The organism is Bradyrhizobium cosmicum (assembly GCF_007290395.2).
Taxonomy (GTDB): Bacteria; Pseudomonadota; Alphaproteobacteria; order Rhizobiales; family Xanthobacteraceae; genus Bradyrhizobium; species Bradyrhizobium cosmicum.
This window is the reverse complement of the sequence record NZ_CP041656.2, coordinates 7,176,029-7,271,215: the sequence shown is the minus strand read 5'-3', so window position 1 is coordinate 7,271,215 and position 95,187 is coordinate 7,176,029. Positions and strand designations below refer to the sequence as shown.

General features: G+C 64.5%; 83 protein-coding genes, 1 tRNA gene and 1 pseudogene (1 of these 85 running past the window's edge). 45 read left to right on the top strand and 40 right to left on the bottom strand.

Annotated features, from left to right (window positions below; all coding sequences use genetic code 11):
• Positions 1-1,245 precede the first annotated feature (1,245 nt).
• The gene (gene rpsT / locus FNV92_RS34570) at positions 1,246-1,512 is read right to left on the bottom strand and encodes a 30S ribosomal protein S20 (RefSeq protein ID WP_015689380.1); all 267 of its coding nucleotides are present in this window, start codon (positions 1,510-1,512) and stop codon (positions 1,246-1,248) included.
• 402 nt (positions 1,513-1,914) lie between these two features.
• Here rpsT and FNV92_RS34565 point away from each other — a divergent pair, with 402 nt between their 5' ends.
• The 3 genes from FNV92_RS34565 to FNV92_RS34555 all read left to right on the top strand — a co-directional run bounded on the left by FNV92_RS34565 (position 1,915) and on the right by FNV92_RS34555 (position 4,024).
• Entirely contained in the window at positions 1,915-2,232 is a 318-nt protein-coding gene (locus tag FNV92_RS34565) for a hypothetical protein (RefSeq protein WP_015689379.1), read from the top strand.
• Positions 2,233-2,414: 182 nt separating this feature from the next.
• A complete protein-coding gene (gene msrA, locus FNV92_RS34560; RefSeq protein ID WP_015689378.1) occupies positions 2,415-3,071 on the top strand; it encodes a peptide-methionine (S)-S-oxide reductase MsrA in 657 nt (218 codons plus the stop codon).
• Between the two features lie 206 nt (positions 3,072-3,277).
• Entirely contained in the window at positions 3,278-4,024 is a 747-nt protein-coding gene (locus tag FNV92_RS34555) for a polysaccharide biosynthesis/export family protein (protein WP_143842721.1), read from the top strand.
• A 149-nt stretch (positions 4,025-4,173) separates the two neighbouring features.
• On the opposite strand, the gene FNV92_RS34550 is transcribed toward FNV92_RS34555, so the two are convergent.
• The 3 genes from FNV92_RS34550 to FNV92_RS34540 all read right to left on the bottom strand — a co-directional run bounded on the left by FNV92_RS34550 (position 4,174) and on the right by FNV92_RS34540 (position 6,176).
• Positions 4,174-4,845 carry a dienelactone hydrolase family protein gene (locus FNV92_RS34550; RefSeq protein WP_143842722.1) on the bottom strand — a complete coding sequence of 224 codons (672 nt, stop codon included), beginning with the start codon at positions 4,843-4,845 and terminating at the stop codon, positions 4,174-4,176.
• Between the two features lie 201 nt (positions 4,846-5,046).
• The gene (locus FNV92_RS34545) at positions 5,047-5,388 is read right to left on the bottom strand and encodes a hypothetical protein (protein WP_143842723.1); all 342 of its coding nucleotides are present in this window, start codon (positions 5,386-5,388) and stop codon (positions 5,047-5,049) included.
• 23 nt (positions 5,389-5,411) lie between these two features.
• Positions 5,412-6,176, bottom strand: coding sequence for an alpha/beta fold hydrolase (locus tag FNV92_RS34540; protein WP_143842724.1), 765 nt, complete (start codon positions 6,174-6,176; stop codon positions 5,412-5,414).
• Between the two features lie 308 nt (positions 6,177-6,484).
• On the opposite strand from FNV92_RS34540, the gene FNV92_RS34535 reads away from it, so the two are divergent.
• The 3 genes from FNV92_RS34535 to FNV92_RS34525 all read left to right on the top strand — a co-directional run bounded on the left by FNV92_RS34535 (position 6,485) and on the right by FNV92_RS34525 (position 10,756).
• Positions 6,485-6,976 (top strand): (2Fe-2S)-binding protein, encoded by a 492-nt coding sequence (locus FNV92_RS34535; RefSeq protein ID WP_143842725.1) that lies wholly within the window; start codon positions 6,485-6,487, stop codon positions 6,974-6,976.
• Complete coding sequence (locus FNV92_RS34530) at positions 6,973-9,258, top strand: xanthine dehydrogenase family protein molybdopterin-binding subunit (RefSeq protein WP_143842726.1); 2,286 nt, start codon at positions 6,973-6,975, stop codon at positions 9,256-9,258. The genes FNV92_RS34535 and FNV92_RS34530 overlap by 4 nt, the downstream gene beginning before the upstream one ends.
• Before the next feature lie 403 nt (positions 9,259-9,661).
• On the top strand, positions 9,662-10,756 hold the full coding sequence (locus tag FNV92_RS34525; RefSeq protein ID WP_143842727.1) for an HD-GYP domain-containing protein: 1,095 nt from the start codon (positions 9,662-9,664) through the stop codon (positions 10,754-10,756).
• Here the strand turns inward: FNV92_RS34525 and FNV92_RS34520 are convergent, their stop codons facing one another.
• Both FNV92_RS34520 and FNV92_RS34515 read right to left on the bottom strand, forming a co-directional pair.
• Complete coding sequence (locus tag FNV92_RS34520; protein ID WP_143842728.1) at positions 10,757-12,337, bottom strand: ATP-dependent acyl-CoA ligase; 1,581 nt, start codon at positions 12,335-12,337, stop codon at positions 10,757-10,759.
• Positions 12,338-12,523: 186 nt separating this feature from the next.
• Positions 12,524-12,935, bottom strand: a pseudogene (locus tag FNV92_RS34515) (VOC family protein).
• A 126-nt stretch (positions 12,936-13,061) separates the two neighbouring features.
• On the opposite strand from FNV92_RS34515, the gene FNV92_RS34510 reads away from it, so the two are divergent.
• Together FNV92_RS34510 and FNV92_RS34505 are read left to right on the top strand one after the other, a co-directional pair.
• Positions 13,062-14,036, top strand: coding sequence for a Bug family tripartite tricarboxylate transporter substrate binding protein (locus tag FNV92_RS34510; protein ID WP_143842729.1), 975 nt, complete (start codon positions 13,062-13,064; stop codon positions 14,034-14,036).
• A 150-nt stretch (positions 14,037-14,186) separates the two neighbouring features.
• On the top strand, positions 14,187-14,465 hold the full coding sequence (locus tag FNV92_RS34505) for a DUF3551 domain-containing protein (protein ID WP_015689367.1): 279 nt from the start codon (positions 14,187-14,189) through the stop codon (positions 14,463-14,465).
• A gap of 151 nt (positions 14,466-14,616) precedes the next feature.
• Here FNV92_RS34505 and FNV92_RS34500 read toward each other — a convergent pair whose 3' ends face one another.
• The gene (locus tag FNV92_RS34500) at positions 14,617-15,861 is read right to left on the bottom strand and encodes a S1C family serine protease (RefSeq protein WP_143842730.1); all 1,245 of its coding nucleotides are present in this window, start codon (positions 15,859-15,861) and stop codon (positions 14,617-14,619) included.
• A 191-nt stretch (positions 15,862-16,052) separates the two neighbouring features.
• Between FNV92_RS34500 and FNV92_RS34495 the strand changes: the two genes are divergently transcribed.
• The 5 genes from FNV92_RS34495 (at position 16,053) to FNV92_RS34475 (ending at position 19,005) form a co-directional block, all read left to right on the top strand.
• Positions 16,053-16,670, top strand: a complete 618-nt coding sequence (locus FNV92_RS34495) for a hypothetical protein (protein WP_143842731.1) — start codon at positions 16,053-16,055, stop codon at positions 16,668-16,670.
• The gene (locus FNV92_RS34490; protein ID WP_162006374.1) at positions 16,657-17,031 is read left to right on the top strand and encodes a transcriptional regulator; all 375 of its coding nucleotides are present in this window, start codon (positions 16,657-16,659) and stop codon (positions 17,029-17,031) included. Before FNV92_RS34495 ends, FNV92_RS34490 begins: the two co-directional genes overlap by 14 nt.
• Positions 17,032-17,058: 27 nt before the next feature.
• Positions 17,059-17,799 (top strand): di-trans,poly-cis-decaprenylcistransferase, encoded by a 741-nt coding sequence (locus FNV92_RS34485; RefSeq protein ID WP_143842733.1) that lies wholly within the window; start codon positions 17,059-17,061, stop codon positions 17,797-17,799.
• Positions 17,800-17,920: 121 nt separating this feature from the next.
• On the top strand, positions 17,921-18,463 hold the full coding sequence (locus FNV92_RS34480; protein WP_168213412.1) for a GNAT family N-acetyltransferase: 543 nt from the start codon (positions 17,921-17,923) through the stop codon (positions 18,461-18,463).
• A gap of 56 nt (positions 18,464-18,519) precedes the next feature.
• Entirely contained in the window at positions 18,520-19,005 is a 486-nt protein-coding gene (locus FNV92_RS34475; RefSeq protein WP_041749129.1) for a Crp/Fnr family transcriptional regulator, read from the top strand.
• Here the strand turns inward: FNV92_RS34475 and FNV92_RS34470 are convergent.
• Positions 18,944-19,771, bottom strand: coding sequence for a metallophosphoesterase family protein (locus FNV92_RS34470; RefSeq protein WP_143842735.1), 828 nt, complete (start codon positions 19,769-19,771; stop codon positions 18,944-18,946). The two genes, FNV92_RS34475 and FNV92_RS34470, sit on opposite strands and share 62 nt — an antisense overlap.
• A gap of 209 nt (positions 19,772-19,980) precedes the next feature.
• Here FNV92_RS34470 and FNV92_RS34465 point away from each other — a divergent pair, with 209 nt between their 5' ends.
• From FNV92_RS34465 to FNV92_RS34455, 3 genes are all read left to right on the top strand, one after another.
• Entirely contained in the window at positions 19,981-20,667 is a 687-nt protein-coding gene (locus FNV92_RS34465) for a DNA-3-methyladenine glycosylase I (RefSeq protein ID WP_168213778.1), read from the top strand.
• 28 nt (positions 20,668-20,695) lie between these two features.
• Positions 20,696-20,989, top strand: a complete 294-nt coding sequence (locus FNV92_RS34460; protein WP_015689358.1) for a DUF1330 domain-containing protein — start codon at positions 20,696-20,698, stop codon at positions 20,987-20,989.
• 205 nt (positions 20,990-21,194) lie between these two features.
• Positions 21,195-21,488, top strand: a complete 294-nt coding sequence (locus tag FNV92_RS34455) for a hypothetical protein (protein WP_143842736.1) — start codon at positions 21,195-21,197, stop codon at positions 21,486-21,488.
• A 72-nt stretch (positions 21,489-21,560) separates the two neighbouring features.
• Here FNV92_RS34455 and dinB read toward each other — a convergent pair whose 3' ends face one another.
• Positions 21,561-22,661, bottom strand: a complete 1,101-nt coding sequence (gene dinB, locus FNV92_RS34450; RefSeq protein ID WP_143842737.1) for a DNA polymerase IV — start codon at positions 22,659-22,661, stop codon at positions 21,561-21,563.
• A 139-nt stretch (positions 22,662-22,800) separates the two neighbouring features.
• Here dinB and FNV92_RS34445 point away from each other — a divergent pair, with 139 nt between their 5' ends.
• On the top strand, positions 22,801-23,010 hold the full coding sequence (locus tag FNV92_RS34445) for a hypothetical protein (RefSeq protein WP_143842738.1): 210 nt from the start codon (positions 22,801-22,803) through the stop codon (positions 23,008-23,010).
• 108 nt (positions 23,011-23,118) lie between these two features.
• Here the strand turns inward: FNV92_RS34445 and FNV92_RS34440 are convergent.
• The 11 genes from FNV92_RS34440 to FNV92_RS34390 all read right to left on the bottom strand — a co-directional run bounded on the left by FNV92_RS34440 (position 23,119) and on the right by FNV92_RS34390 (position 37,499).
• Positions 23,119-23,195, bottom strand: a tRNA-Arg gene (locus FNV92_RS34440).
• Between the two features lie 59 nt (positions 23,196-23,254).
• Positions 23,255-24,322 carry a sensor domain-containing diguanylate cyclase gene (locus FNV92_RS34435; RefSeq protein ID WP_143842739.1) on the bottom strand — a complete coding sequence of 356 codons (1,068 nt, stop codon included), beginning with the start codon at positions 24,320-24,322 and terminating at the stop codon, positions 23,255-23,257.
• A gap of 1 nt (position 24,323) precedes the next feature.
• Positions 24,324-27,401, bottom strand: coding sequence for a bifunctional diguanylate cyclase/phosphodiesterase (locus FNV92_RS34430; RefSeq protein ID WP_416377742.1), 3,078 nt, complete (start codon positions 27,399-27,401; stop codon positions 24,324-24,326).
• Positions 27,402-27,609: 208 nt separating this feature from the next.
• A complete protein-coding gene (locus tag FNV92_RS34425; RefSeq protein ID WP_186355510.1) occupies positions 27,610-28,689 on the bottom strand; it encodes a branched-chain amino acid ABC transporter permease in 1,080 nt (359 codons plus the stop codon).
• Entirely contained in the window at positions 28,686-29,696 is a 1,011-nt protein-coding gene (locus FNV92_RS34420; protein ID WP_015689350.1) for a branched-chain amino acid ABC transporter permease, read from the bottom strand. The genes FNV92_RS34425 and FNV92_RS34420 overlap by 4 nt, the downstream gene beginning before the upstream one ends.
• Positions 29,693-30,415 (bottom strand): ABC transporter ATP-binding protein, encoded by a 723-nt coding sequence (locus FNV92_RS34415; RefSeq protein WP_143842742.1) that lies wholly within the window; start codon positions 30,413-30,415, stop codon positions 29,693-29,695. The genes FNV92_RS34420 and FNV92_RS34415 overlap by 4 nt, the downstream gene beginning before the upstream one ends.
• Positions 30,412-31,188, bottom strand: a complete 777-nt coding sequence (locus FNV92_RS34410; protein WP_143842743.1) for an ABC transporter ATP-binding protein — start codon at positions 31,186-31,188, stop codon at positions 30,412-30,414. The genes FNV92_RS34415 and FNV92_RS34410 overlap by 4 nt, the downstream gene beginning before the upstream one ends.
• 162 nt (positions 31,189-31,350) lie before the next feature.
• Positions 31,351-32,535: a substrate-binding domain-containing protein gene (locus FNV92_RS34405; protein WP_143842744.1), complete on the bottom strand. Its 1,185-nt coding sequence runs from the start codon at positions 32,533-32,535 to the stop codon at positions 31,351-31,353.
• 330 nt (positions 32,536-32,865) lie between these two features.
• Positions 32,866-34,305 carry a sigma-54 interaction domain-containing protein gene (locus tag FNV92_RS34400; protein ID WP_143842745.1) on the bottom strand — a complete coding sequence of 480 codons (1,440 nt, stop codon included), beginning with the start codon at positions 34,303-34,305 and terminating at the stop codon, positions 32,866-32,868.
• A gap of 272 nt (positions 34,306-34,577) precedes the next feature.
• Positions 34,578-36,314 (bottom strand): putative bifunctional diguanylate cyclase/phosphodiesterase, encoded by a 1,737-nt coding sequence (locus FNV92_RS34395; RefSeq protein WP_168213413.1) that lies wholly within the window; start codon positions 36,312-36,314, stop codon positions 34,578-34,580.
• A 219-nt stretch (positions 36,315-36,533) separates the two neighbouring features.
• Entirely contained in the window at positions 36,534-37,499 is a 966-nt protein-coding gene (locus tag FNV92_RS34390) for a sensor histidine kinase (RefSeq protein WP_143842747.1), read from the bottom strand.
• A gap of 194 nt (positions 37,500-37,693) precedes the next feature.
• On the opposite strand from FNV92_RS34390, the gene FNV92_RS34385 reads away from it, so the two are divergent.
• The gene (locus tag FNV92_RS34385) at positions 37,694-38,533 is read left to right on the top strand and encodes an SDR family NAD(P)-dependent oxidoreductase (protein ID WP_143842748.1); all 840 of its coding nucleotides are present in this window, start codon (positions 37,694-37,696) and stop codon (positions 38,531-38,533) included.
• 157 nt (positions 38,534-38,690) lie between these two features.
• Here FNV92_RS34385 and FNV92_RS34380 read toward each other — a convergent pair whose 3' ends face one another.
• Complete coding sequence (locus FNV92_RS34380) at positions 38,691-40,067, bottom strand: cytochrome P450 (RefSeq protein ID WP_143842749.1); 1,377 nt, start codon at positions 40,065-40,067, stop codon at positions 38,691-38,693.
• Positions 40,068-40,207: 140 nt separating this feature from the next.
• Positions 40,208-41,443 (bottom strand): LLM class flavin-dependent oxidoreductase, encoded by a 1,236-nt coding sequence (locus FNV92_RS34375; protein ID WP_015689341.1) that lies wholly within the window; start codon positions 41,441-41,443, stop codon positions 40,208-40,210.
• On the opposite strand from FNV92_RS34375, the gene FNV92_RS34370 reads away from it, so the two are divergent.
• Together FNV92_RS34370 and FNV92_RS34365 are read left to right on the top strand one after the other, a co-directional pair.
• On the top strand, positions 41,387-41,818 hold the full coding sequence (locus FNV92_RS34370; RefSeq protein WP_168213224.1) for a hypothetical protein: 432 nt from the start codon (positions 41,387-41,389) through the stop codon (positions 41,816-41,818). The genes FNV92_RS34375 and FNV92_RS34370 overlap by 57 nt on opposite strands.
• A 38-nt stretch (positions 41,819-41,856) precedes the next feature.
• Positions 41,857-43,044, top strand: coding sequence for an extracellular catalytic domain type 1 short-chain-length polyhydroxyalkanoate depolymerase (locus FNV92_RS34365; protein WP_143842750.1), 1,188 nt, complete (start codon positions 41,857-41,859; stop codon positions 43,042-43,044).
• A gap of 12 nt (positions 43,045-43,056) precedes the next feature.
• Here FNV92_RS34365 and FNV92_RS34360 read toward each other — a convergent pair whose 3' ends face one another.
• A complete protein-coding gene (locus FNV92_RS34360) occupies positions 43,057-43,725 on the bottom strand; it encodes an MBL fold metallo-hydrolase (RefSeq protein WP_143842751.1) in 669 nt (222 codons plus the stop codon).
• A gap of 173 nt (positions 43,726-43,898) precedes the next feature.
• Between FNV92_RS34360 and FNV92_RS34355 the strand changes: the two genes are divergently transcribed.
• The gene (locus tag FNV92_RS34355) at positions 43,899-45,500 is read left to right on the top strand and encodes an alpha-amylase family glycosyl hydrolase (protein ID WP_143842752.1); all 1,602 of its coding nucleotides are present in this window, start codon (positions 43,899-43,901) and stop codon (positions 45,498-45,500) included.
• A gap of 135 nt (positions 45,501-45,635) precedes the next feature.
• Here the strand turns inward: FNV92_RS34355 and FNV92_RS34350 are convergent, their stop codons facing one another.
• Positions 45,636-47,333 carry an alpha-amylase family protein gene (locus FNV92_RS34350; protein ID WP_143842753.1) on the bottom strand — a complete coding sequence of 566 codons (1,698 nt, stop codon included), beginning with the start codon at positions 47,331-47,333 and terminating at the stop codon, positions 45,636-45,638.
• 185 nt (positions 47,334-47,518) lie between these two features.
• On the opposite strand from FNV92_RS34350, the gene FNV92_RS34345 reads away from it, so the two are divergent.
• Complete coding sequence (locus tag FNV92_RS34345; RefSeq protein ID WP_143842754.1) at positions 47,519-48,010, top strand: MmcB family DNA repair protein; 492 nt, start codon at positions 47,519-47,521, stop codon at positions 48,008-48,010.
• A gap of 153 nt (positions 48,011-48,163) precedes the next feature.
• Here the strand turns inward: FNV92_RS34345 and FNV92_RS34340 are convergent, their stop codons facing one another.
• On the bottom strand, positions 48,164-48,718 hold the full coding sequence (locus tag FNV92_RS34340) for an ActR/PrrA/RegA family redox response regulator transcription factor (RefSeq protein WP_143842755.1): 555 nt from the start codon (positions 48,716-48,718) through the stop codon (positions 48,164-48,166).
• Positions 48,719-48,821: 103 nt separating this feature from the next.
• The gene (locus FNV92_RS34335) at positions 48,822-50,144 is read right to left on the bottom strand and encodes an ActS/PrrB/RegB family redox-sensitive histidine kinase (protein ID WP_041748634.1); all 1,323 of its coding nucleotides are present in this window, start codon (positions 50,142-50,144) and stop codon (positions 48,822-48,824) included.
• 106 nt (positions 50,145-50,250) lie between these two features.
• Between FNV92_RS34335 and FNV92_RS34330 the strand changes: the two genes are divergently transcribed.
• The 4 genes from FNV92_RS34330 (at position 50,251) to FNV92_RS34315 (ending at position 54,376) form a co-directional block, all read left to right on the top strand.
• A complete protein-coding gene (locus FNV92_RS34330) occupies positions 50,251-51,054 on the top strand; it encodes an ABC transporter ATP-binding protein (RefSeq protein ID WP_143842756.1) in 804 nt (267 codons plus the stop codon).
• Complete coding sequence (locus FNV92_RS34325) at positions 51,051-51,869, top strand: ABC transporter permease (protein WP_143842757.1); 819 nt, start codon at positions 51,051-51,053, stop codon at positions 51,867-51,869. Before FNV92_RS34330 ends, FNV92_RS34325 begins: the two co-directional genes overlap by 4 nt.
• A gap of 121 nt (positions 51,870-51,990) precedes the next feature.
• Positions 51,991-53,319, top strand: coding sequence for a polyhydroxyalkanoate depolymerase (locus FNV92_RS34320; protein WP_015689331.1), 1,329 nt, complete (start codon positions 51,991-51,993; stop codon positions 53,317-53,319).
• A gap of 217 nt (positions 53,320-53,536) precedes the next feature.
• Entirely contained in the window at positions 53,537-54,376 is an 840-nt protein-coding gene (locus tag FNV92_RS34315) for a M48 family metallopeptidase (protein ID WP_041748633.1), read from the top strand.
• A 343-nt stretch (positions 54,377-54,719) separates the two neighbouring features.
• Here the strand turns inward: FNV92_RS34315 and FNV92_RS34310 are convergent, their stop codons facing one another.
• Positions 54,720-56,942 carry a transglycosylase domain-containing protein gene (locus FNV92_RS34310; protein WP_143842758.1) on the bottom strand — a complete coding sequence of 741 codons (2,223 nt, stop codon included), beginning with the start codon at positions 56,940-56,942 and terminating at the stop codon, positions 54,720-54,722.
• A 166-nt stretch (positions 56,943-57,108) separates the two neighbouring features.
• Between FNV92_RS34310 and FNV92_RS34305 the strand changes: the two genes are divergently transcribed.
• Positions 57,109-57,534, top strand: coding sequence for a DUF1330 domain-containing protein (locus FNV92_RS34305; RefSeq protein ID WP_143842759.1), 426 nt, complete (start codon positions 57,109-57,111; stop codon positions 57,532-57,534).
• A gap of 134 nt (positions 57,535-57,668) precedes the next feature.
• On the opposite strand, the gene FNV92_RS34300 is transcribed toward FNV92_RS34305, so the two are convergent.
• From FNV92_RS34300 to FNV92_RS34290, 3 genes are all read right to left on the bottom strand, one after another.
• Positions 57,669-58,895: an ABC transporter substrate-binding protein gene (locus FNV92_RS34300; protein ID WP_168213414.1), complete on the bottom strand. Its 1,227-nt coding sequence runs from the start codon at positions 58,893-58,895 to the stop codon at positions 57,669-57,671.
• Positions 58,896-59,117: 222 nt separating this feature from the next.
• The gene (locus FNV92_RS34295; protein ID WP_143842761.1) at positions 59,118-60,359 is read right to left on the bottom strand and encodes an ABC transporter substrate-binding protein; all 1,242 of its coding nucleotides are present in this window, start codon (positions 60,357-60,359) and stop codon (positions 59,118-59,120) included.
• Positions 60,360-60,509: 150 nt separating this feature from the next.
• Entirely contained in the window at positions 60,510-60,866 is a 357-nt protein-coding gene (locus FNV92_RS34290; RefSeq protein ID WP_186355522.1) for a DUF1304 domain-containing protein, read from the bottom strand.
• Between the two features lie 100 nt (positions 60,867-60,966).
• Here FNV92_RS34290 and FNV92_RS34285 point away from each other — a divergent pair, with 100 nt between their 5' ends.
• Entirely contained in the window at positions 60,967-61,497 is a 531-nt protein-coding gene (locus FNV92_RS34285; protein ID WP_143842762.1) for a methylated-DNA--[protein]-cysteine S-methyltransferase, read from the top strand.
• Positions 61,498-61,516: 19 nt separating this feature from the next.
• On the opposite strand, the gene FNV92_RS34280 is transcribed toward FNV92_RS34285, so the two are convergent.
• Positions 61,517-64,309 (bottom strand): [protein-PII] uridylyltransferase, encoded by a 2,793-nt coding sequence (locus FNV92_RS34280; protein WP_143842763.1) that lies wholly within the window; start codon positions 64,307-64,309, stop codon positions 61,517-61,519.
• A gap of 266 nt (positions 64,310-64,575) precedes the next feature.
• Here FNV92_RS34280 and FNV92_RS34275 point away from each other — a divergent pair, with 266 nt between their 5' ends.
• From FNV92_RS34275 to FNV92_RS34260, 4 genes are all read left to right on the top strand, one after another.
• Entirely contained in the window at positions 64,576-65,085 is a 510-nt protein-coding gene (locus FNV92_RS34275; protein WP_015689322.1) for an OsmC family protein, read from the top strand.
• 177 nt (positions 65,086-65,262) lie between these two features.
• Positions 65,263-66,060 carry a hypothetical protein gene (locus FNV92_RS34270; protein WP_015689321.1) on the top strand — a complete coding sequence of 266 codons (798 nt, stop codon included), beginning with the start codon at positions 65,263-65,265 and terminating at the stop codon, positions 66,058-66,060.
• A gap of 404 nt (positions 66,061-66,464) precedes the next feature.
• The gene (locus FNV92_RS34265; protein WP_143842764.1) at positions 66,465-68,141 is read left to right on the top strand and encodes a methyl-accepting chemotaxis protein; all 1,677 of its coding nucleotides are present in this window, start codon (positions 66,465-66,467) and stop codon (positions 68,139-68,141) included.
• A gap of 317 nt (positions 68,142-68,458) precedes the next feature.
• Positions 68,459-70,135 (top strand): methyl-accepting chemotaxis protein, encoded by a 1,677-nt coding sequence (locus FNV92_RS34260; RefSeq protein WP_143842765.1) that lies wholly within the window; start codon positions 68,459-68,461, stop codon positions 70,133-70,135.
• Positions 70,136-70,182: 47 nt separating this feature from the next.
• On the opposite strand, the gene mutS is transcribed toward FNV92_RS34260, so the two are convergent.
• Positions 70,183-72,921, bottom strand: a complete 2,739-nt coding sequence (gene mutS / locus FNV92_RS34255) for a DNA mismatch repair protein MutS (protein WP_143842766.1) — start codon at positions 72,919-72,921, stop codon at positions 70,183-70,185.
• Positions 72,922-73,137: 216 nt separating this feature from the next.
• Here mutS and pcaF point away from each other — a divergent pair, with 216 nt between their 5' ends.
• The 5 genes from pcaF to FNV92_RS34230 all read left to right on the top strand — a co-directional run bounded on the left by pcaF (position 73,138) and on the right by FNV92_RS34230 (position 79,015).
• Entirely contained in the window at positions 73,138-74,346 is a 1,209-nt protein-coding gene (gene pcaF / locus FNV92_RS34250) for a 3-oxoadipyl-CoA thiolase (RefSeq protein WP_143842767.1), read from the top strand.
• 247 nt (positions 74,347-74,593) lie between these two features.
• Positions 74,594-75,295 (top strand): protocatechuate 3,4-dioxygenase subunit beta, encoded by a 702-nt coding sequence (pcaH, locus tag FNV92_RS34245; protein ID WP_015689316.1) that lies wholly within the window; start codon positions 74,594-74,596, stop codon positions 75,293-75,295.
• 31 nt (positions 75,296-75,326) lie between these two features.
• Positions 75,327-75,917, top strand: a complete 591-nt coding sequence (pcaG, locus tag FNV92_RS34240; RefSeq protein WP_143846131.1) for a protocatechuate 3,4-dioxygenase subunit alpha — start codon at positions 75,327-75,329, stop codon at positions 75,915-75,917.
• A gap of 265 nt (positions 75,918-76,182) precedes the next feature.
• Positions 76,183-77,874 carry a methyl-accepting chemotaxis protein gene (locus FNV92_RS34235; protein WP_143842768.1) on the top strand — a complete coding sequence of 564 codons (1,692 nt, stop codon included), beginning with the start codon at positions 76,183-76,185 and terminating at the stop codon, positions 77,872-77,874.
• Positions 77,875-77,923: 49 nt separating this feature from the next.
• A complete protein-coding gene (locus tag FNV92_RS34230) occupies positions 77,924-79,015 on the top strand; it encodes a phosphotransferase family protein (protein ID WP_143842769.1) in 1,092 nt (363 codons plus the stop codon).
• A 224-nt stretch (positions 79,016-79,239) separates the two neighbouring features.
• Here the strand turns inward: FNV92_RS34230 and FNV92_RS34225 are convergent, their stop codons facing one another.
• Genes FNV92_RS34225 through FNV92_RS34215 form a run of 3 tightly spaced genes read right to left on the bottom strand, consistent with a single transcriptional unit; the run spans position 79,240 to position 82,451 of the window.
• A complete protein-coding gene (locus FNV92_RS34225; protein WP_143842770.1) occupies positions 79,240-80,796 on the bottom strand; it encodes an MDR family MFS transporter in 1,557 nt (518 codons plus the stop codon).
• Between the two features lie 4 nt (positions 80,797-80,800).
• The gene (locus tag FNV92_RS34220) at positions 80,801-81,976 is read right to left on the bottom strand and encodes an HlyD family secretion protein (RefSeq protein WP_143842771.1); all 1,176 of its coding nucleotides are present in this window, start codon (positions 81,974-81,976) and stop codon (positions 80,801-80,803) included.
• Complete coding sequence (locus FNV92_RS34215) at positions 81,969-82,451, bottom strand: MarR family winged helix-turn-helix transcriptional regulator (protein ID WP_143842772.1); 483 nt, start codon at positions 82,449-82,451, stop codon at positions 81,969-81,971. Before FNV92_RS34215 ends, FNV92_RS34220 begins: the two co-directional genes overlap by 8 nt.
• Before the next feature lie 155 nt (positions 82,452-82,606).
• Between FNV92_RS34215 and FNV92_RS34210 the strand changes: the two genes are divergently transcribed.
• From FNV92_RS34210 to FNV92_RS34190, 5 genes are all read left to right on the top strand, one after another.
• Entirely contained in the window at positions 82,607-83,101 is a 495-nt protein-coding gene (locus FNV92_RS34210) for a Fur family transcriptional regulator (protein ID WP_015689309.1), read from the top strand.
• Positions 83,102-83,136: 35 nt separating this feature from the next.
• The gene (locus FNV92_RS34205; RefSeq protein ID WP_143842773.1) at positions 83,137-84,090 is read left to right on the top strand and encodes a DMT family transporter; all 954 of its coding nucleotides are present in this window, start codon (positions 83,137-83,139) and stop codon (positions 84,088-84,090) included.
• A gap of 12 nt (positions 84,091-84,102) precedes the next feature.
• Complete coding sequence (gene ispG, locus FNV92_RS34200) at positions 84,103-85,386, top strand: flavodoxin-dependent (E)-4-hydroxy-3-methylbut-2-enyl-diphosphate synthase (RefSeq protein WP_143842774.1); 1,284 nt, start codon at positions 84,103-84,105, stop codon at positions 85,384-85,386.
• Positions 85,387-85,532: 146 nt separating this feature from the next.
• Positions 85,533-86,429 (top strand): TauD/TfdA dioxygenase family protein, encoded by an 897-nt coding sequence (locus FNV92_RS34195; RefSeq protein ID WP_143842775.1) that lies wholly within the window; start codon positions 85,533-85,535, stop codon positions 86,427-86,429.
• An 86-nt stretch (positions 86,430-86,515) separates the two neighbouring features.
• Positions 86,516-87,241, top strand: a complete 726-nt coding sequence (locus tag FNV92_RS34190; RefSeq protein ID WP_143846132.1) for an N-acetylmuramoyl-L-alanine amidase — start codon at positions 86,516-86,518, stop codon at positions 87,239-87,241.
• Positions 87,242-87,255: 14 nt separating this feature from the next.
• Here the strand turns inward: FNV92_RS34190 and FNV92_RS34185 are convergent, their stop codons facing one another.
• From FNV92_RS34185 to FNV92_RS34175, 3 genes are all read right to left on the bottom strand, one after another.
• Positions 87,256-88,863 (bottom strand): Na+/H+ antiporter, encoded by a 1,608-nt coding sequence (locus FNV92_RS34185; protein ID WP_168213417.1) that lies wholly within the window; start codon positions 88,861-88,863, stop codon positions 87,256-87,258.
• A 48-nt stretch (positions 88,864-88,911) separates the two neighbouring features.
• Positions 88,912-89,775, bottom strand: a complete 864-nt coding sequence (gene bla / locus FNV92_RS34180) for a class A beta-lactamase (RefSeq protein WP_143842777.1) — start codon at positions 89,773-89,775, stop codon at positions 88,912-88,914.
• Positions 89,776-89,924: 149 nt separating this feature from the next.
• Complete coding sequence (locus tag FNV92_RS34175; protein WP_143842779.1) at positions 89,925-90,299, bottom strand: nuclear transport factor 2 family protein; 375 nt, start codon at positions 90,297-90,299, stop codon at positions 89,925-89,927.
• 94 nt (positions 90,300-90,393) lie between these two features.
• Between FNV92_RS34175 and FNV92_RS34170 the strand changes: the two genes are divergently transcribed.
• Positions 90,394-90,822, top strand: a complete 429-nt coding sequence (locus FNV92_RS34170) for a GFA family protein (protein ID WP_041749125.1) — start codon at positions 90,394-90,396, stop codon at positions 90,820-90,822.
• Positions 90,823-91,007: 185 nt separating this feature from the next.
• Entirely contained in the window at positions 91,008-92,837 is a 1,830-nt protein-coding gene (locus FNV92_RS34165; protein WP_143842780.1) for a caspase family protein, read from the top strand.
• 45 nt (positions 92,838-92,882) lie between these two features.
• On the opposite strand, the gene FNV92_RS34160 is transcribed toward FNV92_RS34165, so the two are convergent.
• Positions 92,883-93,569, bottom strand: coding sequence for a DUF1345 domain-containing protein (locus FNV92_RS34160; protein WP_143842781.1), 687 nt, complete (start codon positions 93,567-93,569; stop codon positions 92,883-92,885).
• Positions 93,570-93,782: 213 nt separating this feature from the next.
• A complete protein-coding gene (locus tag FNV92_RS34155) occupies positions 93,783-94,706 on the bottom strand; it encodes a polyprenyl synthetase family protein (RefSeq protein WP_143842782.1) in 924 nt (307 codons plus the stop codon).
• 160 nt (positions 94,707-94,866) lie between these two features.
• Between FNV92_RS34155 and mtgA the strand changes: the two genes are divergently transcribed.
• Positions 94,867-95,187, top strand: the 5' end (the start) of a protein-coding gene (gene mtgA / locus FNV92_RS34150) for a monofunctional biosynthetic peptidoglycan transglycosylase (protein WP_143842783.1). The gene runs 354 nt beyond the window's last position; the window shows 321 of its 675 coding nt (coding positions 1-321); it begins with the start codon at positions 94,867-94,869; its stop codon lies off the right edge, out of view.

Below are 95,187 nucleotides of genomic sequence, written 5' to 3'. Positions count from 1 at the left end.
CGTTTGAAACTTCTATTGAGAGATAAAGTTGCGTTGTGAGCGCCATGCAGGATCCCTGCCGGGATCCCTGAAATGGCGCGACCTCTAAGCGAGTCCATTGTCAGGCATGGCTCGACCGTTCGGCGAAAACGCCGCGTCCGATCAGCGATGTCAGAGATGGAGGGGTCGCGAGGTCAGCGCGTACTCGGCGCTCCGTCACACGCGGGAGGCTGGGTGTCCGACGGAATTAGAACGGCATCGTTGGAATATGAGACTTGTTTCAATACCGCGTTGAGTCCGTAAGACATGATACCTCCCCGTCCTGCCGTGATTGCTCACGGCAAGGTCCTGCGTGTCCTGAAGGCAACCACGACCAAAGTCGCTTATGCCCTGCCCGTCTGTACTGTTCGTCCGCCCGGCTACGCATCAGTCGTGTCGGGGTAGCTTCGTGACATCTCTCATTTGCGCCTGGCGCGAGCGAGATCGAGAAATCCCGCTTGGAGACATTCAGACAAAGAGCTACCATTCCCACATTGCTGTGGGTTTTGAACCGACAATCGCTTGTTGAAGCGTCGCCTACGTGCACACCGCCGCCGATTTGCACGCTCGCCCCGTTTCTAAAACCGCGCTGGTCTCAAGATCGTGGGCGCTGCGGACGACCTAAGGAATACACTATGCGGAAAGACTCGCAACGGAATTGATTCACGTTTGATCGATCTAAAAACTTGACCAGCGTTAACGCCGCGCGGGAGTTGTGCACAGGCTGGCGAGCAAGAGTTTGAATCCGTGCACAGATTCGAAAGCGCGGCGCGGCATGTGACAATTCTCCGTCGCCGCCAAAAATTTTTCACAAAAGCGTCGCGCGCGCGACGCGCGGGCGAATTTTCCAAATGCTTGTCGGTGCTATGTCGATAAGTTGTTAGCGAGCCATCGTTTTTTGAGTCTCGTTTCACAGGGTAACCCGACGCGAAACATGTTCCGGGAAAATTACGGTGTGCAGAACTCGGTGCGCGCGCAAATGCGAGTTAGCCCCGCCTCGCAAGGGTTTTTCGCAGCGCAGTGAGAGTTTCCGCTGTTGCAAAACATCTGCAGGTAAAATTACGGAACGCATCATAGTGCGGACGATGCAGATCTTCCGACCGAAGAATGGACGTCGCGCGACTGTTTGCGCGAATATGGCAGACAACAAAAAGCCCGGCGTGAAGCCGGGCTGATTGACGCTCGATGGGCTCAACCGATCGGATGACCCGACCGGACGGCGCGACGTTACTTCGCGAGCTTGGCGATCTGCGCGGTGAGGCGCGAGACTTTGCGGCTGGCGTTGTTCTTGTGAATGATGTTGCGCTGCGCGGCGCGCATCAGGGCGGGCTCGGCATTCGCCAGCGCCTGCGCCGCGGCGGCGCGATCGCCGGTCTTGATGGCTTCTTCGACAGTGCGCACGACGCCGCGCATCTGGGTGCGGCGGGACTTGTTGACGGCAGTGCGGCGGGCGATCTTGCGCGTCGCTTTCTTGGCGGAGGTGGTATTGGCCATGGTCTCTATATCCTTTGCGGTACCGGTCGCGTCTTGTTCGGGTAGCGCCGGCTGCTTGACCGCTTGATCGACGCTCGGATTTAGGGTGTTCGATTGCTGGGCTGTTCCCGGAACATGAGCGACAGCCTTGCGGGCCGTCTCTGAGGCTCCAAAGAGCTATTAAAGCTCAAGGCGCCTGCAACTGCTCAAAGAACAGCGGCGGCAGGATTGCGCCCACCGCCAGTTGGCGCCCTTATAGAGAGGGTCTGCGGCACCGTCAACGCTTTCCCGGCCTGGAAACGGGCCTTGAGCGCCGAGAGGCGTGCCGTAACGCCCTGAACAGGTTGAATTTCTGCCGTCTCCCGGTTATTGGCTGGCGGGGTTTGACGGGTCGTCCGATCGGACGACCATATGGGGTGAGGCATGATCCGCGGCTTTTTCCGACTGATTGGGCTGCTGCTGCTCGCCGGCGGTTTCATCTTCATGGTCTATGACGGCGCCCGCTGGGTGGCCGACCAGACCCTGCGGTTCACCCGGTTCGGCCAGTTCTGGAACGACATCAATCAGGCCAGCCAGACGGCGTTCCGCACCTGGATCGAGGCCAAGGCGCCCTGGCTCTGGACCTCGGTGATCCGCCTGGTGCTGGATCAGCCGGTCTTCGCCGTCCTCGGCATTCTGGGCATCCTCCTGATGATCCTGTTCCGCCCGCGCAAGCCGCTGATCGGCTATTCCCGGGATTGATCTTCAATTCCCGCCGGGACGGATCTTTCAATTTCCGCGACTGAGCTTTCGCGCTGGCGGCGACGTAACAGGGCTGCCCCTTCGCGCGTAAAGACCTATATTCCCACTTGATCGCGAGCACGCCGCCTGAGCCCTCATTGAATTGGCTCAAGCGACGGACAGCTCGTTGCGGAGGCCCAATCATGCTGTTCATGCGCAAGACCACCGCATTGCCGAGCGCAACTGAGGCGCTGCCCGGCCGTGCACAAGCCATTCCGACCGCGACCACCCATTTCGTCAACGGCAGCAAGTTGCAGCCGCCTTATCCCGCCGGCCTCGAGCAGGCCGTGTTCGGGCTCGGCTGCTTCTGGGGCGCCGAGCGCAAGTTCTGGGAACTCGGCGATGGCATCTACACGACCGCCGTTGGCTATGCCGGCGGCCACACGCCGAACCCGACCTATGAAGAGACCTGCTCGGGGCGCACCGGCCACACCGAAGTGGTGCTGGTCGTGTTCGATCCGAAGAAGATCTCCTACGAGAGATTGCTCAAGACGTTCTGGGAGAGCCACAACCCGACGCAGGGCATGCGCCAGGGCAACGACGTCGGCACGCAATACCGAAGCGCGATCTACACGCATTCCGATGCGCAGAAGAAGGCGGCCGACGAATCCAGGGCGCTCTACCAGAAGGCGCTTGCCGCCAAGGGCCTCGGCGCCATTACCACCGAGATCGCGCCCGCCGGTGAGTTCTATTTCGCCGAGGATTACCACCAGCAATATCTGGCGAAGAATCCCGCCGGCTATTGCGGGCTCGGCGGCACTGGCGTGTCCTGTCCGATCGGCGCGGGCGTGAGCGCGTAAGCTAGTCTCTCGTCATGGCCGGGCTTGTCCCGGCCATCAACGTTCTTGGTGTCGCGAGAGAAGACCGTGGATGCCCGGGACAAGCCCGGGCATGACGGAGCGTGCGGCTGATCTCGCGTCGGCCTCTTCGCCCTACGCCCCCTCAACGCTTTATTAACCATAACCGGTGCATCACTGAGGCTGTCTCGTTCCGAGGGATAGGTCCGGTGCCGGTTGCACGCGCGTTTCGATGGTCGATCTCGGCAGCGTTCCTGGCAGCGTCCGCCGCGCTGACCCTTGGCGGCTGCATGCAGACCGCTGGCCCCGTCGCGATGGTGCAGCCGCGCGCCGATCTCGACACCATGGTCTACGGTCAGCCCTACGGCGCGCCGCAGCCGGTCGTCGTTGCCAACAACGGCGGCGGTGCGATCAGTGCGCTGACCAATTCCTTTGCCTCGCCCGCGCCCATGCCGGTCGGCTATGCCGCGCCGATGGGGGCTCCGGTGCGCCATGATGCCTCCTACCATCTTGACGCCGGCGACAAGCTGCGCGTCGTGGTCTACGGCCAGGAAGGCCTCACCAACAGCTACGCCATCGACGCCGGTGGTTCGATCACGATGCCGCTGATCGGCGGAGTGCCGGCACGTGGCCGCACTCCGGCGGGACTCGCCGGTGAAATCGCCGCGCGGCTGCGCAACGGCTACATCCGTGAACCCTCGGTCGCCGTCGAGGTCGAGTCCTATCGGCCGTTCTTCATTCTCGGTGAAGTCACCGCGCCCGGCCAATATCCCTATGTGCCGAACATGACGGTCGAAAGCGCCGTCGCCATCGCCGGTGGCTTCTCGCCCCGCGCCAAGCGCGACGTGGTCACCGTCACCCACACCGGAGCCGGCGGCTCCATGCGCGCCGTGGTGCCGCTCGGCACGCCCCTGAGCCCGGGCGACACCGTGTTCGTCGGCGAGCGCTGGTTCTAGGCTGGCTTCAGCCCAACTCTCTCCTCCAGTCATTCCGGGGCGCGCGAAGCGCGAACCCGGAATCCATTTCTCCTCCATCTCTGACGCCCGATGGATTCCGGGCCTGCGCCTATCGGCGCATCCCGGAATGACGGAGAGAGTCGCGCGCCCTACTTCAAATGCTTCGCGAAGAATTCCATGCTGCGGGGCCAGGCGATGTCGGCGCTCGCCTTGTCGTAGCTCGGTCGCTCGTCGCAATGGAAGCCGTGCTGGGCGCCGGGATAGATGAAGACCTCGACGTCCGGCCGCTTCGCCTTGACGGTCTCGACATCGGTCAGGGGAATGCCGGAATCCTTCTCGCCGAAATGCAACTGCGTCGGCACCTTCGGCGTCTCGTCGGCGAAGCGCACGACGGCGCCGCCGTAATAGCCGATCGCGGCCTTCAGGCCGGTCAATCGCGTCGCCGCGACAAAGGCGACGCTGCCGCCGAGGCAAAAGCCGATGATGCCGACCGGGCCGACGCTCTTCACCGCATCGATCGCAGCCTGCGTGTCGCGCAGCATCGCCTCCCAGTCGGGACTGGCGACGAACTTGCGCGCTTCGGCGATCTCGTCGGGGGTATAGCCCGACTGGAAGTTCGGCGAGGTGCGGTCGAAGATCGATGGCGCGATCGCGACATAGCCTTCCCCGGCCAGACGGTCGCAGACCGAGCGGATGTGGTGGTTGACGCCAAAAATTTCCTGGATCACCACCACGGCGCCCCTGGGACTGCCTGAGGGGTCAGCGCGATAGGCGCCGAGCTGGAAATTGTCGGAGGCCGTCAGCTTGATGTCTTGTCCCACGCGGGTGTCCTTCTTGGTTGATCGTCGATCGAGAATTCTGCGCGCTCAGCAACATCGTCATGCCCGGGCTTGTCCCGGGCATCCACGTTCTTGGTGCCGCTTGAAAGCTCGTGGATGGCCGGGACAAGCCCGGCCATGACGATGTGGCAACTTCAACCAAAACAGCGTGGAGATGCTTGCTCTGCGACATGAAGAGCCGCCTCACTCCCACATCCAGTTCTCGCCGTAGTCCTCCTTCCATCCCGCCAGGCGTCCATGACGGAATTGCAGGAACAGACGGTGGCGATAGGGAATCAGGCCGCTGCCACCGATGTTGCGCAAAGCGAGGTAGATCTCGTTGCCGGGACGGCCCTTCACATATTGCAGCTTCTGCCCGAGCACGCGTGCGGCCTGCTCGGCATCCATGCCGAAGGCGAGCGGCGTGTTGTTCGACAAGGTCTCGACGAAGGGCCGGCGCGGCGGCATCGTGCCGAAGGACTCGGCCTGCGCGGACGCAGACATCGCCAGCCACACCGTGCCCGCAGCCAACATCACCCGCTTCATTGCCTGTGTTCCCGTCCGACCTTCTATCCCGGCAAGTTCTTCAGGAAAGGCAGCACCGCGTCAACAAAAGCCTTGGGCTGATCGATGTTGACGGCGTGTCCGGCCGCGGGGATTACGACCTTTTGCGCGCCGGGGATTTTCGCGGCCATGTAATCGGACGCGGCGAGGAACGGCGTGTCGTCGGCGCCGACCACGATCAGACTGGGCACCTTGATGTCGGGCAACAGCTCGATCACGCGGGCGTCGCGCTGGGTCAGCATGCCGCGCGCGGCGAGCGCCAATCCGCTGGCGTTGCGATGACTCGCGGAGGCGCGTTCGCGCGTCGCTGATTTCAGCATGTCGAGACCTTCGCGATCCAGCCTGTCGGCGGTTCCCAGCGCCCGCGCGTTCCAGGCCTCGCGCGCGTCGTCCTTCTTGAAGCCGGGGCCGGTGTCGATGATCAGCAGCGCGCGGGCCGCTTGCGGATACGCGCGATAGAAGGCGAGCGACATGTAGCCGCCGAGCGAGAGGCCGCCGATGATGGCGCGCTCCGCGCCGACCGTATCGAGGATTGCCGCCATGTCGTCCACCGTCAGCGCTTCGCTGTAGGCCTTGGGGTCGTCGGGATAGTCGGACTGGCCGTGGCCGCGCATGTCCCACAAGATCAGCGTGTGGTCTCTGGCCAGCGCATCGACCTGCCCATGCCACATCGCCGAGGTCGAGGAATAGCCGTGAGTGAGCAGCAATGGCGGCCCGTTGCCATGGACTTCGTAATGGATCCCGACGCCGTCCCGATCGATCCTTGGCATCCGTCCGCCCTTATTGTTCTGGTTCCTGGCTCATCCTAGCCCGCGTGGTTACTCGGAGGAAACTGTCACGGTCACGAGGGCGCGCAGGACGGGCGTGAAGTCCGTTGCGTTGAGTCGCTGCGTTGGTGCACTTGTCGCAGCGCACAACACCGAGCTGCCGAGATAGTTTCGATCGATTCCAGATTGCATTTGCCTCAACGGCTGAACCCGATCATTCTTGCGATTAAGGCGGGCGCCGGCCCGGTGGGTGTCCGCCAACACAAGTTGCCGCCGTAAGCGGCTTCATGCACCGGCAGGGGAAGACGCCTATGCCAACGCTCACCATCAACGGGCGGAGTCTGTCCGTGGATGCGGCAAACGACACGCCGCTCCTTTGGGCTATCCGCGAACAATTGCAGATGACCGGCACCAAGTTCGGCTGCGGTGCCGGGCTGTGCGGTGCCTGCACCGTGCACGTCAACGGCGAAGCCGTGCGCTCGTGCCAGACCCTGGTCGGCGATGTCGCCGGCAAGAAGATCACAACCATCGAAGGCCTCGCCCCGAAGGGCGATCATCCCCTGCAGAAGGCATGGATCGCCGAGCAGGTGCCGCAATGCGGCTACTGCCAGTCCGGGCAGATCATGCAGGCGGCATCGCTGCTCGCCAAGAATCCCAATCCGACCAAGGACGAGGTCGTGGCGCATATGGACGGCAATCTCTGCCGTTGCATGACCTATTCGCGGATCCAGAAGGCAATCATGCGCGCCGCCACCGAGATGCGCACCGCATCCGCTTCCGGCAACGAGCGGAGGCCCACATGAACAAGCACGTGAAAAACGTCACCCTAGAGGCGACCGACCTCAACCGCCGCTCCTTCCTGGTCGGCACCGCCGCAACCGGCCTCGTGCTCGGCTATGCCGGCGTGCCCGGCATCGGTGAAGCGCTCGCCGCTGCGCCCGCCAGTTTCGAGCCGAGCGTCTGGTATGCGATCGCGCCCGACGGCCTCGTCACCGTCACGTGCGGCAAGGCCGACATGGGCCAGCACATCGCCTCCACCATGGCACAGATCGTGGCCGAGGAGCTCGGTGCGAAGTGGAGCGACATGCGGGTCAATCTCGCCTCCAACGATCCGAAGTTCAACGATCCCGTGCTGGGCGCCCAGATCACCGGCGGCAGCTGGTCGACCATGATGAACTTCGACGCGATGAGCCGGGCGGGTGCGGCCGGACGCATGGCGCTGACCGAGGGCGCTGCCGCCGCGATGGGCGTGCCGGCCTCGGAACTCGCAGTGCGCGATTCCATGATCGTGCACGCGAAGTCGAAGAAGCAGATGTCGTTCGCCGACGTCGTCAAGAGCGGCAAGGCGACGAAGACCTTCACGCCGGACGAGCTGAAGGCGATCAAGCTGAAGACGCCCGATCAATACACCATGATCGGCGTATCGGTGCCGCAGCTCGACATTCCCTCCAAGACCAACGGCACGGCCAAATACGGCATCGACGTGATGCTGCCGGGCATGGCCTATGGCGCAGTGGTGACGCCGCCGGTGCGCTTCGGCGCCACAGTGAAATCGGTCGACGATTCGGCTGCGAAAAAGGTGCCGGGCTTCATCAAGGCCGTCACCCTCGACGACAAGACCCAGACGACGTCGGGCTGGGTGGTCGCGGTGGCCAGCACCTACGCCAACGCCAAGAAGGCAGCGCAGGCGCTGAAGATCGCCTATGACGCCGGTCCGAATGCGAAGGTGTCGAGCCAGTCGCTGCTCGATGAGGCCAAGCGGCTTCAGAAGCTGGAGGATTCCGGCCAGTTCTTCGTCAAGGACGGCGATCCTGCAGCTGCATTTGGCTCGGCGGCGAAGGTGGTGGAGGCGGAGTACACCACCAGTATCAACATCCACGCGCCGATGGAGCCGATGAACGCCACCGCGGAGTTCAAGGGCGACATCCTGCACATCTATTCCGGCAACCAGTTCGCGACGCGTTCAGGTGCGATCGCGGCGGGCGCTGCCGGGATCGATCCGAAGTTCGTGGTCATGCACCAGATGTGGCTTGGCGGCGGCTTCGGCCGCAGGCTCGACGCCGACATGATGATCCCCGCCGTGCAGGCGGCGAAGGCGGTCGGCAAGCCGGTGAAGGTGATCTATACGCGCGAGAACGACATGACGATGGATTTCTCGCGTCCGCTCACCTACCAAAAGGTCAAGGCCGGCGTGGATGGTGACGGCAAGCTCGTCGCGCTCAGCCACGACGTCGTGTCGGCCTGGCCCACGGCGCGCTGGGGGATCCCCGATTTCCTCACGCCCTCGGTCGACAAGAAGGGTCCACTCGATTCCTTCACGGTGAACGGCGCCGACTTCTTCTACACCGTGCCCAACCACTATGTGCGCGCGATCAAGAACGAGCTCGCGCACAACGCCACTCCGTCAGGTCAGCTCCGCTCGGTGGCGCCGGGTTGGACCTTCTGGGCGGTCGAAAGCATGATCGACGAGATCGCGGCTGCGACCAACCAGGATCCGGCGCAGTTCCGCATCGCGCTGCTCGACGGCAAGGGCAAGAACGACGGCGGCGCGCAGCGGCTGCGCAACACGCTGCTCGCCGCGATGGGGCTGTCCGGCTACGGCACCAGGCAATTGCCGAAAGGCGAGGGCATGGGCGTCGCCTGCGTGTCGTCGCAGGAGCGCGCGACCGCGAGCTGGACGGCGTGCGTCGCCCACGTCGCGGTGGCGCCGTCGGGCGAGGTGACGGTGAAGAAGCTCACCGTCGCAACCGACGTCGGCACCCAGGTGCATCCCGACAACATCCGCGCCCAGGTCGAGGGTGCGGCGCTGTGGGGCCTGTCGCTGGCGATGTACGAGAAGGCAACGCTCAAGGACGGTGGCATCGAGCAGACCAATTTCGACAGCTACACGCCCTTGCGCATGAGCCAGATGCCGGAGGTCGCGGTCGCCGTGATCGCCAACGGCGAAAAGGCCACCGGCGTCGGCGAGCCCGCCGTCACGGTGGTCGCCCCCGCCATCGGCAACGCGATCTTCAACGCCAGCGGCGCCCGCATCCGGGCGCTGCCGATTACGGCCGAAGCCGTGAAGGGCGCGATGAAGGCGTAGAGCAAGCGTGACTGCCGAATAAGACAATCCGCCGGAGGCCAACTCCGGCGGATTTGTTTGGGGCGGCTTCCACAATCTCGGTGTCATGCCCCGCGCAGGCGGGGCATCAAGTACGCCGCAGCTTCTCCGTATCCCTCCGCCGTCCCGGAGTACTGGATCACCCGGTCAGGCCGGGCGACGACGCGGGGGGGCGAGGCGGGAGCGCCGAAAATTCTCCTTTGTCATCAATGGCCGGTCTACTGTGCATGGGGTTGTTTTTGCCGTTCTGACCGGACGGGCGGGAGCTGATCGGTAAAATTGCGTCCAATTCCGCAAGGCTCCTTTGAGCACGCCTCTTAAGGCCCGGAGAACCTGATCAGGCATAGGCTGATGCCAAATACACTCCCGTGCTTTTGGGGAAACCATGAACGCGCCAGCCAAATCCGCCGCCAAACGCCGGCTTCTGCTCGCCTCCGACCGGAGCGATGCGAGCAGCGAGCTTGCCAGCATCCTGAAGGCGGTCGGTGAGGTCTCGACGGTGACCACGGAGCAGATTCCCGAGCGGCCCTCGCGCGATCTGTCCGGTCTCGTCGTCGATATCAACCTGCGCTCGCCCGACAGCGTGCAACGGGTGCGCAACAAGCTGCGCGGCGATGCCTATCATTCGATGCCGCGCCTGTTCGTGCTTGCCGATGCCCTGCATCACGGCACCATGCAGGCCTGGGCGTTAGGGGCCACCGACACGATCTCGCGGCCGCTGCAGCCCGATGCGATCCTGCAGCGCATCCGCGCCGCGTTCCCCGACACCGCCACCTACGACGCCACCGATCGCGGCAAGACACTCAACCGCGGCGTCGAAGCGGCACACGCGGTGCTGGCGAAGATGTTCGAGAAGCTGCCGCTCGGCGTGCCGCTGAGCTTCGACGACGTCATCGCCGCCGAGAACAAGATCCTGAAGGCGATCAAGCACTCCTCGCTGCGCGAATGGCTCACCACCGTCGGCTGCCATCATGTCGGCAGCTATCGGCATTGCCTGTTCGTCACCGGCTTCGCGGTCGCCTTCGCGCAGCATCTCGGCATGCGCGAGGACGACCAGCGCCGGCTGACCCGCGCCGCCCTGCTGCACGACGTCGGCAAGGCGTTCATTCCCGCGGCGCTGCTCGACAAGCCCGGCAAGCTCACCGACGCGGAGATGGACGAGGTCCGCCAGCATCCGCGCCGCGGCTACGACGCGCTCGCCGAGCAAGGCGGCTTCCCGCCGGAGATGCTGGATGTCATCCTGCATCATCACGAATTCCTCGACGGCTCGGGCTATCCGAACAATCTGTCGTCGAACCAGATCAGCGACATCGTGCGGGTGACGACGATCGTCGACATCTACGCCGCTTTGGTGGAGAAGCGCGCCTACCGCATGCCCTTCACCCACTCCCGCGCCTTCACGATGATGGAAGGCATGGGCGGCAAGCTGGACCAGCAGCTGTTGCAGGCATTCAGGCCCGTGGCGCTGGGGTCGTTCTGATCACCCCACCATCTTCCGTAGCTCCGCCTTCGCCACCTTCTCCAGCGTCGAACGCGGCATGTCGTCGACGAATCTCACCTCGCGCGGCACCTTGAAGTCGGCAAGGCCCTTGCGGCAGGCGGCCATCACGCTGTCATGAAGGTCGGGCGCAGCGCCCGCGACCCCGCCGTGCGGGATGATGAAGACGACCGGCACTTCGTCCAGCATCGGATGCTTCTTCGCCACCACCGCGGCCTCGCGCACGCCGGGCACAACAGCGATCACCTGCTCGATCTCGGAGGCCGCGACGTTCTCGCCGCCGACCTTCAGCATGTCCTTGGCGCGGTCGCCGAACCTGATGAAGCCATTCGTCAGACGCTCGACGCGGTCGCCGGTGAGGAAGAATCCGTGCTCGTCGAAACTCTCGCGCGTCGCCTTCTCGTTGTGCAGATATTCGGCGAACAGCGACAGGCCGGGGATGCCCTTGATCGAGAGATTGCCGGTGCCGCCGACCTCGGTCGGCCGCCCGTCGTCGTCGGTGATGCGGATCTGATATTCCGGTGCGGCGCGGCCGATCGACATCGGGATGTTGGGCTGGTCGACCTCGCCGACGATGCCGTGGGTGATGGTCTCGGTCATGCCCCACCAGCCGATCATCTTGACGCCGAAGGCAGCAAAGGCCGGTGGCTCGTTGATGGCGGTGCCCCACAGGCGGAATTTGTGATCCCTCGGAATCTCCTGCTCGAGCAGCGCCTTCATGCAGAACGGAATGGTCGACGTCCAGGTCGAGCCGTGCTCGCGCGCGACACCCCAAAACCGGCTCGCCGAGAAGCGCGGCTGGATCACGCAGGTGGCGCCGACCCACAGCGTCGCCAGCATGGAATAGGCCAGCGCATTGGTGTGGAACAGCGGCAGATAGGTCTGGTGCACGTCGCTCGCGTGCAAATCCTCATGCGCGGCGTTGATCTTGGCGCCCCACAGCGCGTTGGCATGGGTCCAGAGCACCGCCTTCGGCCGCGACGTCGTGCCTGACGTGTATTGCACGCTGCATGGCGCGAGCGGATCGGTCGCCCGCTGCGGCCGGTCCGCGCTGTCGGCGAACAGCGATTCAAAGCTGTCGCCGCGTGGGACGGATTGTGCAGGCGCAGCGCCGGCATCGTGCGACGTCACCGCCATCCAGCGAATGCTGCGGCAGTTCTGCGCGACGATCTCCGCATGGGCCGGCTGCGTGATCGCCGCGACAGCGCCGCAATGATCGGCGAAATATTCGATCTCGACCGGCGCCGAGCGGGTGTTGGTGGTGACCGCGATGGCCCCGCACTCGACGCAGGCAAACCAGGCCAGCAGCGCCTCGATGCAATTGTCGAGATGGATCAGCACATACTCGCCGGGCTTCACGCCGCGCTTGGCGAGCCCTGCCGCGAGCGCGCCGACCCGCTCGTGAAACTCGCCATAGCTCCAGCGCCGCGCCGGCGCGTCGAACGGCGCCCAGATCAGGAACGGATGCGAGCTGCGCACCTCGGCACGCATCTTCAGCAGCCAGGGCACGTCGAGCCCATCGAACGGGCCCACGATTCCGGCTGAACTCTGTTGACGTGGCATGTTTCCTCCCGTGCAGCCTGCATCTTGTCGGCGGCTGCCTTTTGATTATTGCGTCTTCCTGCCACCGGATGACGCGGGGCGCAAATCGGGGGGGAGGAGGTATGCCGCTTAGCACGTACTCTCTCTGCTCCGTCATGGCCGGGACGAGCCCGGGCATGACGACAGAGCGTGCCGTGATAGCCGGCCTCAATCCTCGTACGACGAAATCTCGATCAAGCTCCCATCCGGATCCCGGCAATAAACCGAGCGCAGCGTGCCGCGCGCGCCCTGCTTGGGAACCGGGCCTTCCTCGATCGCGACGCCATGTGCCTGCAAATGCGCCACCACCTCGTCGGGTGTGGCGGAGGTGAGGAAGCACAGATCCTCGCTGCCGGCGGTCTGGTGATCAGCGGTGAACCACTCCACCTTGTCGGCATCGCGCGGCCGGACGTTGATCTTCTGGTTACCGAATTGGAGAGAAGTCCGCGGCGCTTTGCCGCCGCCGGGGTCGAACACCTTGACTTCCATGCCGAGAATCTCGCCGATACCACTCGGCGGTCACCGCGACGTCAGCGACGTTGATCACGAGATGATCGAGGGCTTCGACCTTGACCGGCATGCCTTATCCTTTCGTCGTGATGCGCCTCGCGCACTTTCCGCCTGCGGCAAGCTTTGTTACAACCGCGCCGACGACACTTTCAAGTTATCCGGCCTTCAAGAACAACACGTTGGGAGAACCCTCCATATGATCACTCGCCGTTCCGCACTGGGCCTGCTTGCCGCCACGCCTCTTGCAGCCAGTCCGCTGTCGAAAGCCTTTGCCGCCGACTATCCGTCCCGGCCGGTGAAGTTCGTGGTCGGCTACCCGCCGGGCGGTGCCACCGACATTCTCGCGCGCCTGATCGGCCAGCGGCTGTCGGAGCGACTCGGTCAGCAATTCATTGTCGAGAACAAGCCGGGCGCCGGCAACAATATCGGCACCGAATCCGTCGTGAACGCCGAGCCTGATGGCTACACCGTCCTGCTGGTCAATCCCGCCAACTACATCAACGCCACGCTCTACGCGAACCTCAAGTTCAACTTCGTCCGCGACATTGCGCCGATCGCCGGCTTCCAGCGCGTGCCGAACGTGATGACCGTCAACAAGGACGTTCCGGCCAAGACCGTCGCCGAGTTCATCGAGTACGTGAAGGCCAATCCGGGCAAGGTGAACATGGCCTCGTCCGGCAACGGCACCTCGGTGCATCTGTCCGGGGAGATGTTCATGGCGATGACCGGCTGCAAGATGCAGCACGTGCCCTATCGCGGCGCGGCGCTCGCGATCACCGACATGCTGGGTGGTCAGGTGCAGGTGATCTTCGACAACATGCCCTCGATCATCCAGCACATCCGCTCGGGCGCGCTTCGCGCGCTCGGCGTCACCACGGCACAGCGCTCGCCGCAGCTGCCCGACGTGCCCGCGATCGGCGAGACCGTGAAGGATTACGAGGCGAGCGCACTGTTCGGTATCGGTGGGCCGAAGAACATGCCCAAGGACATGATCGCCAAGCTCAACAGCGAGATCAACACGCTGATGAAGGAGCCCGACATGACCAAGCGCCTGGTCGAGCTCGGCGGCGATCCGCTGGTGCTGACGCCGGAGGCGTTCGGCAAGGAGGTCGAGGCCGAAACCGCGAAATGGAAGAAGGTCGTCGAGTTCGCCGGCCTGAAGGTCGAGTAGCGGTCTTGTGATCGTGAGGAATGGAGCCCTGCCGTCCGGCAGGGCTTTTTTCTTGAGTGGTCGGCGGCGTCGATCCGGAATAAAATGGCACCGCGAAACCTGATGATAGATGGCGCCGTATCTGACGCCGTGAACAGAGGAGTTGGGATCATGCGCAAGACGCATTTGGCGCTGCTGACCCTTGGCGCAACGGTCCTTGCCGGTTTCGTCACCGCCACGCCCGCCGCGGCGCGCGACTATCCCTGGTGCGCCCAGGGCGGTGAATATGATTATCCCGGCGAATGCGCCTACAGCACCTATGAACAATGCCAGGCCAGCGTGTCCGGGCGGCTGCTGTTCTGCGGACCCAATCCGCTATTTGCCTACGGGCAGGCGCCGAGGCCGCAACCGCGCACGCAGCGCCGCACGCGGCCGGTCGCTCCGTACTAGTTGCGGCATACAGCTGTCATCGCCCGGCTCGACCGGGCGATCCAGTACGCCGACAGCAGTGATTGACCGAGGTGCCGCGGCGTAAGGATTCCCCGCCTTCGCGGCGAATGACGACGGTGTTAGTGCGGCTGCTTGCTTTGCTTCCGATGCCTCACCGCTTCGCGTCGGCTTGCTCCGTGCCGTTGCACGAGATCAGCATCGTATACGGCCGCGCGTTGCCGGCGATGTCGGTGGTCTTGAGCTCGCCCTTCGGTTCCGCGGTCTGGTAGGGCACCACGGAATTGTCGAGGAAGTCGCGCAGCATGCCGGTCTTGATGGCGAAGTTGATGTTCTCCGGAATGGTGCCGGTCGCTGCGGCGATGCGCAGTGCGGGGATCTTAGCGGTGACCACGCCCACGATCTGCCCGGTGGTGTCGAACAGCGGGCCGCCGCTATTGCCGGGCTGCACCGGCGCGCTGATTTGCAGGAAACGCGTGTCGTTGCGCATGCCGCTGAGCGAGCTCGCGATACCGGTCGTCACGGTGAAGTCCGACGTGAGCCAGCCATGGAAGGGAAAGCCGATCGCGATGACGGAATCGCCGGAGCGGAGCGAGCGGTCGCGAATCCGCGCAAAGTCCTTGAATGTCGCCGTCGATGGCGCCTGCAACAGAGCGAGGTCGTTGTTCGCGTCGCTCGACACGACGCGCAACACCATGGCCGCTTCGCCGGTGAGGTTACCCTTGATGTCGCCGACACAGCCGTCGATCACATGATTGTTGGTGACGACGTGCCCGTTGGCGCTGACCACGAAGCCGGTGCCGGTTCTGGCCCGGGCGGGCTTGCCGGCCGTTGGTGACGGCGGCTTGTCCGGCGTCTCCTGCGGCTTGGCGGCAACCTTTGTGAAATCGCCGGCCTTGTCCAGGCCGTCGGCTTTGACTCTGGTCACACAATTGGTAATCGCGGCTACCAAAGGGGCAGTTGATGTCAGGCTGAATTGAAAGGGCGTGCCTCTCGCCACCGCAACCATCAGGCTCGCCTTCTGGAGTGCGCGAGCGACGTTGGTGGGCAGAACCGCCGAAACCATGACATCGGAAAATGCAGTCGCGAAGAGTCTTACCTCGGCCTGGCCGTCGAAGGTCACGTCGATCGTTAGGTTCTCGCCCTTCTTGAAACGAAATGCGGGATTTGCAAAGCCGAGCAGCCACGAATTGTTTGCATCCTGGCCAACAAGCAAGGTGACGCCGTTGGCGTAAGGCGTGCTGGCGGCGCAGTGAGAAAATCCGCCGGTCGAATCATTGGAATAGGCGCCCCCGTTCCAGTTGCCGACGCGGATGGTACCGAAAGGCCCCGCCGCATTTGCAAACCCGGCGAGCATCACATGCAAGACAGACGCCACGACAAAAGATCTAAGCCACATACTTCCCCCGAAACGCTTTTGCGCTATCTTATCCGCGCGGGGACGGGAGACGCAACCGTCAGTTGTTCATCCGATCGGGGCACCTCGCGATGACTGCTTGCCTTTACTTTGCATTGCTATATACTTTGCAATACAAAGTAACGGGGCTTGACCCCGCACTTCAAGGGCGGAGCGAGGCTTTGGCGTTGCCGATGCGCGATCTCGACAAGGCACTGGCTGATATCGTGGAGATCCGCAGCCAGATCGCGGCGGGTACGGCGTTCCGCGGCTATGGCCCGGCCACGATGGCCGCGACCGGCGCCGTCGCGCTTTTCACCGCGATCTTGCAATTCTGGCTGCTCGGTGACCCTACCGGCGAGCCGCTCGCCTTCTTCCTGGGCTGGTTCATGGCGGCCGCGCTCTCCGGCCTGATGATCGGCATCGAGATGCGTGCGCGGTCGCGCCGCCATCATTCCGGTCTCGCCGACGCCATGATCCACCAGGCGGTCGAGCAATTCCTTCCCGCCGGCGTCGCCGGCGTGCTGCTCGCGGTGGTGATGTGGAAGTTCGCCAGCGAGACGCTGTGGCTCTTGCCCGGCCTGTGGCAGATCCTGGTGTCGCTCGGCATCTTCGCCTCCGTCCGCTCGCTGCCGCGCAGCGTCGCGCTCGCGGGAGCTTGGTATTTCCTGTCCGGCTTCGCGGTCGTTCTGCTCGCGAGCCGGACCCACACGCTCTCGCCCTGGACCATGGGACTGCCCTTCGTGATCGGGCAGTCGGTCATGGCGGGCATTCTGTATTTCGCGTCCGGAGACCATGATGCCGAAGACTGACAGCGCGCCGTTCTCCTATGAAGGGCTCGACCGCGTGATCCACGAGAAGGCGAGGCTCGGGCTTCTGACCTCGCTGATGGCGCATCCCAAGGGTCTGGCGTTCGCCGATCTCAAGCAGCTCTGCGGCCTCACCGACGGCAATCTCAGCCGGCATCTGGCCGTGCTCCAGGAAGCCGGGCTCGTCGAGGTGACCAAGGGCTATGAGGGCAATCGCCCGCATACCACCTGCCGCCTGACCAAGGCCGGCCGCCGCCGTTTCCTCGACTATCTCACCGTGCTCGAGCGCCTGGTGCGCGACGCCGCCAAGGCGGCCGGCCGTGAGGCGCCGCCGCTCGGCCGTCTCGGCATCGTCTCGACCTGATCCCCCTTTTTGACCGGAGACTTTGCAATGCAAAGCGACCTTGCGCCTCGCGACGACAAGCTTCACGTCGGCATCATCATGGACGGCAACGGACGCTGGGCGACGCGGCGCGGCCTGTCCCGCCTGCGCGGCCACGAGGCCGGCGTCGAGGCGATCAGGCGCATCGTCGAGGCCGCGCCCAGGCAGGGCATCGGCACGCTGACGCTTTATGCCTTCTCCACCGACAATTGGCGCCGGCCGAAAGCCGAGGTCGCCGCGCTGATGACGCTTCTGCGCTTCTATCTCGCCAACGAGGTGCAGAGTCTGGTCAAGAACGGCGTGCGCCTCACCGTGATCGGCCGCCGCGACCGCCTGCCCGACGGCATCGCCAATGCGATCGCGCGCGCCGAAGATGCCACAGCCGGCGGCAGCACGCTTCATCTGCGTATTGCCGTCGACTATTCCGCGCGTGACGCCATCCTCAACGCGGCTGCAAAGGCGGCAGCACTGACGAGCCTCACGCGAGAAGCTTTCTCGCAACTTGTCACCGGCGAGGCCGGCCTTCGCGACGTCGATCTCATCATCCGCACCTCGGGCGAGAAGCGGCTGTCGGACTTCCTGCTCTGGGAAGGCGCTTATGCCGAGTTGCATTTCACCGAGCGGATGTGGCCCGAATTCGACGCGGCCGATCTTGCCGCCGCCTTGGCCTCCTTCCACGGCCGCGAGCGCCGCTTCGGCGGCCTTCAGGCGATCATGCCGGACGAGGTGCCCTCACTCTCCCGTGTGTGACGCACGGCACGGAGCGATCGGCTGTTCGTTTTCAGCCGCGTGATTGGCGGCAATGTCCAAGCGGCCCCCGCGCGGCCTCGGCTAGGTGTGCGTTCAACGCAACCTGCCGAGGGCGTCGCGCATGTCACAGCTATTTTTGGATGCCGTTGCCGAGCTGGACCTGGCCAAGGGCGCGGTCTGCATCAGGGCCGCCGATGCCTCCGACGTCGAGAGCCTCTCGATCTATTTCACGGGCCTTTCCACGACGACGCGCAACAAGCGCTTCATGGGCGCGCGGACGGACGTCGCAATGGTTGCGGCAGAATGCGTCGCCAGGGCCGGCCATCCCGATCATTTCACCTTGCTGGCCGAGCTCAGGCAGGGCGGGCATGGCACGATCATAGGTGAGACGCTCTACGTCTACGACGCGGCCGCACGGCAAGGCGAATTCGCCATCTCCGTCGCCGATGTCTTTCAGCGCAGGGGCCTCGGCTTGCAGATGATGATGGCGATGGAGATGCGCGCAAGCGATCTCGGTCACGGGATGATTGCCGCCGAGACGGCCCGGGTGAATGCGGAGATGCGCGGTCTTGCGAAGAAAGCGGGGTTTGCGGATACCGGGCTCGGCGACTGGCAGTCGGTCCATTTCGCGAAGAGCCTGTCGCGCCAGTCGTCATCTCGCTGATTTGCCGGGTGGCACGGATCGTGCTCTATTATCTCCCGTCACGGGAGCCTTCGGCGATGCGCGCAGTGTTGAACTATTGCACCGGCGGGACGGAGCGGCAGGTTACGGCCGGCACCGTCGTCGTCACCGAGGGCAGCACCACCGGTCATCTCTACGTGTTGATGCAGGGCAAGCTCGAAGTGCTCAAGGGCGAGATGATCGTCGCCACCGTCACCGAGCCCGGCGCGGTGCTCGGCGAGATGTCGGTGCTGCTCGGCCAGCCGCACACTGCAACCGTGCGGGCGTGTTCGGATGCGGTCGTCTACGAGTTCGAGGACGCCGCCTCGTTCCTCAAGCAGGAGCCGGGGGTGGCGCTGCTGATTGCGCAAATGCTGGCGCAGCGGCTGAACGTCGCCAACACTTATCTTGCCGACCTCAAGCGGCAATATGCCGGCCATGGCACGCATCTGGCCATGGTCGGCGAAGTGCTGCAGAGCATGATCAACCTGCCGCCGCTTGAGGTCTCGCCAGGCTCGGATCGGCAATCCGACCCAAGGATGTAAGCCAGTCCGGCGGCTCCTCGATGTACTTGCCGGGTCGCTTCAGCGGCGCGTCGAGGTCGATCCATTGCGCTTCGCCTGCTGCCAGCCAGAACGCCTTGTTCGCATCGAGATCCAGCACGATATGCGTCGGCGGCCGGCCCGGCTGCAGGCCGGCATTGAACACCCAGGTCTGGCCCAGCCGGTCGAACCACGATCCGTCCGTGATGAAGGGTGATTGATGGACGTGGCCCGAGATCACCATCGACGGCTGATACTGCATGATCCATTGCACCAGCTCGACATCGCCGAAGAAGCGCTTGCCGCCCCAGCTCGTCGGTGAATTCGCCGGCGGCGCATGGTGCGCCCAGATCCAGCGCTGCGGCCGATCGACTGCGGCATCGCGCAGCTGCTCGACGATGCGCTGCTTGACCAGTGGCCCGTCCCACCACGGGCACACCGTGAACAGGGTGTCGCCGATGGTGATGCTGTCGCCGTCACACGCAATCCCCAGCTCGCGCACCTCCGAAATCCAGCGCGAGATCTTCTCGCCCTCGGTATTGCGTTCGTCGAGGTCGTGATTGCCGGAGCAGAGGATAACGCGCGTTCTTTCGGCAAGCAGCGCGAGGTACTTCTTCACCACCACGATCTGCGCGCGAAAATCCACCATCGAGCCGATGTCGAGCGCATCGCCGGCGAAGATCAGGAGGTCGAATTGCGGCGCCGCGCTCACGAGCCAGTCGAGCTGCGGCAGCGAGTAGTGCAGGTCGGCCACGACCAGGCAACGCATTGAAAATCCGTCCGCAAGAGATCGAAAATGTCTGGGAATTCCAAAACGGCATGAAGCAAGAAGCAGACCAGCATGGCCGTCTGCTCGGAGCGTCCAATGTGGCAAGCATGCTGCGGCGGCGGCGCGGGCGCAAGTGCTGGTGCGTCGCAGGGCTGGACCGGGCCGTCGATTTCTGGTGTCTTGCCGGCATTCCCAACGCGGGCGTCCGCATGACCTCGTTCAAGACCATTCGCGCCCGCGCCGAGAAACGCAAGGGTGGGCCCAAGGCGCTCGAGAAGCTGATGCCCGAGAAGCCCGACCTCAAGCGTCTGGCGAAGCTCGGCGACGACCGTATCCTTGCCGAGATGACCAGGCGGGTGTTCTGCGCCGGTTTTGCCTGGAGCGTGATCGATTCGAAATGGGACGGCTTTGAAGAGGCTTTCCTGCACTTCCAGCCGGCCAAGCTCAGCTTCCAGCCTGAGGACTATTGGGAGGGCCTGCTGCGCGATACGCGCATCGTGCGCAACGGCGCCAAGATCATGTCGGTGCGCGACAACGCCGCCTTCGTGCAGGAGATCGCGAGGGAGCACGGCAGCTTCGGCAAGTTTCTGGCGAAATGGCCGCCGGCCAACGAGATCGGCCTGCTCGATCTCCTCGCCAAGCGCGGCAGCCGGTTGGGGGGCAATACCGGGCAGATGCTGCTGCGTTTCGTCGGCTGGGACGGCTTTGTCACCTCGAAGGACGTCGTCGCGTCCTTGCGCGAGGCCGGCCTCGATATCGCCGAAGAGGTCAAGTCCAAGGGCGATCTCGCAAAAGTGCAGGCGCAATTCAATGCCTGGGCCGAGGAGACCGGCCTGCCTTACACATATCTGTCACGCATCTGCGCGCTCTCGGTTGGCGAGAACCGCGGCGAGTAGCCGGTCACGAGAAACAAGGAGAGACGAAATGGCAAAGGCCTATTGGGTTGCTACCTACCGCGCGATCAAGAACCCCGACGCCATGGCGGCCTACGCCAAGCTGTCGCGCCCTGCGATCGAGGCCGCCGGCGGCCGCGTGCTCGCACGCGGGATGCCGGCCGCAGCCTTCGAGCACGGCCAGATGGAACGCGTCGTTCTCATCGAGTTCGACAGCGTCGCGAGCGCCAGGGCGGCGTATGAAAGCCCGGCCTACAAGGCCGCGCACGATCTGCTCGGCGACGGTGCGGATCGCGACATCCGGATCGTCGAAGCTGTCGATTAGCGCCGCCCACCACGGGATCGTGGACATCGTGTGGCGAGGTCGTGCCGCGAGCGCGGCGGACGAAACTCGCGATCACGAAAAGCATTTCTCGGGAACGTTTGTGTGCAGCACCCGTTCGGGAAGTTGAGGCGGGCGAAAAGGGGCGCAGGGAACGCCCGCATCTCGTCCAGCTCAAATGAAACCCGACAACAGAACGGACCAGTGCATGAAGCTCACGACCGAACAGGTGAAGCAGACCGTCAACCAGCTCGGCGCCCAGGTGCTGCCCGACGAGCATCCCGCCATGCCGCAGCTCAACAGCATGTTCGGCGAGCACACCTTCTTCGTCGACGAGACGGGTCTCAAGGTGCTTGAACCGACGCCGTCATTGGGTGCGGAGCGCCAGACCGGCGAGGTCGTCAGCCTCGCCGACTGGAGCGATGCGGAGCTGACGCGCCTGATGGCGCATGAGCCCGAGCCGACGGGCGTGATCGTGGTGTTCGAGCATGTGCGGCATTGACGGGTTCGAGCGGGTCGACCGCGTGATCGGTGGCGGGTTTGAAAATCCCGCCGCTGTCATTGCCGGTCCGGTTCAAATGCCGAAAGTCAGCTGTGGCTCCGCCTCATCCCCGATCTGAAGAGCAGACAGCGATACGCCCAAGAGCCTGACGCGCTTGGGCAGCGGCATCTCGACCTCGAGCAGGCCGCAGGCCAGCCGCTCCAGTTCGTCGCGGCCTGATACCGGCGCCGGAAGTGATCTGCTGCGCGTGATGATCTCGAAGTCGGCGAATTTGATCTTCAGGGTGACGGTTCGGCCGCGGTTGCCGGTCGCCTCGCAATGGCGCCAGACCTTGTCGACGAGCGGCCTGAGTTCGATGACCAGCGCGTCGAATGCGTCGAGGTCGGCCTGGAACGTGGTCTCCGCGCCGATGGACTTGCGGACCCGGTTGGCCCGGACCGGGCGTTCGTCGACTCCGCGCGAGATCCAGTAGTAATAAGCACCTGACTTGCCGAAATTCGCATTCATGAATTCCAGCGACTGGTTGCGGATGTCGAGGCCGGTGAACAGGCCGAGCGCATTCATCTTGGCGCTCGTCGCCGGGCCGATCCCGTGGAATTTGCCAACGGGCAGCGTCTCGACGAAGGCGGGGCCCATCTCCGGCGAGATCACGAACTGACCGTTCGGCTTGCGATGATCGGAGGCAAGTTTTGCGAGAAACTTGTTGTAGGAGATGCCCGCCGAAGCATTGAGGCCCGTCTCGGCTTTGATTGTCTCGCGGATCCGCAGCGCGACGTCCCGTGCCAGCGGGATGCCCTGCAAATTCTCCGTCACGTCGAGATAGGCCTCGTCGAGCGACAACGGTTCGATGACCGGTGTGTGCTCGGCGAAGATGTCGCGGATCTGCCTGCTGATGGCCTTGTAGACCTCGAAGCGCGGCTTGACGAAGATGAGATCGGGACATTGTCGCTTCGCGGTCACCGACGGCATCGCAGAGCGAACGCCGAACGCGCGGGCCTCGTAGCTCGCGGCCGCAACGACGCCGCGTTCGGCGGAGCCGCCCACGGCAACCGGCTTGCCGCGCAGCTCCGGATTGTCGCGCTGTTCCACGGACGCATAGAAGGCATCCATGTCGATATGGATGATCTTGCGGACGGGCGAGCCCTCGCCAGTCGCCGTGCCGGATTCGCTCATGGGAAGATGATACAATTGTGCGGTCAGAAGCGCGAGGTGATGGATGCTTCACCTGTGACTTCGCCGTGACCATCAATCTCAGGCTTGTGAGTGGCGAGCCTGGGCACGCGTTCCTATATCGGAGCGCGGAGGACAGCCGATGCAATACAGCTCCGAGTTCGTTCAGACCATGCGACAGGCCCTCGAGACCGTGATGGCGAGCGTGCCAGCCGATCAATCGGTGTTCGGTCTGAAAGCCGCCGTGGCCGAGTGCATCCTGAGGGCTGCCGCACACGGCCAGACATCGTATGACGGACTGGTGACGTCCGCCTCCGACCAGATCCAGCAGATCATTGCGATGCTGACGTAGGCGCTTCCTCCAGGGAGAGCAGACGCCAGGAATCCGAGCGCGTGAAGCATCGACAGTTAGCGGTCGGGCGACGGACGGGCGTTTGATTGGGAAGACCGCGCCATGAGGTGGCGCACCCGACACGATTCGAACGTGTGACCTTTGCCTTCGGAGGGCAACGCTCTATCCAGCTGAGCTACGGGTGCTAGTCGAGCCTCATTTAGCCGATTGGCGGGGGGCGGGCAACCGCTTCCCACCGCATCGATCAGGCTGATTTGCGCCCCAGCCGGCCAGGAACCGGCTCGCTGTCCCGGCCGAGGCCTGCAAACTCGGCGAGCAGCCGCTCGGCGCAGATGACGCGGTTGCGGCCGAGCCGTTTGGCCGCATAGAGCGCCTCGTCGGCCGAGCCCAGCAGCCGGTCGGGGCCGGCGTCGGCTTCGCCGGGAATCCGGCTGGCGACACCGACGCTGAGGGTGACGTGGTCGCCGGCGCCGTCGGCGCCATGGGTGATCGCCAGGGCCATCACGGCGCGGCGGATCTCGTCGGCGATCGCGCAGGCGGCATCGCAATCCATGTCCGGCAGGATCAGCGCGAATTCCTCGCCGCCATAGCGGCTGGCGAGGTCGAGCGGGCGCACGGCATGGCGGCTGACGACGGCGGCGACCGCGCGCAGGCATTCGTCGCCGCTCTGGTGGCCGTGGCGGTCGTTGAACTGCTTGAAATGATCGACGTCGACGAACAGCAGCGCCATCGGCTTCTGCGTGCGCTGAGCGCGGGCCCATTCCGCCTGCAGCATCTGGTCGAAGGCGCGGCGGTTCGACAGGCCGGTCAGGCCGTCCTTGGTGGCGAGCTCCTTCAGCGCGCTCTCGGCGCGCTTCTGGTCGGTGAGGTCGCGCAGCGTCTCCACCACCGCGATCAGATGGCCGGCCTCGTCGTGGATCGGGCCGGCGTCGATGGCGAGATAGAGCTGGCTGCCGAGCTTCGGCATCACACACCAGTTCTCGGCGCTGAAGCCGAGGCCGTTATGGCCGCGCGCGGCATATTCCGAATAGAACTCCGGCAGCTGCTCGGGGCGGTCGAGCGCCACGAGGTCGGCAAGGCACGGGCGCTTGGTCTCGTAGAAGGCCTGCCAGTGTTTCGTGGTGCCGATCACCTCGGAGGCAGCGACGCCGGTCAGCCGCTCGCAGGCCCTGTTCCAGATCACGACGCGGCGCCTGGGGTCGATCACGAAGGTCGGCACCACGAGATGCTGCATCAGCCGCACGGCGTAGGAATCGGCGACGTCGACGGGCCTGGCTGGAGTCCTGCCCGCGGTCTTGCCCGGCTTCGCCATCTCAGGCCACCGCCGCGATGGGCCGGGCATCGCCCGGGCTGAACAGCTTGCGCACCTCGGCCGCCGGCTTCGGCTTGCTGAACAGATAGCCCTGCATCTCGGTGCAACCGAGCGAACGCAGCATCTCGCGCTGCGCCTCGGTCTCGACGCCTTCGGCCACCGTGGTCATGTTGCTGGCGGCAGCGATGTTCACCACGGCCTGCACGATCACGGGCGCGCCGCTTTCATCCGCGATGTCGGCGACGAAGCAGCGGTCGATCTTGATCTTGTCGAACGGGAAGCGCTTCAGATAACTCAGCGAGGAATAGCCGGTGCCGAAATCGTCGAGCGCGATGCGCACGCCGATCGAGCGGAGCTGATGCAGGATCGAGAGCGCGGCCTCGTCGTCGCGGATCAGGACGGCCTCGGTGATCTCGAGCTCGAGCCGGCGCGGGTCGAGCCCGGACGCGGCGAGGGCGCCGGCGATCCGCAGCGCCAGCGTGTCGCATTTGAGCTGCACCGGCGAGACGTTGACCGCGATCCGCACATGCGCTGGCCAGGTCGCGGCCTCGTTGCAGGCCATGCGCAGCACCCAGTCGCCGAGCTCGTTGATCAGGCCGGTGTCCTCGGCGATCGGAATGAACTCGGCCGGCGAGACCCAGTCGCGTTCGGGATGACGCCAGCGCAGCAGCGCCTCGCAGCCCGAGACTTCGTTGGTGCGCAGATCGACCAGCGGCTGATAGTGAATCTCGAAGCCGCCATTCACCAGGGCCTGGCGCAGGTCCTGCTCCATGGTCAGGCGCGCCTTGGCGCTCGCGTCCATCGCCGGCTCGAAGAAGCGATGGGTGCGGCGGCCTGAACCCTTGGCGCCGTACATCGCGAGGTCGGCGTTCTTGATGAGCTGGTCGAGCTCCGTGCCGTCCTGCGGTGCCAGCGCGATGCCGATGCTGGCATCGGTGGAGAGCTGGTGGCCGAGGCAGTGATAGGGCTGCCGGATCGCCTCGTAGATCCGCGTCACGAACGACAGCACGTCCGCAGAGGACTGGATTCCGGTCTGGATCACCGCGAACTCGTCGCCGCCGAGCCGCGCGATCAGGTCGCTCTTCTTGAGGCAGCCGCGCAGCCGGGTCGCGATCGCCTTCAGCAGATCGTCGCCGACGTGATGGCCGAGCGAATCGTTGATGCCCTTGAATTCGTCGACGTCAATGTAGAGCAGCGCGAACTGACCGCCGCCGACGACCTTGGCAAGCTCGGCTTCGATCTGTTCGCGGAACAGCGTGCGGTTCGGCAGGTCGGTCAGCGCATCGTAATGCGCCATATGCGCGATCTTCTCGTCGGCGCGTCGCCGCTCGGTGACGTCATCGATGACATGGATGAGATAGCGTGGCTCGCCGGCTTCATCGCGAATGCCGATCCGGGTCGATGTGATGTAGCGCAGCCCCGTGCCCGGCATCTGCCAGGCGTGTTCGTCCTTGAACAATCCCTCGGCCGATTTCAGCGCATTGCTGTCGTCTTCGGTGATGCGGTCGGCGGGCGCCTTCGGGAAGATGTCGAAAGCGGTCTTGCCCACGACGTCCTGACGAGACTGGCCGAACAGCTGTTCGGCGACGCAATTGAGCAGCAGGTATTGCCGCGTCCGGGCGTCCTTCACCGTGATCTGGGAGGGGATGTGATCGATGATCTCGCGCAGGAACGTGTAGTTGCGGTCGCGCTCCTGCTCGAGATTGCGGCGCTCGGTGATGTCCTCGATCGTGGCGACCCAGCCGCCCTGCGCCAGCGGCGTGTTGATGACCTGGAAGGCGCGGCCGTTGGGCAGCTCGTGGATCCTGGTCGAAACCTTGCCTTCGGCGACCACCCGCATCACTTCGGCGCAGAACGCCTCGACGTCACCGCGGAATGCGCCGCGCTCCTTGCGGTGATACATGGCCTCGTGAATGTGGCAGCCCGGCTTGATGACGTCCGTAGACAGGCCGAACATGTCGGCGTAGCGGCGGTTGCAGGTGACGATATAGCCGGCGGCGTCGTACAGGATCAAACCCTGCGACATGTTGTTCAGGGCGGTGTCCAGGCGCTGCCGCTCCGCCTCGATCCGCTCATGGGCCTCCCGGTTCTGCCGGCGGATCTGGCGAATGATCAGGAAGAGGATCAGCGCGATCACCGCGGCCAAACCCGTCGCCGTGGTGATCATGAAGCCGGTCTGGTGGCGCCAGTCGGCAAGCGCGGCGCTCGCGGTGTTGGTCGCGACGATGACCAGCGGGAAATGCGACAGCGACGCCGCCGAGCCGAGGCGGTCCTCGCCGTCGATCGGACCCTTGACGCGCAGCGTATGCCGGCCGCCTTCGGTCAGCATCTTGCGCATCAGCGGCGCGTCCTTGAAATTCCTGCCGATCAGCTCTTCAACATGCGGGTAACGCGCCAGCATCTTGCCTTCACGATCGAACAGCGAGATGGCGGCGCCTTCCGCCAATGCGACCGATGCGAAATAGCGTTGATAGCTCTCGGGATCGATCCGGCGGACCAGGACGCCGAGGAAGGTGCCGTCCGGCATGTTGAGCCGGCGCGCGACGATGGTCGTCCATTTTCCGATGATGAAGCTTCGCACGGATTCCAGCAGCACCGGCTCCGATGCCGGATTTGACTTGAAGGTCTGGAAATAGGTGCGCGACGAGACGTTGATCGCGGGCAGCGGCTGGGCGCGCGACCAGTTGATGATGTCGCCGTCGGCGTCGTAGATCACGATGTCGCCGAGATAGGAGACCGCGCTGATCTTGCCGCGCAGCATCTGGTTGGCGGCAGGGCCGGACATTCGTTCGCGGAACATCGCGGGCGAGGTGATCTCCGGCAGGTTCATCTGCCCGATCAGGTCGGCGGCCACGACGTCGGAATCCTCAAACTGCTGATCGAAATGCCGCGCGATCAGCTGCACGGTGTTTGCCAGCTCGCGCTCGCGGTTGGTCAGCGTGCGCTCGCGAAAATCGCCGATGGCCATGGCGGTCACAGCGAAGATGCCCGCGACCAGCAACACGCCGCACAGGGTGAGCCAGAGCACCGGGCCGCGCCGCGTCGCCGCCTCCCAGCCGCTCTTTGCGGCTAGAGACATTCCGGCTGCGATCCTTGCAGAGACCTGGCGCATTCCCCCTCCCCTCAGGGAACACGAATACACCGCACAAATGGCGCAAACCTTAGCAAAGCCAGTTACCTAAGGATTAATCCGGTTGCGCGGCCAGGCTCGCATGCCGCGAAGCGGGAATCATCTCGCGGTTGTGCGACACCGGCAACAACCGCTGCGCTGCATCATTAATCGCCACTTAATGCGGGGCGCCCTTGTCGCCACCGCCGCTGCGCAGCCGTCCGACCACGCCGGTCGGGAAGAAATAGACACTGGCGATGAACAGCAGTCCAAGCCACAGCAGCCAGCGGTCGGGGTGGAGAAGCCCCGGCAGCAACGGCAGCCCGGCCTCCGACGCCGCCTTGGATGCGACGCCCATCAGCGCCTGCAGATAGTTCTGGGCGAGGATGAAGATCGTGGCGCCGATGATGGCGCCGTAGATCGTGCCCATGCCGCCGATTACGACCATCAGCAGGATGTCGAGCATGATCGAGAAGCTGAGCGATGTGTCGGGGCCTGCATAGCGCAGCCACAGTGCATTCAGGATGCCGGCGCCGGCCGCGACCAGCGCGGCCAGGCAGTTGGCGTAGGTGAGATGGAACACGGTGCGAAAGCCGAGCGCCTCGGCGCGAAAGCGATTCTCGCGGATCGCCTGCAGCACACGCCCGAACGGCGAGTTCACGACGCGCAACAGGGCGAGGATCATCAGGGCGGAGATCGCGAACACCAGGTAGAAGGTCAGGATGCGGCCGTTGATCTCGAAGCCGAACAGGCTTTTGGAGATCAGCACCGTGCCGGGGCGGAGCAGCTCGGGCAGCTGGAAGCTGCGGCCGTCCTCTCCGCCGGTCAGCCAGGACAGCTGCGAAGCCAGCACCTGGAAGGCGGAGGCGACCGCGAGCGTGATCATGGCAAAGAAGATCGCGGCGACACGCAGCGAGAACAGGCCGATCGCGAGCGCCAGCAACGCTGCCAGCGGCAGGCCGACGACGATGCCCGTGGCGACCGCGGCCCAGTTCGGCCCCATCCCGTACAGCGCGATCGCGATGGCGTAGCTGCCGATGCCGTAGAACATGGTGTGAGCGAACGACACCGAGCCGGTATAGCCGAGCAGCAAATCGTAGGACGCGACCAACGCGGCGAAGACGCAGATCTTGGCGGCGACGTTCAGCGCCTTCGCGCCCGGGAACAGGAACGGCGTTAACGCCAGCGCCAGGATGATGACGACGAGGAGGACGGTGAGAACACGGCTGCGCGGCGGATCGCCTGACAGGATCATCATCGGCTGGTCACCGCATAGAGGCCGCGCGGGCGCCACATCAGAATGGCGACCATCAGCAGGATGTTGGAGACGAGGGCGAGTTTCGGCACCAGGAAGCCACCGTAATTGGCGACCATCGCCACCAGGATCGCGCCGATGAAGCAGCCGCCGATCGACCCGAGGCCTCCGATGATGACGACGACGAAAATCAGGACGGTGAGCTCGTCGCTCATGGAGGCATGGACCTGCTCGCGATAGAGCGCCCACATCACGCCCCCGAGGCCGGCGAGCGCTGATCCGGTCATGAACACGCCGAGGAACAGCCGGCGGATGCGGTAGCCGAGCGCCTCGACCATCTCGCGGTTCTCGACGCCGGCGCGGATCAGAAGGCCGAGCTTGGTGCGATTGAGCACGAGCTGGATCGCGATGAACACGGCAAGCCCGATCAGCGTCGCCAGCACGCGATATTTGGCGATCGCGACGTCGCCGAGGATGAAAGAGCCGCGCAGCGAGGTGGGCAGCGGCATCGGGATGATCTGCGGCCCCCACAGCGCGTAGAGCGTCTGTTCGGCGACAATGAGCCCGCCCGTCGTCATCAGGATCTGCTTCAGGTGCTGGCCATAGACGGGAAGGATCAGCACACGCTCCACGACCAGGCCGAGTGCGCCGGACACCGCCATCGACAGCAGGGCCGCGGGCGCCAGCACCGCGAGGTTGATCCAGAGCGAGTCGGCCTGGATGGAGGCCGCGAACGGCGCCAGCACCAGCGTCGCGACATAGGCGCCGACCGCGATGAAGGCGCCGTGGCCGAAATTGAGCACGTCCATCAGGCCGAACACCAGCGTCAGGCCGGAGGCCATGATGAAGATCATCATGCCCATCGCGAGGCTCGCCGCGGTCAGTGTCAGCCAGGTGCTGGGCGAGCCGATCAGCGGAATCATCGCCAGCGCCAGCGCGATCGGCAGCAGGATCGGGGCGAGATCGCGCTTCGGTTTCGGCAGCGGATCGGTTGCGGCAAGTTCAGTCACTGATGCGCCTCCAGGCTCAAGCCGAGCAGCCGCTCCTGCAGCGGCACGTCGGCGGCCAGCGCCGCCATCTCGCCGCGATGGACGATGGTGCCGTTGTCCATCACGAGCACGTTGTCGCCGAGCTCGCGGGCGGCAAAGAAATTCTGTTCGACCAGCAGGATCGTCGCGCCCTTGCGCTTGATCTCCTTCAGGCACTCGATCAGCGCCACGATGATCGCCGGCGCCAGGCCCTTGGTCGGCTCGTCGATCAGGAGCAGCTTGCGCGGCTCGATGATGGCGCGTGCGATGGACAACATTTGTTTCTGCCCGCCCGAGAGGCTGCCCGCGCGCGACAGCCAGAACCGGCGCAGCGCAGGGAAGAAGCCGAAAATCCATTCCAACTGCTTGTCGTCCATCGGCCCGTCGCGGGCGGCGAGAACGAGATTCTCCTTCACCGAGAGATCGGAGAACACCGCCATGCTCTCCGGCACGTACCCGACGCCGAGCCGGGCGATGTCGGGCGTGGCGCGGCTCTCGATGCGCTGACCGGCGAGACTGATCTCGCCGCTGGAGGCCTGCCACAGGCCCATGATGGTGCGCAATGTCGTGGTCTTGCCGGCGCCGTTGCGGCCGAGCAGCATCGTGGTCTGCCCCTGCGGCACCGTGAGGTCGATGCCCTGGAGGATGTGATAGCGGCCGATATGCGTGTGCACGCCGGAGAGTTTGAGCAGATCGGTCATGCTGCGCTCTCTGCGGCGTTCTTGGGTGCGACGCCGAGATAGGCTTCCTGCACGATCGGCGAGGCGATCACCTCGGCCGGCAGGCCGTCCGCGACGAGCTGCCCGTTGTGCAGCACGATGATGCGGTCGGCGAGCGAGCGCACCACGTCCATCTTGTGCTCGACGAGGAGGATGATCTTGCTCCTGTCCTGCTTGAGCTGCGCGATCAGGTTCAGCACGACCGGCACCTCGTCGATGCTCATGCCGGCGGTCGGCTCGTCGAACATGAACACTTTCGGCTCCAGCGCGATCATCAGTGCGACCTCGAGCTTGCGCTGGTCGCCATGCGACAGCGCGGTCGCGGCGACGCTGCGCCGGTTGCCGAGCATGACCTGGTCGAGGATGGCGTCGGCGCGGGCGATCAAATCGCGGCGGACCATCCAGGGCCGCAGCATGTCGTAATGGGTGCCATCGGCGGCCTGCACCGCGAGGCGAACGTTCTCTTCCACGGAGAGGTTCGGAAACAGGTTTGTCAGCTGGAACGCGCGGCCAAGGCCGGCGCGGGTGCGCATCGGTGCGGATTGCTGAGTGATGTCGGTGCCGTCGAACAGGATGCTGCCGCTGCTCGCGCGGAGCTGGCCCGAGATCAGGTTGAAATAAGTGGTCTTGCCGGCGCCGTTCGGCCCGACGATGGCTGTGAGCTCGCCGGGGCGGAACGTGCAGGTGACGTTGTTGACCGCGACATGGCCGCCGAAGCGGATGGTGAGGTCGCGGGTTTCGAGAGTCAGCGTCATTGGATGTCTGGCAAGTGATGATCGGGATATCGCCGCGGCTACGCTGCGCTCCCTCCCCCGCTTGCGGGGGAGGGCGGGGGAGGGGGTGTCTCCGCGGGAGAACCCCAAGACGACAGAGCCCTCTCCCGGCCTCTCCCGCAAGCGGGAGAGGTGAAGAACAACTCAGCGCTTGTTCTTAATCGGAACATCCATGTCCTCGATCTTCAGTTCGCGGACCGGCTCGAGCACGGCCCAGGCGACGTTCGGATCGACCTTGACCTTGAAGTGATACATGCTCTGCAGCGCCTGATGGTCCTCCTTGCGGAACACCATCTTGCCCTTCGGCGTGTCGAACTCCAGGCCTTCCATCGCCGTGATCAGCTTCTCGGTGTCGGTCGACTTCGCCTTGGTGACGGCGGCGACGACGGACATCGCAGCGGCGAAGCCGCCGGCGGTGAAGAAGTCCGGCGGCGCGTTGAAGCGCTTCTGGTGCTCGGCGACGAACCAGTCGTTCACCGGATTCTTCGGGATGTCGTAGTAGTAATAGGTCGCGCCTTCCATGCCCGGCAGGCCCTTATAGGCCGCCAGCGCCGGCAGGATGTTGCCGCCGGTCGACAGCTCGATGCCATAGCGCTTCGGATCCATGTCCTGCAGCTTGGCCAGCGGATTGCCGGCGCCGGCCCAGATCACCCAGATCACCTTGCGGCCGGGCTTGTCCTTCAGCGCGTCGAACAGGCGCTGGCCGACCGCGGTGAAGTCGGTGGTCGAGGTCGGAGCATATTCTTCCGCGGCGAGCGTCGCGCCGGTCTTTGCGAGCGCCTCCTTGAAGGCGGCGACGCCGTCGCGGCCGAAGGCGTAGTCCTGCGCCAGTGTCGCCACGGTGACGCCCTGCTTGCCGATCGCGACCGCGTTCGAGATCGCATCCTGCGATGAATTGCGCCCGGTTCGGAAGATATAGCGATTCCACTTCTCGCCGGTAATCTGGTCCGCAACCGCAGGCTCGACGATCAGGATCTTCTTGTTCTCCTCGGCGACGGGGAGAATCGCGAGCGCTGCGGCCGACGAGGTCGTGCCGATCGCAATGTCCGCCTTGTCGTCCTGATAGGCTTCGGCGAGCGCGGCCTTGGAGAGGTCCGGCTTGCCCTGGTCGTCCTTGGTGATAACGACGATCTTGCGGCCGTCGAGCGTCATCGTGCCCTTGGTGGCGTATTCAAAGCCCATCTGCAGGCCGGTTTCGGTCTGCTTGGCGTAAGCCTCAAGCGGGCCGGTTTTGCCGTAGATCAGCGCGACCTTGAGGTCGTCGGCTCGGGCGGAGGTGGTCGCGGCCAAGCCGAGGATGGCTGCTGTGAGAATGAGCGATCGACGCACGATAGGTTCCTCCTTGAATGAACTGCCTTGATCACAGCGATTTGCACACATGTGCATACATTGCAATTCCACCTTCCGGCAGAGCCTGCATGAGGTGCATGTGACAATCTCTTGACGTGTGGGCGTCGCGACGTTCGCGATGTCTGGACGCCGCCGCGTCGTGCATCAGCCCATGCGTTTCCTCTGGCCGCCTACAGCAATCTCTGCGCCAGATGCGGAGCTTTGCGTTGGAATGGCTGAAAATGCGGCAGAAGCGCTGACGATGCCAAAGACAAGGTCGGCATCATGTTGTCGGGAATCCGAGACTCCGGACACGGATTGTCTCGAAACTCAGACAGGCGGCGATCCGGTCGCCAGCCCGAACTTGGCGAGTTTCTTGTAGAAGGTCGCGCGCGAGATCCGCAGCATGCGCGCGGCTTCCGTGATCTGGCCGTTGCTGGCGGCCAGTGCATGTTCGAGCGTCTGCTTCTCGAACTCGGCCTCGGCTTCGGCATAGGGCAGGACCGAGCCAGTCATGCGCGGCGCCGGCGCTGCGGCGACGTCTGCACTGACCGGCAGGATGTGAACGAAATCGTCGCCGGTCAGGCGCCCGGAATCGCTCAGGATCAGCGCGCGCTCCAGGATGTTGCGGAGCTCGCGGACATTGCCCGGCCAATCGTAGCGTGCGAGCGCCGAAAGCCCGCTCGGCGTGATCCTGGCATTGACGAAATCGCCGGAGGCGCTGATGTCCTCGATCAGCCGCGCGCAGATGTCAGGCAGATCGTCGATGCATCTTCGCAAGGGCGGAAGGTCGATCGAGAGCACGTTGAGGCGGTAATAGAGATCGGCGCGGAAGGCGCCGTCGCTGACGCGCTTGCGCAAGTCCACATTGGTTGCGGCGATGACGCGCACATCGACCCTGGTGATCTTGTCCGAGCCGAGCGGTTCGATCTCGCGCTCCTGCAAGACGCGCAGGAGCTTAGCCTGCAACTGCAGCGGCATCTCGCCGATCTCGTCGAGGAACAGCGTGCCGCCGTCGGCGATCCGGAATTTGCCATCGCGTCCCCTGCGGTCGGCGCCGGTATAGGCGCCCGGTGCGGTGCCGAAGAATTCGGATTCGATCAGCGTCTCCGGGATCGCCGCGACGTTGACGCTGACGAACGGTTTCTCCGCGCGCGAGGACGCATTGTGGATCGCCTGGGCCAGCAGCTCCTTGCCGGTGCCGGTCTCGCCGGTGAGCAGCACGGTCACGCTCTGTCGCGCCGCGCGTTTGGCAAATTCCTTCGCTTGGGCGATCGCCGGTGTCGTGCCGACGAAATCGGCCAGGGTGAAGCGCGCCGCGCGGGCGTGCGACAGTTGCCGCCGTGCCAGCCGCAGATCGCTCTCGAGCCGGGTGACGCGCGCGAGCAGCGGCTTCAGGCTCTCGATGTGGTCGTAGAGCACGAAGCCGATTGCGCCGATGATGTTGCGCTCCTCGTCCTCGATCGGCATGCGGGTGACCACGAGCTGCTCGCCGCCGAGCTCCATGATGTCGAGCAAGATCGGCTCGCCGCTCTCGGCCACGTTCCGCATCAGGCTGTTCGGGATGATCTCCTCGATCGGCCGTCCGATCGCTTCCGCCGTCTGCTTCAGGCCGAGCGCCGCCAGATACTTCTCGTTGACGTATATCACCCGCCCGCCGCGATCGATCGCGATCGCGCCCTCGCACAAATGCTCCAGCCGCTCGAACAGCGTCACCATCGCCCTTGCGCGGACATAGGCGGGATCGCTGACGGAGGGGGCAGAGGGCATGGCGTACCTCGGGGGAGTCCGCCTGTATTAGCAAAAGAGTAGCAATTTCAAAGGGGGAATCGATGTGGCGGGTTAACGCCGGTAGCTGCGCGCCAGCAATCCATCTCCGTCACCCTGAGGTGGCCGCTTCTTCAGGGGCCCTCGAAGGGCGACGGCCCGGCTGGCAGCTCGGCCGCGCATCCTTCGAGGCTCCCGGCGCGATGCTTGCATCGCGCCACTCGCACCTCGGGATGACGGAATTAGCTTATCGGGTGATCGAGCAGCTCCGTGCCCTACCGCCGATACCCGTTCGCCCGTGAATAACTCTGGCGGTTCTGCTGCAGCGGGCGGCTGGCGACGCTGCCCCGTGCCTCGCTGGAGGCGGGCGTTGCGAGCTTCAGCTCCTCCAGGAAGATCGGCCGGGCGAAATAATAGCCCTGCGCGTAGCGGATCTTGGTCGCGGCCTGGAGATAGGCGAGCTCTTCGTAGGATTCGAGCCCTTCGGCGATCACGGTCATGCCGAGCGCCTCGCTCAGGGATTCGATCGCGCGCAAGATGCCCTGGCTGCGCGGGCGCTTATGGATGTCGGTGATGAAGGAACGGTCGATCTTGATCTCGTCGGCGGTGATGTCGGCGAGTGCCGAGAGCGAGGAATAGCCGGTCCCGAAATCGTCGATGGAGATGCCGACGCCGAGCTTGCGGAACATCGGCAGGATTTCCGACTGGAAATGGTTCTTGGCGACGAAGGCGTCTTCCGTCACCTCGATCATGAAGCGCTGCGGAAAGCCGGTGTTTTGCAGCGCCTGCGCGAAGTTGCGCATGAATTCCGGGTTGCCCGCCTGCTTGGCGGCGACGTTGATGCTGATGGTGGCTTCCGCGCCAAAGGTGTCGTTGATCAGGTCGATCGACTTGACGATCTCGGCCAGCACGAGATGGGTCAGCTCGTCGATCAGCCCGAGCTCGCCGGCCAGGTTGATGAACGAACCCGGCGCCTGGATCACGCCTTCGTCGTCGCGCAGCCGCACCAGCGCCTCGATGCCCTTGACCGCCTGCGTCCTGATGTCGACCTTGGACTGGAACGCGCAGCAGAAGCGTTTTTCCAGGATGGCGAGCCGCAGCGACTGCTCGATCTTCATCCGCGCCAGGGCCTCGCGCTCCATGCTGGAATCGAAGAAGGCCGCCGATCCCTTGCCGCCGTTCTTGATGCGGTACATCGCGATGTCGGCGTTCTGGCGCAGCGCCTCGAAGGTTCGGCCGTGATCGGGATAGAGGCTGACGCCGACTGAGGTGGAGGCGAAGACCTCCGAATTGTCGATGAAGAATGGCGCGGTCAGTCGCTCCAGCGTCGATTGAATGAATTCAGCGACCTCCTCCTGGCTCTGGATCGGGGAGAGCAGCAGCAGGAATTCGTCGCCGGAGATGCGCGACAGCATGTCGGACTCGCGCAAGTCGCGTCCGAGCCGCTTCGACAGCTCGACCAACAGCGCGTCACCGACGGCGTGGCCGTAATAATCGTTGATGTGCTTGAAATTGTCGACGTCGAGAAAGGCGAGCGCGAAGCGTTCAGTCTTGCTGTCGCGCGTCAGCAGGCCGTTGGCGCGATGCTCGATCACGCGCCGCGAGGGCAGGCCGGTCAGCTCGTCGAAATAGGCCGACCGGAACAGCTGGTCCTCGAAGTTCTTCTGCTCGGTGATATCCGAGGAGGCCGAGATCAGGAGCTCGCGTCCGGCTAGGCGGACCGGACGATGTGTGGTCAGCAGCACCTGGCGCGCGGCGCCGTCGTGAAGTGCTTCCTCGGTGACGACAGCCTGGCCGGCGGTCAGTGCCCGCTGGCAGGCTTCCCGGCGCTGCGCAAGATCGGGTGAGGGACGGCTGCCGTCCATGCCGAGTTGGGCGGCCGCGACATCGTTAACCAGCAGAAGCTCGCCTTGCGCGTCCTGCACGGTCAGGCCGGCCGGAAGCATTCTAACGATTTCCTTGAGAAATCCGAGTTCGGCTTCGCTCGCGCCGGAGTATCTGTTGTCGTTCATAGAAGTCATGAATCTTGTTGTTTCAGCGCGCCTTTGCAATGGACGCGATCTTGCGCAGTTCCCTCTTAGGTTTGGTTAAGGGGTCCGCAGAAATACGAGGGTGTTTCGGGGCAAACTTGCGGCGATGCGACGCGTGCGCCCGATCGTCATTAACAGAGGGTCAACGCCGCTTGCGAAACCGCGAGCGGGGCGCGCGGTGCTGTTTCTCTTGTACTGGATCTAGCCGCTTGGCGGGATGCGGCATTGCATGATGCAATGCAGGCCGGTCGCCAGATACGAGACCTCGGTCTTTCCGTCGAACGCCGATAGCGCGGACTTCAGCAATTTGGTGCCGAAGCCCGGCGCCGACACCTTGCCGATGCTCGGGCCTTCGGTTTCGTCCCAGGTAATGGTCAGACGGTCGCCGCTGACGGTCCATGACACCTGCAACAATCCGCGCGGCGACGAGAACGCACCATATTTGCCGGCGTTGGTGGCGAGCTCGTGAAACATCAATGACAGCGTGACCGCGAGCTTCGGCGGCAGGAACAGGCGGTCGCCATTGAGAGTGAAGCGGACATGGCCGTAAGGCCCGAGCTCCGCGATCAACAGGTCGCGGATGTCGCAGCCCGCTTTGTCGATCTGCGAGATCAAATCGTCGGTCGTGGCCAGAGAGCGCAGCCGGGGGTCGATCCGGGCCCAGACCTGCGGTTCGTCATGCAGCACCTGATGCAGCACGGCATGCACCGTCGACAGCTTGTTCTTCAGACGGTGCTGAAGCTCGTCGACCAATAGCTTGCGATAGTCCTCTTCCTCGATCAGGCGCTTGGAAATCCGCCGCTGCTCCGTCAGCATCGTGCGATAGTGCTCGACGCCCCAGATGGTGAGGGCGCAGACGCACCAATACAGCGTCAGCAGGGTGAACCGGGACCGATCGGCAAAAACATCGCTGAAATTGACGATGACGCCGAGTAGGCCGCCGACCAGCGCGGTGATGATGCCGATCCGCAAGCCGCCGAACGCCGCGGCGAAGAACACCGCCGGGAAGTACGGCGTGAAGTAGACGTCCGGTCGCACATGCGCGAGGCCCCAGCGCGCCAGCGTCGCGACCAGCAGGCAGGCGACCGCGAAGGCGATGCCCAGCGCGGGCGATGGCGGCGCCTCGCCCTGCCAACCCTTGCGGAATTCTTCGATCAGCTTCTGCATGCGCCGCCCGGTTGCCAGATGCGCTCGAAAATCGAGAGGTGGGCGAGGATGTTACGCATCTCGCATGCGCAAGCAAAGCTTGCCTTGTCGATAGCTGGCAGGAATAGTGAGCGTCGCGACCCCGACTGTCGCAGCGCCGTCATCGATCGGTGTCGGCCATTTGGCATCAAATCGTTCAAGAGCAGGGAGATTCCATGGGCAGGCTTGACGGCAAGGTTGCGGTGATCACTGGCGCGACGAGCGGGATCGGATTGCGCACTGCGGAAGTCTTCGTTGCCGAAGGTGCCAAAATTGTGATCGCGGGGCGGCGTATACCGGAGGGTGAGGCGCTGGCGAAGCAGCTCGGGGCCAACTGCCTCTTCCGCCAGACCGATGTGACGGTCGAGGCGCAGATGCAGGCGCTGATCGCGCTCGCGGTGGAGAAGTTCGGCCGGATTGACTGCCTCTTCAACAATGCCGGCGGTCCGGCGCAGACCGGCGGCATCGAAGGTCTCGAGGTCGAGCGCTTCGACGCGGCGATGGCGACGCTGGTGCGCAGCGTCATGCTCGGGATGAAGCACGCGGCGCCCTTCATGAAGAAGCAGGGCTCGGGCAGCATCATCAACAACGGCAGCATTGCCGGCCGCCTCGCTGGCTTTTCCTCGTCCTTGGTCTACGGCGCGGCCAAGGCGGCGGTGATCCATCTCACCAAATGCGTGGCGATGGAGCTCGGCGAGTCCAACGTGCGCGTCAATTCGATCTCACCCGGAGCGATCGCGACCGGCATTTTCGGCAAGGCGCTGGGCCTGTCGACGGAAGCTGCCGAGAAGACGCCGGCGGTGATGCGTGATGTCTACAAGACCGCCCAGCCGATCCCGCGTGCCGGCATCCCCGACGACATCGCCCATGCAGCGGTGTTCCTGGCGAGCGACGAATCCAGCTTCATCAACGGCCACGACCTCGTCATCGACGGCGCCATCACCGGCGGCCGCAACTGGAGCCAGCAGCAGCAGGGCCTGGCGGCCTTGCGCAATGCTTTCGATCAGGGGGCGTAGGAAGGTCTCGTGCCCCGGACGCAGCGCAGCGCTTCAGCGGTGCGCTGCAGAGCCGGGGCCTATCTCTCTGGAGTGGACGTGTCTCAAGATTTTGGGTCCCGGCTCTGCGCAGCAGCGCAAGCGCTGCAGCGCGTCCGGGACACGAGAGGCGTGGGCGCTACACCGCCTTCATCCTTACCCTCAGCCCATCCCGCGGCTTCGGGATCGGCCACATCTGCCAGTCCGGCTTGTAGCCTGGCTCCAGCGAGACCTCGATGTTCTGCAGGAAGTGCCGCGCGAAGCATTTGGCCTGCATGTAGGCGAAGTGCAGGCCGAGGCACATATGCGCGCCGCCGCCGAACGGCACCCAGGCGAAGCGGTGGCGGTTGCGCTGGGCTTCCTCGGTGAATCGCAGGGGATCGAACTTATCAGGCTCCGGCCAGATCTCCTTCATGTGGTGCGTGTAGAGCGGATTGACGCCGACCGCGGTGCCGGCGGGAATCGTGAATCCCCTGAAGGTGAAGTCGCGCATCGCGCGGCGCGGCATCGAGGGCACCGGCGGCTTGATCCGCAGCGCCTCCTTGAACGCCATCTCCGACAGCGGCATCTTTTCGAGATCGTCAAAACTGCTCGGCGCACCGGGAGCAAGCCCGAGTGCAAGGACCTCCGCCCGCAGCCTGTCCTGCCAGTCCGGATTGGCGGCGAGCTCGCCGACGAAGGACGTCAGCGACGAGGTCAGCGTGTCGTGCGCCGCCATCATCAGGAAGCTCATGTGGTCGATGATGTCCTGCTCGGACAGCAGGGCACCATCCTCATGGGTGGCACGGCAGAGCTGCGAGAACAGATCGTCGCCGCCATGATTGCCGCGCCGCAGCGGAATCTGCTGGCGGAAATAGGCGACGATGCGCTTGCGGCCCGCCACGCCACGCGCCATCTGCGTGCCCGGGAGGGGGCGGCGGATCGGCGCGACGGCGGCGGCGACCATGTCGACGAAGGCGCGGTTGATCTCGTCGACCTCCGGCCCGATGTCCGCGCCGAGGAAGGACGCCGCGGCCAGATCGAGCGTGAGCTGCTTCATCGCCGGATAAAGCTGCATCTCACCGGGGTTCGCCTTCCATTGTGCAACCCGTGCGGCGATGCCGCTGTCGAGATCGGACAGATAGGATTTCATCGGCCCGGACTTGAACGCGACCGACAGTGCCTTGCGATGCAGCCGGTGCTCGTCGAAATCGAGCAGCATCAAGCCACGCGGAAACAGCAGCCCGAGCACCTTGTTCCAGCCATGGGTCGAGGAGAACAGCTTCTGCTGGTCGAACATCACGAGCTCGTTGGCCTCGGGCCCGAGCAGCACGACATTGGTCTCGCCGAAAACATGGGTGCGGTAGACTGGGCCGTATTTGGCGGCGTTCGCCTCGATGTGTCCCTTGGGATCGGCGAGCACCTGAAAGGTCTTGCCGATCACCGGCCAGCCCTCGTCGCCGGGGATGTGCGTCAGCTCGTTGCGTTTGGGTGCGGTGAACTGAAGCGCAGGGGCGGCCACATTCTGCATCGACATTGACGATTGCTCCGGTTGGCTGACCGAACAGCGCGCGGCCCGTGACAGCATTCCGGCCTGCGCCAGCCGACCGGGTCAGCATAGCACAGGCCGATATCGCCTGCTCGAGATCGTGGTTACGCGTGTAACGCCGGCGCAGCCTATCGCTTCGCCGCTTCCTTCTGCAGATCCGGGGCGTTGACGGCGGGAATGGCGACGCGGCCGGGGCCGGTCACCTTCAGCGCCTCGGCGGCCTTGTCGTTCTCCATGATCTTGGCCATCACGGCCTGTCCCGCACGCTCGAAGATCGCGCGGTTCTCGATCACGAATTTCTGCGACCTGCGCAGGCCGTCGGTATAGCCGTTGATCTCCGGCACGACATAGCGGGCCACCATGTCCCAGCTCCGGCGCGTGGCTTCCGGATTGGCCCAGTCGTGCACGAAGCCGATCACGGCGCCGACGCCGCCGGAGACCTGCATCACGTTCTTGATCATCTTGACGAGATCGTCGGGCGTGCCGATGACGGAGGCGGCGCCCTCGACGAACGCGGTCTTGTCCACGGCCTCGTCGGGGGAGGCGAATGCGGTCAGGCCCGGCCGCTTCAGCGTGCCGACATTATATTCGTTGTGCCAGCGCATCAGCCCGGCGCCGGCCTCCTTGCGGGCCTGCTCGCGGGTCTCGGCGACGTGGAAGGTCAGCAGCACGCGCCAGTTCGCGCGATCGACCGTGGTGCCGTGCTTCTTGGCGGCGTCCTCGGCGAACTGCCATTGCTGCTGCAGCGACATCAGGCCCTGCGTCGTCATCGAGCCCAGCGAGATGATGCCGATGCCGTATTTGCCGGCGAGCGTCATGCCGGAGGGCGAGATCTGCGACGCCACCACGAACGGCATCTCCTCCTGCAGCGGCAGGATCTGCAGCGCCGCGTCGTTCATGGTGAACCAGTCGCTCTTGGCGGTGACGCGCTCGCCGTTGAACAGCCGCCGTATCACGCCGATCGCCTCGTCCTGGCGGTCGCGCTGCGTCATCGGGTCGATGCCGAGCGTATGCGCGTCGGAGGCCAGCGCGCCGGGGCCGGAGCCGAAGATGGCGCGGCCGCCGGTCATGTGGTCGAGCTGCACCATGCGCTGCGCGACGTTGTAGGGATGGTGATAGGGCAGCGATACCACGCCGGTGCCGAGCTTGATCCGCTTGGTGCGCTCGCCGGCTGCCGCCAAGAACATCTCGGGCGAGGCAATCATCTCCCAGCCGGAGGAATGATGCTCGCCGCACCAGAACTCGTCATAGCCGAGCGCGTCGAGCTGCTCGACCAGATCGAGATCGCGCCGGAACTGAAGCATCGGATGCTCCCCGATCGGGTGATGCGGGGCAAGGAAAGCTCCGAATTTCAGGCGCGCCATGGCGGTTTCTCCGGCTGTCATTTTCTGTTTGTTGAGCGGCGAGGCTACGTGCTGGAAACAGTGAACGCAATCGCGCGGTGTCCCGCGTTACGGAATGCAGGCATGCGCGTCTTCTTCCCTCTCCTCGCAGTCGTATCCCGTGTCCTTCGCGATCGAATCTGTGCAATCTGCGCGCGCAGGCCTTGTCGTTTCCCCGTGCTGTTTACGGCGTTGATCACGATCTCGACCGCATTCCGGCGTGAATGTGCCGCGCATCTGCACGAAGTTGAGGCATTACGGTTAATCCATGCGAATTTCCGCAGGAATTCCCGTGATTCCACGCTGATCGACAGCACACGGTCTTTTTATTTTGCACTGCAGCAACTATTTGGTTGAGGTGGACGTTGATTGGGTCACCCCACCTGGAGCTGCCGGTGTCATTAGCCAAAAATCTCGAACTGTTACGGCAGCTGCCCAAGCTGGATGGGTTTCGCTTGCGCGAATTCGGCCTTGGCGCCAGCGTATCGAGCCCGCTGGAGGAGGTCACAGGCTTCGGCTCCAATCCTGGTCAGCTGCGCATGTACAGCTTTGTGCCGGCGCAGTTGCAGCAGCCGCGCGCGCTGGTCGTCGTCTTGCACGGCTGCGGCCAGACTGCAGCCGCTTACGATCTCGGCGCGGGATGGTCGACGCTGGCAAATCATTACGGATTCGCCCTTGTGATGCCGGAGCAGCAGCGCGCCAACAACGCCAACACCTGTTTCAACTGGTTCAACACCGAAGACATCACGCGCGACAGCGGCGAGGCGCAATCGATCCGCGAGATGATCGCGCACATGGCCGAAACGCACGGCATCGACGCGCGGCGAGTCTTCATTACCGGTCTGTCCGCGGGTGGCGGGATGACCTCCGTGATGCTCGCGACCTATCCGGAAGTCTTTGCGGCCGGGGCTGTTGTCGCGGGCCTGCCTTACGGCATCGCGACCAATCTGCGCGAAGCACTGGAGGGCATGTTTCATTCGCCGGATCGGCCGGCGCGGGAGCTCGGAAAGCTCGTACGACAGGCGTCGAACCACCGTGGGCCTTGGCCGAAAATCTCGGTTTGGCATGGCAGCGCCGACCGCACCGTCAATCCCGGCAATGCCAACGCGATCGTCAAGCAGTGGCTGGATCTGCACGGTCTGCCCGGCGCGCCGATGGCCGAGACGATCGTCGACGGCTACCCGCGCCAGACCTGGTGGGACAAGGACGGCGAAACCGTCGTCGAATCCTACGCCATCACCGGCATGTCGCACGGCACGCCGCTTGGCATTGCCGACAACGATCAGCGTTATGGCGTCGAAGGCGCCTTCCTGATTGAAGCTGGAATTTCGTCGTCCTACCACATCGCCAAGTTCTTCGGCCTGACCGGCTGGATTCCGAACCTTGCCACGAAGAAAGCGGCAGCAAAGTCTGCGCCAGCGCCGAAGCCGGTGCCAGCACTGTCACCAGCGCCGCATCTTGCCAGGTCGATCCGATCGGCCGTCGCCGATCAAGCGGCGAAGCCGCCCCCCGAGAAAAGCCGTCGCCTCGATATCAGTGCGGTCATCACCCGGGCGCTGACGGCCGCGGGGCTGATGAAGTAGCGCGCGCCGCGCTCACATCTCGCCGGTGATGAACGGATTGGTCATCCGCTCCTGGCCGATGCTCGATCCGGCGCCGTGGCCGCAGATGAAGCCGACATCGTCGCCGAGCGGCAGCAGCTTGGTCTTGATCGAGTTGATCAGCGTGGCGTGACTGCCGCCGGGCAGATCGGTGCGCCCGACCGAGCCCGCGAACAAGACGTCGCCGACATGGGCGAAACGTAAGTCCTTGTTGAAGAACACCACGCTGCCGGGCGAGTGGCCGGGGCAGTGCAGGATGTCGAACGACAGGTCGCCGATCGACACGGTGTCGCCCTCCTCCAGCCAGCGGTCCGGTGCAAAGTTGCGCCCGCCCGTCATGCCGAAGCGCGCGCCGCTCTCCACGACGTTGTCGAGCAGGAACTTGTCCGCGGCATGCGGGCCCTCGATCGGCACCTTGAGAGCATCGCGCAATTCCGCCGCGCCGCCGACATGGTCGATATGGCCGTGGGTCAGCCAGATCTTCTCGACGGTGACGCCGGACTGCTTGATCGCTTCCAGAATCTTCGGCACGTCGCCGCCCGGATCGATCACCACCGCCTTCTTGCCGGGCTCGTCCCAGATGATGGTGCAGTTCTGCTCGAACAGCGTCACGGGAACGATGATCGCGCCGGCCTTGGATTGGGGGTCATTTTGCTCGCTCATGGCGCCACAATGCCGATTTTTGGCCGAGGGCCAAGCAAAAGATTCGTGCCGGCGCATCGGGAACAACGGCCCCATCCGTCACACGGCTGTCCCAATTCGCCTGTCGGTTTGAACCGGGGCGTGGCTTCCGCGTTCTCTCGCGCATGGCGCAGTTACAGGGTGGTATTTCGAGGATGGCACAGGGCGGCGAGAACTGGTGGCGGCACGGCATCTTCTATCAGATCTATCCGCGCTCGTTTCAGGACTCAGACGGCGACGGTGTCGGCGATCTCGCCGGCATCTTGCGGCGGCTGCCTTATGTGAAATCGCTCGGTGTCGATGCGATCTGGCTGTCGCCGGTCTTCCCCTCGCCGATGGCGGATTTCGGCTACGACATTTCCGACTATACCGGCATCGCGCCGCTGTTCGGCACGATGGAGGATTTCGACGCGCTGCTTGCGGCCGCGCATGACAGCGGCCTCAAGCTGATCCTCGATCTGGTGCCGAACCACACCTCCGACCAGCATCCCTGGTTCGTCGAGAGCCGCGCCTCGCGCGACAATCCCAGGCGCGACTGGTACGTCTGGCGCGATCCGGCGGCCGATGGCGGGCCGCCCAACAACTGGCTGTCGGAGTTCGGCGGCAGCGCGTGGCAATTCGACGAGACCACGGGTCAATATTACTACCACGCCTTCCTCGCCCAGCAGCCGGATCTCAACTGGCGCAATCCCGACGTTCGCGCGGCGATCTACGACGTGATGCGGTTCTGGCTCGAGAAGGGCGTCGACGGCTTTCGCGTCGATGTGATCTGGCACCTGATCAAGGACGCCGAATTCCGCGACAATCCGCCCAACCCGCACTACGTCGAGGGCCGGCCGCCGCACGAGAAGATCCTGACGCAATATTCCACCGATCAAGCGGAGGTGCACGACGTGATCGCCGAGATGCGGCGCGTCATTGATTCTTTCGGTGACCGCGTGCTGATCGGCGAGGTCTATCTGCCGCTGCACCGCCTCATGGCCTATTACGGCAACGATCTCAGCGGCGCGCAGATGCCGTTCAATTTCGCGCTGCTCTCGACCTTCTGGAGCGCGCGCTCGATCGAGCAGATCATTCACGATTACGAGAAGGCGCTGCCGAAAGGCGCCTGGCCGAACTGGGTGCTCGGCAATCATGACCGCCCGCGCGTCGCAAGCCGCGTCGGGGCGGAGCAGGCGCGCGTCGCCGCCATGCTGCTGCTGACATTGCGCGGCACGCCGACGCTCTATTACGGCGACGAGATCGGCATGCATCAGCTCGCGATCGCGCCCGAGGACGTGCGCGACCCCTTCGAGAAGAATGTCCCCGGCATCGGCGTCGGCCGCGACGGCTGCCGCACGCCGATGCAGTGGGATTCTTCGCAATTTGCCGGCTTCTCGGAAACGAAGCCCTGGCTGCCGCTGCCCGAGGATCATGTCCACGAGAACGTCGTCAACCTCGACGCCGACACGCGCTCGATTCTCAGCCTCTACAAGCGTCTCATTGCGTTGCGGAAAGGCTGCCTGCCGCTGGTGGCCGGCGACTATCATCCGATCGCCACGCAAGGCGATCTCTTGATCTATCGCCGTGACGCCGAGGGCAGGGGCGTGATCGTCGTGCTCAATCTCGGGCCAGAGCCGATCGCGGTGACGACGAGCGCGATAAGGTTTGGCAGCGAGATTCTCATCTCGACCTTCCTCGATCGTGAAGGCGAAAAGCTTGAAGGCGTACTGGATCTGCGCGGCAACGAAGGGGTGATCGTGACGCCGCCGGCCTAACTGTCGTCGACATTCCCTCCCCGTCATTGCGAGCGCAGCGAAGCAATCCAGACTGCCTCCGCGGAAAGATTCTGGATTGCTTCGCTGTGCTCGCAATGACGCTCTTGGGAGCGGTGGAGTAAAACCCCAGCGACGTCACCCCGGATGCTTGTTGCCGGCCGTGCTCTCGTCGATATCGCTCCGCTTCAGCAGGTAGTCCAGCCCGCCCACCCGGTACCAGCGATAACCGTAGGGCTCCAGCACGATCCGGTGCTGGCCGCGCTTGTCGGCGTGGCTGTGGTCTTCCGCGAGCAGGTTGATGAGATGTTCGCCGGCACCGCCCGGCAGCCCCACCGAGAACGCGGTCTCGCGTGGCTGTTCGTCGAGATTGTGCACGAACAGTACCGAGTTGTTGCGCCAGTCGTAGCGCATGATGAGGATTGCGGGATCGCGCGTCGCAATGATGGCGAAATCACCCCAGCCGATCTCCGGTACCTCCTTGCGCATGCGGACGATGCGCTCGGTCCAGTTCAGCATGGAATTGGAATCGCGCCGCTGTTTTGCGACGTTGACGTGCTCGTAGCCGTAGGGACCCTCGTCGATCACGGGACATGCCGGCTTGTCGCTCTTGGTGAAGCCGCCATGCGGTTCGGTAGACCATTGCATCGGCGTGCGCGCGCAATTGCGTTCGGGCAGTGAAAGATCATCGCCCATCGCGATCTCGTCGCCGTAGCGGATGACCGGCGTCCCCGGCAGCGTGCACATCAGGCTGTAGGCGAGCTCGAGCCGCCTGCGGTCGCCGCCGACCATCGGCGCGAAGCGGCGGCGGATGCCGCGGTCGTAGAGCTGCATGTCCTTGTCGGGACCGAAGCGCTTGAAGACCACGTCGCGTTGCGCCTTGGTCAGCCGTCCCAGATCCAGTTCGTCGTGATTGCGCAGGAACAGCCCCCATTGCGCCGCGGTCGGCCTTGGCTTGGTCGCCTTCAACGCCTTCGCCAGCGGCCGCGTGTCGCCGGAGGCCAGGGCGTAGAACAGGTGCTGGTTGACGTGGAAGTTGAACATCATGTGCATGCGGTCGCCATCGCGGCCGAAATATTCCATGTCGGTCTCGGGCAGCACGTTGGCTTCGGCCAGGATGATGGCGTCGCCTTTCCGCCATTGCAGGAACTCGCGGAACGCGCGCAGCATGTCGTATTGCTCGACCGGCTTTTTCACCTTGGCGCCCTTGGTCGCGATCACGAAGGGTACGGCGTCCATGCGGAAGCCGGAGACGCCGAGCTGAATCCAGAAGCCCATGATCTTGAGGATCTCGGCCTGCACATGCGGGTTCGAGGTGTTGAGATCAGGCTGGAAATCATAGAAGCGATGGAAGAACCAGGCGCCGGCTTCCTTGTCGCGCGTCCAGGTCGATTTCTGCACGCCGGGAAACACCATGCCCTGGTTGGCGCCGGCCGGCTTCTTGTCGGACCACACATACCAGTCGCGGTAGGGCGAGTTCTTGTCGCGCCGCGCCTCCTTGAACCAGGGGTGCTGGTCCGAGGTGTGGTTGACGACGAGATCGATGATGACGCGAATGCCGCGCTGCTTGCAGCCATGGGTGAATTCGACGAAGTCGCCGAGCGTGCCGTAGCGGGTATCGACGCTGTAATAGTCGGCGATGTCGTAGCCGTCGTCGCGGCCCGGCGAGGTCTGGAACGGCATCAGCCAGATCGTGGTGATGCCGAGGCCGTGCAGATAATCGAGCCGCCGCAACAGGCCCTTGAAGTCGCCGATGCCGTCGCCGTTGGCATCCATATAGGTGCCGACGGACAGGCAATAGATTACGCCGTTCTTGTACCAGAGGTCGTCGATCATGCCGGGGCAGCCTCGATGGTTCCGCCGAGCTGCGGCGGCTGCGTGATAAGTGCGAGAGGGAGGCGTGGTTCCCACTTCATGCTCGTTGTCGCCCCCGCGAACGCGGGGACGACACAGAGTAGGTGGTGGCGATTCGCCTCTATCGGACGGTGTCCGCACCCGACGGAATCGGCTAAACTCCCCTCATGGACAGCCCCGCCCGAAACATCGCCCTCGTGCCGCCGCCGGACCGTCGCCAATCGGAGACGGCGCTGGCGATCGCGCGCGGCACCGCGCGGCTGTTGCGCTCGCTGGGCTTCACCTGCATCAGCGAATTGCCGCTGCCGTCGGGGCGGCGCGCCGACCTCGTGGCGCTGAACGAGCGCGGCGAGATCTGGATCGTCGAGATCAAGTCGTCGGTCGAGGATCTGCGCGCCGACCAGAAATGGCACGAATACCGCGCCCATTGCGACCGGCTGTTCTTCGCCTTTACGCAGGACCTGCCGTGCGAGATCTTTCCGCGAGATACCGGCCTGATCATCGCCGACGCCTATGGCGCGCATCTGCAGTGCGAGGCACCCGAGCACAAGATCGCAGCCGCCACGCGCAAGCAGATGACGGTGCGGTTTGGAATGGCTGCGGCGCTGCGGATCAACCGGCTGGTCGATCCGCAGGGGCATGCGGAATTTTGGGAGTAGGGCGGTCTCGTGTCCCGGACGCGCTGCAACGCATTGGCGTTGCTGCGCAGAGCCGGGACCCAGAAGGCGACGTATTAAGCTGAGGCATGGGCCCCGGCTCAGCAGCGCATCACTTCGTGCTGCGCTGCGTCCGGGGCACGATTGCGGTGATGATTACCTCGGCGCGCGCTTCGCCAGGATCCGCTGCAGCGTACGGCGGTGCATGTTGAGCCGGCGCGCCGTCTCCGAGACGTTGCGATTGCACATTTCGTAGATGCGCTGGATGTGTTCCCAGCGGACACGGTCGGCCGACATCGGGTTTGCCGGCAGCTCGGACTTGTCGGTGTTGGTCGAGAGCAACGCTGCGACCACGTCGTCGGCATCCGCGGGCTTCGAAAGATAGTCGATCGCACCCATCTTCACCGCGGTAACGGCGGTGGCGATGTTGCCGTAGCCGGTCAGCACGATGGCGCGGGCTTCGGGGCGCTTCTTCTTCAGCGCGGAGACGACGTCGAGGCCGTTACCGTCGCCGAGGCGAAGATCGACCACGGCGTATGCCGGCGCGGCCTTGCCGATCTGTGCAAGACCATCCGAAACCGTGTCACACGACGTCACCGCAAAACCGCGGGTTTCCATGGCGCGCGACAGCCGCTCCAGAAACGGCTTGTCGTCCTCCACGATGAGAAGCGAGCGGTCGGTCTGTTCGTTCAGTTCGGCGATGGCGTTCAAGGTGTTGTCCTCTGTCCTGCACATCTACATATGGCGTCGCAAGCAAGCGGTGCCAAGGCCGCCAATAGTCGATCGGCCCTGCCGTGCGACGCAAGGTCGCGGTCTATCCTATTGTTTCTTCGAGCGTCTCGATAGCCTCAAAACGCTCTCGCGGCCACGTGATCTGGACCACGGCGCCGTGTTCCGGAAAGGTCCGGTTGGTAAACGACACCTTGGCGCCGGTGCGTTCCAGCAAGGTCCGCGCGATGAACACGCCGAGGCCGAGGCCGCGCTGCTGGCCGCCGCCGTCATCCAGGGTGCGCCGCCGCGACAGATAGGGTTCGCCGATCCGGTTCAAGATGTCGGGCGGAATGCCGGGACCATCGTCGGAAATCACGAGTTCGATATTGTCCTTGTTCCACCATGCATTCACCTCGACCGTGGTGCGGGCGAAATCCACCGCGTTCTCAACGATGTTGCCGACGCCGTACAGGATCGCCGGGTTGCGCGAGCCGACCGGCTCGGCGGCCACGGCGACCGCGATCCGCACCTTGATGTCGACGCCGAAATCGCGGTGCGGCGCCACCACCTCCTCGATCAACTCCGACAGCTTCATGCGGTCGAACGGCGCGCCGGTGGAGGAGAGCTGGGTGATCTTGCTGAGGATCTCGCGGCAGCGCTGGGTCTGTTCGCGCAGGGTCTTCAGGTCGGCGGCGAAGCTCGGATCCTTTACGGTCTTTTCGAGCTCGCGCGAGATCAGGAAGATGGTCGCAAGCGGCGTGCCGAGCTCGTGCGCGGCGGCGGCGGCGAGGCCGTCGAGCTGGGTCAGATGCTGCTCGCGCGTCAGCACCAATTCGGTCGCGGCCAGCGCGTCGGCGAGCTTGCGCGCCTCCTCGGTGACCTGGAACGAGTAGAGACTGGTGACGCCGATCGCGAGCACGATCGAGAGCCAGACGCCGACGAGATAGATCGGCGGCAGTACCAGCGGATCGTCGGAATCCCAGGGCAGGGGGAAATGGTAGAAGAACAGCACCGAAGCGCAGGCAACGGCGAGCACGCCAAGCCCGAAGGTGAAGCGGGCCGGCAGCGCGGTGGCCGAGATCAGCACGGGCGCGAGGAACAGGAACGAGAACGGGTTCTGCAGACCGCCGGTGAAGAACAACAGCGCGGCCAGCTCGATGATGTTCAGCGCCAGCAGTCCGGCCGCCTGCATCGGCTCCAGCCGCTGCAGCGGATTCGATACGGTCTGGAGTGCCAGGTTGATCGCCGCCGACAGGGCGATGATGCTGACGCAGGGGACGATCTCGACGTTGAACTCCAGTCCCTGCGCCACGATGAAGATCGCGGCGAGCTGGCCGAGCACCGCGAGCCAGCGCAGCCGCAGGATCGTGTCCAGGCGGATATGCCGCTGCGCAGGGCGAAAGTCGGAGGCGGCAATTTCGGTCATGTCGGCCAATGTGGCGGTGCCTTCTCGGTCACAAACGCGGGGCTCGCGGAACCACCCGGATTACAAGCCTTGCGCTCTCCGCTGCAATAGCAGAAGAACGCCCAGCATGACCGGGAACGACAAAGCTTCAAGTCCGCCGACTGTCGCGGAGCGCAGCTCCTCTGCGGCAATTGAGGTCGATCACCTCGTCAAGGTCTACAAGCAGACCCGCGCCGTCGACGATATCTCCTTTTCGCTCCCGCGCGGCAGCATCACCGGACTTCTGGGCGGCAACGGCGCCGGCAAGACCACCACCATTGCGATGATCATGGGCCTGGTGCTGCCGACCTCCGGCCGCGTCAGGGTGCTCGGGCGAGCGATGCCCGAGGAAAGCGCGTCCGTGCTGGGGCGGATGAATTTCGAGAGCCCCTATGTCGACATGCCGATGCGGCTCACGGTACGCCAGAATCTCACCGTGTTCGGCAAGCTCTATGCGGTGAACAATCTTTCCGACCGCATCGCGGAGCTCGCCGACGAGCTCGACCTCACCGATTTCATCGACCGCGCCAACGGCAAGCTCTCCGCCGGCCAGAAGACCCGTGTCGCGCTGGCCAAGGCGCTGATCAACCACCCGGAGCTGTTGCTGCTGGACGAGCCGACCGCCTCGCTCGACCCTGACACTGCCGATTGGGTGCGGGCGCATATGGAGCGCTATCGCAAGGAGAACAACGCCACCATCCTCCTGGCCTCGCACAACATGCTCGAGGTCGAGCGGCTCTGCGACCGCGTCATCATCATGAAGCGCGGCCGCATCGAGGACGACGACACGCCGGAAGCCATCATGGCCCGCTACAACCGCACCACCCTGGAAGAGGTGTTCCTGGACGTCGCGCGTGGCCGGGGCAACGGCGCGAAGGAGGCGGCGAGATGAGTGAGCTCTCCCTCCACCGCGGCATCTCCCTGCAGCGCATCGGCGCGATGATCCTGCGCTACTGGTATCTGCTGATGTCGTCCTGGCCGCGGCTGCTCGAGCTGCTGTACTGGCCGGCGCTGCAGGTCATCACATGGGGCTTCATCCAGTACTACATCGCCGAGAATTCCAATTTCTTCGCGCGTGCCGGCGGCACGCTGATCGGCGCCGTCATCCTCTGGGACATCCTGTTCCGCGGGCAGCTCGGCTTCTCGATCTCGTTTCTGGAAGAGATGTGGGCGCGCAATCTCGGCAACCTCATGATGAGCCCGCTCAAGCCGATCGAGTTTCTGCTGTCGCTCATGGTGATGAGCCTGATCCGGCTCGCGATCGGCGTCATCCCGATGACGCTGCTGGCACTGGTCCTATTTCACTTCAACGTCTACGGCCTCGGCCTGCCGCTGATCGCGTTCTTCTGCAATCTGATCTTCACGAGCTGGTCGGTCGGCATCTTCGTCTCGGGGCTGGTGCTCCGTAACGGTCTTGGCGCCGAGAGCATCGTCTGGACCTTGATGTTCGCGATCATGCCGCTCGCCTGCATCTACTATCCCGTCAGCGTGCTGCCGGTCTGGCTGCAATATGTCGCCTGGGCGCTGCCGCCGACTTACGTGTTCGAGGGAATGCGCGCGTTGCTGATCGAGCAGACCTTCCGGATCGATCTGATGCTGGAGGCGTTAGCCATCAATGCAGTGCTGCTGGTTGCTTCTTTTTGGGCATTCCTTGCCCTTTTGCGCAGCGCCAGGAAGAATGGCTCGCTGCTGTCGGGCGGCGAATAACGTCACTTTATCGTGGATTCAGGCTGATTTAACCGCCTTCGCTACGTAGATGTACGGAACCAAGCATTGACGCAATATTACGCATTCGGCAGTATGCTGCGATGCGAAGAGGGATTTGATCATGCCTATTGGTGAGTTCGGCGGCGCGCCGCCCCTGGCAGCTGAAGGCAGCCCGGTCCTGACGACGCCGATGTACTGGATGTACGAGATGGCGCACGCCTCTCTCAATCCGGCGCGTGCAGTTACCGACGCGACCAAATTCCTGTTTCAGAATCCGTTGAACCCCTGGACGCGCACCGAGGTCGGCAAGTCGGTCGCCGCAGCCTGCGAGTTGTTCGAGCGCACCACGCGCCGCTACGGCAAGCCGGAATGGGGTCTCGACGACACCGAGGTCAATGGCATCCGCGTCCCCGTCGAGGTTCGCTCCGTCTGGGAAAAGCCGTTCTGCCGCTTGCTCTACTTCGATCGCAAGTTCACCCGTCCGCTGCGCAGCCCGCAGCCGCGCGTGCTGATCGTGGCACCGATGTCCGGCCATTATGCGACGCTGCTGCGGGGCACGGTCGAAGCCCTCCTGCCGGCGCATGAGGTCTACATCACCGATTGGGCCGATGCCCGCATGGTGCCGCTCAGCGAAGGCCGCTTCGATCTCGACGACTACATCGACTATGTCATCGAGATGCTGCACGTTCTCGGCGGCAACACGCATGTGCTGGCGGTGTGCCAGCCCTCCGTGCCGGTCGTCGCTGCCGTCTCGATCATGGAAGCGCGGCGCGATCCCTTCGTGCCGACCTCGATGACGCTGATGGGCGGCCCGATCGACACCCGCCGCAATCCGACCGCGGTGAACAACCTCGCCCAGGAGCGCGGCATCGACTGGTTCCGCAACCACGTCATCACCAAGGTGCCGTTCCCGCATCCGGGCATGATGCGCGACGTCTATCCGGGATTCCTGCAGCTGAACGGCTTCATCAGCATGAATCTCGACCGGCACATGGATGCCCACAAGCAGCTCTTCGCCAATCTGGTGAAGGGCGACGGTGATCTCGTCGACAAGCATCGTGAATTCTACGATGAATATCTCGCGGTGATGGATCTCTCCGCCGAATATTACCTGCAGACGGTCGACACGGTATTCGTGAAGCACTCGCTGCCGAAGGGCGAGATGACCCATCGTGGAACTCGCGTCGATCCCTCCAAGGTCACGCGCGTGGCGTTGATGACGGTCGAAGGCGAGAACGACGACATCTCAGGTCTCGGTCAGACCGAAGCAACGCACACATTGTGCAGCTCGATTCCCGATCATCGCCGCGTTCATTACGTCCAGAAGGGCGTCGGCCATTACGGTGTGTTCAACGGATCGCGTTTCAAGTCGGAAATCGTGCCGAGGATTCACGACTTCATGGTCTCCGCAGCGAATCCGAGCTCGTTGCAGGCGCTCGCGGCCGAATAACTCCGCTTTTCGGCTTTCCCGTCGAAAATTCGGGGTCTGCCGGAGCCTCCGGCAGGGGGCGGGGCCCACCAGATTCGAGGTATTTAGGTAGCTTTATAGGAGTGAGTCAGGCCTCACCCCTTGGGGGTGCCGCATGCGTCCAGCGGGGGCGAAAAATCGGGGTTCCAACCCCAGTCTGTAGGGTCTCCGGACGCCAGAACCCCTGTATATTGGGCAAATGATTTGTTTTTGCGCCGAGCGCTTTCCCTGGCGGCGGTTATGGCAGAATCCGGGCGAACTCCTGCTCCCCGGACTGACAGACATGGCCACACGCGCACTCCTTTATCGGCGGCCCCACGAACCGAAGGCCCTCGTGATCACCCACGGGTCGCAAATGTTTGCGATTCGGCTGCGCCGGCATCGCCGCGCGCGCCGTTACACCCTTCGAATTCATCCGAGCGACCGCGAGGCGATCCTGACTATCCCGCCGCGCGGCACTTTGGCTGAAGCCAAGGACTTCGCGCAGCGTCACGGCGCATGGATTGCGGCACGCCTCGGCCGCTTGCCGAAGGCCGCGCCGTTCCAACCTGGCACAGTGATACCGCTTCGCGGCGTTCCTCATCGCATCGTTCATCGCGCTGGCACCCGCGGCACGGTGTGGACCGAGGTGCGCGACAGCGGTGAACGCATTCTCTGCGTCGCCGGCGGTGTCGAACATGCCGACCGTCGCGTCCATGACTTCCTCAAGCGCGAGGCGCGCCACGATCTTCAGCGCTCGGCTGACGCCTATGCCGCCGAGCTCGGCGTCAAGGTCAAGCGGCTCTCGATCCGCGACCAGTCCAGCCGCTGGGGCTCATGCACCTCGGCGGGCTCGCTGTCGTTCTCCTGGCGCCTGATCCTCGCGCCGCCCTTCGTGCTCGACTATCTCGCCGCCCACGAGGTCGCTCATCTCGTCGAGATGAACCATTCGGCGAAGTTCTGGCGCGTTTGCGGCAAGGTCTGCCCGTCAATGGAGCGCGCCAAGAAGTGGCTCGACACCTACGGCAACGACCTGCACCGGTACGGGGTCGAGGATTAGGGCGCGCGGCTAGCCCAACAACACTCCCTGTCGTCCCTGCGAAAGCAGGGACCCATAACCACAGAGAGAAGTTTGGCGAAGACCAGTCATTCGGTACTCCCACCCTTCGCTATCGATAGATCGCGCGGTATGGGTCCCGGCGTTCGCCGGGACGACACCGAGAGTGGGACGACGTTGGAGCCTCCCGCTCAATTCTCGCCACATCTCTCGATCATTGCGTGTCGCGCAATTTACTCCGCCGCATCAAAGCGTTCGCACACCTCACCCAGCATCACGCGCGAAGCCGTCGCCTACTGTGCATGGGGTTGTTTTCGCGGTTTTGGTTGCGGGGCCTCAGCAACGCCTACCGATTCCCGCCAAACAGCCGGTCCATCAGCCAGCCATCGAGCCCCGCGGCTGCTTCCGGCCGCGCATTGGCGCGCGTGGGCGGCGGGCGATAGCCGCCACCGTATGAAGGCTGGGCCGGCGCTGGTCCTGATGCTGGCGCGGTCGGCGGCGACACCTGCGAGGCGGCCTGTGCGAGGTTCGACAGCCCCCAGCCACCTGGTGCGCTCGGCAGGTTCGCCACCGGCACACCCTCGTGCGCGGTCTTCATGAAGCGCGTCCAGACTTCCACCGGCAGGCCGCCGCCGGTCGCCTTTTTGGTTGGCGAGTTGTCGTCATTGCCGAGCCAGACGCCGGTGACGAGGTTGGCGGTGTAGCCGATGAACCAGGCGTCGCGGTAATCCTGGCTGGTGCCGGTCTTGCCGGCGGCCGGCCAGCCGGGGATCTCCGCCTTCTTGGCGGTGCCGCTGATCAAGGTCTCCCGCATCATCGCGTTCATCATGCCGACATAGCGCGGGTCGACCACCGGGTTGCGCTCATCGGGCTGGCGCATGTAGAGCAGCTTGCCGCTGAGCGTCCTGATCCGCGTGACGACGTGCGGCGTCACCGCGAAGCCGCCATTGGCGAACGGGGCATAGGCGCCGACCAGCTCGACCACCGAAACTTCCGAGGTGCCGAGCGCGATCGAGGCGTTGGGCTCGAGCTTCGAGGAGATGCCGAGCCGGTGCGCGGTGCGCACCACGTTCTTCGGCCCGACCTCGAGGCCGAGGCGGATCGCGACCGTGTTGAGCGACATCGCCAGCGCCTGCGTCAGCGTCACCGCGCCGAAATATTCATGGGTGTAGTTCTCAGGCTTCCAGCCCTTGACCTCGATCGGCGCGTCCTGCCGGAGGGTGTCGGGCGTCAGGCCCTGCTCGAGCGCAGTCAGGTACACGAACGGCTTGAACGAGGAGCCCGGCTGGCGTTTGGCGGTCACCGCGCGGTTGTACTGGCTGTCGGAATAGTTCCGCCCGCCGACCATGGCGCGCACGGCGCCGTCGGGCGTCATCGCCACCAGCGCGCCCTGGCTGACGTTGAACTTCACGCTCTTGGCCGCGAGCTCGTCGATGATGGCGGCTTCCGCCACGCCCTGCAGCTTCGGATCGATCGTGGTCTCGACCTTGATGCTCTCGTCGATCTGGCCGACGAGATCGTCCAGCACCTCGCCGATCCAGTCGGCAACATAGTTGACCGTGCCGGCACCGGCCGGCTTCACATTGTAGGAGGGATGGCCGATCGAGGCCTGCGCCTGCGCGTCGGTGATGAACTTCGCATCCGCCATCGCCGCGAGCACGATCTTCGCGCGCGCTTCCGCGCCTTCCGGATTGCGGTTCGGCGCAAGGCGCGAGGGCGATTTGACGAGGCCGGCCAGCATCGCGGCTTCGGCGACGGTGACGCTCTTCGCCGGCTTGCCGAAATATTTCTGCGCCGCGGCCTCGACGCCGTAGGCGCCCGAGCCGAAATAGACGCGGTTGAGATAGAGCTCCAGAATCTCGTTCTTGGAGTGCTTGCGCTCCAGCCAGATCGCGAGCTCGGCTTCCTGCAGCTTGCGCTGCATGGTGCGTTCCTGGGTCAGGAACAGGTTTTTCGCGAGCTGCTGTGTCAGGGTCGAGCCGCCCTGCGACACGCCGCGATGGAGCACGTTGGTGACGAGCGCGCGCAAAATGCCGACGGGGTCGATGCCGAAATGCGAATAGAAGCGGCGGTCCTCGATGGCGATGAAAGCCTTCGGCAGATACGGCGGCAGGTCCTTCAGCGAGACGTTGGCGCCGGCCATCTCGCCGCGTTGCGCCAGCATGCTGCCGTCCATGCCGACGATCTGGATCGTCGGCGGGCGCTTGGGGATCTCCAGCGAGTCGATCGGCGGCAGATGGGCGCCGACATAAACCACGACGCCGACCACGGCGATCGCGGCCCACAGGCTCAGCACCGCGCCCCAATAGACCAGGCGGCCGAGGCCGGCACCGAAGCGCGATTTCGAGCGGCGCTTGGCGCCGCTGCGGCCGGCCGACGCCTTGCGCTCCCGCGGCGGCTCGTCGTCCGGTTCTTCAACCTTGCGCTTGGCGGATGATTTCGTTGGCTTCTTCGGCTTGTCCTCGGCGTTGGGGATGCGGTCCGCCGCGGTCAGGCGCAGATCGGCGAGCGCAGCAGGCAAGCCGAACAACGGCTCCTTCCGCCCACCCTTTTTCTTTCCCAACCCCATACGCAAACGCCCGGTCAGCCCGCCCCGCCGCACGCTAGCGGTCGCTGTTTAAGGCCCGGTTACCCCGACGTTAACGCGCGATTAGGAGGTGCGGCATTCGCTCGCCGCAGTTCCGCTTCCTGGGCCGCAGGGCTAGGATCGCGGGCATAAAACAAGAGGGAACCGCATGGGCCACATCGATCCGACCAAGGACGTCTTCGCGCAATTCCGGGACAACAACCGCCCGGGCCCGATCCACATGCTCAACCTGGTCCGCTTGCGCAAGGAGGCGGCTTACCCTGATGGCCGCAAGGCCAGCGGCGCGGAAGCCTATGCCGCCTATGGCCGTGAGAGCGGCCCGGTGTTCGAACGCCTCGGTGGCCGCATCGTCTGGCAGGGCAGGTTCGAGCTGATGCTGATCGGCCCGCAGGATGAGCGCTGGGACCATTGCTTCATCGCCGAGTATCCGAGCGTCGGCGCCTTCGTCGAGATGATCCGCGATCCCGTCTACCGCGAAGCGGTAAAGCATCGGCAGGCTGCCGTGGAGGATTCGCGCTTGATCCGGCACGCGGTGCTGCCGGTGGGGAAGAACTTTGGGGAGATACCGGACTGAGAGCCGAAGGCGCGCCTCTCCGCCGTCATGGCCGGGCTTGACCCGGCCATCCACGGCTTCCTTTATCGCCCCAAGAACGTGGATGCCCGGGACAAGCCCGGGCATGACGTCGTCGAGGCAGTTGTTTTCAACCGCTAACCCGCCGGACCGGCATCCTCCAGGATCGGGCCGAACAGCTCCCAGCGCTCGCCGTTGAACTTCATCATCTGAAGCTGCTTGTTGACGCGGTAGTCGGTCGGCGAGGTGTTGGCCTTGATGCCGGGCAGCGCGGTGTCGCTGACGACGTCCTTCAGCGACGCCGCCTGTTTCATGACGTTCTCGCGCGTCAGGTCGTCGCCGCACTGCTTCAGCACATGGACCAGGAGCTGCGCCGTGCTGTAGCCGTAGGTGTTGAAGTTCGAGTCCTTGTCGCCGTCCGGATAGTATTTGTCCATGAAGTCGAAATACCTCTTCAGGCCGGCGTCGTCCTTCCAGGTCGGATCGAGCGGTTCCTTGCCGTAGTTGACGCTGATCAGGCCCTTGGCGGCATCGAGGCCAGCGGGCTTCAGCACCGCGCCGACCGAGGTGGCGTTGATGTCGACGATCTGCACCGGATGCCAGCCCATCTCCGCGATCTTCTTGATCGCCTGCGCAGCCTGCTTCGGTGTCGTCGCGCTGAAGAACAGATCGGCGCCGGCGTCCTTGATCTTGAGGACCTGCGAGTCGACCGTCGGATCGGAGACTTCGTAGGACGCTTCGGTCACGATCATCTTGGCGGCCTTGTCGCCGAGGCCGGCCTTGATGCCGTTCAGATAGTCCTTGCCGAGGTCGTCATTCTGATAGAGCACGCCGATCTTGGCGTTCGGATGCTCCTTCAGGATGTACTGGCCGTAGATGCGGCCTTCGACGAAGTAGTTCGGATTGAAGCCCATCGTCCACGGGAAGTTCTTCGGATCGGTGAACCTCGATGCGCCGGTGGCAGCGAACAGCTGCGGCACCTTCTTGGAATTCAGATATTTCTGCACCGCCGCGTTCACGGGCGTGCCGATGATCTGGAAGGTCAGCAGCACCTCGTCGCTCTCGACCAGCTTGCGGATCTGCTCCACGGCTTTCGGCGGCGAATAGGCGTCGTCATACTGGATCAGATTGATCTTGCGGCCGTTGACGCCGCCCTGGTCGTTGATCATCTTGAAATAGGCGGCCTGGGTCTTGCCGATCGACGAATAGGCCGACGCCGGTCCGGAGAACGGCATGGTCTGTCCGACCTTGATCTCCGTGTCGCTGGCGCCCGGATCATATTTTTTCTGGGCATTGGCCGCAGAGACCGACAGCGCCAGGGTCAGCGCCGCGGCCGTGGCCGCATGCAGAATTCCGTTCCTCATTCGCAATTTCCTCAGTTTGTTATCGCCGATGGTCTGCCGGGCGCACGGTGCGTCCGATGCCATCGCTGAGGGCGATTGTGGATGAGGCCTTGCTGCAACGCAAGGTGGGGAGGTGCCCGTCCTTGGTAGGGTGGGTGAGCCGAAGGCGTAACCCACCTCTTCAGCTTCCGCGGAAACCAAAGAGGTGGATTACGCTTCGCTAATCCACCCTACGAAGCGAGACTAACCCGCAGGGCCATTGTCCTCGATGATGGGTCCGAACAGCTCCCAGCGTTCGCCGTTGAACTTCATCATCTGCATCTGCTTGTTGACGCGGTAGTCGTTCGGCCCGGTGTTGATCTTGATGCCGGGCAGCGCGAAGCTCGGGGTGAAGTCCTTGATGTTGGCGACCTGCTTCATCACGTTCTCACGCGACAGGTCGTCGCCGCACTGCTTCAGAACCTGCGTCAGCAGCTCGGCGACCGAATAGGCATAGGTATTGACCGTGTTGAGCTTGTCGCCTTCGGGGAAATACTTGTCCATGAAGGCGAAGAACGCTTTCACGCCCGGATCGTCCTTCCACTGCGGATCGCTCGGCTCCTTGCCGTACTGGGTCGAGATGATGCCTTTGGATATGTCGAGGCCGGCCGGCTTCAGCGTCGCCGAGATCGGGCTCGCATTGATGTCGAGGATGTGCACCGGGTTCCAGCCGAGCTCGGCGACCTTCTTGATGGCCTGCGCCGCGAATTTCGGCGTCGAGGCATCGTAGAAAAGATCGGCCCCCAGCGACTTCAGCTTGACCACCTGCGAGTCCACCGTCGGATCGGTGACCTCGTAGGAGACTTCGCCGACGATCATGCTGGCGGCCTTGTCGCCGAGACCGCTCTTCAGGCCCGCGAGATAGTCGCGGCCCATGTCGTCGTTCTGGTAGAGCACGCCGATCTTGGCGTTCGGATGCTCCTTGAGAATGTACTTGGCATAGATGCGTCCCTCGGACACGTAGTTGGGATTGTAAGCGATGGTCCAGGGATAGTTCTGCGGATCGTTGAATCGCGCCGCGCCGGTCGAGGCCAGCAGCTGCGGGATCTTCTTGCCGTTGAGATATTTCTGCACGGCGGCGTTCGCGGCCGTGCCGATGATCTGGAAGGTGAACAGCACCTCGTCGCCCTCGACGAGCTTGCGCACCTGCTCGACAGTCTTCGGCGGCGAATAGGCGTCGTCATACTGGATCAGATTGATCTTGCGGCCGTTGATGCCGCCCTGATCGTTGATCATCTTGAAGTAAGCCGCCTGGGTCTTGCCGATATTGGCATAGACCGAATAGGCCCCGGAGAACGGCACGGTCTGGCCGATCTTGATCTCGGTGTCGCTGGCTCCGGTGTCGTATTTCTTCTGGGCGAAGGCTGGACTTATGAAGGCTTGGTTGGCGGAGAACGCGAAGGCGAGCGCCGCCGTGGCAGCTACGAAAGCTCTGCGATTGCTCATGTTGGGTTGTTCCTCCTGACGGAATTTTCCGGTCGACGGTCTTTTCCCGTTGATTGCCAACGGTCGCCATCGCTGCCGAAGATTGTGGAGGAAGGTGAGGTGCCGCGCAAGGATCGCGGCGCTGCGCTCTAGCGTCTCAGGCAAAGAACCTTAAGCGAGGAACAGGACAACCAGCGCGATCGCCGCCGGCAGGGCCTGTACGATCAGGATGCGCGTGCTGACGGTCGCGGCACCGTAAGCACCGGCGACGATCACGCAGAGCAGGAAGAATGCCTTGATCTGGAACGCGAAGGCCGGGTTGCCATGCACCAGGCCCCAGATCAGGCCGGCGGCAAGGAAGCCGTTATAGAGGCCCTGGTTGGCCGCCAGCACCTTCGTGATCTCGGCTTTCTCCGGCGTATTGCGGAATGTCTTCAAGCCAAGCGGCTTGTCCCAGAGAAACATCTCGAGGATCAGGAAGTAGGCGTGCAGTGCGGCGACCAGCGCCACCAGGATATTGGCGATCAGAACCAAGTTGAGCTCCCCCAAAAAGCATCAGCTTTCGGGTGGACGTTAGCACGGCCGGCATGGCAAGTGCGATGCCGTGTTTCGGTTCAATGGTGTCGTCATGCCTGCTCGGTCAACCAAGACGCCTGTCAGCTTCGGCCTCGATCGCCTGACGACGCCGATCGGGATCGCGCTGCTCGTCACCGATGCCGAGGGCGCCTTGCGCGCGCTCGATTGGGACGACTACGAGCACCGCATGTGCGAGCTGTTGCGCCTGCACTACGGCTCCGTGGATCTCCGCGATCGGCCTGCGCCGACGGCGATGAAGACTGCGCTGTCGGAGTATTTCGAAGGCGACCTCGGCCGGCTCTCATGTGTCCCGTGGCGGATCGCTGGCACGCCGTTCCAGCAAAAAGTCTGGACCGCGCTGGCGAAAATACCAGCCGGAACCACCATGAGCTACGGTGCGCTCGCCGCAAGGATCGAGACGCCCAGGGCTATTCGCGCCGTCGGTCATGCCAACGGCTCGAACCCGATCAGCGTGGTGCTGCCCTGTCACCGCCTGATCGGCGCGGATGGTTCGCTGGTGAAGTACGGCGGCGGGCTGGAACGCAAGCGCTGGCTGTTGCGGCACGAAGGCGTGGCGGTCTAGCGACGCAACGCGTCGTTCCTCACGCCGCCGGTGCAGCAACCGCCTTGTCGCCGGCCATCACATGGGTCAGCGCACTCTTGATGGCCGATTGCCGCGTCGGGGCGTTGATCTGTGCACCCAGCAAGTCGGTGACGTAGAACACGTCGCGGGCGCGCTCGCCGAAGGTCGCGACATGGGCCGAGGCGATGTTGAGGTTGAGCTTCGAGATCGCGGTGGTCAGCTCGTAGAGCAGGCCGGGGCGGTCGAGGCCGGATACCTCGATCACGGTGTAGCGGTCGGACCACTGGTTGTTGATGGTCACTTCCGGCTCGATCACGAACGGCCGCGCCTTGTTGCGCACGGTGCGCCGCGCCACCACTTCGGGCAGGCGCAGCTTGCCTTCCAGCACGTCCTCGATCATCTCGCCGATGCGGGTGGCGCGCCGCCCCTCGTCCTCGTCGCGGTCGTATTCCCGCGAGATCGAGATCGTGTCGAGCGCGCGTCCGTCGGTCGTGGTGTAGATCTGCGCGTCGACGATGTTGGCGCCGGCCGAGGCGCAGGCGCCCGCGATGATCGACAGCAGCCAGGGATGGTCGGCGGCGAAGATCGTCAGCTCGGTGACGCCTCGCACCTCGTCGAAGCCGACATTGATCGCGAGCTTGTGGCCGGCCTGCTCGCTGGAGCGGACGAAGCGCGCGTGGCGGATCTTGCGCGGCAGCTCGACCTTGAGCCAATAGGCCGGATAGTGCCGGCCGATATAGGCATCGAGCTCGTCCGCCGGCCATTCGGCAAAAGCCATGCGGAATTCGGCATAGGCGGCGGTGAGGCGCTTGCCGCGATCGACTTCCGAGAAGCCGCCGGTCAGCACCGGCTCGGTCTCGTAATAGAGCGAGCGCAGCAGCTGCGCCTTCCAGCCGTTCCACACGCCCGGGCCGACGCCGCGGATGTCGGCGGTGGTGAGGATCGTGAGCAGCTTCATCTGCTCGACCGACTGCACCACGGCGGCGAAATTCTCGATCGTCTTGCGGTCGGAGAGGTCGCGCGACTGCGCCACCGTGGACATGGTCAGGTGTTCCTCGATCAGCCAGGCCACGAGCTCGGTGTCGGCCGCGCTGAAGCCGAGCCGGGGGCACAGCCGTCGCGCCACCTTGGCGCCTGCGATCGAGTGATCCTCGGGCCGGCCCTTGGCGATGTCGTGCAGCAGCGTCACGATGTAGATCACCGCGCGGTGCTCGGGCCGGATCTTGCGCATCAGGTCGCTGGCGAGCGCGAACTCATCGAGGCCGCCGCGCTCGATGTCCTGCAGGAAGCCGACGCAGCGGATCAGATGTTCGTCGACCGTGTAGTGATGATACATGTTGAACTGCATCATTGAGACGATCTTGCCGAAGGCGCGAATGAAATGGCCGAGCACGCCGGTCTCGTTCATCCGCCGCAGCACGATCTCGGCGTTGTCGGAGGTCAGGATCTCCATGAACAGCCGGTTGGCCTCGGGATTTTCGCGCATCTGCGCGTTGATCAGGCCGAGCGAGCGCGTCACGTCGCGCATCGCGTCCGGATGGAAGGCAAGGTTGTTCTTCTGCGCCAGACGGAAGATGCGGATCAGATTGACCGGATCGTGCTTGAAGATGTCGGGGGCGGCGACGTTGATGCGGTTGTTGTCGACGATGAAGTCGTCGCTGTCGGGCACGCGCCGCTTCACCGGGGTCGGGCGCAGCCGCGCCATCATCCGGCTCAGCACCGGCGCGGGCTTGGCCTGCTGGTCCTCGAGCTTGGCGCAGAGAATAGCGGTGAGGTTGCCGACTTCCTTGGCGACCAGGAAGTAGTGCTTCATGAAGCGCTCGACGTCCTGCATGCCGGGATGCGAGGTGTAGCCGAGCCGGACCGCGATTTCGCGCTGGAGGTCGAAGGAGAGGCGCTCCTCGGCGCGTCCCGAGTAGAAATGCAGATTGCAGCGCACCGACCAGAGAAAATCGGCGCAGCGGCGGAAGGTGCGATATTCCTGCGCGTCGAACACGCCGCGCTCGACCAGCTCGTCGGTGTCGCGCACGCGATAGACGTACTTCGCGATCCAGAACAGCGTATGCAGGTCGCGGAGCGCCCCCTTGCCGTCCTTGACGTTGGGCTCGACCAGATAACGCGACTGGCCGCCGCGGCGGTGCCGCTCCTCGCGCTCGGCGAGCTTTGCGGTGACGAATTCGGACGCCGTGCCCTGCACCACTTCCTTGTCGAAGCGTTCGACCAGCTCGTCATAGAGCGGCTGGTCGCCGGTGAGGAAGCGCGTCTCCAGGATCGCGGTGCGGATCGTCATGTCGCCGCGTGCCTGGCGGATCGACTCGTCGACCGAGCGCGTGGCATGGCCGACTTTCAGCCCCATGTCCCAGAGGCAATAGAGGATGGCTTCGGCGACCTGCTCGCCCCAGGCGGTCTGCTTGTAGGGCAGGATGAACAGCAGATCGATGTCGGACTCGGGAGCCATCAGGCCGCGGCCATAGCCGCCGGTCGCAACCACCGCCATGCGCTCGGCCCCGCTCGGGATCGGCGAGCGATAGAGATGACGCGTTGCCGCCGAATAGAGGATGCGGATGATCTCGTCCTGCACGTGGCACAGCCGCTCGGCACAGTGCCTTCCGTGACGGTCCTTGAGCAGGATCGCCTGTGCGACGTCCCGCGCCGCGATCAGCTCGGCCTTGAGCAATTGCGCCATGGCCGTGCGAAACGCGTCCTCACGTCCCTGGTGCCTTTCGGCAAGTGCGTCGACCGCGGCGGTGATCCGCGCGGTGTCGAAGCGATCATCAACCCCTGGCTTCTGCTCAGTCGCAATGCTGTCCATGTCTCACCGGATATAAGAGGTGACAGGCGCTGTCACCCGCCATTCTCGGGCAATGCTCGTTCCATGCCTGCCCGAGCCGATCTGCAGCCGGCGGGAGCCCCCGAGAGATCGGAATCGTGCTGCTCGCATCTAAGCATAACTTATTGCAAAACAATAAAAAATTACCGGATAACGCGGGGTGGCCGCCGCGCGGGTAGCTCGGCGTCGTCGACAATCCCGGCTCAAGCCGGTACTTCGTAGAGACGATTTTTCCGGGAGAGAACACGATGGACGCTGCAGCACTGCGCCAGATGCAGGCCCCGATCAAGGAACGCTACAAGACCGATCCCAAGACCGCGATGATCACGTTGAAGGCCAAGGGCTCAACGGATAGCGAAGGCATCGCCTGCAAGGTCGAGACTGGCCGCGCCATCGCAATGGCAGGCCTACATCCCGGGACCGGCGGCTCCGGCCTCGAGCTCTGCTCCGGCGACATGCTCCTCGAGGCGCTGGTCGCCTGCGCTGGCGTCACGTTGAAGTCGGTTGCGACCGCGATCGAGGTGCCGCTCAAGACCGGCAACGTCTATGCCGAAGGGGATCTCGATTTCCGCGGCACGCTCGGCGTCGACAAGGAGGCCCCGGTCGGTTTCGCGGAGATCCGCCTGCGCTTCGAGGTCGACACCGATGCGCCCCAGGACAAGCTCGATCTGCTGCTGAAGCTCACCGAGCGCTATTGCGTGGTTTATCAGACCATCAAGAACGGCCCCAAGGTTTCGGTGTCGATGCAGCGGATGTGACCTTGCTGATCCTCCCCTGGAGGGGGAGGGTCGATCGCGCGCAGCGCGAGCGGGGTGGGGTGATCTCTCCACTCGGCACCGCATGCGTCGAGAGACTGTCACCCGACCCCGTCTCATATTTCGCTACGCTCCATATGAGCCGACCCTTCTCGCTCCAGGGGAGGGTAAGAAGAAAAAATGTCCCTCGACCTCCACTTCATTCTCTTCCTTCTTCTGCGCATGGCGATCGCGGCGGCGTTCGTCGTGTCGGCGTCTGTCATCACCGAGCGTTCGGGACCGGTGATCGGCGCGTTGGTCGCAACCTTGCCGGTCTCGGCTGGTCCGTCCTACGTCTTCCTCGCGATCGATCATGACGCCGCTTTCATCGCGCAGGGCGCGCTGTCGAGCCTACCGGTCAACGCGGCGACGATCTTCATGGCTCTCACCTATGTCGTGTTGGCGCAGCGGCACAGTCTTCTGGTGAGCTGCGGGAGCGCTTTCGCGGTCTGGATCGCCATTGCCTCGGTCATCCGCATGTTCGACTGGAGCCTGACGGCTGGGCTCGCCGTCAACCTGATCGCATTCGGCATCTGCATTCCGCTGCTCGCGGGCTATCGCGACGTGAAGATGCCGCTGGTGACGCGCCGCTGGTACGACATTCCGATGCGCGCCGCGCTGGTCGCGACCCTCGTCGCCATCGTCGTCTCGACGTCGAGCTGGGTCGGTCCTCGCATCAGCGGCATCATCGCGCTCTATCCCGTCGTGTTCTCCAGCATGATGGTGATCCTGCATCCGCGCATCGGCGGACCGCCGACCGCCGCCGTGCTCGCCAACTCCGCCTGGGGCCTGCTGGGATTCGGGATGGCGATTGCCGTGGTTCATGTCGGTGCCACCAGTTTCGGTTCCGCGATCGGCCTCAGCCTCGCGCTCGCGACCTGCATCGCGTGGAATTTGACGCTATGGTGGAACGGGCGACGAAAGCGAAGGGCCGCCTGAATCAGGATTCGAACTCGGCCCAATGCAGAACGCATTTTGGCCCGCGTCCCTTTGCGTGCGAGCGGCTGCGACAGGACGTCTCCGTAGTCACCCGGTGGTCGGCCTTGGATCGCCGTGGCGCCGTGATTCCCGTAAGCCGTTGAATTCTCGATTCGCAGATGACTTTCAGATTAATGCTGCCTGCGGATAATCGGCATCTTCATTATCAATCGATTTGAGAGTCTTATTTAGAGGGTTTCTCGCCCTCAGCCGTTCAATTCGACCGGTCGGGCAGCAGTGGCCTGCCGAGGTGGCACAGACGTGCCGCGATTTGGCCGAGGCCACTTGGAATCCCTCATTGAAAATTGCAGGTCGGCACTGCCGCAAATGCTCCGCCGCGAGCATGTCATTTTGGAGAGCAGAGAATGTTTGGTCGCAAGTCCTACAGTGATGCACAGGCCCGGATCGAGGCCTTCGGCCGGTCGCAAGCCATGATCGAGTTCGATATGGACGGAACGATCGTCACCGCCAACGAGAATTTCCTGAAGGCACTCGGCTACGCGCTCGACGAGATCAGGGGCAAGCATCACTCGATCTTCGTCCCGGCCGACGAGCGCGACTGCGCCGACTATCAGGCGTTCTGGGCGGCGCTCAATCGTGGCGAGTTCCAGTCGGGCGAATTCAAGCGGATCGCAAAGGGCGGCCGCGAGGTCTGGATCGAGGCGTCCTACAACGCGGTGGCTGGCAGTGACGGCAAGCCGGTCAAGGTCGTCAAGATGGCAACCGACATCACTGAGAAGAAGATCCGCGGCCTCGCCGACGCCTCGAAGATTGCCGCGATCGGCCGGGCGCAGGCAGTGATTGAATTCAACCTCGACGGCACCATCGTCACCGCCAACGAGAATTTCTGCAACGCGCTCGGCTATTCGCTTGGCGAAATCCAGGGCAAGCACCACAGCGTTTTCATGCCGGCGGAAGAGCGCGATAGTGCAGCCTATCGCGAATTCTGGGCGGCGCTCAACCGCGGCGAATGCCAGACCGGCGAGTTCAAGCGGATCGGCAAGGGTGGCCGCGAGGTCTGGATCCTCGCCAGCTATAATCCGCTGCTCGACGAGAGCGGCAAGCCGTTCGGCGTCGTCAAGTTCGCAACCGACGTTACCGCCGAGAAGCTGAAGAATGCGGATTCCGACGGCCAGCTTGCGGCGATCGACAAGGCGCAGGCGGTGATCGAGTTCAACATGGACGGCACGATCATCACCGCCAACGCCAACTTCCTCGGCGCGCTCGCCTATTCGCTGGCCGAGATCAAGGGCCAGCATCACAGCATGTTCGTCCAGCCGTCGGAGCGCGACGGCGCCGCCTATCGCGAGTTCTGGGCCGCTCTCAACCGCGGCCAGTACCAGGCGGCGGAGTACAAGCGCATCGGCAAGGGTGGCAAGGAGGTCTATATCCAGGCCTCCTACAACCCGATCATGGATCTCAACGGCAAGCCATGCAAGGTCGTGAAATACGCCACCGATGTCACGAGGCAGGTGCTGGTCCGTATGGGCAACGAGCGCGTCCGCGCCATGATGGAATCGGTCGCCGCCGGGTCGGAGGAGCTCAACGCCTCGGTGCGGGAAATCTCCGAAGCCATGACCAAGTCGCGCCAGACCGCAGGCAGTGCCGTCGATCAGGTCGCTGCCGCCGACGCGCAGGCTCAGCGTCTCACCGAAGCCGCGCAGGCGATGAGCGGCATCGTCGAACTCATCAACAACATCACCGGGCAGATCAACTTGCTGGCGCTCAACGCGACGATCGAATCCGCTCGCGCGGGCGAAGCCGGTCGCGGCTTTGCGGTGGTCGCCTCCGAGGTCAAGAGTCTCGCCAACCAGGCCAAGCAGGCCACCGACAAGATCGGCGCGGAGATCGGCAGCCTCAACGGCATCTCCAGCGACGTCGTCACGGCCCTGGCCTCGATCAAGACGGCCATCAACAACGTCAGCGAATATGTGACGTCGACGGCTGCCGCGATCGAGGAGCAGAGCACGGTGACCAACGAGATGTCGACTAGCATGCAGCGCGCGGCCGCGGAAGCCGCCGCCATGGCCGCGAGTGCGTAGCAACACGCTTGAAAGCGTAGGGTGCGGCCCTCGCCGTGCTGCACGTTGCAGTAGCGCAGTTCAGCGCGGCGTTCGGAATCTGTCTTGCGCTCGGCACCTGCGTTACCTTGGAACCTCCCCGCAAAACTCCGGTGTTTTGAGCGGAGCGCGCGTGGCAGCGATAGGTGCCTGCTTTTTTTCGATAGGTAAGTTAGCGATTTATTTTTGCTTACTCCGTATACGTGGACCCGCTGGCTTCCAGTTTAGCGTTCAAGGCCATTTCATCGCGCTCATCGATCAATGCCGCGCGAGCGCAACCAGATTGATACGGAGGAACCATGTTCAAGCGCAAGTCGAATGCAGGTGCATTGGTTACGATGGCTGCCAAGGCTGTGAGTGCCAACCTGATGGTGGCCGACAACGACCTGAACATCGTCTACATGAATGACGCGGTGACCGACCTGCTGCGCGCGGCTGAGTCCGACCTCAAGAAGGAACTGCCCCACTTCAATGTGGCTACGCTCGTCGGAACCAACATCGATGTGTTTCACAAAAATCCCCAGCATCAGCGCCAGATGCTGGCGAGCCTCAATGCGGTGCATCGCGCAATGATCCAGGTCGGCGGCCACAAGTTCGACCTCGTTGCGACGCCCCTGAAGAACGACGACGGCAGCCGGGCCGGAATCGTTGTGGAATGGTCGGATGCCTCGATCCGTCTTCAGAACCTTGACTTCGGAGCGCAGGTTGCGGCCGCGAACCGTTCACAGGCGGTCATCGAGTTCGCGATGGATGGCACGGTCCTCTCGGCCAACGAGAATTTCCTGCATACGCTCGGCTACACGTTGAACGAGATCCAGGGCAAACATCACAGCATGTTCGTTCCGCCTGTCGAGCGCGATACCCCTGCCTATCGTGAGTTCTGGGCCGCGCTCAACCGCGGCGAATACCAGGCCGCCGAATACAAGCGGATCGGCAAGGGCGGCAAGGAAGTCTGGATCCAGGCCTCCTACAACCCTATTTTCGATGAGAAGGGCAGACCCTCCAAGGTGGTGAAGTTCGCGACCGACGTCACCGAGCAGAAGCTCAGGAATGCCGACCTTGCGGGCCAGATTGAAGCGATCGGCAAGGCGCAAGCCGTGATCGAATTCAACATGGACGGCACGATCATCACCGCCAACGCGAATTTCCTCGGCGCGCTCGGCTATTCGCTGGCCGAGATCAAGGGCCATCATCACAGCATGTTCGTCGATCCGGCGGAGCGCGACAGCGCCGCCTATCGCGAGTTCTGGGCTGCGCTTAACCGCGGCCAGTATCAGGCGGCGGAGTACAAGCGCATCGGCAAGGGTGGCAAGGAGGTCTACATCCAGGCCTCCTACAACCCGATCCTCGATCTCAACGGCAAGCCTTTTAAGGTGGTGAAATATGCAACCGACACCACGAAGCAGGTGCTGGTCCGCATGGGTAACGAGCGCGTCCGCGGCATGATGGAGTCGGTCGCGGCCGGTTCGGAGGAGTTGAACGCCTCGGTGCGCGAGATATCCGAGGCCATGACCAAATCGCGTGAGACCGCCAGCAGTGCCGTGGATCAGGTCGCCGCCGCCGACTCGCAGGCCCAGCGCCTCACCGAAGCGGCACTGGCCATGAGCGGCATCGTCGAACTCATCAACAACATCACTGGGCAGATCAACCTGCTGGCGCTGAACGCCACGATCGAATCGGCGCGCGCGGGCGAAGCCGGTCGCGGCTTTGCGGTGGTCGCCTCCGAGGTCAAGAGCCTTGCCAACCAGGCCAAGCAGGCCACCGACAAGATCGGCGCGGAGATCGCCAGCCTCAACGGCATCTCCGGTGACGTCGTCACCGCCCTTGCTTCGATCAAGACGGCCATCAACAACGTCAGTGAATATGTGACGTCGACGGCCGCCGCGATCGAGGAGCAGAGCACGGTGACCAACGAGATGTCGACCAGCATGCAACGCGCGGCCGCGGAAGCCGCCGCGATCGCGGCAAGGGCATAGGCAGGCGCTGCTGGGGCGCGCTTCGCCGTGCCTGCCCTGCGGCGCCGTCACTGTTTCGGCAGCTTGGCCTTCAACGCATACAACGCATCCAGCGCCTCGCGCGGCGACATCTCGTCGGGATGCAGCGCCTTCACGGCGTCCATCAGCAGTTCGGCCTCGCTCGGCGGCGCGGCTTCGGCGGCGGCGCGCGAGGGCACGGCGAACAGCGGCAGGTCGTCGGCGAGCGCGCGGGCGGTCTGGCCGCGGTCTTGTGCCTCCAGCTTTGCCAGCACCGATTTCGCGCGCGTGATCACGGCCGGCGGCAGGCCTGCGAGCTTGGCGACCTGGATACCGTAGGAGCGGTCGGCCGAGCCCGGCAGCACCTCGTGCAGGAACACGACATTGCCCTGCCATTCCTTGACGCGCACGGTCGCGTTGAACATGCGCGGCAGCTTGGCCGAGAGCGCGGTCAGCTCGTGATAATGCGTCGCGAACAGCGTGCGGCAGCGGTTGCTTTCGTGCAGATGTTCGATCGCGGCCCAGGCGATGGAGAGGCCGTCGAAGGTGGCGGTGCCGCGGCCGATCTCGTCGAGGATCACGAGCGCGCGCTCGCCGGCTTGGTTGAGGATTGCGGCGGTCTCGACCATCTCCACCATGAAGGTGGAGCGGCCGCGGGCGAGATCGTCGGCGGCGCCGACGCGCGAGAACAGGCGGTCGATGATGCCGATCCGTGCGCGCGTCGCCGGCACGAAGCTTCCGATCTGCGCCAGCAGCGCGATCAGCGCGTTCTGGCGCAGGAAGGTCGACTTGCCGGCCATATTGGGACCGGTGAGCAACCAGAGCTGGCCGGACTTTTGCGCAGGTCCTGGCGACAGGTCGCAGGCATTGGCGATGAACGGCTCGCCATTGCGCTTCAAGGCCTGCTCCACCACGGGATGGCGGCCGGCCTCGATGGCGAAGCCGAGCGATTCGTCGACTTCCGGCCGCACGTAATTGTCGTCGACCGCGAGCCTGGCCAGCGAGGTCGCGACGTCGAGCAGCGCAAAGGCATGGGCGGCCGCGCGCAGATCGTCGCTGATATCAAGTGCTTTGGCTGAAAGCCGCTCAAAAATCTCGAGCTCGAGCCCGAGCGCGCGGTCGCCGGCGTTGGCGATCTTGGCCTCGATCTCGCCGAGCTCGGATGTGGTGAAGCGCACCTGGCCAGCCAGCGTCTGGCGGTGGATGAAGGTCGTGTTCAACGGCGCCGACATCAGCTTGTCGCCATGCTGTGCGGTGACCTCGACGAAATAGCCGAGCACGTTGTTGTGGCGGATCTTCAGGCCCTTCACACCTGTGTTGTCGGCGTAGCGCGCCTGCATCGAGGCGACCACGAGACGTGAGGCGTCGCGCAGATTCCGGGCTTCGTCCAGCGCGGGCTCGTAGCCCTGGCGGACGAAACCGCCATCGCGCTTGATTAGCGGAAGCTGATCGTCGAGCGCGCGGGCGAATTCGGCTGCAAGCTCGCGCGACGGACGCTGCAGCGCCGCCATGACAGCCTCGATCTCCTGTGGCGGCTGGTCGAGTTCGCCCAGCCGCGCCAGCACCTGGTCGGCGGCGATGATGCCATCGCGCAGGCCGGCGAGGTCGCGCGGGCCGCCGCGACCGACCGAGAGACGGGCCAGCGCCCGCGACATGTCGGGCGCGCCGCGCAGGATGCTGCGGATGTCCTCGCGCGCAGCGGAGTCCGCAACGAAGGCGCTGACCGCATCGAGCCGCCGCGCAATCGCCGGAGCGTCGGTCAGCGGTGCTGCCAGCCGTTGCGCCAGCAGGCGCGAGCCGGCCGAGGTGACGGTGCAGTCGATCGCGTCGAGCAGCGAGCCGCGGCGTTCGCCGGCGAGCGTCCGCGTCAGTTCGAGATTGGCACGTGTCGCCGGATCGATCGCCATGGTCGCGCCGGAGGCCTCGCGTGCGGGCGGCGATAGCGGCGGATGCTTGCCGACCTGGGTGCGGTCGACATAGGTGACTGCGGCGGCCGCGGCGGTCGCTTCCAACCGCGTCAGTTGCGCCAGCCCGTCCATGGTCGCGACCGCGAAATAATCGCACAGCCGCTTCTCGGCGGTGGCACCGTCGAAAACGTCGCGGGTCAGCGGCGTCACCGCCGGCAGCTCGCGCAAGGTCTGGCTCAGCTCATTGTCGCTGTAGAGCGCGTCGGTGACGATCGCCTCGTTCGGATTGATGCGCGCCAGCGTTGCCGCGAGCTCGCCGCCCGAACATTCCATCACCGTGAATTCGGCGGTCGAGATGTCGATCCAGGCGAGCCCGAAGCGGTCGCCGCCGCCGGACGAACGGGCGCGCGCGATCGCCAGCAGATAATTGTTGGCGCGCGCATCGAGCAGCGTGTCCTCGGTCAGCGTGCCCGGCGTGACCAGCCGCACCACGCCGCGGCGCACCACGCTCTTGTTGCCGCGTGCCTTGGCGGCGGCGGGATCCTCGGTCTGCTCGCACACCGCGACCCGATGGCCGGCGGTGATCAGCCGATGCAGATAATCCTCGGAGCGCTCGACCGGTACGCCGCACATCGGGATATCCGCGCCCTGGTGCTTACCGCGCTTGGTCAGCACGATGCCGAGCGTCTTGGAGGCGATCTCGGCGTCCTCGAAGAACAGCTCGTAGAAATCGCCCATCCGGTAGAACAGCAGCAGGCCCTGATGCGCCGCCTTGATCTCGAGGTACTGTTCCATCATCGGCGTGACGCGCGCGGCGGCTTCCGCTGGCGGCGCTGGCGCTTCGTCGGGGGGCGGGACGGGTATCGGCTGTTGCATTGTCATGGGCGGCGCAACCTACAAAATTTCGTCCCGTGCTCCTATCGCTTTGGCCGGGGAGGACGGGTTTTCCACGTTGTCCGCACCGCGGCATGCGCTGCCGGCGTGTGCGGTCCCCGGAACACGCGCGCATCCGTCAATTGACCTGCCGCGGGCGCCCTCCTAAAACTCCGCCGTCATTGAAGAATTCTGGCCGAACCGCGGCATTGAGGGAGAACAACGATGCGTGACGTCTTTATCTGCGATGCCGTGCGGACCCCGATCGGCCGCTTCGGCGGCTCGCTCGCCAAGGTGCGTGCCGACGACCTCGCCGCCGCCCCGATCAAGGCGCTGATGGCCAGGCACCCCAATCTCGACTGGGCGCAGGTGGACGAAGTCTTCTTCGGTTGCGCCAACCAGGCCGGCGAGGACAACCGCAACGTCGCGCGCATGGCACTGCTGCTGGCGGGCCTGCCCGACTCGGTTCCCGGCCAGACCCTGAACCGGCTCTGTGCCTCCGGTCTCGATGCGGTCGGTGCGGCGGGGCGCGCCATCCGTTCCGGCGAGATCGAGCTTGCGATCGCGGGCGGCGTCGAATCCATGACCCGCGCTCCCTTCGTGATGGGCAAGGCGCAGGAAGCTTTTTCGCGCTCCGCCGAAATCTTCGACACCACCATCGGCTGGCGCTTCATCAATCCACTGCTGAAGGCGCAGTACGGCGTGGATGCGATGCCGGAGACCGGGGAGAACGTCGCCGAGGAATTCCAGGTCTCGCGCGCCGATCAGGACGCCTTCGCCATCCGCTCGCAGCAGCGCGCAGGAGCCGCGATCGCCGCCGGATACTTCGCCGAGGAAATCATCCCGATCATTATTCCCGGCGGCAAGGCAGGCCCTGTTACGATCGACAAGGACGAGCATCCGCGCCCTGAGACGACGCTGGAGGCTCTCGCCAAGTTGAAGCCGATCGTGCGCAATCCCGGCACGGTGACCGCCGGCAACGCCTCCGGCGTCAATGACGGAGCCGCCGCGATGATCCTCGCCTCGGAAGCCGCCGTGAAGAAGCATGGCCTCACGCCGCGCGCCCGCATTCTCGGCCTCGCCTCGGCCGGCGTGCCGCCGCGCATCATGGGCATCGGGCCGGTGCCCGCGACCCGCAAGCTGATGGAGCGGCTCGGCAAGAAGATCAGTGACTTCGACCTGATCGAGCTGAACGAGGCCTTCGCCTCGCAGGGTATCGCCTGCATGCGCCAACTCGGCGTCGCCGACGATGCCGATTTCGTCAATCCGCATGGCGGCGCCATCGCGCTCGGCCATCCCCTCGGCATGAGCGGCGCCCGCCTCGCGCTCACCGCCGTGCACGGCCTGGAAAAGCGCGGCGGCAAGCTCGCGCTCGCCACCATGTGCGTCGGCGTCGGCCAGGGCGTTGCGGTTGCGATCGAGAAGCTGAACTGACGGTGTCTCCTCTCCCTCTCCCCGCTTGCGGGGAGAGGGTTGGGGTGAGGGGGAGTCTCCACCAGGACGGCATCAGTTGGACTCGCGGAGAGTCCCCCTCACCCGGAATTCGCTGGCGCAAATTCCGGCCCCTCCCCGCAGGCGGGGAGAGGGAGAGCAAACCCGCTTCCCTAGATTAGTTATATTCTATAATGATTGGCGGAAGCGTTGACCGGCCGGACCGAAATGGCTGGGGAGGAGTTCGCCAATGACATTCATCTACCCCACGGACAGCAACAAGGCGCATCCGCTACCGCTGTCGCCCGAATACAAGAGCTCGATCAAGCGAGCGCCGAACAAGCCGCTGATCCCGATGCGCCACACGCTGTCGGAGCTGACCGGTCCGGTCTATGGTCACGAGACCGTGCGCGACGGCGACAATGATCTCACCACCCAGCACACCGGCGAGCCGATCGGCGAGCGCATCATCGTTCACGGCCATGTGCGCGACGAGGACGGTCGCGGCGTGCCGAACTCGCTGGTCGAGATCTGGCAGGCCAATTCCTGCGGCCGCTACGTCCATGTCCGCGACCAGCACCCGGCGCCGCTCGATCCTAACTTCACGGGCGCGGGCCGCACCGTGAGCGATGCCGCCGGCTACTATCGTTTTGTTACGATCAAGCCCGGCGCCTATCCGTGGGGCAATCATCACAATGCCTGGCGTCCCGCGCACATCCATCTCTCGGTGTTCGGCTATTCCTTCGTCACGCGCCTCGTGACGCAGATGTATTTCCCGAACGACCCGCTGTTCCCGTTCGATCCGATCTTCAACTCGGTGCCGGACGAAAAGGCGCGGGCGCGCATGGTCTCGTCGTTCGATTTGGAGAACACCAAGCCCGAATGGGCGCTGTGCTATCGCTTCGACATCGTGCTGCGCGGCAAGAACGCCACCCCCATGGAGAACCACTAAGGTGCAGGATGCTCTGAAGCCCCAGGATTCTTTGAAGTCCAGCGGGATCACACCGTCGCAGACCGTCGGTCCGTTCTTCAAATACGGCCTGACGCCGAATGGCGAGTACGCCTGGAACGACGCTTTCACCAACTCGACGCTTACGCCTGACGTCACGGGCGATCGTGTCCGCATCGAGGGCCGCGTGTTCGACGGCGACGGCGTCGCCGTGCCTGACGTCATGCTGGAGATCTGGCAGGCGGACGCGCAAGGGCGCTTTGCCGACCCGCAGGACAAGCGCGCGCTGCCGAACGCCAGCTTCCGCGGCTTCGCCCGCTGCGGCACCGACAAGGACGGCCATTATTCCTTCGAGACCGTCAAGCCGGGCACCGTGCCCGATCCCGACGGCAAGCCGCAGGCGCCGCACATCGTTCTTGCGGTGTTCGGCCGCGGCATGCTGCGGCATCTCTACACCCGCATCTATTTCAGCGACGAAGCCGGCAACGCCGCCGATCCCGTGCTGGCGGTGGTGCCCGCCGACCGCCGCGCCACGGTGATCGCGACGCGTGAAGCCGGCAAGCCGGTCTATCGGCTCGACCTGCGCTTGCAGGGCGGCGACGAGACGGTGTTCTTCGACGTCTGAGGCGAGGACATGCCGGCGACATCAGGTCGCCGGCACACGCTTCTCACCGAACGCATGGGCGATCGGCCTGCGTCATATTCGCCGTGCGACACGATCGGCTTTTGCTTCCATGGGTCAGCTTTACTGACTCAAAAACAGGCAGATCGACGCCGATTGCCGTAGTTTTGCGGAGTGCATTGCGCGACGGCGGTTCTATCCCGCAATTCCGCATTTACCACATTGATCTAGAATCACCGCGGTTTCGGCGCGCGACCTGGATCGTTTCATGAAAATTCGCCTTTCGCTGTCTTCCGCGATCATCGCGTTCGGCGTCGCTCTCGCCATCGGCTTCACGGCTGTTGTCCTGACCAGCCTGTACGCGGTGCGTGAGCTCAAGGTCGGCGGGCCTCTCTATGCCGACATCAAGCTCGGCAACGACCTCATCGCGGACATCCTGCCGCCGCCCGAATATGTCATCGAGGCCTATCTCGAAGCGACCCTCGCCATGCGCGAGCCGGACCAGCTGGCGGCTCACAGCGAGCGCCTGGTCCAGCTCCGCAAGGATTACGACGAGCGCAAGGCATTCTGGGTCACGTCAAGCCTGGCCGCCGACCTGAAAACCGCGCTGGTGTCGAAATCGGACGCCGAGGTGCAGAAGTTCTGGAAGCTCCTTTCCGACCAGCTCCTTCCGGCCTTGAAGAACAAGGATATGGCCGCGGCCGAACGCGCCTATGCGCAGGTCAAGGACGCCTACACCGCACATCGCGCCGTCATCGACAGCATCGTCGAGAGCGCCAACAAGCAGAATGCCGACATGGAGAAGCTGGCCGCGGAACGCGACACCTCCATCCTCTACATCCTGCTCGGTGTTTCTGCTGCCGTCCTGGCCTTCATCGCCGCCGGCCTGCTCGGCGTCGCGCTTGGCGTGGTGCGCCCGATCGTGCGCATGACCGGCGCCATGCAGAAGCTAGCGACCGGTGACCTCTCCGCCGACATTCCCTTCGCGCATCGCCAGGACGAGGTCGGCTCGATGGCCGGCGCGCTGCTGGTGTTCAAGGAGGCCGCGGTCGAGAATTCTCGCCTGCGCGAGGAGCAATTGCGGAAGGACCAGGAGGCCGCGACGGCCAAGCGCGGCGCCCTGCACCAGATGGCCGAGACCGTCGAGCGCGAGACCGGCCGCTCCGTCGACACCGCGAGCGCAGCGACGCAAGGGGTGGAACGCGCCGCCTCCAGCCTGTCCGAGATCGCCCGGTCGCTGTCCTCGGAGTCCCAGGCGGTTGCCGCGGCTTCCACCCAAGCGCTCGGCAGCTCGCAGACCGTCTCGGCCGCCGCCGAAGAGCTGAGCGCCTCGATCCGCGAGATTGCCGGCCAAGTCGCGCGGACCAGCACGGTCACCAAATCCGCAGTCGCCGGCCGCGAGCAGGCACGTTCGACCATCCAGGCGCTGGCCGGATCGGTGAAGAAGATCGCCGAGGTCTCCGACCTGATCGGCGGCATCGCCGGCCAGACCAACCTGCTGGCGCTCAACGCCACGATCGAGGCGGCGCGTGCCGGCGAGGCCGGGCGCGGCTTTGCGGTGGTCGCTGCGGAGGTGAAATCGCTGTCCGATCAGACCGCCAAATCCACCGAGGAGATCGGGCGGCTGATTGCGGAGATTCAGGCTTCGACGCAGGCCGCGGTCGATGCCGTCGAGACCATGGGCGGCCACATCGTCGAGATCGACGGCGTGGCGACGTCGGTTGCGGTCGCGATGGAACAGCAGGACGCAGCGACGCGCGAGATCGCGCGGTCGATCTCCGAATCGGCCTCTGCCGCGAAGGAGGTCTCGGCCAAGATCGGCAATGTCAGCCGCGATGCGGCCTCCGTGAACGAGCGCGCCGCGGAGGTGCGACAGACGATTGCGGGCATGGCGGCCAATCTGGAATCGTTGCGGTCCGTCGTGGTCCGGACCGTGCGCGACTCGACCGCCGCCGCTTGAAGCCGGGCATCTGGCCGGCGGCTGGTGCCCGGGGGTGTGATCGTGCAGTATGGCGCGGGACAGGGGCATCGTGACTTTCATGACACCTCCACAACTGCCTGAAGTCGTCGAGCCCGCCCGATTGACGGCGGCGCTGCGCAGGGGCGGCGTGCTGGATGCCGGCGCCGTCCGCGAAGTGAAGGTGCTGCATCAGCGCGACACCGTTGTGTCACACATTGTCCGTCTCGGCCTGCGCTACGTCGGTGACCCCGGCGGCGCCCCCCAATCGCTGATCCTGAAGACGGCGCAAGCGGCTTTCTCCAGGACACCTGCAGATCGCGGCGAGCACGAGGTGGCCTTTTACACGCAGCTCGCGCCGTATATGCCGCCGGGGCTCGTGCCGCGCTGCTTCGACGGACATTTCGACGAGGCGAGCGGGGCCTGGCATCTCCTGCTCGAAGACCTCACCGACAGCCATGAGCTCGCGACCGTGCCGACGCTGCCGCCGTCGCGCCATCAGGCAATGGCTATCGTCACGGCACTGGCGCGCATGCATGCAGTGTGGTGGGATCATCCCAACCTCGGCGAGACCTTCGGCACCTGGGCGAGTCCCGAAGATAGCGCGGCGCGCATGGAGACTTTCGCCGGTCATTATGACCGCTTCGCCGATCAGCTCGGCGATCGCCTCAGTGAGGAACGACGCATACTGTATCGCCGTCTTATCGAGCAGTCGGCCCGGCTGTCGCAGCGCTATCATTCGCGCCGTCATGTCAGCATCGCCCATGGTGACGCCCACACTTGGAACTTCCTGCTGCCTCGCGCCGGAATTGTCGACACCGTGCGTATCTTCGATTTCGACCTTTGGGGCATCAATGTGCCCACCAGCGATCTCGCCTACATGATGGCGATCCAATGGTATCCGGAGCGCCGGCAGGCGCTTGAGCGGGCGCTCCTCAATCGCTACCACGAGACACTGCTCGCACACGGTGTGGCCGGCTACACGCGCGGCGCGCTCGATCAGGATTATCGCTGGTCGGTGCTCTGGCACATCACCAAGCCGGTCTGGCAATGGAGCATCAACCTCCCGCCGGGGATCTGGTGGAACAATCTGGAGCGGGTGATGATGGCGGTCGAGGATCTAGGCTGCGAGGAGCTGTTGTAGCGGGGGGGTGAAGCGCGACGGCGGCTCAGCCACTCCGCTGTCGTCCCCGCCTAGTGCGCAATTGCGCACGGGGGCGGGGATCCATAGCCACAGGGTGACGTTGTAGCGCGAGCTGGCAACTACGAGCCCTCGTCAAACTACTCCCTGTGGCTATGGATCCCGGATCTGCGCTTCGCTTGTCCGGGACGACGAGCGAATATGACGCGACCTCACGAGACCGATAACTACTCCATCACCGCATGTTCCGGCCCGGCCGACTGCTTGCGCAGGGTGGCCTTGGTCGAGCCGATCATCAGGGCGAGCGGGATAGTGCAGAGGATGAAGACCATCACCAGCATGTAGTCGTGCGCGAACGCGATGATCTGCGCCTGCACGCTGACCATCCGGTCGGCCATGGCGCGGCCGGCGTCGGAGGAGAGGTTGATCATGCCGCGCACGTCGGGCATCTGCAGCGCGTGGTTGAAAGGATTGATGTGCTCGGACAGGATTGCGTAGGTCCTGCGCGTGCCCTGCGTCAGCTGCGCGATCACGATGGAGATGCCGACCGAGCTCGCGACGTTGCGCAACAACGTGAGCATCGAGGTGCCGTCGGTGCGCAAGTGGTTCGGCAACGTCAGGAATGCGACCGTCGAGAGCGGCACGAAGACGAGGCCGAAGCCAAAACCCTGGATCACGCTGACGACCACGATTTCCGGCACCTGGGTCTGGTCGGTCCAGCCGGTCATCTGGAACAGCGAGGCTGCGGTCAGCCCGAGGCCGCAGATGATCAGCGTGCGCGCCTCGATCCAGCGCATGATGCGTCCGACCATCATCATCGCGAAGAAGGTGCCGAAGCCGCGACTCGCGAGCAGCCCGCCGGCGGTCATGATGGGATAGCCGATGACGTTTTGCAGATAGGGCGAGGCCAGCGCCATGGTCGAGTACAGCACGAGCCCCATCACCGTCATGAAGATGCAGCCGGTGAGGAAGTTGCGGTCCTTGAACAGGGCGAACTGGATGAAGGGACGCGTGGTCGTGAAGGAATGGGCGAAGAAGTAATAGAAGGCGACGCCCGAGATCACGAACTCTGTCACGATCTCGACCGACTCGAACCAGTCGAGCTGCTCGCCGCGATCGAGCGCAAGCTGGAGTGCGCCGATCCCGATCGCCAGCGCGGCGAAGCCGAACCAGTCGAATTTGAGGTCGGTGTCTTGCTTGGTCTCGTCCATGAAGACGCTGAGTCCGAGCACGGTGATCGCACCGAATGGAATGTTGACGAAGAATACCCAGTGCCAGGAATAGCTTTCGGTCAGCCACGCGCCCAGCGACGGCCCCATGATCGGACCCATCATCACGCCCATACCCCAGATCGACATCGCCTTGGCGCGCTCCTGGAGCGTGTAATAGTCGAGCATGACCGACTGCGACAGCGGCACCAGCGCGGCGCCGAACACGCCCTGCAGCAGTCGGAACAGCACCATCTGGTTGATGTCCTGCGCGAGGCCGCACAGCACGGAGGCCAAGGTGAAGCCGGCCGCGCAGATGATGAAAATGCGCTTGCGCCCAAAGCGGTTCGAGATCCAGCCCACCGGCGCCGTCATGATCGCGGCGGCGACGATGTAGGACGTCAGCACCCAGTTGATCTGGTCCTGCGAGGCCGACAACGTGCCCTGCATGTAGGGTAGCGCAACGTTGGCGATGGTGGTGTCCAGCGCCTGCATGATGGTCGCGGTCATGGCGCAGATCGTCACCATGTTCCGGCGCAGGCCGGGGACCATGAGGGCGGGATTGGACTCCGCCATCGGATCAGTCCTTGTCCTGATCTTTGTCTTGGCTCGCCGTCGCCGACAAGCCGAACAGACCGGCGAGCGAGCGCTTGTGGCCGGTGTCGATGGTGGCATAGACGCTCATGCCGGCCTTCAGCTTCCGGACATATTTGTCGGTCTCGTCGAAATAGATGCGGATCGGCACGCGCTGCACCACCTTGACGAAATTGCCGGTGGCGTTCTGCGGCGGCAGGATCGCGAATTGTGCACCGGTGCCGGGCGAGAGCGAACCGATCTTGCCCTTGAAGATATGGTTCGGGAACGCATCGACCTCGAGCGTGACGGGCTGGCCTTCGGTGACGTAGGTGAGATCGCTCTCCTTTGGATTGGCATCGACCCAGGGATGGGCGACGTCGATGATGGAGAACACCGGCGTGCCGGCGGTGACGTAGCGGCCGAGCTGGATCTGCTCGACCTGCGTTGCCACGCCGCCCATCGGCGCGCGCACCACGGCGTGGTCGAGATTGCGCTCGGCGTTGTCGAGCTTGGATTTGGCCTGGGCGTAAGGCGGGAATTTCTCCAGCGGCAGGTCGCTGTCGCCGAGCAGCTGCGTCTTGGCCGTCGAGATCTGCTGCTTCACGTATTGCGCGATCGAGCCCGATGTCACCAGCGCGTTCGCGGCGTTGTCCAGGTCGAGCTGCGAGCCGTAGTTGTTCTTCACGAGCGCCTGCTTGCGCTCGACGTCGCGCTGCTTCAGGTCGACGCCTTGCTGCGCGAGGTTGAGCATGTCGCCATAGATCTTGATGTTGGCGCGAAGATTGTCATAGGTCGATTGCGCCTGCATGACCTGCGCTTTGGCCTCGTCGACCGCGAGGCGGAACGGCACGGGATCGATCTCGAACAGCTCGTCGCCCTGCTTGACGATCTGGCCCTCCCTCACGACGACCTTCTCGATCTTGCCGGAGATGTCGGGTGTCACCAGCACCTTCTGCGCGCCGACATAGGCGTCGTCAGTGCCGACATAGCGGCCGCCATTGAGATAGAAGGTGATGCCGCCGATGGCGACGATGACGGGCAGCACCACCATCAGCAGGAACCGGCGGTAGCGGCGCAGACCGGCCAGCAGGCGGCGGCGCGGGTTGGTGCCGGCCTTCTTGGTGGGCTTGCCGCTGTCGCTCTTCTGCTCGGGCTGGAACTTGAGGACCTGATCAGCCATAGCGCTGCTCCTTCCGTGCCTGTTCCGCTCCGGATGCCTGGATCGCGTGACGCACGTTTTCCTTGATGGTTTCGAGTTGGGTGAGGAGGCGGTGGGCGTCCGCCGGGCTGATGCCCTCGAGCGCGTTTGCCGTCAGCTCCGACTTCAGGCCGCTCATCCTGCCGAGCAAGGTGCGGCCGGCCTTCTTCAGATAGAGCCGCTTGACGCGGCGGTCCGAAGCGTCGTTGCGGCGCTCGATCCAGTCGCTGTCGCAGAGCTTGTCGATCAGCCGCGTCAGCGTGATCGGCTGCATCTCGAGCAGTTCGGCCAGTTCCGACTGCTTCATGCCCTCGCTGCGCTCGACCTTGGCCAGCACCGCCCACTGGGCGCGGGTAATGCCGAAGCGCGAGGCCTCCTTGTCGGCGTAGACGCGGAGCAACCGGTAGAGCTCACCGAGCGTGAACAGGAAGTTCTGGTCGACGGACCCGCGGGTCATAAGCCTTGTCTCCAATAAGCTCGCATATGATAAGCAAGCTTATGATTATTTCACGGCGGGTTAACGCGATGCTGTCCCGCAGCAAAAGCATGGCTGGCAGCCGCTCGCCGGTCGCGCTTTGGGTTCCCCGGCTGAAATGCTAGAACGTCGATCCCATGACCCTCGCCAAGCCGGCCTTTCCCGCGCCCGACCACGATCACGGCCGCTGCACTGCGGACGCGCTGTCGCATGCCGAGGCGGTTTGTGAGCAGCGTGCGCAGAAATTCACGCCGATCCGCCGCCAAGTGCTGGGGGCTCTGTTGTCGAGCCATCGTCCGCTCGGCGCCTATGAGGTGATCGACGAACTCGCCAAGTCGATGGCGCGGCCAGCGCCGATCACGGTCTACCGCGCTCTCGATTTTTTGATCGCCAACGGCCTCGTGCACCGCATCGAGAGCCGCAACGCCTATCTCGCTTGCGCCGCCCACGACCATGATTCGACCTCTGCAGTCGCTTTCCTGATCTGCGAGCGCTGCGGCCTGGTCGGCGAAATTCCATCAGCCTCGTTCGCGAAAGACCTCAACGCCGCCGCGCGCAGCTCGGGCTTTGCGCCAAAATTGTCCGTGGTCGAGATCACGGGCGTCTGCACCCATTGTCAGAAAACGTCTTAAAGCAACAACGGCGCGAAGCCGGATTTCGGGAAGAGATGTCCTCACCTCAAGCCACGCCGTCCGCCGGTCGCCCCCTCAGTGCTGGCGCCATCGCCCTGATGCTCATGCTGTGCCTGACCTGGGCCTTCAACCAGATCGCGGTGAAGCTGGTGCTTCCGGATATTCCGCCGATGCTCCAGGCGATGTTTCGCTCGATGGGCGCGCTGCCTGTGTTGTTCATCATCGGCAGCCTGCGCGGCGTCAAATTCTTCGAGCGCGACGGCACATGGAAGCCGGGCCTGGTCGCGGGGCTGATGTTCGGCATCGAATTCGTGCTGATCTTTCAGGGGTTGCGCCTGACCTCCGCCTCGCGCGCGGTGGTGTTTCTCTACACCGCGCCGTTCTTCGTCGCGCTCGGCTCCTACCAGGTGCTCGGCGAGCGCCTTGGCAGCACGCAATGGCTTGGACTGGCGATCAGCTTTGCCGGCGTCGCGCTGGCGATCGGCGTGCCGCAGGCCAATGTCGATTCCCACGTCCTGCTCGGCGACCTCATGATCGTCGCCGGCGCCGGATTGTGGGCGGCGACGACGCTGGTCGCCAAGGGCACCAGCCTTCGCTTCGCCGCGCCGGAGAAGGCGCTGGGCTACCAGGTTGCGACCTCGATCCCGATCCTGGGACTGGCGGCGTATCTGTTCGGCGAGACCATCAGCCATACCCCGTCGCCCCAGTCGATCGGCCTGATGGCGTTCCAGGCGATCTGGGTGGTTGGAACCACGTTCACGCTTTGGTTCGCGCTGGTGAAGACCTATTCGGCCAGCAAATTGTCGGCTTTTACCTTTATCACCCCTTTGTTTGGCGTGGTGGGTAGCTATTTCATCATGCACGATCACCTGAGCCTGGCCTTCGGGGCAGCAGCCGTCCTTGTAATTGCTGGGCTTTTTCTGGTTAACCGTCCGAGCCAAACGGCTGCGGCGCCTCGTGATGCATTGCTGAACGTCACCAAAACCTGATATTTGGACCCCATGAACAAGCTCGAAAACCCCATCGATTCCGATATCGCGGGCCCGGCGCCCAGGCACCAGACGACCCAGGTCAAGGTCGGCGACGTCGCCGTCGGCGGCGGTGCGCCGATCGTCGTGCAGTCGATGACCAACACCGACACCGCCGATATCGACGGCACCATCGCCCAGGTCGCAGCGCTCGCGCGCGCCGGCTCCGAAATGGTCCGCATCACCGTGGACCGCGAGGAGGCCGCTGCCGCCGTCCCGCACATCCGAGACGGCCTGCTCAAGCGTGGCATCACCACACCCCTGATCGGCGACTTCCACTATATCGGCCACAAGCTGCTTGCGGCCTATCCGGCCTGCGCCGAGGCTCTCGCCAAGTACCGCATCAATCCGGGCAATGTCGGCTTCAAGGACAAGCGCGACACCCAGTTCGGCGACATCATCGAGATCGCGAACAAGAACGACAAGCCGGTGCGCATCGGCGCCAATTGGGGCTCCCTCGACCAGGAGCTGCTGACCAAGCTGATGGACGAGAACGCCGCATCCGCCAATCCGCGCGACGTCCGTGCGGTGACGCGCGAGGCCATGGTGCAGTCAGCACTGCTCTCGGCGGCGCGCGCCGAAGAGCTCGGCATGCCGAAGAATCGCATCATCCTCTCAGCCAAGGTCTCGGCGGTGCAGGATCTCATTGCGGTGTACCAGGATCTCGCGGCGCGGTCGGACTATGCCATCCATCTCGGCCTCACCGAAGCCGGCATGGGCACCAAGGGCATCGTGGCCTCCTCGGCCGCGCTCGGTATCCTGTTGCAGCAGGGTATCGGCGACACCATCCGCATCTCGCTGACGCCGGAGCCCGGCGGCGACCGCACCCGCGAGGTGCAGGTCGGCCAGGAACTGCTGCAGACGATGGGCTTCCGCACCTTCGTGCCGCTGGTTGCGGCCTGCCCCGGCTGCGGCCGCACCACGTCCACCACGTTCCAGGAACTGGCCAGCTCGATCCAGGCATTCATCCGTGACGAGATGCCGGGCTGGAAGACGAAATATCCCGGCGTGGAAGAGCTCAACGTCGCGGTGATGGGTTGCATCGTCAACGGCCCCGGCGAATCCAAGCACGCCAATATCGGCATCTCCTTGCCCGGCACCGGCGAAGCCCCGGCCGCGCCCGTCTTCGTCGACGGCAAGAAGTTCCGTACGCTGCGCGGACCCACGATCTCCGCCGACTTCAAGGCGCTGGTGATCGACTACATCGACCAGCGCTACGGCCAGGGCGCCAAGGTGCCGGTGACCGCGGCGGAGTAAACGCCTACAAATATCGAAATCGTAGGGCGGGTTAGCTTAGCGTAACCCGCCTTATTTTTTGCGCGTGCGAAGTGGCGGGTTACGCTTCGCTAACCTGCCCTACATTGCTACGATGCCTCCCAATCAAAACGATCGGGAGACATGCCATGAGCTCACTCGCCGGCAAGCAGGGCCCGCGCTACCGCCACACGGCCGAAGGCGGCGCGCCCTATGAAACGATCGCGGTCGAGAAGCTCACCCCCATCATCGGCGCGGAAATCACCGGCGTTGACCTCGGCAGGCTCGTCTCCGACGATTCGCGCTCGAACCGGCAGATGGACGAGATTCACCGCGCGCTCGCCGAAAACCTCGTCATCTTCTTCCGCGATCAGCACATCACGCCGCAGCAGCATCTCGCCTTCGGCCGCAAGTTCGGTGAGCTGCATTTTCATCCCGCCGCGCCGCATGAGGACGAAGACCCCGCGCTGATGAAGATCTACGCCGACAAGAACTCGCCGCGTGCCAATGGCGAGGGCTGGCATTCGGATGTGTCCTGCGATCTCGAGCCACCGATGGGCTCGATCCTCTACATCAAGCAGTGCCCGCCGCGCGGAGGCGACACGCTGTTCGCCAACATGTATGCGGCCTATGAGGCGCTGTCGGATCGCATGAAGGCCTATCTCGACGGGCTGACCGCACTGCATGACGGCGAGCCGATCTATCGCGGGCTCTACGCCAATTACGGCGTCGCCGACCGTCCCTCCTATCCGAATGCCGAGCATCCCGTGGTGCGCACGCATCCGGTCACGGGCATGAAGGCGCTCTACGTCAACCGCGGCTTCACCCGCCACATCAACGGCATCCCGCGCGACGAAAGCGACGCGATGCTCGCCTACCTCTACCAGCACGCCGAGAACCCGCTGTTCCAGTGCCGCTTCCGCTGGACCGAGAACGCCATCGCCTTCTGGGACAACCGCTGCACCCAGCACCGCGCGATGTGGGACTACTGGCCGCACACGCGCTCGGGGACGCGCGTGACGGTGAAGGGGGAGCGGCCGGTGTGAGGAAGCCGTGGCGCACCATCGCCGCTGTCGCTGTCTCGCTGGTCCCGCTTCTGCTCTCCTCCGTCGACGATAGCCAGGCGGCCGGGATGCGGAAGGCTGCAAAGGCGAGATCGAAGCCGCCGGAAACACAGGCCAGGTGCGAACCGCCGAAATTCCGGATCGTCCTTGATGTCGGGCACACCCCGGAATCCTACGGCGCGTTGAGCGCGCGCAACGATCCGGAATTCGGCTTCAACTTCCGTCTTGCAAGGCTCGTCGCGGCGAAGCTCAAGTCCGAGGGCTTTGCGGCCACCCGCCTGCTCGTCACGGACGGCAAGGCCAAGGCGAGCCTCGTCAAGCGCGTCAGCGCCGCGAATGACGGCCGGGCCGATCTATTCCTGTCGATCCATCACGACTCGGTGCCGGACAAGCTGCTCGATATCTGGGAATTCGACGGCGCAAAGAGCTATTTCAGCGATCGCTTCTCCGGCCATTCCTTGTTCGTATCCGAGCGCAATCCACACTTCACCACCAGCCTGACGCTGGCCCGGATCATCGGACGGCAGTTGAAGGAACAGGGCCTGCGCTATGCCAGCCAGTACACCTTGCCGGTGATGGGCCGCTACCGGCGCCAGTTGCTCGACAAGGATGTCGGCGTCTACCGCTATGACGGCCTCGTCGTGCTGTCGCAAACGCGCAGCGCCGCTGTGCTGCTCGAAGCCGGCTCCATCATCAACCGCGACGAGGAAATGGCGTTGAACTCATCGGAGCGGCATGAGCTGATCGCAGGAGCGGTGGCCGCGGCGGTCGGAGAGTTCTGCGAAAAGCGGTAGATCGCAACGGAAGGCTACAGCGGCGCTCCCTGATACTCGCGGTTCGCGAGGCTCGCCTCCTCCAGATCAAGATCCCGCTCGATCCGGCGCCTTGTTTCGTCGGTGATCTGGCCGTCGCGCAGGAGGTCATGGATGAATTTGCGTTCGGCGGCGATCAGCTCGCGGGTCAGCGCGGTGCCTGCGGCGGAGACGTCGTGGTGGGCGGGATCGAGCGAATCGGGAAGCTGGCTGAAGCGAATTTCGTGGCGCGCGCGCAGGAGTCGCATCACCTCGTCGGAGATGTCCTTTTTCGCGGTGAACGCTTCGAGCGACTTCAGCGCGGCGTCGAGGGCCCGGCGCCGCGCCGCGATCTCGGCTTCGTGCTCGGCGACATGTTCGTTGCGGCCGGCTTCGGCGATGCCGAGCCAGCGCACCACCGGCGGCAGCGTCAGGCCGACGCCGATCAGCGTGATGAAGATGACACCGAAGGCGACGAACAGGATCAGGTCGCGATACGGGAAGGCTTCGCCGCCCGGCAGCGTGAACGGCAGCGCCAGCGCGGCCGCGAGCGACACCGCGCCACGCACGCCGGTGAAGGCGAGGGTAAATGCCCATTGCCATGGCGGCGACGGATCGCGCTTGCGCAGCGACATGCTGAGAATGCGCGGCAGATAGATCGCCGGGTAAAGCCAGGCAAAGCGCGCGAGGACGATGACGACCATGACCACGGCGGTTGCGATCATGATGTCGTCGAGCGGAAATGCCTTGGACTTCTCGTAGAGCGCGCGCATCTGGAAGCCGGTGAGCAGGAACAGCAGGCCTTCGATCAGGTAGATCACGAGGTCCCAGAAGAAGATGCCCTGCAGGCGCGTCGCCGACGAGATCAGCAGCGGGCCGTTCCAGCTCACATAGAGCCCGCAGGCCACCGTTGCGATCACCCCGGAGCCGCCGACATGCTCGGGCAGCCAGTAGGAGACGTAGGGCGTGATCAGCGACAACGTCAGCTCGATCTGCTGATCTTTCGCCCATTTGCGGAGGCGCAGGGAGAGCCAGCCGACGCCGATGCCAAAGGCGATCTCGCCGGCGACGATCAGCACGAACTCGCCGGCCGCGAGCGGCAGCGAGAAATGCCCGACCATGATGGCGGCGAGCGCAAAACGGTAGAGGATCAGCGCGGTGGCGTCGTTGGCGAGCCCTTCGCCCTCGAGGATGACCAGGATCCGGCGCGGCATGTGCAGCCGGCGCGCGATCGCGAGCGGCGCCACCACGTCGGGCGGCGCGACGATGGCCCCGAGCAGGAAGCCGATGGTCCAGGGCAGGCCGATCAGATAATGCGTGGCGGCCGCCACCATCGCCGCGGTGAAGATCACCGCGCCGACCGCGAGCAGCACGATCGGGCGAAGGTTGTTCCTGAACTCACGCCAGCTCATGGCGACGCTTGCCGAGTAGATCAGCGGCGGCAGCACCAATAGCAGCACCAATGCCGGCGGCAACTCAACCGGCGGCATGCCCGGCACGAAGGCGAGGCCGACGCCCACGAGCATCAGGAGGATGGCGGGCGCGACGTTGAAGCGGCGTGCGGCGAGCGCCGTGCCGGCCAGCACGGCGAGCAGGATGAGAAAGATCTGAAACTTCACTTCCATGATGGTCTGTCTTGACCCGGAAGCGCCCGCAAGGTCAATGCGGCCGGCTCACGCCAGCCGCTCGGCTACCATGCGTCCGATCCGCGCGAACACGGCCTCGATCTGCGCGGCGTTGGGGGCGCCGCCCTGGGTATAGGCCGCGATCAGGATCGGCGTATCCGGACTGGTGTTGGGCCAGACCACCGCGATGTCGCCCGATGCATCCTTGCCGTTGTTGCCGGTCTTGTCGCCGATTGTCCAGTTCGCCGGCAGGCCGCCGCGCAGCCGGTTCGCGCCGGTCTTGCAGCCCACCATCCATTCGGTGAGCTGCGCGCGCGAGGCCGGTGACAATGCCTCGCCCGTCACCAGCCGCCGCAGATTGCCGGCCATCGCCGCCGGCGTCGTGGTGTCGTGGGGATTGCCGGGCGGCGAGCGGTTGAGCTCGGGCTCATTATGGTCGAGCCGCGAGGTGGCGTCGCCGAGCGATCGCCAGAACGTCGTGAGCGCGGCGGGCCCGCCGATCCGCGCCAGCAGCAAATTGGCGCAGGTGTTGTCGCTGAGCTCGACGATCGCCTTGCACATCTCGGCGACCGACATCCTGCCGGTCGCGAGGTTTTGCTTGGCGACTGGCGCGTAGTCCAGCAGGTCGGCCTTGCCATAAGGGATCATGGCCGCAAGGTGCTCCTCGCCGCGATCGACTCGCGCCAGCACGCAAGCCGCAAGCGAGGCCTTGAAGGTCGAGCACATGACGAAGCGCTCATCGGCCCGCCAGCTCAGCTTTGCGCCGGTCGCAAGGTTCTCGGCATAGAGTCCAATCCGCCCGCCGCTGTCGCGCTCGTAGGATTCGAGTTCGGGTAGCGCGTCCGCGGCGAGCACGGGAGAAGCGGCCATCCAGCACAGCGAGGCGAGCAGGGAACGGCGGTCGAGAGGCATGGGGAGCTTTCAGACATCGTCATTGCGAGCGCAGCGAAGCAATCCAGCCTGTCTCTGGGGAAAGATTCTGGATTGCTTCGCTGCGCTCGCAATGACGGAGGATATGGACAGAGCGTCCGAAACTGCGGGCAGAGCGAAGAGGCGCCCCCTCACTCCTTCAGGTCATACCGATACGACTTCGACACGATCTGCCAGCCGTCCGCGAGCTTCATCGCCACCAGATAGTCGGTGAAGAAACGCGGTGGCAGCTGGCAGCGGACTTTGATGAAAGCGGTCTTGTCGTCGGAGCGGTCGATGGTGACAATGAAATCCTCGCGCGGCTTGCCTTCGGCCTTGCCGGAGGGGCGCTTGCGCACGCGGTCGAGCCAATCCGGCACGGTCAGCACCTGAAGCTCGCCCTTCTCGACCCAGCGCAAATCGGCGGAGGGGTGGAAGATGGCGCCGAGCTTTTCGGCATCGCCCTCGTAGAGTCCGTCGAAATAGCTTTGCACGACGGCTTCGACGCTTGAACGATTCTGGCTCATGGGTCCTCCCTTTGGCTGATGGATTGGGGCGAACTTAGTCGTAGACATCAGAATGCGCTATGGTTGTGTCAGCCATTTGCGCCAAGGCGTCGCCATGACCGGATCAGAAAATTCGAACGCTCGCATCCTCACCGGCGAATGCTATTGCGGCGCCGTGCGCTATGAGGTGGCCGATGCGTTTTCCTACGCGATGAACTGCCACTGTTCGAATTGCCGCCGCACCACCGGCTCCGCCTTCAAGCCCTTCGCCGGAATTGTGCAGGACCAGCTCCGTCTCGTCCGGGGTGAGGACCAGCGCCTCATCTACGGTGACGCCACCACCCATGATGCGCACTGTGCCCGCTGCGGCTCGCTGCTTTATTCCCGGGTGCGCGACGGGAAATGGGTCCATGTCGCCATGGGAACCCTGGTCGATGCCCCCTCGATCCGGCCGAGCGCCCATATTTTCGTGGGCTCGAAAGCGCCCTGGCATGAGATCACGGACGACCTGCCGCAATATCGGGGGCATATCGGGGATGCCTGACGGGAACCCGGCCCACACGCCCATGTCCCGGCGAACCCCGACCGGGCTGGCGCGACAAACCAAAGGGGTCTTTCGGCCAGTCGCCGGCGCCGCCTTCGTGACCTCCATCACAAGCGCCGGCGGTGGGTTTTGCTAAAGCGGTCCCAAAGGGGCTTGAACTGCCCTGAACTCGTGGAAGTCGTGTCATGCGCAATTTGCTCAGACTTTGCCCGCTCCTCCTCGCTGCCGCGCTGCTGTTCGGCGCCGGGCCCGCGTTCGCCGGAAAGCGCGTCGCGCTGGTCATCGCCAATTCGGCCTATCAGCACGCGCCGTCGCTCACCAATCCCGTCAACGACGGTTCGGTGATGGCGAGGACCCTGAAAGAGGCCGGCTTCGACATCGTCGATTCCCGGCACGATCTGTCGGCGTTGGACACGCGGCGTGTGCTGCGCGAATTCGCTGATGCAACCCGCGGTGCCGACATCGCCGTGGTCTATTATGCCGGGCACGGCATCGAGGTCGAAGGCTCGAACTATCTGATCCCGGTTGATGCCAGGCTCGAGCGCGACACCGACGTTTTCGACGAGGCGCTCTCGCTCGACCGCGTCCTGGTCGCGGTCGAGCCGGCCAAGCAGCTTCGCCTGGTGATCCTGGATGCCTGCCGCGACAATCCCTTCGGCAAGACCATGCGGCGCACGATCGCCTCGCGCGGCATCGGCCGTGGCCTCGCCCAGGTCGAGCCGACCAGCCCGAACACGCTGATTGCCTATTCGGCCAAGGCCGGCTTCACGGCGCAGGACGGCGACGGCGCCAACAGTCCCTTTACCGTCGCGCTGTCGAAGCATCTGACGACGCCGGGCCTCGATGTCCGCCGCGCCTTCGGCTTCGTGCGCGACGAAGTGCTCAAGTCGACCGGCAACAAGCAGGAGCCGTTCGTGTACGGCTCGCTCGGCGGCGAAGACGTGCCGCTGGTGCCGGTCAAGGTGGTGGCAGCAGCCCCGGCGGCGCCGGTGGCGAACCCGCAGGCCGATATCCGCCGCGATTACGAGCTCGCGCTCCAGGTCGGCAACAGGCCGGCATGGGATGCATTTCTCGCCCAGCATCCCGACGGCTTCTATGCGAGCCTCGCCAAGCTTCAGCTCGAAAAGATCGGCGCCGAGCAGGCCCATGCGGCTGCCGCCGAGAAGGCGAAGCAGGCCGAGGCGGAGCGGGATCGTCTTGCCGCGCTTGGCGCGCAGAAGGATGCGCAGGCCAGGGCCGCGGCCGATGCGAAAGCTGCCGAGCAGGCGCAGCTGACCGCGCAGAAGGTCAAGGAGCAGGCGCAGCAGCAGGCCGCTGCCGCCGAGCAGCAGCGCGTCAATCTGGCCGCCGCGGCGCCGAGCGCTGCCCCGGCCACCACGGCCAGCCCCGCTGGCACCAACGTCGCCTCGTTGACGCCCGCGACTGCGCCCGCCGATCTCAACCGGTCGGTGCAGACCGAGCTCGGCCGCGTCGGCTGCTTCTCTGGCCAGGCCGACGGCAACTGGAACACGTCCGCGCAGCGGTCGCTGTCGCAGTTCAATCGCTATGCCGGCACCAAGCTCGACGTGAAGGTGGCGAGCACAGATGCGCTCGACACGGTCAAGTCAAAGCCGTCGCGGGTCTGTCCGCTGGTGTGCGAGCACGGCTTCAAGGCCGACGGCGACAAGTGCACGAAGATCGTCTGTGGTGACGGTTTTGCGCTGAACGACGACAATGAATGCGAGAAGAAGCGCGCCGCCAAGCCGCCGGCTTCCAAGCCCGCGACCTCGCGGCGTGAGGACAGCGAAGATCGTCCCGCGCGGCAGCGTCGGCAGGTCGGCGCTGCAGGCGGTTACGGCGGCATGGGCGGAATCGGCGCCGCGGCTGGTGCTGCAGCCGGCGCAAGCCGTGCTGCGGGTGGCGGGCAGGTCTACTGCAATGGCGGCGGCTGCCGTCCCGTCAACCGCGGCTGCCATCTTGAATATCGCGGCGGTGGCGGCCCCGGCAACGATGCCAATGCCGAGGTGTGCAACTAGGTCTCGCACCATTCGTTGACGGCGCCCCGGAAGACCGGGGCGACGTCAGTTCGAGATCGCGCTGGCCGCGATGTTCACCGTCAGCGCCAGCAAGGCCGTGTTGTAGATGAACGACACGATGCCGTGCGCGGTGGCGGTGCGGCGGATGGTCTTGTCGGTGATGCCGACGTCGGAGACCTGCGCGGTCATGCCGATCACGAACGAGAAATAGACGAAGTCCCAATAGTCGGCGTGATCTTCCTTGTCACCGCTGGGGAACTGCAACCCGCCGGGCGGGTGCAGATAATAGTCATGAGCATAGTGCAGGGCGAAGGTGGTGTGCACGGCCGCCCAGGACAGCGCGATCGTGGTGATTGCGATCGTCAGCTCTGTGGCGCCGCGATGGTTGCCGAGCTCGGCGACGATCGCTGCGATGCTCGCAAACGCGCCGATCGCTGTCACCAGCAGGATCACGAAGCGGCCGTCGTCCTGCATCGCAGCGCTGCGGCGGATGTGCTCGTGATCGTTGCACAGCATCATCACATAGACCAGCACCAGATAGACCGCGATCAGCGCGTCCCAGCCGAGCACGAGCCGCGTCGTCAGCCGGATCGAGCCCGGCAAAAGCAGGCAGACGAGGATGCCGACGCCGAGCGAGATGAAGGTCCGTGGCCGCGCATAGATCAGCCGCATCGGCCGCGACATCTGGCGGAAGCGGACGAGGGCGGGATCTTCTTTTTTGTCAGTGGTCATGATGACTACGGCTTTCTCGCTGGCTCTCGTTGCTGCCGCAGCGGTGATCTACTCCCTCGCCCCGCTTGCGGGGAGAGGGTTGGGGTGAGGGGGAGCCTCCGCAAGGACGGTGAGAGTTGGACTCGCGGAGAGTCCACCTCACCCGATATTCAAGCTGCGCTTGAATATCGACCTCTCCCCGCGAGCGGGGCGAGGTGAAGATTGTCCGCGACGTCAGTTCTTCCGCTCGGCGACAAACCGCGCGGCGGCTTGCAGCACGGCGGCGCGGTCGCCGAAGATCGACACTGCGCTGTCGGCCCGCGCGAGCAGATCGCGCACGCGCTGCTTGGCGCCTTCGATGCCGAGCTGGGTGACGAAGGTGGTCTTGCCGAGCGCGGCATCGGCACCGGCCGGCTTGCCGAGCGCGGCCGCGTCGCCCTCGACGTCGAGCAGGTCATCGGCGATCTGGAAGGCTTCACCGAGGGCGCGGCCGTAATCGTCGAGCGCCTGGTATTCCTTTTGCGAGGCCTGGCCGAGGATCGCGCCGGCGATGCAGCCGTAACGCAGCAGCGCCCCGGTCTTCATCTGCTGAATGCGGGCGACGTCGATCGGCTCGTTGCCGCCAAAGCGGCCTTCGCCGGCGAGATCGAGGATCTGGCCGCCGACCATGCCGCCAATGCCGGCGCAGCGCGCCAGCGCGCGCGTCAGCAGCAGCCGCACATTGGCGTCGCGATGGATCTCGTCGCGGGTGACGATGTCGAAGGCGAGCGTCAAAAGGCCGTCGCCCGCGAGGATCGCGGTGGCGTCATCGGTCTTCTTGTGCAGGGTGGGGCGGCCGCGGCGCAGGTCCGAATTGTCCATCGCCGGCAGGTCGTCATGGATCAGCGAATAGCAGTGGATGCATTCCAGCGCCGCGCCGACGAGCAGTGCGGCTTCGCGCGGCACGCCGAACACGGCTGCGCTCTCGACCACCAGGAACGGCCGCAGGCGCTTGCCGCCATTCAGGCTGGAATAGCGCATTGCGTCCATCAGTCGCTTGGGCCGGGCGATCTCATCGTGCAGGATGTCGTCCGACAAGAGCCGCGCGAGCAGGGCCTCGGTATCATCAGCGGTCTTGTCCAGACGTTTGGCGAAATCGGACGGGGACGTGCCGGTCATCAAGAAGGGCTCCAGAACTAAAATTCGGCGGGACAATCCTTTATGAGCCCGCCTCAGTCAATCGTTTGGAAGGCCTAAAAAGTGCTGGAAAAGGCCCGAATTATCACAGACTTAATGCCGGGATCCGTGGCCGCATTTATTTTGCGCCGGAAAGGTCGATTTGCGCATCGTTAAAATCCTCCTCCTGCTGGTCGCGCTCGTAGCTCTCACCCCCTATGTGATCGCCCCGTTCTACCGCGCCGGCCATCCGGTTTCGACGCTGATGGCCTGGCGTTCGCTCCGCGGCGCGCCGATGCAGCGGGAGTGGATCGACCTGGCGGCCATGTCGCCCTCACTGCCGCGGGCGGTGGTGGCGGCCGAGGACGCCCATTTCTGCAAGCATCACGGCATCGACTGGGGCGCGCTGCGCGAAGCGATCGACGACGCGCAGGAGGACGGCACTGCTTTCCGCGGCGCCTCCACCATCACCCAGCAGGTGGCC

Coding starts and splice junctions, on each gene's coding strand:
- rpsT (WP_015689380.1), bottom strand. CDS start 1,512: ATGGCCAATACCACCTCCGCCAAGAAAGCGACGCGCAAGATCGCCCGC.
- FNV92_RS34565 (WP_015689379.1), top strand. CDS start 1,915: ATGATCCGCGGCTTTTTCCGACTGATTGGGCTGCTGCTGCTCGCCGGC.
- msrA (WP_015689378.1), top strand. CDS start 2,415: ATGCTGTTCATGCGCAAGACCACCGCATTGCCGAGCGCAACTGAGGCG.
- FNV92_RS34545 (WP_143842723.1), bottom strand. CDS start 5,388: ATGAAGCGGGTGATGTTGGCTGCGGGCACGGTGTGGCTGGCGATGTCT.
- FNV92_RS34540 (WP_143842724.1), bottom strand. CDS start 6,176: ATGCCAAGGATCGATCGGGACGGCGTCGGGATCCATTACGAAGTCCAT.
- FNV92_RS34535 (WP_143842725.1), top strand. CDS start 6,485: ATGCCAACGCTCACCATCAACGGGCGGAGTCTGTCCGTGGATGCGGCA.
- FNV92_RS34530 (WP_143842726.1), top strand. CDS start 6,973: ATGAACAAGCACGTGAAAAACGTCACCCTAGAGGCGACCGACCTCAAC.
- FNV92_RS34525 (WP_143842727.1), top strand. CDS start 9,662: ATGAACGCGCCAGCCAAATCCGCCGCCAAACGCCGGCTTCTGCTCGCC.
- FNV92_RS34520 (WP_143842728.1), bottom strand. CDS start 12,337: ATGCCACGTCAACAGAGTTCAGCCGGAATCGTGGGCCCGTTCGATGGG.
- FNV92_RS34510 (WP_143842729.1), top strand. CDS start 13,062: ATGATCACTCGCCGTTCCGCACTGGGCCTGCTTGCCGCCACGCCTCTT.
- FNV92_RS34505 (WP_015689367.1), top strand. CDS start 14,187: ATGCGCAAGACGCATTTGGCGCTGCTGACCCTTGGCGCAACGGTCCTT.
- FNV92_RS34500 (WP_143842730.1), bottom strand. CDS start 15,861: ATGTGGCTTAGATCTTTTGTCGTGGCGTCTGTCTTGCATGTGATGCTC.
- FNV92_RS34495 (WP_143842731.1), top strand. CDS start 16,053: ATGCGCGATCTCGACAAGGCACTGGCTGATATCGTGGAGATCCGCAGC.
- FNV92_RS34490 (WP_162006374.1), top strand. CDS start 16,657: ATGCCGAAGACTGACAGCGCGCCGTTCTCCTATGAAGGGCTCGACCGC.
- FNV92_RS34485 (WP_143842733.1), top strand. CDS start 17,059: ATGCAAAGCGACCTTGCGCCTCGCGACGACAAGCTTCACGTCGGCATC.
- FNV92_RS34480 (WP_168213412.1), top strand. CDS start 17,921: ATGTCACAGCTATTTTTGGATGCCGTTGCCGAGCTGGACCTGGCCAAG.
- FNV92_RS34475 (WP_041749129.1), top strand. CDS start 18,520: ATGCGCGCAGTGTTGAACTATTGCACCGGCGGGACGGAGCGGCAGGTT.
- FNV92_RS34470 (WP_143842735.1), bottom strand. CDS start 19,771: ATGCGTTGCCTGGTCGTGGCCGACCTGCACTACTCGCTGCCGCAGCTC.
- FNV92_RS34465 (WP_168213778.1), top strand. CDS start 19,981: ATGACCTCGTTCAAGACCATTCGCGCCCGCGCCGAGAAACGCAAGGGT.
- FNV92_RS34460 (WP_015689358.1), top strand. CDS start 20,696: ATGGCAAAGGCCTATTGGGTTGCTACCTACCGCGCGATCAAGAACCCC.
- FNV92_RS34455 (WP_143842736.1), top strand. CDS start 21,195: ATGAAGCTCACGACCGAACAGGTGAAGCAGACCGTCAACCAGCTCGGC.
- dinB (WP_143842737.1), bottom strand. CDS start 22,661: ATGAGCGAATCCGGCACGGCGACTGGCGAGGGCTCGCCCGTCCGCAAG.
- FNV92_RS34445 (WP_143842738.1), top strand. CDS start 22,801: ATGCAATACAGCTCCGAGTTCGTTCAGACCATGCGACAGGCCCTCGAG.
- FNV92_RS34435 (WP_143842739.1), bottom strand. CDS start 24,322: ATGGCGAAGCCGGGCAAGACCGCGGGCAGGACTCCAGCCAGGCCCGTC.
- FNV92_RS34430 (WP_416377742.1), bottom strand. CDS start 27,401: ATGTCTCTAGCCGCAAAGAGCGGCTGGGAGGCGGCGACGCGGCGCGGC.
- FNV92_RS34425 (WP_186355510.1), bottom strand. CDS start 28,689: ATGATGATCCTGTCAGGCGATCCGCCGCGCAGCCGTGTTCTCACCGTC.
- FNV92_RS34415 (WP_143842742.1), bottom strand. CDS start 30,415: ATGACCGATCTGCTCAAACTCTCCGGCGTGCACACGCATATCGGCCGC.
- FNV92_RS34410 (WP_143842743.1), bottom strand. CDS start 31,188: ATGACGCTGACTCTCGAAACCCGCGACCTCACCATCCGCTTCGGCGGC.
- FNV92_RS34400 (WP_143842745.1), bottom strand. CDS start 34,305: ATGCCCTCTGCCCCCTCCGTCAGCGATCCCGCCTATGTCCGCGCAAGG.
- FNV92_RS34395 (WP_168213413.1), bottom strand. CDS start 36,314: ATGAACGACAACAGATACTCCGGCGCGAGCGAAGCCGAACTCGGATTT.
- FNV92_RS34390 (WP_143842747.1), bottom strand. CDS start 37,499: ATGCAGAAGCTGATCGAAGAATTCCGCAAGGGTTGGCAGGGCGAGGCG.
- FNV92_RS34385 (WP_143842748.1), top strand. CDS start 37,694: ATGGGCAGGCTTGACGGCAAGGTTGCGGTGATCACTGGCGCGACGAGC.
- FNV92_RS34380 (WP_143842749.1), bottom strand. CDS start 40,067: ATGTCGATGCAGAATGTGGCCGCCCCTGCGCTTCAGTTCACCGCACCC.
- FNV92_RS34370 (WP_168213224.1), top strand. CDS start 41,387: ATGCTCCCCGATCGGGTGATGCGGGGCAAGGAAAGCTCCGAATTTCAG.
- FNV92_RS34375 (WP_015689341.1), bottom strand. CDS start 41,443: ATGGCGCGCCTGAAATTCGGAGCTTTCCTTGCCCCGCATCACCCGATC.
- FNV92_RS34360 (WP_143842751.1), bottom strand. CDS start 43,725: ATGAGCGAGCAAAATGACCCCCAATCCAAGGCCGGCGCGATCATCGTT.
- FNV92_RS34355 (WP_143842752.1), top strand. CDS start 43,899: ATGGCACAGGGCGGCGAGAACTGGTGGCGGCACGGCATCTTCTATCAG.
- FNV92_RS34350 (WP_143842753.1), bottom strand. CDS start 47,333: ATGATCGACGACCTCTGGTACAAGAACGGCGTAATCTATTGCCTGTCC.
- FNV92_RS34345 (WP_143842754.1), top strand. CDS start 47,519: ATGGACAGCCCCGCCCGAAACATCGCCCTCGTGCCGCCGCCGGACCGT.
- FNV92_RS34335 (WP_041748634.1), bottom strand. CDS start 50,144: ATGACCGAAATTGCCGCCTCCGACTTTCGCCCTGCGCAGCGGCATATC.
- FNV92_RS34330 (WP_143842756.1), top strand. CDS start 50,251: ATGACCGGGAACGACAAAGCTTCAAGTCCGCCGACTGTCGCGGAGCGC.
- FNV92_RS34325 (WP_143842757.1), top strand. CDS start 51,051: ATGAGTGAGCTCTCCCTCCACCGCGGCATCTCCCTGCAGCGCATCGGC.
- FNV92_RS34320 (WP_015689331.1), top strand. CDS start 51,991: ATGCCTATTGGTGAGTTCGGCGGCGCGCCGCCCCTGGCAGCTGAAGGC.
- FNV92_RS34315 (WP_041748633.1), top strand. CDS start 53,537: ATGATTTGTTTTTGCGCCGAGCGCTTTCCCTGGCGGCGGTTATGGCAG.
- FNV92_RS34310 (WP_143842758.1), bottom strand. CDS start 56,942: ATGGGGTTGGGAAAGAAAAAGGGTGGGCGGAAGGAGCCGTTGTTCGGC.
- FNV92_RS34305 (WP_143842759.1), top strand. CDS start 57,109: ATGGGCCACATCGATCCGACCAAGGACGTCTTCGCGCAATTCCGGGAC.
- FNV92_RS34300 (WP_168213414.1), bottom strand. CDS start 58,895: ATGAGGAACGGAATTCTGCATGCGGCCACGGCCGCGGCGCTGACCCTG.
- FNV92_RS34295 (WP_143842761.1), bottom strand. CDS start 60,359: ATGAGCAATCGCAGAGCTTTCGTAGCTGCCACGGCGGCGCTCGCCTTC.
- FNV92_RS34285 (WP_143842762.1), top strand. CDS start 60,967: ATGCCTGCTCGGTCAACCAAGACGCCTGTCAGCTTCGGCCTCGATCGC.
- FNV92_RS34280 (WP_143842763.1), bottom strand. CDS start 64,309: ATGGACAGCATTGCGACTGAGCAGAAGCCAGGGGTTGATGATCGCTTC.
- FNV92_RS34275 (WP_015689322.1), top strand. CDS start 64,576: ATGGACGCTGCAGCACTGCGCCAGATGCAGGCCCCGATCAAGGAACGC.
- FNV92_RS34270 (WP_015689321.1), top strand. CDS start 65,263: ATGTCCCTCGACCTCCACTTCATTCTCTTCCTTCTTCTGCGCATGGCG.
- FNV92_RS34265 (WP_143842764.1), top strand. CDS start 66,465: ATGTTTGGTCGCAAGTCCTACAGTGATGCACAGGCCCGGATCGAGGCC.
- FNV92_RS34260 (WP_143842765.1), top strand. CDS start 68,459: ATGTTCAAGCGCAAGTCGAATGCAGGTGCATTGGTTACGATGGCTGCC.
- mutS (WP_143842766.1), bottom strand. CDS start 72,921: ATGACAATGCAACAGCCGATACCCGTCCCGCCCCCCGACGAAGCGCCA.
- pcaF (WP_143842767.1), top strand. CDS start 73,138: ATGCGTGACGTCTTTATCTGCGATGCCGTGCGGACCCCGATCGGCCGC.
- pcaH (WP_015689316.1), top strand. CDS start 74,594: ATGACATTCATCTACCCCACGGACAGCAACAAGGCGCATCCGCTACCG.
- FNV92_RS34235 (WP_143842768.1), top strand. CDS start 76,183: ATGAAAATTCGCCTTTCGCTGTCTTCCGCGATCATCGCGTTCGGCGTC.
- FNV92_RS34230 (WP_143842769.1), top strand. CDS start 77,924: ATGGCGCGGGACAGGGGCATCGTGACTTTCATGACACCTCCACAACTG.
- FNV92_RS34225 (WP_143842770.1), bottom strand. CDS start 80,796: ATGGCGGAGTCCAATCCCGCCCTCATGGTCCCCGGCCTGCGCCGGAAC.
- FNV92_RS34220 (WP_143842771.1), bottom strand. CDS start 81,976: ATGGCTGATCAGGTCCTCAAGTTCCAGCCCGAGCAGAAGAGCGACAGC.
- FNV92_RS34215 (WP_143842772.1), bottom strand. CDS start 82,451: ATGACCCGCGGGTCCGTCGACCAGAACTTCCTGTTCACGCTCGGTGAG.
- FNV92_RS34210 (WP_015689309.1), top strand. CDS start 82,607: ATGACCCTCGCCAAGCCGGCCTTTCCCGCGCCCGACCACGATCACGGC.
- FNV92_RS34205 (WP_143842773.1), top strand. CDS start 83,137: ATGTCCTCACCTCAAGCCACGCCGTCCGCCGGTCGCCCCCTCAGTGCT.
- ispG (WP_143842774.1), top strand. CDS start 84,103: ATGAACAAGCTCGAAAACCCCATCGATTCCGATATCGCGGGCCCGGCG.
- FNV92_RS34195 (WP_143842775.1), top strand. CDS start 85,533: ATGAGCTCACTCGCCGGCAAGCAGGGCCCGCGCTACCGCCACACGGCC.
- FNV92_RS34190 (WP_143846132.1), top strand. CDS start 86,516: ATGCGGAAGGCTGCAAAGGCGAGATCGAAGCCGCCGGAAACACAGGCC.
- FNV92_RS34185 (WP_168213417.1), bottom strand. CDS start 88,863: ATGGAAGTGAAGTTTCAGATCTTTCTCATCCTGCTCGCCGTGCTGGCC.
- bla (WP_143842777.1), bottom strand. CDS start 89,775: ATGCCTCTCGACCGCCGTTCCCTGCTCGCCTCGCTGTGCTGGATGGCC.
- FNV92_RS34175 (WP_143842779.1), bottom strand. CDS start 90,299: ATGAGCCAGAATCGTTCAAGCGTCGAAGCCGTCGTGCAAAGCTATTTC.
- FNV92_RS34170 (WP_041749125.1), top strand. CDS start 90,394: ATGACCGGATCAGAAAATTCGAACGCTCGCATCCTCACCGGCGAATGC.
- FNV92_RS34165 (WP_143842780.1), top strand. CDS start 91,008: ATGCGCAATTTGCTCAGACTTTGCCCGCTCCTCCTCGCTGCCGCGCTG.
- FNV92_RS34160 (WP_143842781.1), bottom strand. CDS start 93,569: ATGACCACTGACAAAAAAGAAGATCCCGCCCTCGTCCGCTTCCGCCAG.
- FNV92_RS34155 (WP_143842782.1), bottom strand. CDS start 94,706: ATGACCGGCACGTCCCCGTCCGATTTCGCCAAACGTCTGGACAAGACC.